General features: G+C 56.4%; 89 protein-coding genes and 2 pseudogenes (2 of these 91 only partly in view). 42 read left to right on the top strand and 49 right to left on the bottom strand.

The features are described 5' to 3' along the window. From ACYVHC_RS03490 to ACYVHC_RS03480, 3 genes are all read right to left on the bottom strand, one after another. On the bottom strand, positions 1 to 590 hold the 5' portion of the coding sequence (locus ACYVHC_RS03490; protein WP_460612277.1) for a SusE domain-containing protein. The gene continues 451 nt to the left of window position 1, outside the view; only the first 590 of its 1041 coding nucleotides appear in the window; the start codon lies at positions 588 to 590; its stop codon lies beyond the left edge, outside the window. Between the two features lie 92 nt (positions 591 to 682). Beyond that, positions 683 to 2353 carry a RagB/SusD family nutrient uptake outer membrane protein gene (locus ACYVHC_RS03485; RefSeq protein ID WP_460612276.1) on the bottom strand — a complete coding sequence of 557 codons (1671 nt, stop codon included), beginning with the start codon at positions 2351 to 2353 and terminating at the stop codon, positions 683 to 685. Positions 2354 to 2364: 11 nt separating this feature from the next. Next, the gene (locus ACYVHC_RS03480; RefSeq protein ID WP_460612275.1) at positions 2365 to 5343 is read right to left on the bottom strand and encodes a SusC/RagA family TonB-linked outer membrane protein; all 2979 of its coding nucleotides are present in this window, start codon (positions 5341 to 5343) and stop codon (positions 2365 to 2367) included. Positions 5344 to 6306: 963 nt separating this feature from the next. Between ACYVHC_RS03480 and ACYVHC_RS03475 the strand changes: the two genes are divergently transcribed. The 14 genes and pseudogenes from ACYVHC_RS03475 to phhA all read left to right on the top strand — a co-directional run bounded on the left by ACYVHC_RS03475 (position 6307) and on the right by phhA (position 20816). After that, positions 6307 to 7731, top strand: a complete 1425-nt coding sequence (locus ACYVHC_RS03475; RefSeq protein ID WP_460612274.1) for an alpha/beta hydrolase-fold protein — start codon at positions 6307 to 6309, stop codon at positions 7729 to 7731. Positions 7732 to 8009: 278 nt separating this feature from the next. Further along, positions 8010 to 9432 (top strand): annotated as a pseudogene (locus ACYVHC_RS03470) (anthranilate synthase component I family protein). Between the two features lie 98 nt (positions 9433 to 9530). Next, positions 9531 to 10097, top strand: a complete 567-nt coding sequence (locus ACYVHC_RS03465) for an anthranilate synthase component II (RefSeq protein ID WP_460612273.1) — start codon at positions 9531 to 9533, stop codon at positions 10095 to 10097. An 81-nt stretch (positions 10098 to 10178) separates the two neighbouring features. Continuing rightward, positions 10179 to 11192: an anthranilate phosphoribosyltransferase gene (gene trpD / locus ACYVHC_RS03460; RefSeq protein ID WP_460612272.1), complete on the top strand. Its 1014-nt coding sequence runs from the start codon at positions 10179 to 10181 to the stop codon at positions 11190 to 11192. Positions 11193 to 11318: 126 nt separating this feature from the next. Further along, complete coding sequence (trpC, locus tag ACYVHC_RS03455) at positions 11319 to 12134, top strand: indole-3-glycerol phosphate synthase TrpC (RefSeq protein ID WP_460612271.1); 816 nt, start codon at positions 11319 to 11321, stop codon at positions 12132 to 12134. Next, positions 12134 to 12781, top strand: coding sequence for a phosphoribosylanthranilate isomerase (locus ACYVHC_RS03450; protein ID WP_460612270.1), 648 nt, complete (start codon positions 12134 to 12136; stop codon positions 12779 to 12781). Before trpC ends, ACYVHC_RS03450 begins: the two co-directional genes overlap by 1 nt. Positions 12782 to 12862: 81 nt before the next feature. Then, positions 12863 to 14059, top strand: a complete 1197-nt coding sequence (gene trpB / locus ACYVHC_RS03445) for a tryptophan synthase subunit beta (RefSeq protein ID WP_460612269.1) — start codon at positions 12863 to 12865, stop codon at positions 14057 to 14059. Between the two features lie 7 nt (positions 14060 to 14066). After that, complete coding sequence (gene trpA / locus ACYVHC_RS03440; protein ID WP_460612268.1) at positions 14067 to 14849, top strand: tryptophan synthase subunit alpha; 783 nt, start codon at positions 14067 to 14069, stop codon at positions 14847 to 14849. 62 nt (positions 14850 to 14911) lie between these two features. Then, positions 14912 to 15925 (top strand): 3-deoxy-7-phosphoheptulonate synthase, encoded by a 1014-nt coding sequence (aroF, locus tag ACYVHC_RS03435; RefSeq protein ID WP_460612267.1) that lies wholly within the window; start codon positions 14912 to 14914, stop codon positions 15923 to 15925. Positions 15926 to 16052: 127 nt separating this feature from the next. Beyond that, entirely contained in the window at positions 16053 to 16502 is a 450-nt protein-coding gene (locus ACYVHC_RS03430; protein ID WP_460612266.1) for a hypothetical protein, read from the top strand. Between the two features lie 55 nt (positions 16503 to 16557). Continuing rightward, a complete protein-coding gene (locus ACYVHC_RS03425; RefSeq protein WP_460612265.1) occupies positions 16558 to 17856 on the top strand; it encodes a helix-turn-helix domain-containing protein in 1299 nt (432 codons plus the stop codon). A gap of 119 nt (positions 17857 to 17975) precedes the next feature. Beyond that, entirely contained in the window at positions 17976 to 18383 is a 408-nt protein-coding gene (locus tag ACYVHC_RS03420; RefSeq protein ID WP_460612264.1) for a hypothetical protein, read from the top strand. 525 nt (positions 18384 to 18908) lie between these two features. Further along, positions 18909 to 19643 carry a phenylalanine 4-monooxygenase gene (locus ACYVHC_RS03415; RefSeq protein WP_460612263.1) on the top strand — a complete coding sequence of 245 codons (735 nt, stop codon included), beginning with the start codon at positions 18909 to 18911 and terminating at the stop codon, positions 19641 to 19643. Positions 19644 to 20051: 408 nt separating this feature from the next. Continuing rightward, entirely contained in the window at positions 20052 to 20816 is a 765-nt protein-coding gene (gene phhA / locus ACYVHC_RS03410; protein WP_460612262.1) for a phenylalanine 4-monooxygenase, read from the top strand. Between the two features lie 114 nt (positions 20817 to 20930). Here phhA and ACYVHC_RS03405 read toward each other — a convergent pair. From ACYVHC_RS03405 to ACYVHC_RS03380, 6 genes and pseudogenes are all read right to left on the bottom strand, one after another. After that, a pseudogene (locus tag ACYVHC_RS03405) lies at positions 20931 to 21417 on the bottom strand (Mpo1 family 2-hydroxy fatty acid dioxygenase). A gap of 162 nt (positions 21418 to 21579) precedes the next feature. Continuing rightward, positions 21580 to 22440: a dienelactone hydrolase family protein gene (locus tag ACYVHC_RS03400; RefSeq protein WP_460612261.1), complete on the bottom strand. Its 861-nt coding sequence runs from the start codon at positions 22438 to 22440 to the stop codon at positions 21580 to 21582. Between the two features lie 100 nt (positions 22441 to 22540). After that, entirely contained in the window at positions 22541 to 23869 is a 1329-nt protein-coding gene (locus tag ACYVHC_RS03395) for an ABC1 kinase family protein (RefSeq protein ID WP_460612260.1), read from the bottom strand. Between the two features lie 102 nt (positions 23870 to 23971). Continuing rightward, the gene (locus ACYVHC_RS03390; RefSeq protein WP_460612259.1) at positions 23972 to 24601 is read right to left on the bottom strand and encodes a TetR/AcrR family transcriptional regulator; all 630 of its coding nucleotides are present in this window, start codon (positions 24599 to 24601) and stop codon (positions 23972 to 23974) included. A 117-nt stretch (positions 24602 to 24718) separates the two neighbouring features. Next, complete coding sequence (locus tag ACYVHC_RS03385; protein WP_460612258.1) at positions 24719 to 26041, bottom strand: cryptochrome/photolyase family protein; 1323 nt, start codon at positions 26039 to 26041, stop codon at positions 24719 to 24721. 118 nt (positions 26042 to 26159) lie between these two features. Next, a complete protein-coding gene (locus tag ACYVHC_RS03380; protein WP_460612257.1) occupies positions 26160 to 26873 on the bottom strand; it encodes an SDR family NAD(P)-dependent oxidoreductase in 714 nt (237 codons plus the stop codon). Between the two features lie 749 nt (positions 26874 to 27622). Between ACYVHC_RS03380 and ACYVHC_RS03375 the strand changes: the two genes are divergently transcribed. The 3 genes from ACYVHC_RS03375 (at position 27623) to ACYVHC_RS03365 (ending at position 33586) form a co-directional block, all read left to right on the top strand. Continuing rightward, on the top strand, positions 27623 to 31144 hold the full coding sequence (locus tag ACYVHC_RS03375; protein ID WP_460612256.1) for a pyruvate carboxylase: 3522 nt from the start codon (positions 27623 to 27625) through the stop codon (positions 31142 to 31144). Between the two features lie 64 nt (positions 31145 to 31208). After that, positions 31209 to 31940 carry a hypothetical protein gene (locus ACYVHC_RS03370; RefSeq protein ID WP_460612255.1) on the top strand — a complete coding sequence of 244 codons (732 nt, stop codon included), beginning with the start codon at positions 31209 to 31211 and terminating at the stop codon, positions 31938 to 31940. A gap of 311 nt (positions 31941 to 32251) precedes the next feature. After that, positions 32252 to 33586: a zinc-binding metallopeptidase family protein gene (locus tag ACYVHC_RS03365; protein ID WP_460612254.1), complete on the top strand. Its 1335-nt coding sequence runs from the start codon at positions 32252 to 32254 to the stop codon at positions 33584 to 33586. Positions 33587 to 33751: 165 nt separating this feature from the next. Here the strand turns inward: ACYVHC_RS03365 and ACYVHC_RS03360 are convergent, their stop codons facing one another. The 9 genes from ACYVHC_RS03360 to ACYVHC_RS03320 all read right to left on the bottom strand — a co-directional run bounded on the left by ACYVHC_RS03360 (position 33752) and on the right by ACYVHC_RS03320 (position 47319). Continuing rightward, complete coding sequence (locus tag ACYVHC_RS03360) at positions 33752 to 34606, bottom strand: transporter (RefSeq protein ID WP_460612253.1); 855 nt, start codon at positions 34604 to 34606, stop codon at positions 33752 to 33754. A gap of 189 nt (positions 34607 to 34795) precedes the next feature. Then, the gene (locus ACYVHC_RS03355; RefSeq protein ID WP_460612252.1) at positions 34796 to 37267 is read right to left on the bottom strand and encodes a M1 family metallopeptidase; all 2472 of its coding nucleotides are present in this window, start codon (positions 37265 to 37267) and stop codon (positions 34796 to 34798) included. Between the two features lie 140 nt (positions 37268 to 37407). Beyond that, entirely contained in the window at positions 37408 to 38301 is an 894-nt protein-coding gene (locus tag ACYVHC_RS03350; protein ID WP_460612251.1) for a DUF5996 family protein, read from the bottom strand. 344 nt (positions 38302 to 38645) lie between these two features. After that, positions 38646 to 41801, bottom strand: a complete 3156-nt coding sequence (locus ACYVHC_RS03345) for an efflux RND transporter permease subunit (RefSeq protein WP_460612250.1) — start codon at positions 41799 to 41801, stop codon at positions 38646 to 38648. Between the two features lie 144 nt (positions 41802 to 41945). Further along, a complete protein-coding gene (locus ACYVHC_RS03340; RefSeq protein ID WP_460612249.1) occupies positions 41946 to 43040 on the bottom strand; it encodes an efflux RND transporter periplasmic adaptor subunit in 1095 nt (364 codons plus the stop codon). Between the two features lie 86 nt (positions 43041 to 43126). Next, a complete protein-coding gene (locus ACYVHC_RS03335; RefSeq protein ID WP_460612248.1) occupies positions 43127 to 44413 on the bottom strand; it encodes a TolC family protein in 1287 nt (428 codons plus the stop codon). Positions 44414 to 44829: 416 nt separating this feature from the next. Continuing rightward, positions 44830 to 46182, bottom strand: coding sequence for a sensor histidine kinase (locus tag ACYVHC_RS03330; protein WP_460612247.1), 1353 nt, complete (start codon positions 46180 to 46182; stop codon positions 44830 to 44832). A 47-nt stretch (positions 46183 to 46229) separates the two neighbouring features. Next, positions 46230 to 46907, bottom strand: coding sequence for a response regulator transcription factor (locus tag ACYVHC_RS03325; RefSeq protein WP_460612246.1), 678 nt, complete (start codon positions 46905 to 46907; stop codon positions 46230 to 46232). A 70-nt stretch (positions 46908 to 46977) separates the two neighbouring features. Beyond that, entirely contained in the window at positions 46978 to 47319 is a 342-nt protein-coding gene (locus ACYVHC_RS03320; RefSeq protein ID WP_460612245.1) for a tetratricopeptide repeat protein, read from the bottom strand. Between the two features lie 75 nt (positions 47320 to 47394). Here ACYVHC_RS03320 and ACYVHC_RS03315 point away from each other — a divergent pair, with 75 nt between their 5' ends. From ACYVHC_RS03315 to ACYVHC_RS03300, 4 genes are all read left to right on the top strand, one after another. Continuing rightward, positions 47395 to 48135 (top strand): electron transfer flavoprotein subunit beta/FixA family protein, encoded by a 741-nt coding sequence (locus ACYVHC_RS03315; protein WP_460612244.1) that lies wholly within the window; start codon positions 47395 to 47397, stop codon positions 48133 to 48135. An 87-nt stretch (positions 48136 to 48222) separates the two neighbouring features. After that, positions 48223 to 49200: an electron transfer flavoprotein subunit alpha/FixB family protein gene (locus ACYVHC_RS03310; protein WP_460612243.1), complete on the top strand. Its 978-nt coding sequence runs from the start codon at positions 48223 to 48225 to the stop codon at positions 49198 to 49200. 199 nt (positions 49201 to 49399) lie between these two features. Further along, entirely contained in the window at positions 49400 to 50023 is a 624-nt protein-coding gene (locus ACYVHC_RS03305) for a bifunctional nuclease family protein (protein WP_460612242.1), read from the top strand. 155 nt (positions 50024 to 50178) lie between these two features. Beyond that, the gene (locus tag ACYVHC_RS03300) at positions 50179 to 50733 is read left to right on the top strand and encodes a YfiT family bacillithiol transferase (protein ID WP_460612241.1); all 555 of its coding nucleotides are present in this window, start codon (positions 50179 to 50181) and stop codon (positions 50731 to 50733) included. 91 nt (positions 50734 to 50824) lie between these two features. Here the strand turns inward: ACYVHC_RS03300 and ACYVHC_RS03295 are convergent, their stop codons facing one another. Next, positions 50825 to 51634, bottom strand: a complete 810-nt coding sequence (locus ACYVHC_RS03295) for an ABC transporter ATP-binding protein (protein WP_460612240.1) — start codon at positions 51632 to 51634, stop codon at positions 50825 to 50827. A 102-nt stretch (positions 51635 to 51736) separates the two neighbouring features. Continuing rightward, positions 51737 to 52468: an MlaE family ABC transporter permease gene (locus tag ACYVHC_RS03290; RefSeq protein WP_460612239.1), complete on the bottom strand. Its 732-nt coding sequence runs from the start codon at positions 52466 to 52468 to the stop codon at positions 51737 to 51739. Positions 52469 to 52573: 105 nt separating this feature from the next. On the opposite strand from ACYVHC_RS03290, the gene ACYVHC_RS03285 reads away from it, so the two are divergent. Beyond that, a complete protein-coding gene (locus tag ACYVHC_RS03285; RefSeq protein ID WP_460612238.1) occupies positions 52574 to 53284 on the top strand; it encodes an SDR family oxidoreductase in 711 nt (236 codons plus the stop codon). 71 nt (positions 53285 to 53355) lie between these two features. Here the strand turns inward: ACYVHC_RS03285 and ACYVHC_RS03280 are convergent, their stop codons facing one another. Continuing rightward, positions 53356 to 54138, bottom strand: coding sequence for a head GIN domain-containing protein (locus ACYVHC_RS03280; protein WP_460612237.1), 783 nt, complete (start codon positions 54136 to 54138; stop codon positions 53356 to 53358). 12 nt (positions 54139 to 54150) lie between these two features. On the opposite strand from ACYVHC_RS03280, the gene ACYVHC_RS03275 reads away from it, so the two are divergent. The 4 genes from ACYVHC_RS03275 to gldG all read left to right on the top strand — a co-directional run bounded on the left by ACYVHC_RS03275 (position 54151) and on the right by gldG (position 58358). Continuing rightward, a complete protein-coding gene (locus ACYVHC_RS03275) occupies positions 54151 to 54843 on the top strand; it encodes an SDR family oxidoreductase (RefSeq protein WP_460612236.1) in 693 nt (230 codons plus the stop codon). 110 nt (positions 54844 to 54953) lie between these two features. Continuing rightward, the gene (gene gldA, locus ACYVHC_RS03270; protein WP_460612235.1) at positions 54954 to 55862 is read left to right on the top strand and encodes a gliding motility-associated ABC transporter ATP-binding protein; all 909 of its coding nucleotides are present in this window, start codon (positions 54954 to 54956) and stop codon (positions 55860 to 55862) included. A gap of 43 nt (positions 55863 to 55905) precedes the next feature. Beyond that, positions 55906 to 56631 (top strand): gliding motility-associated ABC transporter permease subunit GldF, encoded by a 726-nt coding sequence (gldF, locus tag ACYVHC_RS03265; RefSeq protein ID WP_460612234.1) that lies wholly within the window; start codon positions 55906 to 55908, stop codon positions 56629 to 56631. 14 nt (positions 56632 to 56645) lie between these two features. Then, a complete protein-coding gene (gene gldG, locus ACYVHC_RS03260) occupies positions 56646 to 58358 on the top strand; it encodes a motility-associated ABC transporter substrate-binding family protein (protein ID WP_460612233.1) in 1713 nt (570 codons plus the stop codon). Between the two features lie 32 nt (positions 58359 to 58390). On the opposite strand, the gene ACYVHC_RS03255 is transcribed toward gldG, so the two are convergent. Further along, positions 58391 to 58834, bottom strand: coding sequence for a BLUF domain-containing protein (locus ACYVHC_RS03255; protein ID WP_460612232.1), 444 nt, complete (start codon positions 58832 to 58834; stop codon positions 58391 to 58393). A gap of 258 nt (positions 58835 to 59092) precedes the next feature. On the opposite strand from ACYVHC_RS03255, the gene dnaN reads away from it, so the two are divergent. Then, on the top strand, positions 59093 to 60217 hold the full coding sequence (gene dnaN, locus ACYVHC_RS03250) for a DNA polymerase III subunit beta (protein ID WP_460612231.1): 1125 nt from the start codon (positions 59093 to 59095) through the stop codon (positions 60215 to 60217). Positions 60218 to 60297: 80 nt separating this feature from the next. Further along, on the top strand, positions 60298 to 60636 hold the full coding sequence (gldC, locus tag ACYVHC_RS03245) for a gliding motility protein GldC (protein WP_460612230.1): 339 nt from the start codon (positions 60298 to 60300) through the stop codon (positions 60634 to 60636). A 97-nt stretch (positions 60637 to 60733) separates the two neighbouring features. On the opposite strand, the gene ACYVHC_RS03240 is transcribed toward gldC, so the two are convergent. From ACYVHC_RS03240 to ACYVHC_RS03220, 5 genes are all read right to left on the bottom strand, one after another. After that, positions 60734 to 61255, bottom strand: a complete 522-nt coding sequence (locus ACYVHC_RS03240; RefSeq protein WP_460612229.1) for a hypothetical protein — start codon at positions 61253 to 61255, stop codon at positions 60734 to 60736. 304 nt (positions 61256 to 61559) lie between these two features. Further along, positions 61560 to 62096, bottom strand: a complete 537-nt coding sequence (gene dcd, locus ACYVHC_RS03235) for a dCTP deaminase (RefSeq protein ID WP_460612228.1) — start codon at positions 62094 to 62096, stop codon at positions 61560 to 61562. 93 nt (positions 62097 to 62189) lie between these two features. Further along, positions 62190 to 63071 (bottom strand): hypothetical protein, encoded by an 882-nt coding sequence (locus ACYVHC_RS03230; RefSeq protein WP_460612227.1) that lies wholly within the window; start codon positions 63069 to 63071, stop codon positions 62190 to 62192. Positions 63072 to 63196: 125 nt separating this feature from the next. After that, positions 63197 to 64522 carry a glutamate-1-semialdehyde 2,1-aminomutase gene (hemL, locus tag ACYVHC_RS03225; RefSeq protein WP_460612226.1) on the bottom strand — a complete coding sequence of 442 codons (1326 nt, stop codon included), beginning with the start codon at positions 64520 to 64522 and terminating at the stop codon, positions 63197 to 63199. 114 nt (positions 64523 to 64636) lie between these two features. After that, positions 64637 to 66547, bottom strand: coding sequence for an ABC transporter substrate-binding protein (locus ACYVHC_RS03220; RefSeq protein WP_460612225.1), 1911 nt, complete (start codon positions 66545 to 66547; stop codon positions 64637 to 64639). A gap of 453 nt (positions 66548 to 67000) precedes the next feature. Between ACYVHC_RS03220 and ACYVHC_RS03215 the strand changes: the two genes are divergently transcribed. The 6 genes from ACYVHC_RS03215 to dgt all read left to right on the top strand — a co-directional run bounded on the left by ACYVHC_RS03215 (position 67001) and on the right by dgt (position 74712). Continuing rightward, positions 67001 to 67675, top strand: a complete 675-nt coding sequence (locus tag ACYVHC_RS03215) for a TetR/AcrR family transcriptional regulator (protein ID WP_460612224.1) — start codon at positions 67001 to 67003, stop codon at positions 67673 to 67675. 51 nt (positions 67676 to 67726) lie between these two features. Further along, positions 67727 to 69457, top strand: coding sequence for a peptidase domain-containing ABC transporter (locus tag ACYVHC_RS03210; RefSeq protein ID WP_460612223.1), 1731 nt, complete (start codon positions 67727 to 67729; stop codon positions 69455 to 69457). A gap of 96 nt (positions 69458 to 69553) precedes the next feature. After that, positions 69554 to 70954, top strand: a complete 1401-nt coding sequence (locus ACYVHC_RS03205) for an HlyD family secretion protein (protein ID WP_460612222.1) — start codon at positions 69554 to 69556, stop codon at positions 70952 to 70954. Beyond that, positions 70951 to 72450 (top strand): TolC family protein, encoded by a 1500-nt coding sequence (locus tag ACYVHC_RS03200; protein WP_460612221.1) that lies wholly within the window; start codon positions 70951 to 70953, stop codon positions 72448 to 72450. The genes ACYVHC_RS03205 and ACYVHC_RS03200 overlap by 4 nt, the downstream gene beginning before the upstream one ends. 86 nt (positions 72451 to 72536) lie before the next feature. Then, on the top strand, positions 72537 to 73232 hold the full coding sequence (locus ACYVHC_RS03195; RefSeq protein WP_460612220.1) for a DUF1361 domain-containing protein: 696 nt from the start codon (positions 72537 to 72539) through the stop codon (positions 73230 to 73232). Positions 73233 to 73290: 58 nt separating this feature from the next. Next, positions 73291 to 74712: a dGTP triphosphohydrolase gene (dgt, locus tag ACYVHC_RS03190; protein ID WP_460612219.1), complete on the top strand. Its 1422-nt coding sequence runs from the start codon at positions 73291 to 73293 to the stop codon at positions 74710 to 74712. Between the two features lie 51 nt (positions 74713 to 74763). Here the strand turns inward: dgt and ACYVHC_RS03185 are convergent, their stop codons facing one another. The 4 genes from ACYVHC_RS03185 to ACYVHC_RS03170 all read right to left on the bottom strand — a co-directional run bounded on the left by ACYVHC_RS03185 (position 74764) and on the right by ACYVHC_RS03170 (position 79988). Beyond that, the gene (locus tag ACYVHC_RS03185; RefSeq protein ID WP_460612218.1) at positions 74764 to 78000 is read right to left on the bottom strand and encodes a hypothetical protein; all 3237 of its coding nucleotides are present in this window, start codon (positions 77998 to 78000) and stop codon (positions 74764 to 74766) included. A 430-nt stretch (positions 78001 to 78430) separates the two neighbouring features. Further along, positions 78431 to 78907, bottom strand: coding sequence for a nucleoside deaminase (locus ACYVHC_RS03180; protein ID WP_460612217.1), 477 nt, complete (start codon positions 78905 to 78907; stop codon positions 78431 to 78433). 409 nt (positions 78908 to 79316) lie between these two features. Then, positions 79317 to 79709 carry a hypothetical protein gene (locus ACYVHC_RS03175; RefSeq protein ID WP_460612216.1) on the bottom strand — a complete coding sequence of 131 codons (393 nt, stop codon included), beginning with the start codon at positions 79707 to 79709 and terminating at the stop codon, positions 79317 to 79319. 99 nt (positions 79710 to 79808) lie between these two features. Beyond that, complete coding sequence (locus tag ACYVHC_RS03170) at positions 79809 to 79988, bottom strand: DUF2256 domain-containing protein (protein WP_460612215.1); 180 nt, start codon at positions 79986 to 79988, stop codon at positions 79809 to 79811. Between the two features lie 95 nt (positions 79989 to 80083). Here ACYVHC_RS03170 and ACYVHC_RS03165 point away from each other — a divergent pair, with 95 nt between their 5' ends. Both ACYVHC_RS03165 and ACYVHC_RS03160 read left to right on the top strand, forming a co-directional pair. Then, a complete protein-coding gene (locus tag ACYVHC_RS03165) occupies positions 80084 to 80818 on the top strand; it encodes a class I SAM-dependent methyltransferase (RefSeq protein ID WP_460612214.1) in 735 nt (244 codons plus the stop codon). A gap of 75 nt (positions 80819 to 80893) precedes the next feature. Beyond that, positions 80894 to 81349, top strand: a complete 456-nt coding sequence (locus ACYVHC_RS03160; RefSeq protein WP_460612213.1) for an acyl-CoA thioesterase — start codon at positions 80894 to 80896, stop codon at positions 81347 to 81349. 60 nt (positions 81350 to 81409) lie between these two features. On the opposite strand, the gene ACYVHC_RS03155 is transcribed toward ACYVHC_RS03160, so the two are convergent. The 3 genes from ACYVHC_RS03155 to ACYVHC_RS03145 form a co-directional block, all read right to left on the bottom strand. Beyond that, the gene (locus ACYVHC_RS03155; protein WP_460612212.1) at positions 81410 to 81946 is read right to left on the bottom strand and encodes a DinB family protein; all 537 of its coding nucleotides are present in this window, start codon (positions 81944 to 81946) and stop codon (positions 81410 to 81412) included. Between the two features lie 184 nt (positions 81947 to 82130). Further along, on the bottom strand, positions 82131 to 83114 hold the full coding sequence (locus tag ACYVHC_RS03150; RefSeq protein ID WP_460612211.1) for a pyruvate dehydrogenase complex E1 component subunit beta: 984 nt from the start codon (positions 83112 to 83114) through the stop codon (positions 82131 to 82133). Positions 83115 to 83322: 208 nt separating this feature from the next. Further along, entirely contained in the window at positions 83323 to 85131 is a 1809-nt protein-coding gene (locus ACYVHC_RS03145) for a tetratricopeptide repeat protein (protein WP_460612210.1), read from the bottom strand. A gap of 169 nt (positions 85132 to 85300) precedes the next feature. Between ACYVHC_RS03145 and ACYVHC_RS03140 the strand changes: the two genes are divergently transcribed. Further along, on the top strand, positions 85301 to 85519 hold the full coding sequence (locus ACYVHC_RS03140) for a PspC domain-containing protein (RefSeq protein ID WP_460612209.1): 219 nt from the start codon (positions 85301 to 85303) through the stop codon (positions 85517 to 85519). A gap of 110 nt (positions 85520 to 85629) precedes the next feature. Here ACYVHC_RS03140 and ACYVHC_RS03135 read toward each other — a convergent pair whose 3' ends face one another. The 15 genes from ACYVHC_RS03135 to ACYVHC_RS03065 form a co-directional block, all read right to left on the bottom strand. Then, entirely contained in the window at positions 85630 to 86667 is a 1038-nt protein-coding gene (locus tag ACYVHC_RS03135; RefSeq protein ID WP_460612208.1) for a glycosyltransferase family 2 protein, read from the bottom strand. Positions 86668 to 86701: 34 nt separating this feature from the next. After that, positions 86702 to 87037: a YbaB/EbfC family nucleoid-associated protein gene (locus ACYVHC_RS03130; RefSeq protein WP_460612207.1), complete on the bottom strand. Its 336-nt coding sequence runs from the start codon at positions 87035 to 87037 to the stop codon at positions 86702 to 86704. Positions 87038 to 87134: 97 nt separating this feature from the next. Further along, positions 87135 to 89081 (bottom strand): T9SS type B sorting domain-containing protein, encoded by a 1947-nt coding sequence (locus ACYVHC_RS03125; protein ID WP_460612206.1) that lies wholly within the window; start codon positions 89079 to 89081, stop codon positions 87135 to 87137. A 124-nt stretch (positions 89082 to 89205) separates the two neighbouring features. After that, positions 89206 to 90708 carry an HAL/PAL/TAL family ammonia-lyase gene (gene hutH, locus ACYVHC_RS03120; protein WP_460612205.1) on the bottom strand — a complete coding sequence of 501 codons (1503 nt, stop codon included), beginning with the start codon at positions 90706 to 90708 and terminating at the stop codon, positions 89206 to 89208. Between the two features lie 279 nt (positions 90709 to 90987). Then, complete coding sequence (locus ACYVHC_RS03115) at positions 90988 to 91878, bottom strand: RES domain-containing protein (protein ID WP_460612204.1); 891 nt, start codon at positions 91876 to 91878, stop codon at positions 90988 to 90990. Between the two features lie 128 nt (positions 91879 to 92006). Then, positions 92007 to 93053 carry an MBL fold metallo-hydrolase gene (locus tag ACYVHC_RS03110; protein WP_460612203.1) on the bottom strand — a complete coding sequence of 349 codons (1047 nt, stop codon included), beginning with the start codon at positions 93051 to 93053 and terminating at the stop codon, positions 92007 to 92009. Positions 93054 to 93219: 166 nt separating this feature from the next. Then, positions 93220 to 93591 carry a hypothetical protein gene (locus tag ACYVHC_RS03105; protein WP_460612202.1) on the bottom strand — a complete coding sequence of 124 codons (372 nt, stop codon included), beginning with the start codon at positions 93589 to 93591 and terminating at the stop codon, positions 93220 to 93222. Between the two features lie 256 nt (positions 93592 to 93847). Next, positions 93848 to 94738, bottom strand: coding sequence for a cyanophycinase (locus ACYVHC_RS03100; protein ID WP_460612201.1), 891 nt, complete (start codon positions 94736 to 94738; stop codon positions 93848 to 93850). An 80-nt stretch (positions 94739 to 94818) separates the two neighbouring features. Beyond that, positions 94819 to 95313, bottom strand: a complete 495-nt coding sequence (locus ACYVHC_RS03095; protein WP_460612200.1) for a YciE/YciF ferroxidase family protein — start codon at positions 95311 to 95313, stop codon at positions 94819 to 94821. Positions 95314 to 95572: 259 nt separating this feature from the next. After that, on the bottom strand, positions 95573 to 96970 hold the full coding sequence (hisS, locus tag ACYVHC_RS03090; protein WP_460612199.1) for a histidine--tRNA ligase: 1398 nt from the start codon (positions 96968 to 96970) through the stop codon (positions 95573 to 95575). A gap of 146 nt (positions 96971 to 97116) precedes the next feature. Further along, complete coding sequence (locus ACYVHC_RS03085) at positions 97117 to 97485, bottom strand: hypothetical protein (protein WP_460612198.1); 369 nt, start codon at positions 97483 to 97485, stop codon at positions 97117 to 97119. A gap of 367 nt (positions 97486 to 97852) precedes the next feature. Then, a complete protein-coding gene (locus ACYVHC_RS03080; protein WP_460613126.1) occupies positions 97853 to 103078 on the bottom strand; it encodes an MBG domain-containing protein in 5226 nt (1741 codons plus the stop codon). A 755-nt stretch (positions 103079 to 103833) separates the two neighbouring features. Continuing rightward, positions 103834 to 104481 (bottom strand): DUF2459 domain-containing protein, encoded by a 648-nt coding sequence (locus ACYVHC_RS03075; RefSeq protein ID WP_460612197.1) that lies wholly within the window; start codon positions 104479 to 104481, stop codon positions 103834 to 103836. 214 nt (positions 104482 to 104695) lie between these two features. Beyond that, the gene (locus ACYVHC_RS03070) at positions 104696 to 105160 is read right to left on the bottom strand and encodes a carboxypeptidase-like regulatory domain-containing protein (RefSeq protein ID WP_460612195.1); all 465 of its coding nucleotides are present in this window, start codon (positions 105158 to 105160) and stop codon (positions 104696 to 104698) included. 997 nt (positions 105161 to 106157) lie between these two features. After that, complete coding sequence (locus tag ACYVHC_RS03065; protein WP_460612194.1) at positions 106158 to 108620, bottom strand: TonB-dependent receptor; 2463 nt, start codon at positions 108618 to 108620, stop codon at positions 106158 to 106160. A 987-nt stretch (positions 108621 to 109607) separates the two neighbouring features. Here ACYVHC_RS03065 and ACYVHC_RS03060 point away from each other — a divergent pair. The 5 genes from ACYVHC_RS03060 to ACYVHC_RS03040 form a co-directional block, all read left to right on the top strand. Beyond that, entirely contained in the window at positions 109608 to 110855 is a 1248-nt protein-coding gene (locus ACYVHC_RS03060; protein WP_460612193.1) for an efflux RND transporter periplasmic adaptor subunit, read from the top strand. 7 nt (positions 110856 to 110862) lie between these two features. Then, the gene (locus tag ACYVHC_RS03055) at positions 110863 to 112314 is read left to right on the top strand and encodes a TolC family protein (protein ID WP_460612192.1); all 1452 of its coding nucleotides are present in this window, start codon (positions 110863 to 110865) and stop codon (positions 112312 to 112314) included. A 403-nt stretch (positions 112315 to 112717) separates the two neighbouring features. After that, positions 112718 to 113458: an ABC transporter ATP-binding protein gene (locus tag ACYVHC_RS03050; RefSeq protein ID WP_460612191.1), complete on the top strand. Its 741-nt coding sequence runs from the start codon at positions 112718 to 112720 to the stop codon at positions 113456 to 113458. 59 nt (positions 113459 to 113517) lie between these two features. After that, on the top strand, positions 113518 to 114105 hold the full coding sequence (locus tag ACYVHC_RS03045; protein ID WP_460612190.1) for an RNA polymerase sigma factor: 588 nt from the start codon (positions 113518 to 113520) through the stop codon (positions 114103 to 114105). Further along, positions 114095 to 115343: the 5' portion of an ABC transporter permease gene (locus tag ACYVHC_RS03040; RefSeq protein WP_460612189.1), read on the top strand. Its footprint extends 5 nt past the window's final position; the window shows 1249 of its 1254 coding nt (coding positions 1–1249); its start codon is at positions 114095 to 114097; its stop codon lies off the right edge, out of view. The genes ACYVHC_RS03045 and ACYVHC_RS03040 overlap by 11 nt, the downstream gene beginning before the upstream one ends.

Genomic DNA, 115343 nt, shown 5'->3' with positions numbered 1-115343 from the left:
TCAGTGGTAGCGTCAGCAAAATTTACGTAACCTTCATACTTCTTGTCATTGTTGACAGAAGCCAGGAACGGAGCGGTCTCGGGAGACCAGCCCTGATGGCTGCCGGGTACATAGATTGAGGGATACTCAATAAATACCAGGTAAGGTGCACCTGAGATAGAGGCAACTGACGACATCATGGGAGCAGTGCTAGCACCTACGCTTGCTGCTACACGTACATCAACATTGCCTACGGCACCAGGAGCCATTTTCAGGCGGATAAGCACACTGTTCAGCTCAGCAACCGTGAGAGCACGTGTAGTAGCACTGCCAGCCTCAATTTCGATTGGAGCTGAGAAGTTACCGCCTTTCTTATCGAACTGCAGAACGTATTTCACAGCAGCCTGATACCCGAAAGAAGCAGGAGTCCAAGTATAAGTTACAGCAGTTGCAGAAGCCTTATCCTGCGTCAAAACTGCTGTAGTAGCTGACGAAGTCAAAGATACAGGGGTTCCCGTCTGCAGAACCACACGGTCTTCGTCCTTCTCGCAGGAAGCCAGAAACAAGGTAGCAACTAAGCCAAGACCTGCTAGTTTGGTAAAATGATTCATATTGAAACTGATGAAAGTGGGAATTTATTGGGTATGTACCGGCTAAACCGGGAACCAGCCATTGCTGGTTCCCGATTAAGGACAAACCGGAATTAATACCCAGTGTTCTGCTTCAGATTTTGGTTTACAGCCAGGTCAGCAGCCGGAATGGGGAACAGAACCCGGAAAGGTTCCACAGCACGTCCGTTGGCTACACCACCCTTGAAGGGCCACAGGTAAGAACCCTCTACGAACCGTCCGAAACGAATAAGGTCGGTGCGGCGGTAGCCTTCCCAGAACAGTTCACGGCCCCGCTCATCAATCAGGAAGTTGAGGTTAAGCTGCGAGTCATTGATAGCGCTGCCAGGCTGATTGTTGAAGGCCCGTGCCCGGATATCGTTCACGTATTTTAAGGCCAAAGCCCGGTCGCCGGTGCCGCCGCGCACTACTGCTTCAGCATAGGTAAGCATTACTTCAGACAGACGAATCATGGGGAAGTCAACGCCCGAGAAGTTTTGCGCACCACCCTGCCCTTGACCGGCCGAGTTTACGTTGCGGTACTTAATTACACCAAAGCCTTCTTCGAAATTGTAGAGGTCGGTGATTTCTAACGGACGGGCACTGCCGTCTACTTTCTTCACCCAGAAACGACCACGCGTATCTTTGGTCGTGTCAGAGGTAATGCCGCCGCTTGGGTTCTGGAACAGATCAAACAGGGATTTGGTGGTGCGGATACCGCCCCAACCAGTACCCATGCCCACCCGAGCCTGCCATCCAGCGTTCTGGCCAGTAGCACCGTTCACCAGGAAGGTAGTACCGCCGTAGCTCTGCGTGCTGTTCACGTCGAAGGCAACAGGCCAGATGATTTCATTGCGAGCCGGAGCCGTGTTGTTGTCGGCCAGGAAGAGGCGAGCGTAAGGCGAGGCCACAGTACCCGCTCCAGTAGTTGACAGCGTATAGCCAGCGTCAATTACTTTCTTAGCCTGAGCAGCCGCATCGTTCCAGCGCTGGGTGCCGGTGTATACCTGAGCATTCAGGTACAGACGCGCCAACATGGCCCAAGCTGCCGACTTGTCTACGCGGGCATACTCATTAGAGCGAGGCTCCGCGAAGTCAGGATCAGCTGCCAGTGCAGTCAGTTCCTTCTCAACATATGTGAACAGCTCTTGGCGAGTCGCATACTTAGGTTTGGCAAAGCCAACGGCATCGCTTTCCGTTACAAACGGACCGTTACCGAACAAGTCGATTACATGCATGTACGCTACAGCGCGCAGAAAGCGGGCTTCGGCGCGGAAACGCTTAGCCGATGTGGCATCAGCTCCTTGCAGACGCGAAGAGAGCTTATCGTCTGATGCTTCGCGGATGAACTCGTTGCAGGCAGCTATTTCGAAATAGATGCGGCTATACAAACCACGGATCAGCGGGTTGCTGGAATCCCAGTTCATGTTGTGCCAATCCCGAAGGCCCAAGTCGTTCCACACGATAGTCGCCTCGTCGGTGGTAAGCTCTTGTGCGCTCCACAGCTGACGGATGTAGTCGGAAGTACCCTCGTCAATGCCACCAATATCACCAGCGCCTGCGGGGCCTTGCTGGCCGGTCAGGGCGAAGCCGGCGTACAGCTTAGCCAGTACCTGACGATAGCCGTTCAGGTCTACGTATACTTTATCAGGAGTAAGCTCATATTTAGGCGTCTGATCAAGCTCGCTCGTGCAAGAGGTGCTGCCCGCAGATAGCGCCAAGCCGGTCGCCGCAACGACGAAGCCACGGATTACATGTTTATTCATGGGTGGGAATATTAGAAGCCTACGTTTAAGCCAAAGGTGAACGTGCGGGCGCGGGGGTAAAAGTTGTTGTCGATGCCGCCAGCTATCTCAGGATCAAGTCCATTGTACTTGGTAATGAGGAATGCATTCTGAACAGCACCAGTTAAACGAAGGTTTGCTTTCTCGCTGAAAACTTTGCCCACGTTGTAGCCCAGCGTAATGTTCTCACACCGAACAAATGAGCCGTTCTCCAGATAGTAGTCAGAGAACAGTTGCTGCGTGTTGAAACCCGTGTTGCGGATATCAGTTGGCAAGTTGAGCAGGTAGTTGGTAGAGCCCTGCGCGTTGGAGAAGTTACCGAGGTTAGCAGCAATAGAGTTGTACACGTAGTTGCCTACGTTGCCACGCAACAGGAACGACAGGTTTACCTTTTTATAGGCTACGTTGGAAGAGAAGCCTAGTACAGCCAGCGGAGCAGGCTGCTTGTAGCGGTAGTTGTCACGCTCGTTGATAGTGCCATCGCCGTTGCGGTCAACATAGATGCCTTCAAGCGGCCGGCCATCGGCACCATATACCTGCTGACGCACGTAGAAGGCGTTGTTGGGAGAGCCTACGGAGTTCACCTGAATAGTGCTGCCAGTACCACCGGGAATACCACCGGTCAGGTAACCTTCGAACCCTTCTTGCTGGTCACCCAGCTCAGTGATTTCGTTTTTATTGTAGGCGACGTTGAAGTTAACATCCCAGTTCCAGCTCTCGGAGCGAACTGGAATCACGTTGAGGTTCAGTTCAACACCACGGTTGCGCAGCGAGCCAATGTTCGCGTTCAGCTGGTTAGTCAGGTTAGAGCCAGCAGCTACGTTTACCAGAGAAAGCAGGTCGCTGGAAGTGCGCTCGTAGGCATCAATAGAGCCCGAAACACGGTTTTCCAGGAAGCCGTAGTCCAAACCAACGTTCCAGGTAGTAGTGGTTTCCCAACGCAGCCCTTGGTTGTAGCCTGATGGGCGCAATGTTCCAACGCCATTATACTGAGCGGCAGCATTGCCTACCCGGTAGCGGGGGAGGTAGTCGTATACACCCCCAATGTCCTGCTGGCCGGTGCGGCCCCAGCCGGCACGCAGCTTCAGCTCCGAAATGGTGTTGTTATTGGAGAGGAATTCTTCTCCTTTCAGGCGCCAGCCCAAGCCAACTGCTGGGAAAATACCGCTCCGCTCGCCATCGGCGAAGCGTGAAGTGTTATCGTTCCGAACAGTAGCCGTGAGCAGGTAGCGGTCCTTGATGTTGAAAGTGGTCCGGCCAAAGTAAGAGAGCAGAACGAGCTTAGAATAGTAGCCCGGCACAGTCAGCTCATCGGCGGGGTTAACCAGGGTAGTCCGGTCAAAGCGGTAGTCGAGGAAGTTGTCGCCTTTGTTGACAAAATCCTGATAGGAATGACCTGCCTGAATATCGAAGCGGGTGCCACCAAACTGCTTACCGTACGCCAGGTAGCCTTCCAGCAGGCGCATGTCCTTCTTCTGGTTGTACTGCGTGAAGCGGCCTTGGTTGAGGAAGTTGCCGAAATCTGCCAGGCTAGTAGTAGCTGAACCTTCACCGCGCGCAATGTCGGTAGCCAAGTTCAGGTTAGCACGCAGACCCTCGATGCCATGGATTTTGTAGTCGAACTGCACATTGCCGATCAGACGCTTTACATCACTAACGTTGTTCACGTTGTTCAGTGCTGCTACCGGGTTACCAATGGCCAGGCCCAGGGGGTTGCCATTGCTTTGCAGAAACTGGAAGTAGCCACCATAGGGAGCATAGCGGGCTTCATCGCTACGTACGGGCTGCGTTGGGTCAAACAGAACGGCGTTGCCAATCTGGCCTGCATCAATGAAGCGGTTATCAACCTGAGTTCCTTTCGCATTAATGTCAATGCGCAGGCGATCATTAAACAGCATTGGCGAGAGGCTAATGGAGCCTGAATTACGCTTCAGCTTGTTTGTGATGACAATACCTTCCTGCTGCAGGTTGCCATAGGATATCCGGAAAGGAATTTTGGCCGCGCTGCCCGTCAGGCTTACGTTATTGTCGAAGGTAGTAGCAGTGCGAAAAATTTCTTCCTGCCAATCGGTTGAGGCTGCGCCGAGCGTAGCAATCTGGCTCGTGGAGCCATTCTCGCGTATGATGTCAGCAAACTCCTGCGCGTTAAGAACGTCGTAGGTTTTGGTGCGCTTAGAAACCGAGGTTTGTGAGGAAAGATTAACCGTTAGTTTTTCGCCCTGCAGCCCCTTCTTAGTAGTAACCAGAATAACACCGTTAGAGGCGCGGTTACCATAGATGGCCGTGGCGGAAGCGTCTTTCAGTACAGTTACGCTCTCAATATCGTTGGGGTTGATAAGGCTAAGCGGGTTAGAAGCACCCGAAATACCATCTTTATCAACCGGAACGCCGTCAATTACATACAACGGGTCGTTGTTGGCGTTCAGGGAAGAGTTGCCCCGAATACGGACCGTAGAAGCTGCGCCGGGAGCACCGCCGCCGGTAGTAATGCTTACGCCGGCAATTTTACCCTGCACCAGTTGCTCAGGGTTGGTTACCTGGCCCTGTACAAAGTCCTTGGCCTGTACCGTAGATACGGCACCGGTAACGTCTTGCTTACGCTGGGTACCGTAACCAATTACAACTGCTTCGTTGAGTAGGGTAGTGTTTTCCGACAGCGTTACGGCTGCTACTGCTGTGTTCTGACCGGCTGTAACGTTGATTGACTGACGCTGCGTAGTGTAGCTCACGAACGACATCACCAGCGTGTGGGGGCCGGAGGGAACGTTCTGAATCGAGAAGGTACCGTCGGAGTTAGTAGAACCACCGAGGTTGGTGCCTTCCACGATTACCGTTACTCCGGGCATGCCTTCGCCCTTTTCGTCCAGCACACGGCCGCTTACCGTCCCGATTCCCTGCGCGTATGCGCTGCTAACGCTCACACCTGCGCACAGGAGAGGCAGCGCCAGTTTCGCTAGATAGGGGTGTTTCATTGAAAAAAAGTTAGGGGTTGAAATGGATTTTTCCGGACTGACCGGAGTGGGAATTTAGTGGTCCTAATTAGGGCTGCTGCAGTGATTAATGCGACGAGTATTGCCGGCTTCATCTCTGCGTTTGCCCACGTTCAACATCACCAAATCAGTTGAGAAACAACGCAAGTTAAAGTGTTGGTACCAACAAAAACAATGGCCTTATGGGGCGAAGCAGGTATAGTGATAATTGGACTTAGTGCCTGTTTGTAGTCATTTATGCAAGGGACAGGGAGAGCCGTAGCTGCTTGAGCCTCTAAAACACTAGGTTGACTAGATGAATAAACCAGTGCTTTTAAACAAAAAAGCAACCCCTACATGGTTTTAGCGGCATTAGTAGTTTACTAAAACGCTTGTTCTCTGTTGACTTTAAGTAGTGCTGTATTGCTTGATGTTATTAAAACGTTTTGCTTCCTTATAGCCCTAGCGAAAGTGGGTATTTAAAGTATAAGTGGTGCTGAATTGATACGATTTTCTCTTGATCGGCAGCCATGGTGGTGATGAGGCCTTTATTTCAGAGGTGTAGATGAAATAAACTACTAGCTAACGGAGGATAATGATAAAATTTGGCTCATTGTATATTGTCAATTTAGCAACAGCGCGAAGTCAATATTTTGCCACTTTCACGGAAAATAATTTGCATAAAATCTAGGCTATTCTTTAACGGCTTTTAGTAGGCAAACGACATGGGAGTTCGGAGATAGTATGCCGGTAAATTTTTAATTCTGGTAAGGGCTTACTTACTGGTGATAGTGCTTAAAAAAGTAAGATATAAAAGTGATTTTCATGGAAAAGTGCAGATTGTCTTTAATCGATAATTAGGGCATTTCTGCTTCTCGGCTTTACTAATGATGAGAATGTAAGTACTCGCTTTCAGTTGAGTAGCGAGTTACCGTAGCTTGCAGCCTGTAACATATTGCTCGTTGTATGAAACCTGCCCTCTGTGGTGTTTTTCTGGTTCTGTTTACTTTCCTGACCGCGAGAGCACAGACCGTTTTCCGAATAACAGGCCTGCCTGCCCAAACTCCTGCTGGCTCAGTACTTTACATGGCTGGTAGTAGCAATGGTTGGCAACCGGCTGATAAGGACTATGCCTTCACTCGCCAGCCGAATGGTACTTATGAGTTGTTGCTACCAGCAGCTTCTACGGGTGCGCTAGAGTTTAAAATTACGAGAGGCTCTTGGGCTACTGTAGAAACGGACAAGCAAGGAGCAGATGTGAGCAACCGCCGCTACAGCGTGGGCCAGGAGCCCGCTACGGTAGAGTTGCAGGTGGCCAACTGGAAAGACCAGGGCAGTCCGGCGCCCGCCAGTGTAAGCACGGCGCTTCAATCCAACGTCCAAATCATTAGTGCAGAATTTGCGATGCCGCAACTAGGGCGTACACGCCGAGTATGGGTGTATCTGCCCAACGACTATGCTGCTGCGCCGGCCAAGCGCTATCCGGTGATGTACATGCACGACGGCCAGAACGTATTTGACGCCTGTACCAGCTTCTCGGGCGAATGGGGCGTAGATGAAACACTAGCTCAGCTGCAACAGCAAGGCTTTGATGTAACGGGCAGCATTGTGGTGGCTGTGGACAATGGGGGAGGTGAACGGTTGAATGAACTCTCTCCCTGGAAAAACCCGGAATACGGCGGCGGGCAAGGGCAGCAGTATGTTGATTTCATAGTCCAGACGCTGAAACCGTATGTGGATGCTACTTTCCGTACCCTGACGGGGCGGGAGTATACGGGCATAGCTGGCAGCAGCATGGGCGGGCTTATATCTACGTACGCGGCGCTTCGCTACCCCCAGGTATATAGTAAAGTAGGCGTGTTTTCGCCGGCATTTTGGTTTGCCAAAGACTCTCTGTTCCAGTACCTTCGCCAGCATCGGCCGCAGCCCGATACCCGCTTTTACTTTGTGAGTGGCACCACAGAAAGCGAAACCATGGTGCCCCTTATGCAGGCCATGCGTGATTCGCTAGGCCGCGCGGGGGTGCCAACTGCCAATTTGTATTTCACTACGCCCCCCGATGGCAAACACGCTGAATGGTTCTGGAAACGGGAGTTTTCGGCGGCGTACACGTGGTTGATGAAACCTGCCGTGCGCACGGGCAACCGCACCGAAGCGGAGCTGGCATTCAGTGCGTTTTCGAATCCGGCCACTAACCGCTTAACTTTTCAGTTGCCTGCTGGCATTAGGGCAGCGCATCTCGAAATTCAGGATATGACGGGCCGTGCGGTACTAAAAGAGAAAGTAAAATCAGGGGAGAGCCTGGCGTTGGATCGGTTGACAAAGGGAAGCTACCTGTTGCGGTTGCGGGCCGGAGCAGCCCTAGGAAGCCAGCTGCTGGTGAAAGAGTAAGCTGAGCAGTGCCTAGGATAAAAAATTCGGGCTTCTTCTTGCAGGAAAACAAACTGAACTTACCTTTGCCCCCGTTCAACGCCTCAACTTAATTCTGGCAATGACTTTCTCAATGACTCAGCAAGCGTGGTGGTGGCCTTACGGAAATTCCGGACGGGACATCCTGTGCGTGCGCTAAGGTCATCTGAATAACCTCTTCGCATCTGCTCAAAAGCCCGGCCGCTCAGCCGGGCTTTTTTTATTCCCGGCACTGGTCAACCTCAACCATCAACACCAGCTTGCCCCATGCACCACTTCCAGCTCAACACCCGTTACCTGCGCGTTCTGGCCGATACCGTTACGCCGGTAGGTCTCTATCTGCGGCTGCGCGACCGGTACGCCAACTGCATTCTGCTGGAAAGCTCCGACTACCACGGCCAACAGAACGCCTTCAGCTACCTGGCCTTCGACCCCCTGGCCCGATTTGAGCTCAACGACCGTGAACTGACCCTCACGTTCCCCGACGACACGACTGAAACCGAAACCCTGGCCGAGCCCCGGCAGGCGCTGGAACGGCTGCAGGAGTTTGCTAGCTGCTTCCAGACCGAGGAAACGGGCCACGATTTTATTACGGGCGGGCTGTTTGGCTACCTGGGCTACGAGGCCGTGCAGTACTTCGAGGATCTGGAGCTGAACACGGGGAAGCAGCCGGCTGGCAACACACCAGATATCTTGTACAGCACCTACCGCTACGTTATTGCCGTCAACCACTTCCGCAACGAGCTGTATGTGTTTGAGCACACACTGGCCGGACAGCACGTAGATGAAGATGGCCTGACGCGCCTTGTAAACCTGATTCGGAACCCTTCCTTGCCCGATTTCAAGTTCAAGGCAACCGGCGAGGAACTCACCAACCAGTCCGACGAGGAGTTTCTGAAGGTGTTGGCGCAGGGTCAGCAGCACTGCCAGCGCGGCGACGTGTTTCAGATTGTGCTCTCGCGGCGGTTTCAGCAGGGTTTTACCGGCGACGAGTTCAATGTGTACCGGGCGCTGCGCTCCATTAATCCGTCGCCGTATTTGTTCTACTTCGACTACGGCTCCTTTAAAATATTCGGCTCTTCGCCCGAAACGCAATTGCTCATCAAAGGCCGTACCGCCAGCCTCTACCCAATTGCCGGTACGTTCCGGCGCACTGGCCACGATGCTGAGGATGCCGCGCTGGCCCAAAAGCTGGCCGATGACCCCAAGGAAAACGCCGAACACGTGATGCTAGTGGACCTAGCTCGTAACGACTTGGCCCGCCACGGCGACGAGGTGAAAGTGAAGGTGTTTCGCGAAATCCAGTTTTACTCGCACGTTATCCATCTGGTAAGCGAAGTGACGGCTCAGCTGGCGCCAACGGCTAGTCCGCTGCAGGTGGTGGCCGATACGTTTCCGGCCGGCACGCTCTCCGGGGCGCCCAAGCACCGGGCCATGCAACTCATTGATGGGCTGGAGCCCACGGCCCGCGGCTACTACGGCGGCGCCATCGGCTACCTGGGGTTCAATGGCGACTTCAACCACGCCATCATGATTCGTTCGTTTTTGAGCACGGCGGGCCAGCTGTACTTCCAGGCTGGGGCGGGAGTAGTAGCCGCTTCTGATATTCATTCGGAACTCAATGAAGTGCACCACAAGTTGGCTGCGTTGCGCAAAGCACTGAAAGAAGCTGAATCGGTTTAAGTGAAAGCGCATCCTAGTAACTACAAGCGCCTAACCACTAGCCCTACCATTTCAAGCAACCCTAACCTAGGCTTCTGGCCATCCCCTCCGTTCAAATCATGAAAATCCTTGTTCTTGATAATTACGACTCCTTCACCTACAACCTAGTGCAGGTACTGCGGGAGTTGGGTCACACGGATAACGTTACCGTGGTTCGCAATGACAAACTAGCGGTAGAAGAGGTGGCGCAGTATGATGCCTTACTACTTTCTCCCGGCCCGGGCGTGCCTTCTGATGCGGGCCTGATGCCGGAAATCATTAAGCAGTATGCCTCCACGAAGCGGATTTTGGGCGTGTGCCTGGGCCATCAGGGGCTGGCCGAAAGTTTTGGCGGCGAGCTGTATAACCTGGATACGGTGGTGCATGGGTTGGCCACTGAGGCCGAGGTAGTAGCCCCCGACCGGTTGTTTGAGGGCTTGCCAACTTCTTTTAAAGTAGGGCGCTACCACTCCTGGAGCGTGCGGCCCGAGTCGGTGCCAGCGGCGCTGGAAGTAACGGCCGTAGATGCCGAGGGCGAGGTAATGGCGTTCCGGCACCGGGAGTATGATGTGCGGGGCGTGCAGTTTCACCCAGAGTCTATTCTGACGGAGCACGGACACCAGATGCTACGCAACTGGCTGGCCTAATTCGCACGCTTATCTCGCTCTTTCCCTACTTCTCCCCACCACCCAACTGCTGAAGGCAACTGCTGCCAGCTCCCGCACATCGTGAAACAGATTCTAAATCAACTATTCGACCAGCAACTGCTGACCCACGCCGAGGCCCGCGAGGCCATGCTGCGCATTGCGCAGGGCGAGGCTAACACGTCGGAAATGGCGGCATTCATGGCCGTGTACCGCATGCGGCTGATTTCGGTGCCTGAGCTGGCGGGCTTCCGCGACGCCCTGCTGAGCTTGAGCCGCGACCCAGAGCTGGGCACCCACGATACCGTGGATATTGTAGGCACCGGCGGCGACGGTAAGGATACCTTGAACATCAGTACGTTGGCGTGCTTTGTAGTGGCCGGAGCAGGCTACAAAGTGACCAAGCATGGTAACATCGGGGTGTCATCGGTGTGTGGCTCCTCGGATGTGCTGGCCCAGTTAGGGGTAGATTTTGGCGTAACCAACGATATGCTGAAGCGGCAGCTGGAGCGCGCCAACATCTGCTTTCTGCACGCACCTTCCTTTCATCCGGCCATGCGCCACGCTGGGCCAGTGCGCCGGGAGCTGGGCGTGCGCACCTTCTTTAATATACTAGGTCCGCTTATCAACCCAGCCCGGCCCAACTACCAGGTGGCCGGCACCTTCAGCCTGGAGCTGCTGCGCCTGTATCACTACTTGCTCCAACAAACCGATATCCGCTACGCCGTAGTGCACGCCTTGGATGGCTACGATGAACTCTCATTGACGGGGGCGGCCAAGCTGGCCTCGCCGGAAGGGGAGCGGTTGGTGTCGGCGCAGGACCTAGGGCTGCTGGCCACGAAACCCGAAGAGCTGGCCGGCGGCCGCACCGCACAGGAATCGGCGAAGCTGTTTGTGGATGTGCTGGAAGGCCGCGGCACCCGCCCGCAGCGCGACGTGGTAACGGCCAACGCTGCCCTGGCCATCAGCTGTTTGGAACCCGGGTTCAGCTTTTCTGATTGCCTAGCCACGGCGCAGGAATCGTTGGAGTCGGGGCGGGCGCGGCAGGCGCTGCGGGAGCTAGTAGCCGTTACGCACAGCCACGCCACTACCCTCTAACCAGGCGCCAACCGCATTCTTACGCTTCCGGTCGGCTCTTTTTCCGGAAACGTTGTTCTACTGTTCCTCGCCCCTAGGGTGAGACTTCACTTAAACTCCCGCCGAGGGAAACCGGGCGGTACCACAATGCCTACCATTCTCGATAAAATCATTGCTCACAAGCGCCAGGAAGTAGCCAACCGCCAAGCCCTCGTGCCCGTGAAGCTGCTGGAACAAAGCCTGTATATGCCGGCCCAACCCCTGAGCCTGCGCCACTACCTGCTGCGCGACGACCTGAGCGGCATCATTGCCGAGTTTAAGCGCAAGTCGCCGAGCAAGGGCTTCATCAACCCCCACGCCCCCGTAGAGCGCACCACGCTTGGCTACATGCAGGCCGGTGCCTCGGCCTTGTCGGTGCTGACGGATACCGAATTTTTCGGCGGCAAAAACGAAGACCTGACCACGGCGCGCCGCTACAATTTCTGCCCTATTCTGCGCAAGGATTTCGTGGTGGATGAGTACCAGATTCTGGAAGCCAAAAGCATTGGGGCCGATGCTGTGCTGCTGATTGCAGCGGTGCTGAGCGGCGAGGAAGTGCTGCGTCTGGGCCGCTTGGCCAAAAGCCTGGGCCTGGAAGTACTGCTCGAAATTCATGATGCTGAAGAGCTGGAGAAAACCCTGCACCCCGACGCCGTGAGCTTGGTAGGCGTAAACAACCGCAACCTCCACGACTTCTCCCTGACCCTGGATACCTCTGGCGAGCTGGCCCAGCGCATTCCGGCTGAGTACGTGAAAGTGACGGAGAGCGGCCTCAGTTCAGCCGCTGAAATTGAAGCGCTGCGGACCGTCGGGTATCGGGGCTTCCTGATCGGGGAAACCTTCATGCGCCATAGCCGGCCCGAAAAAGCCTGCGCCGCCCTGGTGCAGCAGCTCCGCGCCACCGAAGCCATTACCTTACTATAATGTCGGTGCGCCTGAAAGTCTGCGGGATGGCCCAGCCCGAGAACTTGCGGGCGGTAGCGGCCCTGCGGCCCGACTTTCTGGGTTTCATCTTCTACCCGAAGTCTAAGCGCTACATGGTGCCCACGCTCACGCCCGCCGAGGCGGCCGCGGTTCCGGCCAGCATTCAGAAAGTAGGCGTGTTTGTGGATGGTGACCTCGAAACGGTTCAGGCGCGGGTAGCAGAGTACGGCTTGCAAGCGGTGCAGCTGCACGGCCACGAAACACCGGAACTGTGCGGGACATTGCGAGCGGCGGGCCTAACGGTAATCAAGGCGTTTGCGGTAGGAGAGGAGTTCGAGTTTACTAGCCTGCTTCCGTACGTAAACCAGGTCGACTACTTTCTCTTCGATACGGCCGGCGCGCAACCCGGTGGCAATGGCACTGCCTTCAATTGGCAACTGTTAGCAGAATACACGCTGCCGGTGCCATACTTCCTAGCCGGCGGACTAGCCCTCGAACACGCCCAAACCCTCCGAAACTTGCAGCTGCCTGGCTTGTTTGCCTTGGACCTGAACAGCAAGTTCGAAACCGAGCCCGGCGTGAAGGATGCCACTCAGCTGCAGCACATGTTCGCCGCCGTGCGAACTTCAGACCGTCAGCACCCCTAGTACCCTCAGACTCTTCATTTCATTCGCTAGGCTGCCCACACGCGTGAAGCCTAGCTGTCAGAACGAAAGCAGCATATGTCCATGAAACCAACCTACCAGCAACCCACGGAGCGCGGCTACTACGGCCAGTTTGGCGGTGCCTTCATACCGGAAATGCTTTATCCCAATGTGGAAGAGCTGCGCCAGCAATACCTGAGCATCATGGCCGAGCCAGAGTTTCAGGAGGAGTACCAGCAGCTCCTGCGCGACTACGTGGGCCGGCCTACCCCCTTGTTTGAAGCCAAGCGCCTGTCGGCCAAGTACAACACCCGCATTTACCTGAAGCGCGAGGATTTGTGCCACACCGGCGCCCACAAGGTCAACAATACCGTCGGCCAAATTCTGCTAGCCAAGCGTTTGGGCAAAACCCGCATCATCGCCGAAACCGGCGCTGGTCAGCACGGCGTTGCTACGGCCACGGTGTGTGCCCTGATGGGCATGGAGTGCATTGTGTACATGGGCGAAATTGACATGGAGCGCCAGAAGCCTAACGTGTACCGCATGCGCTTGCTCGGGGCCGAAGTACGCGCGGCCATGAGCGGCAGCCGTACCCTTAAAGACGCCACCAACGAAGCCATCCGCGACTGGATTTCCAACCCCGTGGATACGCACTACATCATTGGCTCGGTAGTAGGTCCGCACCCATACCCCGACTTGGTGGCCCGGTTGCAGTCGGTTATCAGTGAAGAAATGCGCAAGCAACTGCTGGAGAAAACCGGTTCCGAACTGCCTCAATATGTGGTGGCCTGTGTGGGCGGTGGCTCCAATGCGGCGGGCGCGTTCTATCATTTCCTAGAAGAGCCTTCCGTGAAACTGGTAGCCGTAGAGGCCGCCGGGCACGGTATCCACTCAGGGCACTCGGCGGCTACGTCGGTGCTGGGTAAGCCGGGCATTATTCACGGCTCACGCACCTTGCTCATGCAGGACGAAGACGGCCAGATTACCGAGCCGTATTCTATTTCGGCAGGCCTTGATTATCCCGGCATTGGGCCGCTGCATGCTTTCCTGGCTGATGCCGGCCGGGCACAGTTCATCAGCATTGAGGATGAGGATGCCCTGCGCGCCGTATCAGAATGCAGCCGCCTGGAAGGTATCATTCCGGCCCTCGAAACCGCGCATGCCCTAGCTGCCCTGGGCCAGCTGGGCGCCGGCCCCGACGATGTGGTAGTTATCAACCTCTCCGGCCGCGGCGACAAGGACCTGGAAACTTATCTGAAATACGCCGACACGATTCTCTAGCTCTCCCATGACCAACCGAATAGCGCAGGCTTTCCAGAAGAAAGGCAAAAACCTGCTCAACGTCTACTTCACGGCTGGCTACCCCACGCTTCACGCCACGGTGCCGCTCATTAAGTCCCTTTCCGCAGCCGGCGCCGACCTCATCGAAATCGGGATGCCATTCTCGGACCCCCTGGCCGATGGTCCGGTAATCCAGGCGAGCAGCACGGCCGCCCTCAGCAACGGCATGAACATGCGCGTGCTGTTCGAGCAGCTCGATGGTATCCGGCAGGAAGTACCTGAAACACCTATTCTGCTGATGGGTTACCTCAATCCGGTGATGCAGTTCGGGGTAGAGAATTTCTGCCGCGAGGCCGCCGCTGCCGGCGTTGATGGTATCATCCTGCCCGATTTGCCCCTGGATGACTACGTAGCCGAATACCAGGAGATTTTCCAGCGCCACAACCTGCGGCCGGTGTTCCTCATCACGCCCCAAACCGCTCCGGAGCGCATTCGCCGCATCGATGATCTGACGGACTCCTTCCTCTACCTCGTATCGGGTCCCGGCACTACGGGCGGCGCTAACACCCAGGCCGAAGGGGTGCAGGAGGCCTACTTTCAGCGCATCGAGGACATGAAGCTGCGCAACCCGCGCCTTATTGGCTTCGGTATCGGCGACAAAGCCTCTTTCCAAAACGCCTGCCGCTACGCGGAGGGAGCCATCATCGGCTCGGCCCTAATCCGCGCCCTCGACGACACCGACGATGCGCCCGCCGCCGCCGCGCGCTTTGTTTCCTCTGTTCTTCATTAACCAGCTAGTAAGAAGCCGTCATCTGTTGCTGCACGCAGCACGAAAAGAGCTTCTCCCATTCCATGATTATCCAACTCGACCCTCATATCACCGAAGCAAATAAGGCCGCTATTGAAGCCCGAATTCAGGAGCTTAAATACAAGGTCACGGAGGTGAAAACGCAGCGGGCTCATTACCTCGTTGCCATCGGCAAAGCCGACATCGACCTTCGCGCCATTGGGCAACTGCCCGGCATTCTGGACATTCATCGGGTTTCCGACGAATACAAGCTAGTAAGCCGGAAGTGGCGCGTGCGGCCCACCGTGCTGGACCTAGGCGACGGTGTGCGGATCGGAGAGGGGAGCCTGACGCTGGCGGCCGGCCCCTGCAGTATTGAGAGCGAGAAGCAGATGGAAAGCATAATGCAGCACCTCTTGGACAACGACGTGCGCATTATGCGGGGCGGCGTGTTCAAGCCGCGTTCTTCGCCCTACTCATTTAGGGGGCTGGGTATGGAAGGCCTGAAGCAATTCCACCAGATGGCCCGGGCCCGCGGCATCAAAATCGTGACGGAAGTGATGCAGGTGTCGCAGGTAGAGGAAATGCACGATTACGTGGACGTGTTTCAGGTAGGTGCCCGCAACACTCAGAACTTCAACCTGCTCGATGCCCTAGGCGGTGTAGATAAGCCCGTGATGATCAAGCGCGGCATCTCGGGTACTATTGAAGAACTGCTGTCGTCGGCGGAGTACGTGTTTTCGGGCGGCAACGAGAAGCTGATTCTCTGCGAGCGAGGCATCCGGACTTTCGAAACAGCCTCGCGCAATACCTTGGACCTGAATGCGGTGCCCATCCTAAAGGAGAAGACTCACCTGCCCGTCATCGTCGACCCTTCGCACGGCATCGGCATCCGTGACTATGTGCCCGCTATGGCCCTAGCCGGCGTGATGGCCGGAGCAGATGGCATTATCTACGAAGCCCACGAAAAGCCTGAAGAAGCCGCTTCTGATGGGGCTCAAACTCTGAACTTCCAGGAGTCGGAGCGCCTGATCCGGAACCTGCGCAAGGTATATGCGCTACGGCAGGAGTTGGAGTAAGTAGAGCAGCTAGTGCAGGTTGCACCCTACCACAGCTCGCCGCGGTGGAACGGCTGCCGGCGCATTGTTGTACTGAGTAGTGTAACTTGTTCCCGCAATTTCACTTTCAGGTCATCAATCTATTAGTATGAAACATTTGTTTGCGCTCCTTTTATCTGCCGGAGTTTTACTATCTGGCTGCGATAAAGAGTCAGAAAACGTAACAACCACCCCTGGCCCAAAGGAGTACACAACGGCTATTTCGGTAAGTGAAGCGGGCGCGCCGCCGTATGTATTACCTGAAGCACAGGTAGGATCGGCTACGTATCAGGGACCAACTGCTACTTTCACGGTTAGCGGCAAGCTGCTCAGCGGCACTGTTGTTCGAATTACCTTTGAGCAAAGCAGCCCTACCGCTACTGGTGCCAACGTAACCGATGTGGTAGAGGTGTACTCCGAAAAACTGGGAAACGCCACACAGGCTAGCGGCCGGACTACCCGGGACGCCACGCGCAGAACGGTGAATGGAAGCTTCACCAGCCGATTTGCGGATGGCACTACGCTGGATGGAAACCTGAAGGACTTAGTGGTGCAGTAACCACTGGCAGTGTTCAGTTTAGGAAAAGGCCATGGGTTTAGCTTAGCTTTAACCCATGGCCTTTTCGTTTAACGTTTACAGTGGGTTGCTGCTGCCGTTTTTCGTGCAGGGAGTAGTGGTAAGTGTCATATTGCTGGCCCGTCGGGAGCGGGAGGAAGTAGCTGCGGATGGCTGGCTGGCGCTGCTGCTGGCATTGCAGACGTTGCGGCTGGCCCAGTGGATGCTTGGCTTTGCCGGCTGGTACGACGCGCACACGGCGGCTACCACCTTTATGTTTTACTTCCCCTTCAGCAACTGGTTGGCCATTGGGCCCGTGCTCTATTTCTATTTCCGAAGCCTGACAAACCAGGAGTTCCGGTTTACCCGCCACATGCTCTGGCATTTTGTTCCCGCGCTGATATACGTTGGCTGGCACATAGCCCTATTTATGGTGGATGTGGTGGGGCTACACTGGCTGATGGACCAGCCCCTGCCCGGCCACTATGGCACAAAAGGCGTGGTAGCGGTTTGGGCCGATAGGGTGGGGTTTCTGAGTTGGATTGATGCCTTGGGCTACGTGTCGGTGGCGGTATATGCGTGGCGTGCCCTGCGCGAGTTTCGGGCCTACGCTCAGTACCTTAACAACAACTTCTCCGATACGGAGCGGATCAGGTTTAGCTGGTTGCGCCATGTGCTGGTAGCCGTTTTGGTGAGCACTGCCGTTACGTTAGGGTTTGGCGTTACCAACCTGCTAGTAACTCCGCTCACCTATTACCAAGCCTGGTACGATTACCTGTTTACGGGCTTTCTGATTTATTACCTGAGCATTGCCGGGCTGCTGACGCATCATCGGCTGTTGGCGCTACGCTTCTCGCCAAACCTAACCGCGCCAACCCATACAGCAAGTTCAGCCTCTGGCGATACGAGTACGCTGCCTACCCTGCCTGATACATTCGTTGAACCCCATCAAACGGCCAGTGCGTCGGGAGTGCTTACGGCTCCGGTAGTAGCGACTGAAGCCCAAGATGTTTCCAGTGATATCAAGCGCTGGACCATCCGCCTCGCAAAGCATATGGAGCTGGAGCGACCGTACTTGGCCCCTGAGTTGACCCTAGGCGAATTGGCCACCCAGCTGCAGACTAATACCTCGTGGCTCTCGAAGGTGATTAATAGCGGGTTCGGGCAGAACTATAACGACTATATAAATGAGTACCGCGTGCGAGAGGCCGAGCGCCGGCTGCGCGACCCCCAGTTTCGGCATTACACGCTGCTTGCAGTGGCCTTAGAGTCGGGTTTCAATTCCAAATCAACGTTCAACCGGGTATTTAAAAAGCTCCGGGGTGCCACGCCCAGCGAGGTGGCGCGCCAAGGCTAGCAGGTATCGGCACCACGTGCCAAACTATAAGTTGGGTCGGGTCAGATTGCAAACTAGGGCGTTTTTCGTGTGTAGAGCCGGTTTCTTTGAGGTGTTATTTCACTTCAAACCTTTTGGTCATGCGCATCTTTTTGAGTTTCCGCCCTGTGCTTTTTCTGCTAGCAGCCGTCTTGCTGGCTGGGACTATTTCGGCGGGTCGGTCTGGTATTCATTCCCAACTGCTCATTGAGCCTGGGAAGCAGTTTGTGCTGGGCGGTGGGCAGCCTGGGGCCTTTAAGGTGGAAGCCCGCAACATGGGCAAGGTGCCGGTTGAGTTCAAGGAACGGCCTAGTGATGGTGGCATCTTTGGGCGGACTACGCTGGCCCCAGGGCAGCAGGCTACGCTGCGCTTTATGGCTGGTTCATCGGCGCTGCTGCTCAATCCATCTGCCCAACAGGCCGAGCTGAAGCTACACGTAACCGGTGACACACGCCTGAGCATGGGCTATGAACCGAACGGAACCAGGGAGGCCGCTGGCAAACTATAAAACACAAGCCACTAGGTCTTGTCTTGCCACTAACCCCACTGGATGCTGCGCTTAGCTTTGCCTCGCCATACAACAGTAACGCTTCGTGGTTGCTTGCTAGGTAGTGCGATAGGCTTAAGCGGTCTGTGTTCAGGTCAAAACCAAATAGGTTAGTGACGAAAATAGAAATAGGCCCTTGATAGCAAGGGTGAATCTCATGAAAAGAGCAGTTTCATTCAATGATCACCCTAAAAAGTATAGGGGAATTTGCAAAATGAATAGCCCATGTCAAGAAATAGGGTTGAAAAATATATTGCCTGATGGTGTTGGTTATTTCTGAAGAAGTATATATTTGCATCATCATGCTGAACCTAACCGCGAAATGCTTTAACCTGATTAATGTCCGCCCTATGCAGGGTGGAGTCGGGCTCTTTTGCGGTTATGAAAGCTAGAAGCAACATGAAGCTTCTCCTCTGAAAATCACACAAGAGCCCGACTCCGCTAGGAGCCGGGCTTTTTTTCTGCCCAATAATCTGCTCAAACCTCATGGTACAGCAACACTACGACCAGTACACGGCCCAAGACCAGTTGGTTTGGAAAGTATTGTTCGACCGCCAGACGGCCCTGCTGCATAAGCGTGCCTGCGCTGCATTCGGGCAGGGGCTGGCTGCCATTGGCTTTCACCGCAACGCCATTCCTAACTTTGCGGAAGTAAGCCAGCGGTTGCAGAAAGCCACGGGCTGGCAGCTGGAGCCGGTGGCGGGCATGCTCAATGATGCCGATTTCTTTGGGTTGCTGGCCCAGCGCAAATTTCCGGCTACGGTCTGGATCCGCTCCATGGCGCAGTTCGACTTCATTGAGGAGCCTGACTTGTTCCACGGTGTTTTTGGGCACGTACCGCTGTTGATGGATAAAGCATTTGCTGATTTCCTGTATTTCCTGGGCCATGTAGCTGCACAGCATTTGCATGATCCGGTAGCCTTGGCCCGGCTGGAGCGCTTGTATGGCTTCACGGTGCAGTTTGGCCTAGTACAGGAGCGGGGCGAAGCACGTATGTACGGCGCGGGTTTGTTGTCCTCATCCGGTGAAATTCACCATTGCATCAGCGACGTAACCCGCCGCTACCCCTTTGATCTGGCCACTGTGCTGCACACGCCCTACAGCGAGGCGCACTTGCAGGACCAGTACTTTGTGCTCAACAGCTGGGACCAGCTCACGGAAAGCGTGGCCGAACTGGCGGCGCTACTGGCTACCAACTGGCAGCTGAAGCCGGTGGAATAAGTGTAGCTTGCCCGCGGCCGTAGTATCTGGTTTCGGGCATGGTCATCTGAAACCAACAAATCAAAGTGTAGAGACTGACTTCGCAGAAAACCGGTTTTTTACAGAACAAAGCAGCTTTTGGGGGTGGGATACTAAGTGCTGCTGTTGCCCGGTTATCCGCACACGCGGGCTGTAAGGTTAGTTTCTACGCTTTTGGTTTGTTTCCTAAGCTCGTCCGTTTACTTTTGCATCACATGTTGTTACTGACCTCCCGCTATTACGCCTACGCTTATTACGCTCCTGCCCGGAGCGGAGCGGCCACGGCGTGTTTCAGAGGATAACAACTTTCTCTTCTGACACTTTCAAAAGCCTGCTTCCGCTCTGCGGAGGCAGGCTTTTTCTTTTTCATCCTTTCTTTTCTTACTCACTATGATGTCGCTTTCTGCTCCTGCCCCCACTGCTGCCCCCGCCGCTTTACCGTTTCTGACTCAGGAGTACAGCGCATATACTGCCGATGATCAGCATGTGTGGCAACTGCTCTTCGACCGCCAGATGGCCTTGCTGCCCGGCCGCGCCGCCGATGCTTTTCTGGAAGGGGTGCGTCTGATTGGATTCACGCGGGATGCCATACCCGATTTTCGGGAAGTGAACCCGAGGCTGCAGCAACTTACAGGCTGGGAGCTGGTAGTAGTGCCGGGCATTGTAGATGATGCCGTGTTTTTCGGGTTGCTGGCTCAGAAGAAGTTTCCGGCTACCACGTGGCTCCGGAAGCTGGAACAGCTGGATTACCTGGAAGAGCCCGATATGTTTCATGACGTGTTTGGGCATGTGCCCTTGCTTACAGACCCTGGTTTCGCCGATTTCCTGCAGCAGCTCGGCAGTGCCGCTCAGCACCATGCCCAGCGTTGGCCCGGCACCCTGGAGCTGTTCACGCGCCTGTACTGGTTTACCGCCGAATTTGGGCTAGTAGAGCAGGCAGATGGGCTGCGCATTTACGGCGCCGGACTGCTGTCGTCGCACGGAGAAGTAAAGTTCAGCCTCGGCGAGCAGCCCACCCGCCTCGATTTCACCCTGGATGGCGTACTGGATACGCCCTTCGAGAAAGACAAATTCCAGGAGCTCTATTTCGTGCTGAACCAGATGCAGCAACTGCCCGCTGCCCTAACGGAGCTGTTGGCGCGTCTCACTGAATAGTACGCAACGGTTCAGCCTGTTTCAGGGCCTAGTAAAACAAGCCGCCCCACGCCTTCATAGCACCGGGGCGGCTTGTTGTTTTCGGGTACCTAGCGTCTTGAGCTATAAGAAGGCCTAGTAGCGCCAGCCCAAACGCCGGTAGATAAAGTGCAGCAGCCATAGCGGCCCAATGAGCAGAAACTGCAGGTCTTTCAGAAACGACGGCTTTTTGCCTTCTACCTTATGGCCCCAAAACTGCCCAATCCAGGCCAGCACAAACACGATCAGGCAAACCGCCCCATAGCGGCAACACGGCCGCGGCATCTACCACGTGCAACAGGCCAGCCATCAGGGCCCACACCAGCACCATGCCCACAGCCAGCCGCCCCGATAAGCGCAGGTAGTAGCCCACGGCCAGTACCATAATCAAGGTAGCCCAGTTCAGCCAAGGGCTAATGTGCTGAAGACTTTGCGGCACCGGAATCGACCACAGCAGCCCCAAAATCGAGAACATAATCAAGGGCACGCACACCCAGTGCACCAACTTGTTGGTGGGGTTCTGGTGGCTTTCGCCGTACTCATTAAGCAAACTTTGAACAGGGGAGTGGAGGTCGGGCTGCATGGCGCAAAGAGTGGTGGGAGCTAAAATATAGCAGTTTAAACCCTATATCGAAAACACCCCTAGCATGGTGCCCGCCAACAAAAAGGGCTGCCCCAACGAGCAGCCCTTTTCAACGGTACAGGCAGATGCGTACAATCTCACGCATCCGTTTACATCCGTTATTTACTTCAGTTTTAGGTTTTTCTTGAGGTAGGCCACGGAAGCGGCATGGGCCTCTTCCGCAAAGGTTTTGCTGTATTTGGGGTTGGATGGGTTGGCGAAAGCGTGGTCGGCATCGTAGGTTTTCACCGTCAGGCCTTTTTTGGCGGCGGCCATGTCATTCTGGAACTGGTCCACTACTTCTTGGTTAATCCACTTGTCCTGCTTCGCAAAAACGAAAAGCACATCGGTGTTCAGAGTTTTGAGCTTGGCCACATCTTTCTCGGGCATGCCGTAATAGGCTACGCAGGCTTTGGCTTTCGAGCCGGCTAGCAGCGCCGTCTGGATGCTCCAACCGCCGCCGAAGCACCAGCCAATACTGGCAATCTGGGCTTTAGGGCCAGCGTGCAGCAAAGCCCCGTTGATAATGGCCTGAGCGCGCTCTATTTTTACGCCTTGCATAAGCTTGCCGGCCTGGTCGGCATCGGTAGCTATCTGGCCATCGTACAAGTCGAGGGCAATGACATTTACGCCAGGTAGCTCTTTGGCAAAACGAGCTGCTTCCTGCTTGATGTAATCATTGAGGCCCCACCACTCATGAATCACGAACAGGTACTTATCGGAGCGAATGTTGCTCTTGATTTCGAAGGCTTTGCTGCTTTGGCCGTCGGTGGTTTTAAATTCCACCATTTCGCCGGTTCCTTGGTAGGTGAAGGGTAGGGGCGCATCGTGGCCACCGGAAAAGTCTTCATTCGAGGCTAGCATGGCAAATACCTCCGTAGCATTTTGGCCAGCGGCGGGCTTGGCACAGCAGCTCAGTGTCTGGCCTGAGGCCATAGAAACTACGCTCAGAAGCGCCACGCAAAGGGTCCAGATTTTTTTCATGAAAGGGGAAGATGGAAGTGAAAAAAGAAGCAGTCCGATGGTACCAGTGTATCTACACGAGTACCGCCGGACTGCTTAAACTGCTCAGCTTCCGTTAGGTTTAAGAATTGCTTACGTCCGTTGGATTTGTTTGAATGCAGGCGCGCAATTCAGTAAGTAAAGCATAGAGGCCCACATAGGTACGGTTCAGGTAAATAAAGTGCTCTGAGCCGCGTGGCTCTCGCTGCTGGCGTAGTTCGGGCTGCTGCATCAGGTCGTCGCCGAGGGCATAGAGGCTTTGCATATAGGCCGGGTCCCCGAAATCGAAAGTAGCCTGCCGGAAGGGGCGGCCCACCAGTTCGAGCGAAGACTGCATGGTGCTGACGTAGAACGTGCGTTGCGCTTCAGAGTCTTGCGGGCGTACTACCCCGGCTTCGGTCAGCAAGTCGGTTAAGCGGGTTTGATCAGCTAGGGCTTCGGGCGTGAGCAAGGCCGTGAACAGGCGGTGCACATCGGCCGGGATTTCCTTGACGCAGCCAAAATCCAGCACGCCCAGCGTGCCACCCGCCTCGGTACGAAGCAAGAAGTTGCCTGGGTGCGGATCGGCATGCACCTGCAGCAAGGTATTCAGCTGAAACATATAGAAATCCCAGAGGGCCTGCCCGAGCTGATTGCGGACTTCCTGGCTGGGCTCGGTGGTAAGAAACTCTTTGAGATGCTGACCGGGCAGCCAGTCCATGGTAAGAATGCGGGCCGAGGAGAGCTCTGGGTAATACTTCGGGAACTGCAGGTGCGGCAGGGTGGCACAAGCGGCCGCAATCTGCTGGCCGCGCCGTAGCTCCAGAGCGTAGTCGGTTTCCTCAATCAGGCGCGTTTCCACTTCCTGCAAATAGGGCCGAACGGTAGCTTCATCTAGCCCCAATACGCGCAAGGCAATGGGTTTCACTAGCCGAATATCGGAGCGGATGCTGTCGGCCACGCCGGGGTACTGCACCTTCACGGCCAGCTCCCGCCCGTCTTTTCGGGCAAAATGTACCTGACCGATGCTGGCGGCCTGGCGGGCATTCAGGTCAAATTCCTCAAACACCTCAAACGGCGACTTCCCGAAAGCATCCCGAAACGCCTTCACTACCAGCGGCCCCGAAAGCGGCGGGGTTTGGTACTGGGCCTGGGCAAACTGGTCGGCGTAGGCAGTGGGTAAGATGTTCTTTTCCATGGCCAGCATCTGGGCCACTTTCAGTACCGAGCCTTTCATTTCGCTGAGGGCGCCGTACAGTTCCGCCGCGTTGGCTTCGTGTAGGTCAGCAGTAGGGCTATCGGCGCCTACGGCACGTTTGGCGTAGTGCTTCACGTAATTGGCGCCCACATTCAGGCCAGTTTTGGCAAAACGGGCCGCCCGCGCCACTTTGGTAGTGGGCAAGGAGGATAGTGATTTGGGGGTTTCGTCCATCAAAGGGGTAAAGAGAAACGCCAAAGCAGCAGAAGCCGCCAGCGTTTCAATGGAGATGTTGCGCAGGGTTTGGCCACCTGGACACCCTAGCGAAAACGCACGCTATTTCTGCACCAGAAACCGCACCAAGTCAAGGGCCGAGTCGAGGGTGTTGCGGCCCACCAGATCAAAGCTGAGCGTAACGGCTTTCTCCACGGCGGCATCGGTGCGCTGGAAATCCACGGTGTCATCTTTGGCAAAGAAGCCGAGCACAAACAGCACCTGCTGCCAGAATGCCCTCGGATACTGGTCTTCAACCAACGTGCGGCGTGCTACTTCTTCGGTGCGGCGGCCGTCGCGCAAGATGCCGCCCACAAATACTTCAAAGTCCTGGCGGAAATCATCGAGCACGCGGGGCGTAAGGCCAGGCATGCGATGCATAGAGCGGCGCAGGCTTTGCAGGGCGAAGCTGCGGTTGCGCTTCAGAATCTCAAGCAAGGTATAATAGAAACCCAGCAGCTTTTCGCGGGCACCATACTGCTCCCACACGGGCTCTTTGCTGGCCGTAGCCAATGCCTCGCGCCCAAAATCGGCCCACAAATCCCGGTCGATGGCATCGAAGGTGGCATAGTAGCGGTAAAACTCCTGCTCAGGCAGGCCTAGCTTCTTGGTGAGTTTGAATACGGAGGCCGGCTGCACCCCTTTGCGCAGCACGTAATCGAGATAGGCTTGTTTGATGCGGTCCTTTTCCATGAAACTATAACCGGTAAGATGACGGGAAGTTGCTTGACACAGGCGTTTCGCTAGCGTAAAACCAAGGGTAAACCCAAGCGGGGTTTAGAGATGCAGAAGGCCTAGGGAACAGGGCTCTCACGAGCCGGTTGCTCGGTAAGCCGTGCGCAGGGTTTCGATGGCGCGCTCCCGCGCAAATTTGTGGTCAACAATCGGCTTGGGATACTCGCAGGTGCCAAACTCGGGTATCCATTGCCACACGTAGGCAAATGTGGGGTCGTACTGCTCCTGCTGACTTTGGGGGCTGTACACACGGAACCACGGCGCGGCCACTACGCCAGTCCCGGCCATCCACTGCCAGTTGCCCACGTTCTGCGACATATCGTAATCCAGCAGCTTATCAGCAAAATACCGGTCGCCCCAGCGCCAGTCAATGAGCAGGTGCTTTACCAGGAAGCCGGCTGCGGCAATGCGGGCCCGGTTGGGCATATAGCCGGTTTGGTTCAGCTCGCGCATACCCGCATCCACCAAGGGGTAGCCCGTCCGGCCCTCGCACCAAGCCCGGAATTCCTCTTCGTTGTTGCGGTAAGGCACGTGGCGCAGGCGCGGATCGAAGCTTTCGGTGGCCGTAATGGGGTAGTGCCAGAGCAGCATCATGAAGTAGTCGCGCCAAATCAGCTCAGCCAGCAGCTTCGGGTTCAGCTCGCGGGCCTGGCGCATCAGCTCCCGCACGCTCAGCGTCCCGAAGCGCAGGTGCACGGAGCGACGCGTACTGCTGTCCACACGGCCAGGCGTGTCGCGGGTGAGGTGGTAGTTGCGCACCAAGCTTTCGGCGGGCAGTTCGGCTAGGGGTATTTCCTGCCGGAACTCCTCAAACCCCATGTCCTGGAGCGTAGGCCGCGGTGGGGCATCGGGGAGTTTCGCTAGGTGCTCTGGGGTATACAATTCTGCTGAAGGGAAAGGTTGCAGATGCGTATCCTGCAGCTTTTCCAGCCAAGCTTTGCGGTAGGCCCCGAACACCCGCGCCGGCTTGCCGGATTTGCCTAGCAGTTCATCCTTGGCAAAAATCACCTGGTCTTTCAGGGCCTGAAAGGTGGCGCCGTAGCGGGTTGCCAACGCGGCCACGGCTGTATCCCGCTCCGTAGCGTAGGGCTCGTAATCCTCGTTAGTGAAGATGGCCGCTACCTCGTGTTGGGTTAGCAACTGTTCCAGCACCTCCAGCGGCCGCCCGTACAGCGCCAGAAATGTACCGCCGTGCTGCTCCGTCTGCTGGGCTAGGCGCTCTACCTGCTCATAAATAAACGTAACCCGGGCGTCGCGGCGGGAGGGAAGCAAATCCAGAATTTCCCGGTCGTAGATGAACAACGGCACCACTGGGTGGCCGCTTTGTAACGCGGCAGCTAGACCGGCATTATCATGCTGCCGCAGGTCGCGCCGATGCCAGAACAGAGTAATAGGCATAGATAAAAGTATACGTTAGGCGAAAGCTAAAAATGGCCGGGGCAAGCGGTTTACCTCAGTCTGAGGCTAGCAAAGAACCCTCGTCGTGCTGTACTAGCCTCCAGATCAGGGTAAACCGTTATTTCAATCGGCTCATTCCGCCATCAACGGGCAACACCTGGCCGGTTATGAACGAGCCGTGGTCGGAGAGGAGGAATGATGCCATGTAGGCCAGATCTTCGGGCTCGCCGATGCGTTGGAGCGGATGCCGCTTGGCGCTGGCCTCCACTTTTTCCGGCGTATTGAGCAGGGCAGCGGCCAGGGGCGTGTTGGTCAGGGATGGCGCCACGGCATTCACCCGGATGCCACTGGCGGCATACTCAGCGGCCAGAGCGCGCGTGAGACCCTCTACGGCTGCTTTGGCCGTGGCAATGCTGGCATGAAACGCCATGCCCGTATCGGCGGCCACGGTACTGAAAAGCACTACAGAAGCGCCATTCGCCTTTTTCAGGCGCTTCATGGTGGCTTGCAGAACCTGAACTGCGCCTAGCACATTCAGCTCAAAGTCGGCCCGGAAATCAGCCACCGGAATCCGCTCAAAGGGCCGCAGCTTGATGTTGCCTGGGCAGTACACCACGCCGTGCAGCACCTCAGGCAGGCCATCGAGGCGGCCTGCTAGGTCTTGGGTTACGTCCAACTCCACAAAGGTAGTTCCCAGCTCAGCCAGCTCTGGTGAGAGGTGGCGGGAGGCCGTGTACAGGTTGGCGTTGAGCTTGTGCAGTAGGCGGGCGGTAGCCAAGCCAATACCGGACGATGCCCCAACGAGGAGAATATTTTTGTCAGCAAATTCCATGGAAGGCGGTTCAGGTGAAAATGGTCTTCTGCTAACTGAACCGTGGCCGGAAGGTTTCGCCCCGGTAGTGGGCTAGGCGAAGGGGCTTTGGCAAGTTGCCGGCCCTAGGATGCCTAGGCCAGTGGTTTCACCAAACCTTCTGAATGAAACATCCCTCGGACAGGCGCACCAGCGTTCTGCTGCTTTCCGTTATTTCCAGCTCAAAGGGTCTTCCCAGACGCTGCTGCACCAAGTCCCAACGGAAAACGATTAGCTGCAGACGCCGACCAAGAGGTTGGTATAGCTGCAGCTCGATTCCCACTACTCGCCGTTGAACTCATACTCATATACCGGCCCCAGCGCAGCGCTACTATGCGTGCGCCACGATAGCCTCCTTCAACACCCAGTCTTTTCTCACACTCCAGTGGCCGCTTGCCAGCTGGTAGCTGGGGTGTTGTGGGCGTGAGGCTGCGCGCTTAGCGCTGGTACAGAAAGTACTAAAGATAAAAACACAGCCAAATAAAAATACATATTCTTATACTTGAATGAATAACTCTTTATGCGCTCAGTTCCCTACACAGTTATCATTCGGAAGGGTGCACAGGTTTCCTCTTGACTGCGCTGCATAGCTGGTGACTGTAAAAGTGGTTCTGTAATGCTAAGCTTATTTGCGAAAAAACACTTTCTAGCAAAAATTCGCTAACTGTTGTGAGGCGCTTTCCGTAGCTTGCACACACTTCCCTGTTCTACTCCTAACACCGCTTTCCACGATGAATATCCGCAAACTGCTGGTCGCCAACCGGGGCGAAATTGCCATTCGAGTACTCCGGGCGGCCACCGAGCTAGGCATCCAGACCGTCGCCATCTACACCTACGAGGACCGCTATTCCCTGCACCGTTACAAAGCCGACGAAGCCTACCAAGTGGGCCGCGACGATGAGCCGCTGAAGCCCTACCTCGATATTGAAGGCATCATCCGGACGGCCAAGGAAAACGGTGCCGACGCCATTCATCCTGGCTACGGCTTTCTCTCGGAGAATGCTACGCTGGCCCGGCGCTGCGGCGAAGAAGGCATCATCTTCGTCGGGCCGCGGCCCGAGGTAATGGATGCCCTCGGCGATAAAGTGGCGGCCAAGAAAGTGGCGGTAGAGTGCCAAGTGCCCATCATTGAAAGCAGCATTCAGGACCTCACCGACCTTGATATTGCTCTGGAAGAAGCCCACCGCATTGGCTACCCCGTGATGCTGAAGGCGGCGTCTGGCGGCGGCGGCCGTGGCATGCGCGTCATCCGCGACGACGATCAGCTGGAACGCGGTTTCTTTGAAGCCCGCAATGAGGCCCTGAAAGCCTTCGGCGACGATACGGTGTTTCTGGAGAAGTTTGTGGAGCAGCCCAAGCACATTGAGGTGCAGTTGGTAGCTGATAACTACGGCGGCCTCACGCACCTATATGAGCGCGACTGCTCGGTGCAGCGGCGCTACCAGAAGGTGGTGGAAGTAGCACCCTCGCTGAACCTACCGGACCACATGCGCCACTTGCTGTATGAGTACGCGTTGCGCTTAGGCCGTGCTGTAAACTATAACAACGTGGGTACTGTGGAATTCCTGGTGAACCCCGAGCACGACCGGATTTACTTTATCGAAGTGAACCCTCGCATTCAGGTAGAGCACACCGTAACCGAAATGATTACGGGCATTGACCTGATTAAAACGCAACTGCACATTGCCGATGGCCGCCGCCTCTCGGACCCCGAAATAGGGTTAGGCCCCGAGGTGAAACCCATGAAAATAGGCGTAGCCATTCAGTGCCGCATCACCACTGAGGACCCCGAACAGGACTTCAAGCCGGATTATGGCACCATCACGGCCTACCGCTCGGCGGGCGGTTTCGGCATTCGCCTAGACCAGGGCTCGGTGTACACTGGTGTCAAGGTGTCGCCCTTCTTTGATTCCCTGTTGGTAAAGGTTTCGACGCACGCGCCCACATTAGCCGATGCGGCTCAGAAAATGGCGCGGACGCTCGATGAATTCCGGGTACGCGGGGTGAGCACCAACATCCAGTTCCTGCAGAACATCATTGCACACCCTGTTTTCATGGCGGGCGAGGCCAACGTGGACTTTATCAAAGACCACCAAGAGCTATTCAAATTCAAGGCGCGCCAAGACCGGGCTACCAAGGTGCTCAGCTTCCTCGGCGACGTGATTGTGAACGGCAACCCCGATGTGAAGGGCAACCTTGACCCCAAGCGTGAGCTGCGCAAACCTCGCCTGCCCGAAGTAAACCCTGCAACGGGATGGCTGGCAGCATCAGGCTCGTACGAAGGACCTGCAAAAAAAGGGTGGAGCACTTATCCTCCGGCTTCTGCATTCCCGCCCGGTACCAAAGACAAACTAACGGAGCTTGGCCCTGATGGCTTCTCCAAGTGGCTGCGCGAAGATCCCAAGATTCATTACACAGATACTACGCTCCGCGACGCTCACCAGAGTCTGCTCGCGACCCGCATGCGCACCTACGATATGCTGAAGGTAGCTGAAAGCTATGCGCGCATGCATCCACAAACCTTCTCGCTCGAGTGCTGGGGCGGCGCTACGTTTGATGTGGCCCTGCGCTTTCTGCACGAAGACCCGTGGGAGCGGCTGGCTAAGCTGCGCAAAGCCGTACCTAACATTTTGCTCCAGATGCTGATTCGCGGGGCCAACGGCGTGGGCTATAAGGCGTACCCTGATAACCTCACGGAGCGTTTTGTGCAGCAGGCTGCCGAAACCGGCATCGACGTATTCCGCATCTTCGACTCGCTGAACTGGATGCCCGGCATGGAGGCCTGCATTGGGTTTGTGCGCAACAAGACGGACCGGCTTGCTGAGGCTAGCATTTGCTACACCGGCGATATCCTGGACCCCAAGCGCAACCAGAAATACTCGCTTGAGTACTATCTCCGATTGGCTAAGCAAATTGAAGATGCCGGCGCTCACATCCTGTGCATTAAGGACATGGCCGGCCTGCTAAAACCGTATGCCGCTACCGAGCTGATTACTGCCCTGCGCGAGACCATCAGCCTACCCATTCACTTGCATACACATGATACATCATCTTTACAATCAGCTACTTACTTAAAAGCGGTGGAAGCGGGAGTTGATGTAATTGACGTGGCCCTAGGGTCGCTTTCGGGTCTAACCTCCCAGCCGAATTTCAACTCCATTGTGGAGATGCTGCGCGGCCAGGAACGACACCGTGAGTTCGATCAACGCTCCCTCAACGACTTCTCGAATTACTGGGACACGGTGCGCGAGTATTACTACCCCTTCGAGTCGGGCCTGAAGGCCGGAACCTCCGAGGTATTTCAGCACGAAATTCCGGGCGGGCAGTACTCCAACCTCCGGCCTCAGGCCGCTTCTCTTGGCCTGATTGATAAGTTTGAAACTGTGAAAACCACCTTTGCCGATGTTAACCAGCTGTTTGGTGATATTATTAAGGTAACGCCTTCCTCGAAGGTGGTTGGCGATATGGCGCTGTTCCTGGTTTCCAACAACCTCACTACCTCCGATGTGCTGGACAAGGCCGCCACGCTAAGCTTCCCGGAGTCAGTGCGCGAACTGTTCCGCGGCGACATTGGGCAACCAGAAGGCGGCTGGCCCAAGGATGTGCAGAAAGCTATTCTGAAAGACGAACAGCCCTTCACTGACCGGCCCAACGAGCACCTGGCGCCCATCGATTTTGAACAGGAGTGGCAAAAGTTTGAGGAAAAGTTCGGGCAGCGCGCCAAGTTCACCGACCTGCTTTCCTGGCTGCTGTACCCGAAGGTATTCGAGCAATACTGGAAGCACCAGCAGGAGTACGGCGACGTTTCCGTTGTTCCGACTGGTGCCTTCTTCTACGGTCTGCAACCCGGCGACGAGACCATCATCGAAATAGCCCGCGGCAAAAGCATTATTGTGGGCCTGCAAAGCATCGGACCGGTAAACGAAGACGGCTGCCGTACCATCTTCTTCAACCTGAACGGCCAGACGCGTAACCTGGAAATCCGGGACACCTCGGTGGAAGTCAAGAAGGTGCAAAACCCCAAGGCTGATAAAGCCAATACCAAGCAGATTGGGGCCCCGCTACAGGGCTTACTTTCTAAGGTGCTGGTAGAAAATGGCCAGCCGGTAAAGCGCAATTCACCGTTGTTCATTATCGAAGCCATGAAGATGGAAACCACCATCACGGCTACCGACGACACAACGGTGCAGGCCGTGAATCTACCCGAAGGAACTCTCGTGAATGCCGACGATTTGGTGCTAACCTTAGGCTAGGGTCTGGTTGGCAGAAAACCAGTAAATTGGGGAATAATTGCTTTCACCGTTTCCGTTCTTCCTTATGTTTATTCGTTCTTTTCTGCTAAGTGCTCTGTTGGTTTCAGCGGGCACCGCGCTTGCCCAGCAGACAGCTATTGAGCAAACCGGGGCGGCCGCCCAGGCCAACCTCAATGCCTTGGTAAGCGGGTCGCCTACGGTGGTGCCGCGCGGCGCTACGGAAGCAACCAAAGGCTCGCCGTACGCGGATGGCCGCTGGCTGCCCGCTAAGCTGCGCATGACCAATAATATGCCCTTGGCATCTGTGCCTCTAAAATATGATGTGCTAAACCAGCGGCTGATGATGCGCCCGGTAAACCGGCCCACCGACTCGTTGCAGCTTGATGACCGGTTGCTGGCGGGTTTTGTGCTGGAAGAGCCTGCAGTGGGAGCAAGCGGCGTGCGGCAGCGTACGTTCCGCCGATTCACGGAGGCCCCAGTGGCCACGCAGCGCCTAGAGTTTGTGGAAGTGCTGCACGAGGGAAAGTATGCTCTGCTGAAACGCTACGTGAAAGTGCTGCGCAAAGCCGACTATCAGGGTGCCTACAGCACCGACCGGCGCTATGATGAAATTGAGGACAAACCCCTGTACTATCTGCGCCGCCCCGATGGCACAGCCGTTCCGGTAAAACTCACGCTGAAGGGTATACAGGCCGCGGCTCCGGAGCTGGCTTCAGCGCTTAAGGCCGCCAAATCAGATGATGCTAAAACGGATGCCGAGTGGTCAGCAGCACTGGCTAAAGCGGATGCCAAATAGCCTGTAAGAATTCCTTACTCAAACGGGAGGCCGAAGCCAGCTGCTCATGCTGATTTCGGCCTCCCGTTCTGGTTTCTAAGAAAAGTTACTAGGGTATTTTAGGCCCGCAAGTGCCGCAAAGCAGGCGATAATTTATTACGGTTTGCAGCCATCCAGAGGCTAGGGAATGACATGCTTGGGTTTGCTGGGTAAGTAGCCGAGTGGCAGCAGTATACTGCCTGGATAAGGGGGCAAACCAGGGCTACAAAAAAAAGCATCCTTGCCGAAGCGGAATGCTAGTTTGGCAAAGGTCAAAATAGCTACCTTCGGCTATGAAATCACTCTTTTTGGGCTTCTTTTTATTCTATTGCGCCCAGACAGCGCTAGGACAGAAAAAAGCAGTTAAGGTTATTAGTCCCAGCGTGGCCTCTACTACGGTTACGCGGGTAGTGCGGGCGCTGGCCGCCGATGATATGCAAGGCCGGGCAACTGGCAAGCCCGGCAGCTTAAAAGCAGCACAGTTCCTGGCTGCCGAGTTTCAGCGCATTGGGTTGCAGCCGCTGCCAGGCCTAAGCGGTTTCGAGCAAACATTTCCGGCGTACGAGGTGCGTACGGCCGCGGCCCTGGTTTCCCTTAACGGCGTAATTGTCAACCAGGAGAAAATTGTGTTGGTATCGGGGCAGCCGCATCTGAACTGGACCGATGCCGATGAGCCTGCGCCCCGCATCGTAACCATTGATGCCAAAGCCAACCTGATGCGCGAAGTGCGTCCGCTGCTGGACCCCAAGGAAAATACCATTGTTTTCGTTGACCCGCTGCAGGTTTCCACTTTCGATAAACTGGCGGCTTATGTAAAGCGCGGCGGCTTACGCCCCGAGAAGCCAGCGCCGTTCACTACGCTCTTCGTGTTAGGCACCCCACCTACGGCACCGCTAAAGTTTATGGTTGCGGGTAACACTACCATCCGGACGGTGGAGCTGCGCAACGTGGTGGGCGTGCTGCCCGGTAAAGATGCTGCCCGTACTGCGGAGCAAGTGATTTTCAGCGGCCATTACGACCACCTCGGCATTGTGCCCGCCGTGCAAGGCGACTCCATTGCCAACGGGGCCGATGACGATGCCAGCGGCACTACGGCTGTAGTGGCCCTCGCTGAGTATTTCAAGCTGAAAAACGACAATGCCCGCCCGCTAGTGTTTGTGGCGTTTACGGCCGAGGAAATTGGCGGCTTTGGGGCGCGCTACTTCTCCAAGCAACTCGACCCAAAACAGGTAGTGGCCATGTTCAATATTGAAATGATTGGCAAGCAGGCCAAGTTCGGCCCGAATACGGCTTTCATTACTGGTTTCGATAAGTCGGATTTTGGCAAGATGCTGCAGGAAAACTCGAAAGGCACCGTCTTCCGCTTTGAGGCCGACCCATACCCCGATCAAAACCTGTTCTACCGCTCCGATAACGCTACGCTGGCCCGCCTGGGCGTGCCCGCTCACACCATCAGCACCGACCAGATCCCGACCGATAAGCTCTACCACAGCGTAGATGACGAGGTAGAAAGCCTTGATTTGGCGAACATGACCGCCGTCATCACCGCCATCGGGCGCAGCGCTGCCGGTATCATCAGCGGCCAGCAAACGCCCACCCGCATTGCCGCTGATCAGGTAAAGCAGTAACGGAAGTAGCTGCCTAATCGGGTTTTGTTAGGCACGTCTTGGTTCCAAACACCTGGCCCCCTCCAGCAACCCTAGTAAAGGGTAGCGGAGGGGGCCAGGTGTTTTAGTATAGTATTCTAGGAAAGCTACTTGCTGCGCGACTAGGTAGCACCGCCAAGGCAAGTGTTACTTTCCGAGGCGGGCACTTAGGCCCGCGCCTACCGTAAAGCCACCGGCCGCTGGCGTAAGGCCGTGTGCCGCCGTTACATCAACTCGCAGGCCGGGCAGGGGGCGGTAGTATATGCCTGAGGTAAGGCCAGGGCGCCAGCCCTGCTGGCGCTGCCAAGTGGCGTAGGTTTCAGCAAAAAAGCCGAGGTGGGTGCCGGGGGTAAGGGGACCGTTGAGGGCTAGGGTAGTCAGATACTGGCCTTGTTTGGTGCCCTCCGCCTTAAAACCCTGCTGCCGAAACCCTAGGTTGCCTTCGAGACCAAACCGCTGCCCAAGCTGCTGCGAAACCAATAGGCGTCCGCCCGGCTCGTATACTTTGTTCTGGAAGCTGGCGTCGCCGTTCCGCAAGGTCATGTCGAACAGTACCACCACCTGCGAGCGGTTATTTTGCGTAGTAGAAGCCAAGAACTTAGCTCCCACGTTCAGCGGCGCAAAGCCCTGAGGGCCTCTAAACGCCACTGGCTTGCCCGCGTCTGTTGTAAGGGTAGTGGTGGTAGGCGTCAGGAGGTAGTTCTGAGTAGCGCGCAGCTCGATGTGGTTGAAAAAACCCACTCGCAGGGTACTGCCCCAGGCCGTGCGCCCAGCGTAACCCACGCTGCTTTTGGTGTCGTAGCTTGTAAGGCCGGTTTCCACCTGAAACTGGCCGGGATAGAGCATGTTGGTGGTGATGGTCTGACCGGGCCTGTCGGGGCGGATGAGGCGCACGAAGGGCGAGTCCTCATTGTTCTGGTTGGGGTCAGTGGTTTGGGCCAGGGTGCGGGCCGCGCCAGCAAAAAGCAAGGCGCCAGCGGTCAGCAGAGTGGTCTTTCGCATGTCTCCCCGACGCCATTCGGTTTGTAATAGTTCGATTTTACGAAGACGGTGTAACCTAACGGCCGCGTTTACGTGAACCTTGCTAACGGCTAAATTAGGCCATACAGACTGTTTTTACAGGAAATTGGGCAAGAAAAAAAGACCGGAAAAAATCCGGTCTTTTTCAAAAAATCAAGAAGTAGAATCGGCCTACTCCGCTTGCTTAATGGCCTGAACGGCGGCTTCCACAGTAGCTTTCTGATCGGCGGGCTTGTCTTTCTGAACCTTCTCTAGCATCGCCAGAATTGGTTCATCAACGCCATATTTCTTGTACTGAATAGCCATCTGCTGCAGGCGCGTAACACCTTCCTTCAAAACAGTAGCATCATTGAGGCGGGTCATGAAGTTCACTAGGCTCTCCATCATCTCAAACTTGCCTTGAGGGCCGGCCGCATCAAACTGATTGCGCACATACGTCCAAGTAGAGGCATCGCCGTGCTGGGCATACACGCTGGATACCGCCCGGCTCAAGCTGCCTTGGGCATCTTTCTCTAGTGACTGGGCTTTAGCCAACGCCTGCTTGGGCTGCACCTGCACTAAGCCCTGTAAAGCCGCTCCCTGCACCGCATACGATTGGCTGTTGAGCGCTTGCGTGAAGGCTTTCTGGTCTTTCTTGTCCTTTAGCTCAGCCAGGGCCAGCAACAAAGCTGCCTGGTTGTTGGTGTTTTTCTCCCGAGCCAGCTGCCGGCGCAATACCGGAGCAGCGGCCTTGGCCATAGCTTTGTCCTCGAGCTTTAGGCTGGATAAGGTTGCTAGGCGGAGCCCGTAATAGTTATCGGTGAGGCCAGCCAGCAGCAGGTTGCGGGCTGCCGCATCGGTAGTAGGTTTGGCAGCTGCCGCTGCAATGGCTTCCCGGCGGTCAACGTAGCGTGGGGCAGTTTTGTACTGATACACAAAGTCCTCGAAGGGCTTGTTGTCAGTTTTTTGCCAGAGCAACACTTTGTCCGCGTCTACATTTACCAGGGTAGGTTTGCTAGCGGCCGGGAAACGGAAGGTTTCGGTGGCCTGGCGCATCGTTACCATGTGGCGCTGGGGCTTGCCGTTCACGTACACATCCACTGCCATTGGTAGCTGGAAGGGCTTGCCGGGCTGGGTTTGCTTGATGGTGACGGATTGCTCTTTGCGGGCGGCATCCCAGGCGTAATCAATTGTCACGACGGGGTGGCCGGCATTAAAGTACCACTGGTTGAAAAACCAGTTCAAATCCTGACCCGAAACGGCCTCCAGCGCCAGGCGCAACTGGTGCGCTTCGCCGTTGCCGAAGCGGTTGTCTGTAAGGTATTTCTTGAGGCCCGCGAAGAACACGTCGTCGCCGAGGTGGTTGCGCAGCATGTTCAGAATCTGTCCGCCCTTCTGGTAGCTCACGAGGTCGAACATGTCTTCCTTGTCCGCATAGTGGAAGCGCACGAGGTGTTTCTGGGCGTCTTGGGGGCTGCGCAGGTAATTGCGCATGTATTGGTAGGCATGCGCGTCAGCGGCATCTTGGCCATACTTATGTTCCGCCCAAAGTGCCTCCGAGAAGTCCGCAAACGACTCGTTTACAGTCAGGTTGCTCCAGCTTTCAGCCGTAACCAAGTCGCCGAACCACTGGTGGAACAATTCGTGCGCTATGACAGATTCGCCGTTGGCATATTCCGCGTCGAGAGCTTCGCGGGCATCTTTTTGCAGGAACTCGCCGTGCAGGGTAGCCGAGGTGTTTTCCATGGCACCGCTCACGTAGTCGCGCACCACAATCTGCGCGTACTTATTCCAGGCATAGTCGACGCCTAAGCGCTGCGAGAAAAACTCGAGCATTTCGGGGGTGTGCCCAAAAATCTGCTTGGCGAAAGGCGCGTACTTGGGCTCGAGGTAGTAGCTAATTTCTTTGCCGCGCCAAGTGTCTTTGGCAATCTTGAAGTCGCCGACAGCCATCATAAACAGATACGGCGCGTGGGGTAGCTCCATCTTCCAGGTGTCGGTGCGCAGGCCCGCGCCGGCGGGTTTCTGGCTTACCAACGCGCCATTGCTGAGCGTGACGTACTTGCTGGGCACGGTCATGCTGATTTCCGACGTAGTCTTCTGGTTGGGCTTGTCAATGGTCGGGAACCAGGCCGACGAGCTTTCTGTCTCGCCCTGCGTCCAGATCTGCACGGGCTTGCCGGCTTCGGTGCTGTCGGGGTTGATGAAGTACAGGCCTTTGGCATCGGAAATGGCCGCGCTGCCTTTGGCTTTCAACTCATTGGGCTTGGCTGTGTACTCAATGTACACGGTGTATTGCTGGCCCGGCGTATAAAGCTTGTCTAGCCGGATGTTGAGCTGCTCCTGGTTGTAATCGTACTTCAGGGTCTTGGTATCGGCCCCGTTCACCATCGTCACCGATTTGATATCCATGCCTTTGGCATCTAGCCGCAGCGAGTCGGTAGCGTAGGCTAGGGGCTGTAGCGTCACCCATTCTTTGCCATAGAGGTAGCGTTTCGCATAGTCGAACCGCACGTCCAGCTTGGTATGCACCAGCGCATTAATTTTGCGGGCAGTTTCGCGGTAGGGGAGTGTAGCAGATGAGTCGGGGCGGGCCGCCGGGCTTTGAGCAAATGCGGGAGCCGCGCCCAGTAACCCCAGGCTCAATAGGAAAGCTTTCGTCATGGATAAAAGAGCGTGTAATTAGGCTGCTAGTTGCAAACTTTTTAGCACAGATTTCTTCGCCATCGTGGATTCCGGAAGTCAAGCTTTGAAAAACGCTAGAAACACTAGCCCTGCTCATGGCCTCAACCGTCAGGAAGGCGCTATTGGCGCTCTAGGCTGCCCCGGTCCCAGTGCGCGAGGTTGGCGGCGGCGTTGTACGTGCTGTTGAGAAACTGTGCTAGCGTGGCGGCTGGATCTGGGCTTTGCCGCACGGCCTCATAAGGGAGCAGAAACTCACCTAGCTCCGTGCTATAATATGCAGCGGCGGGTGTCACGTGGGCTGCCGGCAGCTCTGTAGGGGCGGGGGCTGCATAGGCATAAAAAGCTGCTTCCTGCCCGTTGCCGCCGGGCCAGAAACCGTGGCTGATGACCTCATGCGAGTAGGCTTCGCGGGTAATGCTGTCGGCGCCGGCGCGGGGCGGAGCCGTACGGCCCGAAAAACGCGTGACGGCCAAATCGAAGCTGCCCCAGAAAAAATGCACCGGGCTGCACTTGCCCATAAACTGGCCCCGAAACTCCTCCATCACGGGAGCTACTAGGGTCAGGACGCGCCAAAACCGGTGGGCTGCTGCGGCATCGTAGGAGGCATGCTGCGTGTCCTCGAGAAACGGAATGGGATGCTCCAGCTCTACGGGCACAGGCCAAATGGTCATCTTAATGTCTAATTCCACCAGCAAGCGCATCACTTCCCGATAAAAATCGGCCACGGAGCGTGGCTCAAGCGCCAGCTGGCGTTCGGCCCCGTCGCTGCATTTGATGAGCAGCTGATGGTCCAGAAAGTCGAAGTCAATCTGAAAGGCGCGCTCCTCGTAGGGCATTGCCGAGGTAGTGAGCCCGCGAGCAGTAACGTAGAGCGGCACATTCCACCAATGATTTACAAGGGGCGTACAGGCCAGCCGCACTTTGCCGACTATTTGCGTCCAGAGGTGGAGAGTAGCCAACGTATCGGCCCATTCGGCAACAGGCAGCGCAGGCCAAGAGGAAGTAGGTGGCATATGCATCGTGCTAACTGGCAGAGATACGTAAACGAAAGCAACTCCTGTGTGCTAGGAAAACGCTTGGGGGCTCCTAGCAGTGCTTGATGGGTCGCCGGCTCACGGGAGGTTGAAGCGTTCTGCTAACCTAGGAAAACTACTGATATGTACCTCTACCTCAGACGAGAAACTGTATAATCGCCCGATGTAGTTGGTGTAGGGTTTGACTGCCACGCTACCCTAGGAAAACGGGTAGAATGCCCGCTGCTGGTTACTAACTACGCAAAACAATCACTAGGCCGAAACCTAGCACAAAGCCCGACACTGTGCCGGGCTTTGTGCTAGGTTTCGGCCTAGTACAGTACTTAGGCGCCGACTAGTTGCGGCTGGTGTTGTGGGGCCGCTGGCGTGGTAGTTTCCGTGTGCCGGTCGCGGTAGGCGCGCTCGAAGATGAGTGGGAAAATAAAGAGCGTGAGCACGGTACCCGTGATGAGGCCCCCAATCACTACAATGGCAAGCGGCTTTGAGGTTTCGGAGCCGATGCCCGTGCTCAGGGCAGCCGGCAGCAGGCCAATAGTAGCCATTAGGGCCGTCATCACGACGGGGCGCACGCGGGTGGTCACGCCGTCGAAAATGCTGTCGTCGAGGCTCATCCTTCGGAGCAGATTCTGCTTAAAGACCGAGATGAGAATCACCCCGTTCTGAATGCAGATGCCAAACAGGGCAATGAACCCAATGCCTGCCGATATGGAGAAGTTGGTATGCGTAAGCAGGAGTGAGGCTATTCCGCCAATAATGGCAAATGGCACGTTCAACAACACCAGCCCAGCATCTTTGAGGTTGCTGAAAAGAATGAACAGAATAAAGAAAATCAGGCCCAGAGATATGGGCACTACCTGCATGAGGCGCTGAGTGGCGCGGCGCTGGTTTTCAAAGTCGCCGGTCCACTTCATTGAGTACGCTTTGGGCAAGCTCACCACCTCGTCTACCTTCTTTTGTGCTTCCTCAATGGTCGAGCCCATGTCTCGGCCCCGAATGCTGAACTTGACGGCGGCAAAGCGCTTGTTGTCGTCGCGGTAAATCAGCGAGGGGCCATTTACGGGCAGAATGTGTGAGATTTCCGCAATCGGAATCATTTTGCCAGCCAAGGTGGGCACCATCAGGCGGCTGATTTCGGCTGGGGTTTGGCGAAACTGTTCCTCGTACCGCACCCGCACCGGAAACTTCCGCTCGCCCTCGTAGAGCTGCGTGGCTTGCTTGCCGCCCACGGCCATTTCCAGCACCGCGTTGGCGTCGGTTTTGCTTATCCCGTAGCTGGCCATTAGCTGCTCATCTAGTTCCACGTGCAACTCAGGCTGGCCCACGTTGCGCAGCAGCCCAAGGTCGTCGATACCGGGTATGTCCTTCAGTACGTTGTACACTTCCCGGGCCTTGCCTTCCATCACCTCCAGATCGGTGCCATAAATCTTGACAGCAATGGAGCCTTTTACCCCCGAAGCAGCCTCCTCCACGTTATCCATAATGGGTTGCGAAAAGTTGAATACTACCCCCGGAAAGCGCGCTAACTGGCTTTTCATATTGTCAATGAGCTTCTCGCGGTACGCCGCGTGCTTCATCTTATTCTGTACTTCCTTCGTGTGCTTTATCTGCACCAGAAACTCATTATTGTAGAAGCCCGTGGGGTCGGTGCCATCATTGGGGCGTCCCGTTTGGCTAACCACGTCTGAAACCTCGGGGTAGGAAAGGAACACCCGGCGCATCTCGTTGCAAAGCTTGTTTGACTCATTGAGCCCAATGCTGAGCGGCAGCTGTGCCCGCACGTAAATGGAGCCCTCGTTCAGCTCCGGCAAGAACTCGGAACCCAGAAACTTGAACGCGCCCAGCCCCACCACAACTGCCACCGTGGCCAGCAGCAGGCTTACGGCTTTGTGCCCGTATGTGACCCGAAAGAAGCCTTGGGCTCCGCGGTTAATGCCCCGCACGAAAAAGTTGTCCTTTTCCCGCACATCCTTGTTCAGCAGAATGCTCGTGAGCACCGGTACTAGGGTCAGGGTGAAGATAAGTGCCCCGAGCAAGGCGAAACCCAGCGTCCAGGCCAGGGGCGAAAACATCTTGCCTTCCACCTTCTCAAAGGCAAAAATTGGCAGCAGGGCCGTGATGATGATGGCCTTCGAGAAGAAGATAGCCTTTCCCATGTCGCGGCCGGTTTTCTTGATCAGGCCAAGCTTTGCTAGGTGGTTAAACCGCTGCATGCCCACCCGGTGCGCCTTGTGGTCGAGGGCAACAAACAACCCTTCCACCATCACCACGGCCCCATCGATGATGATACCAAAGTCAATGGCGCCCATGCTCAGTAGGTTGGCGCTCATGCCCTTCAGGCGCAGGCAGATGAAGGCAAACAGCAGCGCCAGCGGAATAATAACCGATACAATAACAGTGGTGCGCCAGTCGGCCATGAACAGAAACACAATCACCGTCACGAGCACAATGCCTTCGAGCAGGTTATGAATCACCGTTTCCGTGGAGAAGTCGATGAGTTGCTGCCGGTCGTAGAAGGTTTCGATCTGCACGTCGCGGGGCAAAATCTTCTCGTTCAGCTCACGCACCTTCGTCTGGAGGCTGGCAATAACTTCCGAGGGGTTTTCGCCCTTGCGCATCACCACAATGCCTTCCACCATGTCGTCATTCAGCCCGCGGCCCACTTTACCCAAGCGCGGTAACGCTGACTCTCGCACTACGGCCACATTTTTAATCAGAATAGGGGCCCCATTCACGTTTCTGATGACGGTGTTGTTGATATCGGAAATGTTGTTGAGCAGCCCAATGCCGCGCACCACGTAGTTCTGCTGGCCTTGGTTAATCACGTCGCCGCATACATTGATGTTGGAGCGCTGAATGGCCTCGTACACATCCAGAGGCGTAATAGCGTAGGTATGCAGCTTGCTCGGGTCGACGCTGATTTCGTAGCTTTTCACCTCGCCCCCAAAGCTGTTCACGTCGGCCACGCCCGGCACCGATTTCAGGTTACGCTCAATTACCCAGTCCTGAATGGTCTTCAGCTCGCGCACCGATTTGGTTTTGCTTTCCAGCGTGTACCGATAAATCTCGCCGGTTGGGCCGTACGGCGGCTGCACCTCCGGGTCGATGTTATCGGGCAGATCTACGCCAGCTAGTAAGTTGTTAACCTGCTGCCGAGCAAAGAAATCCTCCACGCCATCCTCAAAAATCACCTTCACCACCGATAGGCCGAAAAGTGAGGTAGAGCGTACGCTCGATTTCTTCTGGACTGGGTTGAGCCCGATTTCAATGGGGGCCGTCACGAACTTCTCGATTTCCTCGGCGGAGCGCCCGGGCCACTGCGTGATAATGGTGATTTCCGTGTTCGTGACGTCCGGAAACGCCTCAATGGGCGTGTTGCGGTAGCTGATAACGCCGGCCACCACCGTCACTAGGGTCATCAGAAAGACGAACCCTCGATTTTTAAGCGAAAAGGCTATGATACCTTCGATGAACTTGTTCATGACTAGGGGGTAAAGCGCTAGTAATCGGATAAGCGGATGGAGCCTGCGCCGAAAATTTGGTGGCGAAAAGGCAAGGGTTTGGCTGTCAGCCCTGCCTAGGGCGACTTCTATGCACCAACCTGTTGGCTCCTGCTCTCTAAAGAATTAGTCGTTGAATTGCTGGTATAGCAGCAGCTGATTTTTGGCAATAATGGCGTCGCCTTCTCGCACGCCGGAGGCCACATAACTTACATCACCTACGGTTTTAGCCACTTTTACCTCGCGGGTTTCCACATGGCGACGGTCTTTGTACACCATAATAAAATGGCGGTCTTTGTCGAAAATGACCGACTGGGCCGGTACGGCTAGCATCTTTTCGTTTTCGATGTTGTACACCTTAATTTGGGCGTACATCTCGGGTTTTAGTAGGTAGCCCGGGTTTGGCAGGCGCACCCGCACGCGCATCACCTTGCTTTCGGGGTCCAGCACGTTAAATACCTTATCAATGCGGCCGGTGAAATGCTTGTCGGGGTAAGCCAGGGTTGTGACGTCGGCACTATAGCCGGTCTTCACCTTGGCAATATCCGACTCGAACACGTTGGCCATAATCCAGATGTCGTCGAGGTTGCTGACGGTGAACAGGTTGCCCACATTATCGGCGTTAAACTGCATGTGGTCCGAGACGTTCTTCTCGGTGATAAAACCCGAGATGGGCGCCCGCAACGTGTAGGTGCCATCAGATGAAACGCCATATATGCTGAGCTGTTTGCGGCTTTTGCCCGCGTTGCCCTGGGCTTTGCGCAGCTCCTGGCGGGCCAGGGTAACATCGCGCTCTGAGGCTAGGCCCGCTTGAAACTGATCTTCTAGCACCTGCAGGTTTTTGCGGGCAATGTCGAGGTCGGTGCCTGCGCTGCTGTTCTGGTTCTGCAGGTCGGCAATTTCTCCGCTTTTAATAACGGCCAGGATTTGGCCTTTCGTGACGTGGTCGCCGAGCTCTACGCTGAGTTGCTCCACCACGCCTCCTACCAACGGGTACACTTTCACGGTTCGGTCGCCATCAGTAGCAATCTGGCCTGAGAGCACCAACTCGTTGCGCACGGGCTGTACCCGCACGGTATCTAGCTGCAACTCCCGCAGCATCTGATCAGAAAGAATAAAGCTTGCTTCAGCTTTAGGGCTGGCATCGGTTTCTGGCTCAGAGCAGCCCGCTAGGGCAAGGGCAAAAGCAACGGGCAGGTAGGGGAGAAGGCGGCGGTTCATATGAGGTAACAGCATGAGGGTTCTAGAGAAAAATGGGGCTAGTCGACGCGTGTGAGCGAGGGGTAAAGCTGGATAAAGGGCAAGTCTTACTCGGCGCGAAACACCGGGCGGCCGATGGCCAGGTTTAGCTGCTCGAAGGCTCGCAGCCGGCTGGCCCGGAGGTTGTTGAGTTGCACCAAGTTGTTCTTGTAGCTCTCGTAGAAATCCAGATACTCGACAAGGCTCAGGTTGCGCTTGGCGTAGCTTTCATCAATGCCCTTCATGAGGCGGTCGAAGTCCGTTGTGTGGCCGTCGGCGCTTTGGTACAGTTGGTCGGTTTGGCGGGCTTGGCGCCAGGCTTCCTGCACCTCGTTCTGTACCATCAGCTGCTGTTGGGTAAGCTGGGCCTTGCTGAGCTCAATTTGGTGTTGCGCCGTGCGGATGTTGCCTTGGTTGCGGTTGAAAATAGGCACCGCAATACCCAGCGTTATCGCATTGTAGTTCTGGATATAGTTGCCGGCCCGGTCGTAGACGTATCCCACGGCCAAGTCAGGGGTTGCTAGGGCGCGTTGTAGGCGTAGGTTCTGAGTTTGTTGTTGCACGGCTGCCTGCCGCGCCTTCACGTCGGCGCGAGTAACTTGGGCCGAGTCAATGAGTTGGATTTCCGTACGCCCGGCCAGCGAAAGGGCCAGCAGGCGTTTGGCATCGGCTAGGGGGTAGTAATAGGCTCCCGTGGTGTCGCGCAGCAGAATGCGCAAGTCGGCTTGCTGACTGGCAATTTCATTGAGCAACATCTGGCGTTCATTGCGCAGCTGAAACAGAAACGCCCGTAAGCGAATCACTTCCTTTAGGGCCACATTGCCTTTCGAATACTGGCCCTCGTAGAGGCTGACGGTGCGTTGGAAGCTAGCCACTTCCTGATTGTACACGCTTACGCTTTGCTGCTTATAGTACAGGTCGTAGAAGGTGCCCCGGAGCTGGAAGCGCAGGGTGCGGAGCAAGTCTTCCAGAGTAAACTGCTCGACTAAAGTGTTCTGCTGCGCCACGCTAGTGGCGGCCTTGCGGCGGCCTGCAATTGAGAAAAGCTGCTGCACCTGCACAATGGTGTTACCAGTGCGCGATACGTCCAGCGTTTTGCCGGTGAACTGGTTATACGCGTTCTGCTCTATCGAAAAAGTGGGGTTGTCCCAGAGGCGGGCCTGCAAAATTTGGGCTTCCGCCGCCGATACGTTGTAGCGCTGGGCCAGCAAGCTGAGGTTGTTCTGCACAAAGCGCTGTTCTGCGCTGGCCAGAGTCAGGCGGAGGGTATCATTGCTGAGCGGGGCGCTGAAGGCAGAACGAGAGCAAAAGCTGAACAGTAAAGCTACTATCAGCAGAAAAGAGGAGCGTTGCATATCCGGTATTCGGTTTGGATATGCAAGAGTACGGGCCCCGTATTAGGGCAGAATTAGAGGTAGATTAGAAACGGATTAGAACCGAAAAACTTTTCCAAAAACGCGGTTCGGGGCGTGTAATTGGCCTGTTTCAGTGGATCAGACTTCTTCCTTGTGTCTGAGAAAGCGCCCGGGCTGGTTTCGGCTCTCAGGGTAGGTAGTGGGAATAAGATGTGACGGAAACACGAATTGCTCATGGCGTAGCTATAGTAGGCAACGCACCGGAAAAGCCAGGTGCGGCACAAGTCTACGCCAGCGGTATTAGAGCCAGATTAGAACTACAGAAGTACGGGGTAGCTTGCTCAAACTACAGGCCTGGGCTCGCCAGGGAAGTGGCTACCTGTTCGTGCGCCAGAGGGTTTGAGCTGCTACGGAACCTAGTCGCCGAACGTAACTTCAGCTAAAGTGCCTTCGTGCAGGCCGGAGGCGATAACCAACTCGCCGCCGTGCAGCTGCACAATGCGACGGGCTAGGGGTAACCCAACTCCGTGCCCTACCAAGTTGCGGGCGTTATCGGCCCGGAAAAACGGCTGATAAATGTACGGCAGGTCCTTGGGGCTAATACCAATGCCGTGGTCCTGAATCCGGATGCGGCGTTTCCCAGGCGTATAGTCGAGGCGTATTTCTACCGGCTCCTTGTCGGGGGAATATTTCAGGGCATTATCAAGCAAGTTGGTAAGTGCCCGGCAAAGAAGCTGACGGTTGCCACGCACCTCAAGCTGTTCAGCCTGTTCCGGAAGGCTACCTAATACTACCTGAACTCGAAGGCGCTGCTCGGGCGCTATAGCTTCCCGAGCTTCCCACACCAACTCATCAAGCCGGATGATATCGGTAGCGCCGCTAGTTGTCTGGGTTAGGTCGAGTAGGTTGTTGATAAGCAGCTTCATCTCCTGCAACTCAAGCAGCACGGAGCTAATTCCCTGCTGGTAATCTGCTGGCGTGCGGTTGCGGTTCAGTAGTACCTGCAGCTCGCCGATACTAGCCGTAAGCGGGGTCCGAAGCTCATGCGAGGCGTTGCTGACAAAGGTGCGCTGCACCTCAAACCCATCTTCGAGGCGCTCCAGCATGCGGTTGAAGGTGTGGGCCAGGCGGGCTATTTCATCTTTTGAGTTCCCTTGTTCGCTTACCCGCAGGTGCAAATCTTGGGTTGTAATTCGGTCTACTTGGTCATTTACGGCCGCAATAGGGGCTAAGACTTTGCCCGCAAACAAGCGTCCGGCTACATAAATGACCACCAAGCTGGCCGAAAAAATGCCGGCCAACACCATAACCAGATGCTGCAGCCGGGCCTTACCGGAAATATTCTGGGCCGCTGCTACAATAATAAACTTACCCTGGTTGTCATTGTAAAATATGCCCACCGCATGGCGAGGACCCAAATCAAAGTACACCTCCTTCTCTAGCAGAATCTGGGCTAAAATCTTGTCAGGAACCCGAACATCCTGATGTTGCTCAATGAAGCGAGGCTGCAGCTTGGCGTCATAGATCTGGAGTATCTCGTCGGTAAGGGTGCGGAGGTAACGCTTCTGAAACGCCCGGAAGGCTTCGGTCCGCAGCTCGTCCTCTTCCAGAAAAACGTAGCCCGTCACCTCGGCCCGGTCTCGCAGGCGCTGCTGAAATTCGTCGCGGGTGTAGTCGGCGTGTAGGATGTAGGTGAAGGTCATGGCCGCCAGCAGAATGACAGCCACCAACCCCAAGAATAGCCACGTCAGACGGTTACGAATAGTCATGCAGAAAATTTACTAGGTCGGAAAAGCAAGCAAAGGTGCGCCTCGACCTACGATTCGCTCCGCAATACATAGCCCATGCCCACCACCGTATGAATTAGCTTTTGGCCAAAGCCCTTATCAACCTTGTTGCGCAGGTAGTTCACGTACACGTCTACTACATTCGAGCCCGCATCAAACGATTCTTCCCACACATCGGCGGCCAGCTCGGCCCGGCTTAGCACCCGGCCGGGGTGGCGCAGTAGCAGCTCTAGCAACCCAAACTCGCGGGCCGTAAGCTTGATGGTCTGACCTGCGCGGGTTACGGTTTTGGCTGCCGTATTAAGCGTAAGGTCTTGAAAAGAAAGCACTGAGCCTTTGGCCTGTTGCCCCCGCCGGCGAACTAGCGCCCGCACGCGGGCCACTAGCTCCGGAAAATCAAAAGGCTTCACGAGGTAATCATCTGCTCCATCCCCGAACCCAAGCAATTTATCTTGGGTGGTGCCCAGGGCCGTGAGCAGTAGCACCGGCGTTTGCTGGTCATGCTCCCGTAAGGCTTGCAACACCTCCAGCCCACTGAAATAAGGCAGAATGACATCTAGAATCACTAGGTCGTAGGAGTGGGTGAGGGCTAACTGACGACCAAAACGGCCATCATAGGCTACCTCCAGCTCAAACCCTTCTTCTTCCAATCCGCGCCGAATGAAGGCCGATACTTTGGGCTCATCCTCAACAAGTAAAATCTTCATAGTGGCACGTGAGTCGCTCGAAAGTAGGTTGCGGCCTGCTAAGTCCCTAGGGCCGATGTGGTCCCGTCAGTTAGTCTTCGTCTTCATAATCCAGCCCCAATAGTTGATTGAGGGCCTGTTGAATTTCGCTGGCGGCGTGCATCTGGCCAGCTTCTCGGGCCACACTCAGGCCTTTTCGGTAAACCTTTTCGGCTTCCTCGGGCTTTTCTAAGTGCTGCAGCATCTTGCCGGCGTGGTAATACGTACCCACGTACTCCGGATGCTCGTCCAGTAGCTTTTGGTAATACTCCATAGCCCGTAGAGGCTCCGTAGTGCGGTATTCCGTGGCCAGCGCGTAAATCGTAAACGGGTCAGTGGGGTCGTCTTGGTAGAAGGCTAAGAGTTGCTGTAAGCGGCTGGGCGTAGTTTCCATGGGGCAGTAGTTTTGAGTATCTTTGCCCCCAAATTTGGGACTTTCCCTGTCTTCTCCTCATATAAGTAGCCGTAGATGAAGTTTCTCGTTTGCATCAGCAACGTGCCTGACACGACCACAAAGATTACGTTCACACCTGATAACCAGCAATTTAATAAGGCTGGGGTGCAATTTGTAATCAATCCTTGGGATGAGTATGCACTCACTCGCGCCATTGAATTAAAGGAGTCGCAGGGTAGCGGCACCGTCACTGTGCTCAACGTTGGCGAGGCTGACACCGAGCCGAACATCCGGAAGGCCCTGGCCATTGGCGCCGATGATGCCATCCGTGTGAATGCTCACCCCAAAGATGCCTTCTTTGTGGCCCAGCAGATTGCTGCCATAGCTAAAGATGGTGGCTACGACGTGATTCTGATGGGTAAGGAAAGCATTGACTACAATGGCTTCCAGGTGCATGGCATGGTAGGCGAGCTGCTCGGCATCCCGACGGTGGCGCCCGCCATGAAGCTGGACATGAGCGGCAACACCGCAACGCTCGAGCGTGAAATCGAAGGTGGTAAGGAAATCGTGGAAGTGAATACGCCCTTCGTGGCGAGTTGCCAGCAGCCTATGTGCGAGCCCCGCATCCCGAACATGCGCGGCATCATGACGGCCCGTACCAAGCCGCTGAAAGTAGTAGAGCCTACCGGCGACGCTGCCCGCACAGAAGTAGCCGCTTACGCGCTGCCCGCCCAGAAGCAGGGTGTAAAGCTCATCCCTGCGGAAAGCGCCGGCGACCTGATCCGTCTGCTCCGCAACGAAGCAAAAGTTATCTAATTAAACAGAATGAGCTGGAAGGTATGCGGTTAAAAAGCACCTGCTCTAAGCATACCTTCCAACTCACTACTCATAACTCCTCAGAAAATGTCTGTTCTAGTTGTTGTTGAATGTGATGGCGGCGAGGTAAAAAAATCCTCGCTGGAAGTAGCTTCTTACGGTAGCCAGGTAGCTCAGCTGCTCGGCACCACGGCTACCGCAGTAGCAGTGGGCGAAGTTACCGAAGCGAACCTGGCCCAGCTGGGCGAGCAGGGCATCACGAAAGTGCTATACGATGCGGAGCCCCGCCTCAAGGATTTTGTAAACGGAGCCTATACCAAGCTCATCGCTGCCGCCGCGCAGAAAGAAGATGCTAAGGTGCTGGTGCTGGCTAACTCCAACATTGGGGCAGCCGTTGGCTCGCGCCTTTCTATCCGGTTGCAGGCTAGCCTGGCTACCAACGTGGTTGAGCTACCCAAAATGGACGGCGGCAGCTTCACGGTAAAGCGCGGCGCCTTCTCGGGCAAAGCCTTTGCCGACGTGAAACTCGACGGCGAGCGGAAAATCATTGCCGTAAAGAAAAACTCGATTGAGGCGCTGCACGAAGCTGGCAAAACTGCGCAAGTAGAGTCATTCTCTGCTCAGCTAACGGATGCCGACTTTACCGATGCTCCCAAGCAGGTAATTATGCAGGACCAGGCCGGTGGCATTCTGTTGCCCGAAGCCGACAAGGTAGTATCAGGCGGCCGCGGTATGAAAGGCCCCGAGAACTGGCACCTGATTGAGGAGCTGGCCAAAGCACTGGGTGCGGCAACAGCTTGCTCCAAGCCTGTATCAGACGTAGACTGGCGCCCTCACCACGAGCACGTAGGCCAGACGGGCATCACCGTTTCTCCGAACCTGTACATTGCCTGCGGTATTTCGGGCGCTATTCAGCACCTGGCCGGCGTAAACTCCTCGAAGGTAATTGTGGTCATCAACAAAGACCCCGAGGCCCCGTTCTTCAAAGCCGCTGATTATGGCATTGTAGGCGATGTGTTCGATGTGCTGCCCAAGCTCACGCAGGCAGTAAAAGAGTTAAGCTAGAGCCATTAAGTACTAGGGTCTCAGGAATAAGGAACCGCCACCAAGCGAAGCCAAATATCCTGAGACCCTAAGTCTTTTTTAGCCGTATGCAGGTTGATACGCCGGGTTTAGTTTCTTTTGCATCCAGAATCTATTCTTGCGCTAGCCCATTTATCTGGTCTGGTTTCCAGTACCTACGTTTCTAAGCCCCTCATTTCCTTTGAAAAAGATACCGCTCGAAATTCTGGGCCTGTCGTCCAGCCAGTCGCAGTCGGGCTCATTTGCCCTTATTCTGGGTGAAAAGACCGGCAACCGACGCCTACCGATCATCATCGGTATGTTTGAGGCGCAGAGTATCGCCATCCAGATAGAGAAGATTAATCCGAACCGGCCGCTGACCCACGACCTGTTCAAGTCTTTTGCTGAGCAGGTGCACGTAGCCGTGCTGGAAGTACTGATTTCGGACCTGAAGGAAGGTGTGTTCTATTCCAAAATTGTGTGCTCCGACGGAGCCAGCACCTTTGAGCTTGACTCGCGCCCTTCTGATGCTATTGCCATTGGCCTGCGTTTCGGAGTGCCAATTTTCACGGTAGAAAGCGTGCTGAGTGAAGCCGGCATCATCCTGTCGGACCTCGATGAGAATGCCGATGAGGACGATGACGACACCGACGAGGACGAAGACGAGGACAACGACCAGCCCTCGCCGAAGCCTTCGGAGCCCCGCGACCCTAGCGGCCAAGTTTCGTTGGATGAGCTGACCAAAATGCTGGCCCAGGCCCTGGAGCGTGAAGACTACGAGAAGGCCGCCAAAATCCGCGACGAACTCAACAAGCGCAACGACTAGCTTTGCGGTTAGTGCTTGCCTAGTGATGTACAGAACGACTTTCTGCCAGCTGGCAGAAAGTCGTTCTGCTTTTTCGGTGGCTCAGCTATTACCCAAGCTACTTATGCGGTTGTCCGTACCTTGCTGGCTCAACCTCCCGTTTGTATTTGCTGCACATGGATTCTACTACCCCCGCCGCTGACCTGAACCTGCGCTACCCCATTGGCCAGGCCGTACTGCCCGACGAACCCCTTGACCGCGGTACCCGCACCGCCTATATGGCCCAGATAGCCACGCTACCTGACCAAGTGCGCGCCACCGTGGCCGGCCTGACGCCCGCCCAGCTGGACACGCCGTATCGGCCGGGCGGTTGGTCAGTAAGGCAGGTACTGCATCACCTGCCTGATTCGCATATGAACAGCTACATCCGCTTTAAGCTGGCTCTTACCGAGGATAACCCCACCGTGCGGCCCTACGAGGAGCAGGCGTGGGCCGAGCTACTTGATACCGAGGCAACGCCAGTGGCCGTATCGTTGGCGCTCTTGGAGGCGCTGCACATCCGGTGGGTGAAGCTGCTGCGCAACCTAACCGATGCACAATGGGCGCGCACGTTCTATCATCCTGGCACGCAGCGCAAGTTCACCCTTGATCAAGCCCTAGTATTATACGCCTGGCACGGCCGGCACCACTTGGCGCACATCACGGAGCTTCGGCGTCGTGAGCAGTGGTAAAGCACAGTTCGACCTCAACACAGCCCTAGTAAAAAGGCCCGTACTCAAGCTGAGTACGGGCCTTTTTACTAGGGCTGTTGCTGGAAGAAGCCTAAATATTAATGGCTTCATCGGTGGTAGCGGCAGCCAAGCCACCTTCCGTTTCGTCGTCGACCTTTTTGGCGGCGCGCACTAGGCTGCTGCTGAAGATAAACTCCTTGAGTTCGGGCACCTGGGCATTCAGAATTTCGTCCTTATTGCCGTCCCAGAGTTTTTGGCCTTTGTAGAGGAAGATGATATGGTCGCCAATTTCGATGACGGAGTTCATGTCGTGGGTTACTACCACCGTCGTGATGCCGTACTCGTGGGTGATTTCGTGAATCAGCTCGTCAATCTTGATGCTGGTGAGCGGGTCGAGGCCGGAGTTGGGTTCATCGCAGAACAGGTAGGTACAGTTGGGCGCAATAGCGCGAGCAATGCCCACCCGTTTTTTCATACCGCCCGAAATTTCAGAAGGCATTTTGGTACCTGCATTTTCCAGGCCCACGCGCTTCAGGCAAAATTCTACCCGGTCGCGGCGCTCTTCGCGGCTCATGTCGGGCGTGAGCATCTTGAGCGGAAACTCCACATTCTCATACACCGTCATCGAGTCGAACAGCGCTGAGCCCTGAAACAGCATCCCGATTTTTCGACGGATATCCTGCCGAATGTTCACTTTGTTGTTGGTGAAGGCCGTACCATCGAACGTGATACTGCCCAGGTCAGGCTTCATCAGGCCCACAATGCACTGCAGCAGCACTGATTTACCCGTACCCGAGCCGCCGAGCAGCAAGTTGCATTTGCCAGTTTCGAAGGTGCACGTAATGCCCTTTAGCACCTGGTTGCCGTCGAAAGCTTTCTGAACGTTATGAACTTCAATCATTTCTTAAGGTCTTGGGAGTTCGGGAGCCTAGGGCCGGAAAGTGAGGCAACTGTTCAAGCATGGCGCGAAAACCAGCTGCCAAGCACCAGAAACCCGAACAAATCAGAGAAGCAGCGCGGCCAGCACAAAGTCGGCCACCAAGATGGCAATAATGGAGTTGTTCACGGCTGTGGTGCTAGCGGCGCCAACTTCCAAGGCACCACCTTGGGTGTAGTAGCCTTTAAACGACGAAATAGCCGAGACCAGGAAGGCAAATACCACCGACTTGATCAGGGCAAATACGATGTTGTAGGGAATAAAGTCGGTGCGAATACCTTCTACATATTCCTGCGCCGAAACTGCCCCGGTGAGCGTGCCTGCCAAGTAGCCCCCAATGATGGACAAGGCCATTGCTAGAATTACCAGCAACGGGAACATCAGCATGGAGGCTATAATACGTGGCAACACCAGATACGAGGCAGAGTTAATGCCCATTACTTCCAGTGCCGCTACCTGCTCTGTGATGCGCATAGTGCCGAGGCCGCCCGCAATGCTGGAGCCCACTTTGCCTGCCAGCACAATACTGGTAATAGTTGGGGCCAGCTCCAGAATCGTCATTTCGCGCACCATATAGCCGATGGTGCTTTTCGGAATGAGCGGGTTAGTTAGGTTATAAGCAATCTGAACGCAGGTTACGGCCCCGATAAAGGCCGATACGATGGCGACAATAAAAATGGAGTTGATGCCAATGACGATGCACTCATCAATAGTGCGGTTCCACAGCACTTTAAAACGCTCTTTCCGCGTGAGCATGCTCTGCAGGAAAAGCAGAAATTCACCGAAGGTTTTGACCATAAAAGCGAAAAAGAAAAGAAAAGCGGAAACTTGCGGTGGTAGGATACGCCGGGCATAGTGCCGAGCTGAACTCCTTACGTAAAAACCGATTCAGAAATCAAAGGAATGCAAAAAAATATCGTTGTAACGGGTGGCACCAAAGGAATTGGGCGCGCCCTGGTGTTACGCTTCCTGCAAGCCGGCCACCCCGTCATTACCTGTGCCCGCTCCGCTCCTGATTTAGAGGAATTGCAAGCCGCTGCTACCAAGCAAATTCCGGGTGCCGTGCTGCATACCATGCCCGCCGACTTAAGCCAGCGTGAAGACGCCGTCCGCTTTACGGAATTTGTGCGAAAGGTAGGAGAGGTAGCAGTGCTCATTAACAACACCGGCTCTTTTATTCCCGGCCGCTTGCAAGATGAGCCCCAGGATGGCTCTCAGCTGCGCCGCATGCTGGAAGTAAATCTGCTGAGTGCCTACGACGTGACCCAAGGCCTTCTGCCGGGCATGCTGGCCCAAAAATCGGGGCACATATTCAACATCTGCTCTACGGCAAGCCTCACGGCTTACCCCAACGGTGGCTCGTATGGTATTGCTAAGCACGCGCTACTGGGCATGACGCGCAACCTGCGCGAAGAACTGAAAGATGCTGGCATTCGGGTGACGGCTGTGCTGCCGGGCGCTACGCTCACGGCCAGCTGGGAAGGGGTGGATCTGCCCGCGGAGCGATTTATTAAAGCCGAAGACGTAGCCGAAGCTATTTTTGGCACCTACAGCCTTTCGCCCCAGGCCGTGGTAGAAGAACTGCTGATTCGGCCCCAACTCGGCGACTTGTAACGCGCTGCAGGCCTAGTAGCACTAGGCCTATTCAGGAGCTGAGGGTTTGGCTACCACAGTACCCTAGTAACTTAGGGCTGCGACGTGAGCTTTCCCTTACCCGTGATGCCCAGTTCCAGTAACGGTACGGCGCCGGCATAATACACCGTGCCCGTGCCGGCGTGCGTGCCAGCCAGTAAGCGCGCCGGCCGAACGTACGCGTTGCCGCTGCTGTCGAAGTTGGTTTGCAGGTACACCTCCTGCAGCGGTAGCTCGGTGGCGTACAGGCTGCCATTGCCGCCTAGGGTGTGGTGCAGCTCCGAAGCCGTGCCGCTTAGGTAGATGTCGCCGAGCTCGTATTGGCTCATGCCCAGGTAGGTACTGGCCAGGTTCAGGTGGTAGTCGCCGGAGCCGATGAGGTGGGCAAATAGGGTATCAGCGCGAAACGTGCCCACGGTACGAATATCGGCCTCGCCCCGCAGAAACATGCCCGATAGGCGAGGCGTGTGCAGCGTTACTTCCCGAGGTGTATTGTAGCGCCGAACCCAGTTGCAGCGACTGCTATTGCGGATGGTCAGGTAGCCGTCGGCTTCCTCCAGCCGGATATCTTCCTGCAAATTCTGGCCGGCCCGCACCTCGGCGTAGGTTTCTGTATCCTGCACCAGCAGTACCGTTACGTTGTCGTAGGTAGTCAGCGTGTGGAAGGGCTGCAGGGCACGGCGCTCAGTTCGAATGCTGCCGGTGCTGGTGAAACAGCCTGCCTCATTTTCCTTCTGGCAGCCTGATAATGTGAGGACGACTGCTACTCCTGCCGCAAGCCCACGTAAAAGCCGCCAGGGGGCGCTAACTTGCGGCCATAATTCAAACCAATACATTTACCTACAGCTATGGACCTAAGCGGCAAGGTAGCCATTATCACAGGCGTCAGCAAAGGCATTGGGCGCGCCACGGCCGAGGCCTTGCTGGCGCGCGGAGCCGTAGTGGCCGGTTGGGGACGCACCGCGCCCGAAGGACTGCAGCACGAGCGGTTTCAGTTTTTTGAGTGCGACATCCGCAACGAGGTAGCCGTGCAGGAGGCCTTTACCAATACCCAGCGCGAGCTAGGACCGGAAATTCATGTGTTGGTGAATAATGCTGGCATCGGCAACTTCGGGCCCATTGATGGCTTCTCTTCTGAAGAGTGGCACGCCATGTTTGATACCAATGTGCACGGCTTATTTTATTGCACGAAAGCGGTACTGCCACAAATGAAAAAGCAACGCGCAGGTCATATCATCAACGTCGCGTCGTTGGCAGGTACAGCGGGGACGGCAAACCTGGCTGGCTATTGCGCCACCAAGTATGCGGTGCGCGGCTTTTCTGATGCGTTGTTTAAGGAAGTGCGGCCCGATGGTGTGCGCGTGACCTGCCTGATGCCGGGCTCGGTGGAAACCAACTTCAACAACGCTACCCCCGGCCAGCAGCCCGACCCGCACAAAATGCAACCCGAAGATATTGCCGCCGCCATAGTGCACGCCCTGGAGGCGCCCCAAACGGTGATGATTTCCGAGCTGCAAATGCGACCTACGCAGCCCAAATAAGAAAAAGTACTAGGCCTCCAGCCGGTTCAAACCCTAGTAGGGGCTAGTGCAATGTCGGTCTGCCGACTACGTTTACAGATGCGCCGCCAGGGCAACCCGCAATACACCTTATGGTAGAAGTACAACACCTAACCAAAACCTTTGGCACCCAAGCCGCCGTCAACGATATCAGCTTCACGGTGGGTAAGGGCGAAATCCTGGGCTTTCTGGGGCCGAACGGGGCGGGCAAGTCCACGACGATGAAAATTGCCACTGGCTACCTGCCGCCCACTTTCGGGACGGTGGTAGTGGATGGCTTCGACGTGCAAACCCATCCGCTAGAAGTGCGCCGCCGCGTGGGCTACCTGCCGGAGCACAACCCCCTGTACCTGGATATGTATGTGCACGAGTACCTTGAATTCATTGGCTCGGTGCACGGCCTTTCGGGGAGCCAGTGCCGCCAGCGGGTAAAGCAGATGGTAGACCGCGTAGGGCTAGGGCGGGAGCAAAACAAGCAGATTGGGGCGCTTTCTAAGGGTTACCGTCAGCGCGTAGGGCTAGCGCAGGCCCTGATTCATGACCCCGGCGTACTAATTCTGGATGAGCCTACCACCGGCCTCGACCCCAACCAAATTGGCGAAATCCGCAATCTGATTCGGGAAGTAGGCCAGGATAAAACCGTTATTTTCTCTACTCATATTCTGCCCGAGGTAGCGGCGCTGTGCAGCCGCGCCGTCATCATCAACCGGGGGCAACTTGTGGCCGACTCGCCGGTGGCAGAATTAGGCGCCAAAGCCGCGGGCGAAACCATCATCCGGGCGGAGTTTGAGCAACCCATTGATCTAGTCCCACTGCGGGCGCTGCCAGGTATCAACCACGCTGAGCAGGAATCAGGCAACACCTACCGGATTCGGGCGGCGGCTGGCTCGGATCAGCGCGGGGCTATTTCCCGGTTGGCCTCGCAACAAGGCTGGGTGCTGCTTGGGTTGCGGCAGGAAGAGCAGTCCTTGGAGCAAGTGTTCCAATCGTTAACCAAATAAGCGGGGCTAGCCCTGTAACGCATTCTACCTAGCACATCCTTCGATGTACTCCATTCTTCGCAAAGAATTCAATTCCTTTCTTAACTCGCCGGTAGCGTATGTTGTCATCGGGGTGTTTCTGGTAGCAACCGGGCTGTTTGTATGGGTGTTTCCGGATAGCAGCGTGCTGGATTACGGCTTTGCTGATTTGCAGACGCTGTTTAACATGGCCCCCTGGATCTTTCTGTTCCTGATTCCGGCCCTGACCATGCGCACATTTGCCGAGGAGAAGAAGGCCGGTACCATTGAATTGCTGCTTACTCGTCCGCTAACCGATGGACAGATTCTAGGAGGGAAGTACCTAGCATGCCTGCTGCTGGCCTTGTTAGCGCTGCTTCCCACGTTGCTCTACTATTACTCCGTTTATCAGCTAGGCAACCCCCAGGGCAATATCGATTCGGCGGCTACGGTGGGTTCGTATTTAGGCCTTGTGTTGCTGGCGGCGGTGTTTTCGGCCATCGGTGTTTTTGCCAGTGCCATCACCCGCGACCAAATCATTGCCTTTCTGGTGGCGGTAGTAGGGTGCTTTTTGGTGTACTCTGGCTTCGATTCACTAGCCTCCGTGTTTGACGGAACCCCGGCCTACTACATTGGCCAGATGGGCATTGCGGCTCATTACCGCGACCTGAGCAAGGGCCTCATTGACTCCCGCGACCTACTGTATTTCCTGAGTTTGATTGCCGGCTTGCTGCTCGGAACCAAGCTAGTATTGCAAAGCCGTAACTGGTAGCCGCCCGAAAGACCATGTCTGAACAACTACCAACCCCAATACCCACTACCCGCAAACGCCGCGACCTCACGCGCTTTGGTTTGGCGCTGCTTGGCTTACTGTTGCTGAACTTCATCGGGAGTTTCTTCTTTTTTCGCCTCGATCTGACGGAGGAAAAACGCTATACCATGTCGCCGGCAACGGCTACGCTGCTTGAAAACCTTAAGCAACCCGTCACGGTGACGGTGTACCTTGACGGCGACTTCCCGCCCGCGTTCCGGCGCCTGCAGCAGTCGGTGCGCGAAACCCTAAACGAAATGCAGGTGTACGGCGGCGCGAACCTGCACTATGTCTTCGTCGATCCATCGGCAGCTGGCACCGAAAAAGCGCGCAACGAATATTACGCCACTCTGCTCAAGAAAGGCTTGCGGCCTACTAACCTGGGAGGCAACGAAAACGGCAAACGGGTTGAGAAGATCATTTTCCCATGGGCTACCGTGGCCGCAGGCGGCAAAGAACAGCAGGTGCTGCTGCTGCGCGGTAACCAAGCTGCGCCTTCTGATGTCCGACTCAACCAAAGCATAGAGGGCCTGGAATATGAACTGGCTAGCGCTATCCGGAAGCTGAACCCCGGGCAGCGCAAGCGCATTGGGGTGCTGGAAGGCCATGGGGAGCTCTCAAACGTGGAGGCCGGCGACCTAATTGGCTCTCTGCAGCAGTATTATGATGTGTTTCGGGTAAACCTGAATCAGGCCAAGCCTCAGGATTTACGCACCCTCAGTGCCATTATTGTGGCCAAGCCTGCCACGGCTTACACGGAGCCCGAAAAGTTTAAGCTAGATCAGTTTATCACACAGGGTGGTAATGCGCTGTTTTTCGTGGATGCCATGCGCGTGAACCTCGACAGTGCCAACCGCGGCGGCATGTTATCGTTTCCGCAGCAGCTAAACCTCGATGACCTACTCTTTAAGTACGGCGCGCGCATCAACCCCGACCTGATTCTGGATTTGAACTCCGGCGTCATTCCGTTGGTGACGGGCGCCCTCGGCGACAAGCCTAAAGTAGAGCCGATGCCGTGGCAGTTTTACCCGCTCATCAATAACTTCAGCCAGCACCCCATTACGCGCAACCTGGATGCAGTGTACACCAAGTTTGTGAGCAGCATTGATACCGTAAAGGCCGCCGGCATCCGCAAAACGCCTTTGCTGTTCACCTCACGCTACAGCCGGGTACTACCCTCACCGGTGCCCGTAAACCTCAACGACGCTCGGTTGGAGCCCAACCAAAGTTTGTACAAGCAGCAGTTCGTGCCGGTAGGCTACCTGTTGGAGGGGCAATTCAAATCGTTGTACGCTAACCGCGCGCAGCCCGGTACTACCCAGTTTCAGCCCGCCAACTCCCCGCAAGCTCGGCCAGCCAAAGTCCTTGTGCTATCCGACGGCGACTTTGTGCGCAGTGAGCTGGACCCCAAAACCGGCCGCCCGTTCCGCCTCGGCTTCGACCGTCTGGCCAACACCGAGTTTGCCAACCGTGAGCTGGTACTGAACGCCGTTGATTACATGCTAGATGAGTCGGGGCTGATTGCGGTGCGAGGTAAGCAGATTACACTGCGCCCCTTGGATAAGCTGCGCGCAGCAGAAGAGCGCCGTCGCTGGCAGCTCCTGAACCTGGCGGCGCCGCTGGGGTTGCTAGCCGTGTTTGGCCTAGTGCGCGCTTGGCGCCGCAAGCGGCGATATGCGTCGTTTTAGCGCCTAGGCAGGAAACACAGGAGAAAAGCTGATTACAGCCGGATATCGTCTTCGTGAATAAAGGTAGCGAGCAGGGTATGCAGTAAATCGTTGTCGGTTTCTGAGTAGGAAGCAAGAAACGAGCGACTCTCGGGGTTCTGATAGCCCGGAAGGTGCCGAAATTCCTCGGGGCTGAAAGCTTTAAAGCCCATGGACCATTGCGAGAAGTTGCGCGCCTGAATCGGACCATCGGCCAGCTTTATCAGCCGGAAGTGGCGCGTATCCTGCCGGATGCGCTCAAAGATGTAATCGACCTCTTCCTTCGGGCCCTCCAGCACCTGCATAATATCGCCGTGGCTATAGAGCAAGATGCCCGTCAGCTGATGATCCGTGTTCCAACGACGTGACTGCAACAGTAAATCTGCCAGGTCTTTTTCGGTCATAGGAGTCGTAGCCGAACTCTGATAAACTACGTGATGGAGCAGGGGAAACGTCATGAGCAAGAACTGGCCTGAGGGAATGGAAAGGCGAGGTAACTTTTTTGCTGAAATATTCCTATCTAGAAGCTTAAATAGGTGGGGTATGTATATTTTTTATTTCCTCAACTACGTCTCAGGCCGGAGCGATGCTAGCCCTGGCACATGGCTGGAGAGTTTCGCAGGAACCGTTTTCCCGCTGCCCGCCCATTTCTAAACCCGCTGCCGTTTCCTATCTTTGTCCTCTTCCAAAAAACGCCCCACCATCCCTACCTCTCTATGAAGTTCATCGTCTCGTCTTCCGCCCTGCTCAAGCAGCTCCAGAGCATCAATGGCGTGGTCACGAACAATCCTGTGGTGCCGATTCTGGAAAACTTCCTGTTCGAAATCGAGGAAGGTAAACTCACCATTACTGCCTCCGATCTCGAGACGAGCATGATGACCGAGCTACCCGTTGAAGCACGGGAAAGTGGCCGCATTGCTGCCCCGGCCCGCATCCTGCTCGACACGCTCAAGAACCTGCCCGATCAGCCCGTAACGTTCACGCTGGACGAGGAAACGTATACCATTGAAATTGCTAGCTCCAACGGCCGCTACAAGCTGGCCGGCGAGAATGCCACCGATTTTCCCCGCGTGCCGGTAGTGAAAGGCTCGTCGCCGGTAGAGATTCCGTCGTCGTCGCTTTCGCGGGCAATCAACAAAACCATCTTCGCGGTAAGCACCGACGAGCTGCGCCCCGCCATGACGGGCATTTTGGTGCAATTGGCCGATAGCCAGGTGACCTTTGTAGCTACCGACGGCCACCGCCTGCTGCGTTACCGCCGCTCCGACGTGGGTGCTGGCCAAACCGCCAACATTATCATTCCGCGCAAAGCATTTAACCTGCTGAAGGGCGCACTACCCTCGGAGGCTACTACCGTGCGCATGGAGTTCAACAACTCCAACGCCTTCTTCAGCTTCAATCAGATGCGCCTCGTGTGCCGTCTGATTGATGAGCGCTACCCCGATTACGAAAACGTAATTCCTGTAAGCAACCCCAACCGCCTGATCATCAGTCGTCAGGAAATTCTGAATTCGGTTAAGCGTATCAGCATTTACTCCAACAAAACCACCCACCAGGTGCGTCTGCGCCTGGCTGGTTCGGAGCTGACCGTTTCGGCTGAAGACCTGGACTTCTCTAATGAAGCCAACGAAAAGCTGGCCTGCCAGTACGATGGCGAGGACATGGAAATCGGTTTCAACGCCAAGTTCCTGACCGAAATGCTGTCGAATATCGACTCGGAGGAAATTACGCTGGAGCTAAGCACGCCCAACCGCGCCGGCCTGCTCATGCCTACTACCCCCGACGACAACGAAAGCATCCTGATGCTGGTGATGCCCGTGATGCTGAACAACTACGTGTAAGCGTGGTTTCACTGACCTAACAAGTAGAACGTCATGCTGCCGCAAGCCCAGCATGACGTTCTTTTTTAATCTTTTGTAGCATGAAAAAATCCGAAATCCGCTTCAGCATTGCCCTGGACGATCAGAAAGTGCCAGAAGCTATCAGCTGGACTGCCACTGACGCGGGCCCCGATATTCACTTTGCCAAAGCCATCAATATTGCTCTCTGGGACCGGGATGAGCGTGGCACCATGAAAATTGACTTGTGGACCAAGGAAATGCCCGTGGATGAGATGAAGCGCTTTTATGTGGACACCATGGGTGCCATGGCCGAAAGCATCATCACGGCCACCAACGACTCCGTAATGGCTACCAAAATGCGCGACCTATGCCGCCAGCTTATGGACCATATCGAGGAAGAAGAGCGCAAGCAGCGATAAGCACCTAGCCCCTCAAAAACGAAAAGCCCCATCAGGATACCTGATGGGGCTTTTCGTTTCTCTAGTGATTACAAGCTAGTGGCATGTAATACCAAGCTTAGCGTCCGCGGCTTGGGGCAGGAGCGGGGGTAGCACTTCGGGCGGGGCCGATGATAGCCCCATTGCTGCTAGCCGGAGCCGGGTTCTGCACCGAGTTCACGAAAATGGCATCAGCCGAGCGATTATAGTTCATGCTGAAGCTGTTGTAGGCACGGCGCGAGTCGTAATAGTTGCTGTACTGGTCAGTACTGAGCACAGACTGCAGCTCCTTATCACGCTCCTTGCACACTAAACCGCACTGCTCTTGGATAAGCTTTTCGTTGCCTGCATTCCTTCTGTTGATGGCAACGATTTTGGCCTGCTTTTCCTCGTTGATTACTTGCAGACGGCTTTTCTGATAACCATTGAGGCGCAAATCGCGGGCCATTTGCTCGGAGAGCTGGCGGGCATGCACCTGCACCACGTTGAGGCGGGGCGAAGTCTGGGTTTTATCCTGCGGCATTACAGTTGACTTCTGCTGAGCGTTAGCTCCAAGCGAAGTAACAAGCAAAGCGGCCGCAACAGCAAGTGACTTTTTCATCAGGAAAGGATATTGTGGACGACAGGTCAGATTCAGGTTAAGCCAGCAGATTTCCAGTAATGTACATCTGCCGGATGTCTTATTCTAACGAAAAACTGTGCCAGGTAGTTTACCACAGGGTATAAAATCCATGAATTCATTGAGTTGGCCCCTGGGGCATTCGTTCTGCAAAAGTACGCTTCCAAGCTGCTAGCCCCATGAAAAGCAGCAAGCCTCAGCTGCACCTTTTAAGGCAGCTGAGGCTTGCGGTAAGCGGTTGTACTGTTGTGGTGCCCTAGTAAAAGTCAGGTTACCAAAGCAGAACCTAGAACTTGTTTTTCCACATCATCGATTCCACCGGTTTTATGGTGCGCTCGTTGTATTTGGCGTTTGGCTTGCGGTTGTAGAAGGTTTGTACATCACCCTGCACTGCAAAGTAAATCAGCTGACCCACGGGCATCAGGTGGTACACCCGCACGGGCATCGACACGCTGATTTCCAGCGTCCAGGTATTGCAGAAGCCAATATCGCCTTTGCCGGCGGTTGCATGAATATCAATGCCTAGGCGGCCTACGCTGCTTTTTCCTTCCAGAAACGGCACGTGTGCGTGGCTCTCGGTGTACTCTTCGGTTACGCCCAGATACAGGGTGCCAGGTTGCAGCACAAAGCCTTCTTCTGGTATTTCAAACACGTCAATCTCATTGTGCTTGCGCGCGTCCAGTACCGGATCGCGGTACGTGGCCAGGTAGCGGCCCAGGTGCACATCGTAGGAGTTGGTGCCCAGGCAGCTGGGGTCGTACGGCTCAATGACAATGTTGCCCCGCTCAATTTCGGCGAGAATCTGCTGGTCGGTAAGTATCATAAGGGCTGTATTATGAATTCAGGATTCATAATGTGGTGTTGGTGTCAGGGCCCTAGGGGTGGCATATGCCGCAACCCAGGGGAGAGTGGCTGGTTAGGTTGCTTCCTCGTCTTCGTAGCGGTCTTCGGGGAGGGCCGTGGTGCGTCGGCGAGCCGGTGGAGAGGCTGCTTTATTGTGCTCCAGGTCTTCGGCGAGCAAATCAATGCGGTTACGCAGGTCGGGCAAAACGCTGGTTACCAGATAAAGCAACAAAAGCAATGAACTGCCCGATAGCAGCAGCGTGAGATAATCCATCCAATCGTGGCGCGGGGCTACATCCAGGGAGCGGGGCGAGGCATAGCCAGCTGAGGTAGAGGCCTCCACGGCGCTAGCTTCAGGTACCTGCTCCAGGTTGTCGGTAGTGGTGGTAACCGTGGTTTCCGTGATAGTACTGGGGGCATCCACATCGGCGGGCGGTACGGCGGCACCATCTGCGGCCAGGTCCTCGGGGGCAGGGTCTTCAGAGGCATTAAACTGCGCCGCGCCCTGCTTGATAACGCGTTGCAACCCATGAATCAGGGCCACCCGCTCATCACGCGGCAACACCCGGATAAAAAACTCAAAGTTGCGGTCGACGAGAATGGTGTTCAACTGCTTTTCGAACTCCACCAAATCGGTGCGGCCCTTGCCGAAACGTGCTTTGTAGCGGTCAGAAACACCGTTGTAGTTCAGGAAAAGCTTTTTCAGATCGTCGCGGCCTGGAAAGTTATCGAACTCTTTCCGCGCCTTCACGGACCGAAGTGAAGCCGGAAACTTGCCGCGGGCAAACGACTTGTCGTACACGGTTTCCATGGTCCGGAAGTTCAACTCGTCGACGGTACGGTCGAATAGCCGTTTGTTGGCGGCGGCGGGTGCTTCAGTCTGGGCCAGCAGCGCGGCCGGCCCGGCTAGCCATAGCAGCAGCAAAAGCGGAAGCAACAGGCGAAGTCGGGGCATAGGGGCTTTGGAGTATTTCCCCAAAGGTAAGGGGTTGCCGCTGGGCTTACCTATAAAACCCGCTAAAACGTGAGAGGGCCGACGCTGGCGCCGGCCCTCTCACGTTTTACTAGGTCCTAGGTTGCTTACAACCCATGGGCTTCTTTCATCGATTCGCGGCAGGCCGTGAGGTACACATCCACCAAGTCATCAGTAATGGCAGTACTCACGAACAGGGCTTCATACTGCGCTGGTGCCAAATAGATGCCACGGTGCAGCATAGCCCGGAAATACCGCCCGAATGCTTCCGTGTCAGAAGTTTTTGCAGATTCGAGGTCGGTTACGGGCTGATCGGTGAAGAACACGCTAAACATGGAGCCCACTTGGTTTACGGTGTAGTTCAGCCCTAGCTCAGCAGCAATCTGGCGGGTGCCATCGGCAATGCGAGTGGTGATGCGGTTAAGCTCGGTATACAGCTCAGGATGCTCCTGCAAGTAAGTAAGCTGGGCAATGCCCGCTGCGGTAGCAATGGGGTTGCCAGACAGGGTACCCGCCTGGTACACTTTACCGGCCGGAGCTACATTATCCATAATATCCTGCCGGCCGCCATACGCCCCAACCGGCATACCGCCGCCAATGATTTTACCCAGTGTAGTCAGGTCGGGTGTGATGCCGTAGAGCTCCTGCGCACCGCCGCGGGCCAAGCGGAAGCCCGTCATGACTTCATCAAAAATCAGGACGATGCCGTGCTGCGTGCACAGCTTCCGCAGGCCCTGCAGGTATCCTTTCTGAGGCGCTACGAGGCCCATGTTGCCCACTACAGGCTCCAGGATAAGCGCTGCTACCTGTCCGGCATTGACTTCCACAGCCTGCGTTACGGCTGCCAGATCGTTATACGGTACCGTAATCGTGTCTTGCGCCACGCCCTGTGTTACACCTGGCGAATCGGGGGCACCTAGAGTGAGGGCACCGGAGCCAGCCGCAATCAGGAACGAGTCGCCGTGACCGTGGTAGCAGCCTTCAAACTTGATGATTTTGTCGCGGCCGGTGTAGCCGCGGGCCACCCGCACCGCCGACATGGTGGCTTCAGTACCAGAGTTAACCAAGCGTACCTTTTCAATGCTAGGTACCATTTGCTTAATAAGCTCGGCCATTTCCACCTCGCGGCGGGTAGGAGCTCCAAAGGAAAGAGAGCCTAGTACAGCCTGCTGCACCGCCTCCAGCACCAAATCTGGCGCGTGGCCCAGAATCATCGGGCCCCAAGAATTGATGAAGTCCAAGTAGCGGTTGCCATCCACGTCCGTCAGCCAGGCACCTTTTGCCGACTGCATAAACACGGGGTGGCCACCTACGGCGCGGAAAGCGCGCACCGGCGAGTTTACGCCACCCGGTATGTGCTGTTTGGCCTGCTCGAAAAGCTCGTTGCTGGTGGTGAGGGTTAGGCTGGGAGAGGTAACTGGGGCAGAATTCATAAAGCACAAAACCACGCCAAGCTCCAGCTTAGCGCAAGGGTAAAGGGGTGGAGTGGGGTACCTGCACGGCACCGAGCCAAGCACGAACCTGGAGTTTCGTGCTGCCTGAATAACCTACCTGACCCCTACTGGGTTCAGAACTTCAACTTCCAGTCGCTCTAATTTGGTTAGGGGCACGTACTGGTTGTCGTGAGCACCGGCGGGGTAGCCAATGCCCTGAAATACGGTGCCCGATACCGGGCCGCTGTTGGCCAGTTGCTGCTGAAATGCCGGGCCATACTGATGCAGCTGGCTGCCGAAAAAGTACAGCAGCTCAAACCCCGAGTATGCAAACACGGAGGGCGGCAGGTTTTGCCGCTCCACATACAGCTGCCGGAAGCGCCGCACGCCTAGGTTGGTTTTATCGATGAACTTGGTATTGGTAAAGTACACGTCGCGGGCATCCAGCTGACCCAGGCTGATGCGGTTGTTGTCAAGCCAGGAGGCCTGCGTAATAAGCGGCAGGCGGGCATCCTGCAGCTTCAGGGCTGAAAGGGTGTAGGGGCCCGCCTTCTTATGATCCGAGGCCACTACTAGGTGTCCCACGGTCTTCAAGTCAACGCTACCGAAGGCCGCTGCCAGCGACTCATCGGAGTCAGAATCGATGCGGAGCAGCTGTACCACGCGGCCACCCAGTGCTTCATAGGCTTGCTTGTAGGCCGCCCCAAACGCCGCTTCATCTTTGGTGTCTTCGTAAAAAACCACTGCCGTGCGAGGGCCACCCAAGCGGGCAAACGCAAACTGTGCCGCCTGCCGGGCCTGCGTAGCGGTGCTCGGCTCAAACAAATAGTGCCACGGGTTGTCCAGCACTAGGTCCCCGTCCTGCGACAAGGGGTTCACGGTAACAATCTGTTTTTGCTGGGCAAAGCGCGCCAGAATTTTGCTGCCCGACTTGTACACGGGCCCGATAATCATGTCCATGCTTGCCAGCTCCGGCAGGGCTAGTACCTGCTTCAGATGGAGCGTGTCGGCGCCGGTATCATAGGCAAACAGCTGCACTGGCCGGCCTTCGCGCTGCAACGAGTCCTGCGCCAGCCGTAGCCCGGCGTATAGGTCGGTCACAAACTGGTTTTTGCGGCGGGTTTCCCAGCTGGTATCCGTCAGCTCGAAGGGCAGGAGCACCCCAATATTATAGGAGCTTTTCTTTTGGGCCTGGGGGCGGGGCGTGTAGCGGCTGCGGTCGAGAGCATACTGGCTGATGAGCTGCTCCAGGGTGCCTTTGTCCGCATCGGTGTACCAGCCGCCGTTGGCCAGTTTATTGGCGTAGGCGCGGCCTAGCGCGGCATCCTGGGGGTAGGCTTTGAGCAGTGTCTGAAAAGTAGCTTTCTCCTTGATGCGCGGCAGGTAGGTAGCCTTCATGTTCTCGCGCTCGGAGGCCAGGCGGCCTTCTGGCAGCTGGGCCAGCACCCGCAAGCCATTCTCAAAGTCGCTTTGCTCAAACGAAATCTGGCCCTGCAGGAAAAAAGCCTCGGGCATGTTGGGCCACTGCGGATACTGGTTGCGCAACAGGTTCAGCATCTGCTCGGCCTCGGCAAACTTTTTGGCTCGGCTGGCCGCCACAGCATAGAGGTATGCCGCCTCAGGGGCCCTAGTAAATTGTGGGTTCGAGGCCAAAGGCTCCAGCTCTTTCATGGCCAGGTCATACCGAACTTGGTCAAGGAGCAGTTTGCCGTTTTTATAGCGGATGGTGGGGTCCGCGGAGCCCAGGTTGGCGGGCAGCGGCGGGCCGCTGGGCTTGGCGGGGGCGGGCTTTGCCGGCACTGCAGTAGTAGCCGGTTTGGGGCTGGTGGGCTTTGCCGTAGGGGCAGGGGTAGCATGCTTGGCTGTGCTGGCCGGAGTGGGCGCTGCTTTTTTAGGAGCGGTAGACGCGGGCGTCTTGGCGGGCGCAGTAGGGGTAGTAGAACGAGGCTGCTGGGCCAGCGCGGGCGCCCCAAGGGCAACGCTGGTACAGCAAACGGCAAGTTGCAGGAGGGAGAGAATCCTCATAAGCCGGAAAACCAATGCAGGTAGGCAATACACAGGAGCCGCAACCTCGCGGCTCATCCGGCAAAGGTACGCAGGAACAATGGGGAAGGTAAAAATCAGCCGCGCCCCTGCGAATACTCCTACTATAAGCAGGTGCCGGACTGCCGCAGGCCGGAGTGTGGCAGCATCAGGCTTGACCAGGTTATCAGAAGCTGGACCGTACGCCTGAATTGTTGGGCCGCGGCCGGTTTAAACTCAACTACACCTTAGTAGCGCGTCCTAAAAATTAATCTGAACCTAACCTCGATTTAATACCAATTTAAGACGAAGGCCCTTGATGCGATTTACCTTTGCAGTAGTAAAAAGCAGCGTGAACACACGGTTGAGCTTGTGTGCCTGGATTCTTATAATCTGCCTGGTTAGTAAAACTATCATGCTCAATAGTGTTTACTACTTGTCTGAAAGTAAAGCCCCATGAGTGCCACGCTACGTATTGAGTTAAATGATAAGCTGTACCTGCGCGACCCGCAGGACACGGAGCTGGGCCGGCGCATGATTTCGGAGAGCGTGAAGCTGATTGATGAGATTGGCCTGGAACAGTTTACATTCAAGAAGCTAGCCCAGCGGATGGAGTCAACGGAAGCCTCACTGTACCGCTACTTCGAAAACAAGCACCGGCTGTTGGTTTACTTGGTTTCGTGGTATTGGGCCTGGCTGGGCTTCCAGATTCGGTTTCATACCCACAACGTGCCAGAGCCAGCGCAGCGGTTGCGGCTGGTGCTGGGCATCCTGACCCAGGCGCACAACGACGACCCCGCCACTACCGAACTGGATGAAGCGGCTCTCTACCGCATCGTCGTGAATGAGGCGTCTAAGTCGTACCTGACCCGCGACGTAGACACCAACAACCAAGCGGGCCTGTTTCGGGAATACAAGCGTCTGGTTTCCGATATTGCCGATATCATCACGCAAATCAACGCCCGGTATCCGTTTCCGTACGCGTTGGCCAGCACCCTGCTGGAGGCTTCGAGCAAGCAACTGTTCTTCTCTCAGCACCTGCCTTCCCTCACCGATGCCAAAGCGCATCAATCCAGCGAAAATTATATTCGGACTTTTTTAGAAAGTCTGGTTTTTGGAGTGCTGACCTAAGCAACTCCCGGCGCATCTGACCTCGCACTGTCAGCAACCACTACTTTCCTCATGGCTGATTCAACTTCTTCCTCGCTTACTCCCGGCCAGCGCCTGTTTCGCCTGCTGGCAGCCGAACGGCGGGATATTACCTACCTGTATGTGTACGCGGCTCTTACCGGCCTCATTAGCCTGACGTTGCCCTTGGGCGTGCAGTCGGTTATTGGGTTTGTGAGCAGCGGTGAGGTCAGCACTTCGCTGATTGTGCTGATTGGGTTTATTGTGATGGGTACGCTGCTGGTAGGTGGCCTGCAGGTGATGCAGCTGTATCTGGTGGAGTTTATCCAGCAGCGCGTGTTTGTGCGCACCAGCCTTGACTTTGCCGTGCGCCTGCCCCGCATCCGGACCGAGGCGCTGGGCCAGGAGTACCTGCCGGAGCTCATGAACCGCCTGCTGGATACGCCCACCTTACAAAAAGGGCTTTCCACGCTGCTGGTAGAGTTTACGGCCGCGGCCCTACAAATTCTGTTCGGCCTGATCCTGCTGTCCTTTTATCATCCCATCTTCATTGTCTTCGGCTTCATACTGATTGGGTTGCTCGCCCTCATGATTCGCTTTACTGGGCCTAAAGGCCTGTCTACCAGCCTTTCTGAGTCGAAGTATAAGTACCGGGTGGTTGCCTGGCTGGAGGATGTAGCGCGCACCGTGCATACGTTTCGGCACGCACCGCGCCAGCAACTGGCCCTGCACCGCACCGATACGCTGGTAGAAGGCTACCTCGAGGCTCGGCAAAACCACTTTCGGGTGCTGCTTACCCAGTTCTGGGGCTTTGTGGCCTTTAAAACCCTGATTACGGCTTCTCTGCTCATCATCGGGTGCTGGCTGCTGGTAGCCAAGCAAATCAACATCGGTCAGTTTGTAGCTTCGGAAATCATCATTATCATGACGATTTCGGCGGTGGAAAAAGTGCTCCTGAAGCTGGATGTGGTGTACGATGCCCTCACGTCGCTGGACAAAATCGGACACGTGCTCGATCTACCCGTTCTGTCCCCGAAAAACGGTTCCCAACTGGCATTGCCTCCCTCCGATAAAGGAATTCAGGTGGAAGTGCACCAACTCGGGTACCAGTATCCCTCGGGCACGAAGCAGCCGGTGCAAGGCATTTCCTTGAGCTTGCAGCCCGGTGAGCACCTAGGGCTGGCTGGCTTCGATGGCTCGGGCAAAACCACGCTGCTGCGCATTATGGCCGGGCTGCTGGAAGGCTACACCGGGGTAGTTGCCTACGATGGCCTGGCGCTGCAGGACATATCCAGCGAGACGCTGGGCCGCCACGTTGGCGACAACATTGCCCATCAAAATATATTCGACGGTACGCTGCTTCAGAACCTTACCCTGGATCAGCCCAACATCAGTACCGCCGATGTAACCTGGGCCCTGGAGCTGGTGGGGCTGCGCGATGACACGTATGCCCGCTCGCAGGGCCTGAACACACCGCTTAGCATGGGCACCGCACTTTCCGACAGCCTGCGGCAGAAGCTGCTGCTGGCACGGGCGTTGGTACAGCGCCCCCGGCTGCTGCTGCTGGATAATTTTCTGCCCGGTGTGGAGCCCGCTGAGCGGCTGCGCATACTGGGCCGGCTACTAGCCTCCGATCAGCCCTGGACCGTGGTGCTGGCCTCTAACGACCAGCGCGTGCTGGCCCTGTGTCCGCGCCTGATTGTGCTGCGCAAAGGCCGAATAGTGGCCGACGGCCCGTACGAAACCGTGTCGAGGCAGGCGGAGCTGCAAGAGCTGCTGGCCTAGGATGTACTAGCCCTCCAGGGCTGGTAAACCTCCTGAAAGCGACGCGCTTGGCAAGCTTTCGTAATTTATTTATCTCGCTTGTAATTCCTGATTGCCGTGCCTTTTGCTGAACATCCTCTGGAAGAAACCAACCCACTGACCGGACGCTTCCGTTCGTTCGGGATGGTACAGACGCCTAGCTCGGGGCGCACCCTGGCCCGCTGGATGACTGGCCTGGGCTTGGTGGTACTGCTGGCCGGGTTTCTGCCCTGGACGCAAAACATCCGCTCCAATGGAAAGCTTACCACCCTGCGCCCTCAAGACCGTCCTCAAACTGTGCCTAGCACCATTGGCGGCCGCATTGAGCGGTGGCGTGTGCGCGAAGGCCAACTGGTAAAGAAAGGCGATACGCTGGTAGATATTGCTGAAATCAAGGAGAAGTACTTCGACCCCCAGTTGCTCCAGCGTACCCGCGAGCAGCTGGCCGCGAAAATTGCTGCCCTCGAGGAAAACCGTGGCAAAACCGTGGCCTTAAGCTCTCAGCAGGACGCCTTGCGCTCGGGGCTGAGCATTAGCCTGGATAAGGCCCGCAATAAAGTAAGCCAGACGCGGTTGAAAGTAAACAGCGACGAAGCCGAGCTGCGTGCCGCCAACAACGACTTTGATATTGCCCGCCAGCAGTTGGAGCGCCAGGAAGCTTTGTATAAGCAAGGCCTGAAAAGCCTGACCGAGCTGGAACAGCGCCGCCTGAAATTTCAGGAAAGCACCGCCAAGCGCCAGTCCGTTGAAAACAAGCTGGGCGCCAGCCGGCAGGAGCTGCTGAACGCGCAGCTGGAGCTTTCCTCGCTGCAGGCTGAGTACCAGGATAAGCTGGCCAAGTCGGAGTCCGACCGCCGCTCGGCCGTGGCGTACCAGTTTGATAGCGAAGGGCAGATTGCCAAAATGCGCAATGAACTGGCCAACCTCAGCATCCGCTCGGGCTATTACCATATTGCAGCTCCGCAAGATGGCTACGTAGTGCGGGCCCTCAAAGAAGGCCTGGGCGAGATTGTGAAGGAGGGTGAAGCCATCGTCACGATTATGCCCAACACGCCGGAGCTCTCGGCTGAGCTGTACGTGAAACCCATGGATATTCCGCTGCTGCGGGTGGGGCGCAAGGTCCGGCTGCAGTTTGATGGCTGGCCTGCCCTAGTATTTAGCGGCTGGCCGGGCACCAGCTTCGGTACCTTCGGTGGGCGCGTAGCCGTCATCGACAATATCGACTCGCAGGGCCAGTACCGCATTCTGGTTACCCCTGACCCCGACCTGGAGCCCTGGCCCAAGCCGTTGCGAGTGGGTTCCGGCGTATATGGCTGGGCACTGCTCGATGACGTGCCGATTTGGTACGAGCTGTGGCGCCAGCTCAACGGCTTCCCGCCAGACTTCGTGGGAGACCCGACAGCAGCAAAAGACAAGAAAGGCGTAGCAAAAGCCGATAAAAGCGCTAGCGGCGGGGGAGAAGAGGAGGAAGCGAAATGAGCAAACTAGCCATTGTATGCAGTGTCCTGGGGCTGCTCATTAGCGGGCACCTAGCGGCGCAGCCGGGCCGGCCCGTTAGCCCGGCCCGCCCGCCCGTGAATACGGTGCTGGCGGAGCCTAGCGTGCCAGTTGATTCCGGCCAGGTATTCAGCCTCACCGACCTGCTGACCTACGTAACGCTGCGGCACCCCGTAGCGCGCCAGGCAGCCCTGCTTCCTGAGCGCGCCCAACAGGAGGTGCGCTACGCCCGCGGCCTTTTCGACCCTGCTGCCACCAGCAAATACTACGGTAAGATTTTCGGCGGTAAAGAATATTTCCACGACTGGGACTCGCAGCTGCGCATTCCGGTGTGGTATGGGCTTGATGTGAAGGCGGGCTTTGAGCGCGGCGTGGGCACCTACGTGAACCCCGAAAACCAGACTGCCCCGGCCGGCCTCAGCTACATCGGCCTCTCGGTGCCATTGGCGCAGGGCTTGCTGATTGATGAGCGGCGGGCCGCCGTGCGCCAGGCCCAGGCCCTGCAAGGCCTGGCCGAAGCTGAACGCCGTAGTGCCCTCAACAAGCTGCTGCTGCAAGCCGCCAAAGATTACTGGGACTGGAGCCTAAACTACCAACGCCTGCAGCTGCTGAGCCGCAACACGACCTTAGCCGATGTGCGCTTCAAGGCCGTGCGCCAGCGTGTGCTGTTCGGCGACTTGGCCGCTATTGACTCCGTGGAGGCGCTTACGGAGCTGCAAAACCGGCAAGCCACGCTCAGCCAGGCGCGGGTGCAATTTCGCAACGCCACGCTGCTGCTGAGCAACTACCTCTGGGATGAGCAGCAGCAACCCCGCGACCTGCCCGCCTCGGCGCGGCCGCAGGTGCTGCCCGGCCCCACCGATTGGCGTACCCTGCCTCCCGATTCCGTGGCGGCCCTAGCCCTGCTGGCCCAGCAAATCCATCCGGAGCTACTGAAAAACCGCGCGAAAATCAGTCAGCTGGGCATTGAGCGGCGCTTGCTCACCAACAAGCTGCTGCCCAAGCTCACCCTTGATTATAACTTGCTGCAGGCCGGCCAGCCCTTCAGCCCCGAAAAGCCCGCCAGCCTGAGCGGCAACTACCTCCAGAACAACTACAAACTGGGCGTGAGCTTTGCCTATCCGCTGCTGCTGCGGCAGGAGCGAGCTAAGCTGCAGCTCAACCGCCTGAAAGTGCGCGAAGCCGAACTGGACCTGCAACAGGATACGCGGGAAGTACAAACGACGGTGCGCACCGTAGCCAACGACTGGGAAGCGCTGCGCGAACAGTTGGCCCTGCAGGAAAATGTAGTCCGCAACGCCGAGCGCCTGCGCAACGGCGAGCAAATTCGCTTTGAAAACGGGGAAAGCTCGGTGTTTCTGATCAACTCCCGCGAGGCCAGTCTGGTATCAGCCAGGGTGAAGCTCGCTGAGCTGCAGGCTAAGTACGCGCAAACCCAAGCCACCCTGAACTGGGCTGCGGGCGGCCCCACCCAGTAGCAGAAATAGCCGAGCTAGGCCTGCTCATGCAGTAAACTGGCAACCTTCCGGTGCACAGGCTAGTTGAAATTTACGTACTTGTTCTCATGTCCATGTCCGTAGCCACTTTGTCGGCGCCCCAGCTGCGCCAGCGCCTCAACCTGCTGCTGGTACTAGGTGCCTCTCTGCTCTTAAGTGTGCTGCTGATTACGTTTCGGGTGTTCCTGACGCAGAAGGTGTCCTTCATCTTTCTGCTCTGGAACCTGTTTCTGGCCCTAATTCCGTTTGGGTTGAGCACCATGCTAGGCCTAGCAGCCGGCCGGCTAAAAGCCCGGATTCTGGTGCCCGTGAGCCTGGGCTGGCTGTTGTTTTTTCCCAACGCACCCTACATCCTCACCGATTTATTTCATCTGGAGCCCCGGGCCGGCGTGCCGTATTGGTATGATCTGGCCTTGATTTTGAGCTGCGCCTGGAACGGCCTGATGCTGGCGTACGCCTCCCTGTCGGATATGCAGCTGCTGGTGACGCGGCGCCTGGGCTGGTGGGCTGGCTGGTCGTTTGCTACGGTAGCCTTGCTGCTGAGTAGTTTCGGGATTTACCTGGGCCGCTACCTGCGCTTCAACAGCTGGGACGTGATAACCAACCCCATCACCCTGTTTTATGACATCGTGAACCGGCTGCTGCATCCGGCCATGCACCGCGGCACCTGGGGCGTAACGCTGCTGTATGGGCTGTTTCTGCTGATTGGCTACGCCACCGTGCGCCTGCTGGGGCAGCAGCACCAGCAGTCCGAGCAAGCGTAGCGGAATCCGTAGCTTCAGCACTGCAGATATTGCCGCGCGCTTGTACCTTAGCCTGCTGATGATGCACCTCCAATCTGATTCGCTGAATACGCCCGGCATGACCTGGGAGCGGCTCCTGAGCCGCCGGCGCTACCCCGAGCAGCCCCAGCTACACGTTGTGACGGATGCGCCGCCGGTGCGTGGCGCTTTCGTACAGGACTACGACCGGGTGGTATTCAGCACGGCGTTCCGGCGGCTGCAGCGCCAAACTCAGGTGATGCCGCTGCCCGAAACCGATTTTGTGCATACCCGCCTCACGCATTCCCTGGAAACTGCGTGCGTAGGTCGCTCCCTAGGTCGGTTGGGCGGCCGAATCCTGTTGGAGGAAACCGAAGGTCTAGCCCAGCGCCTGCCCCACCTCGATAGTGACTTTGGCGATATTGTGGCCGCGGCCTGCCTGGCCCACGACATCGGGAATCCGCCGTTTGGCCATTCCGGCGAAGACGCCATTTCGGCCTACTTCCGTAGCCCCGCCGCCGAGCCCTTCGTGCGGGTGCTGAATGCCGCCCAGCGCGCCGACTTGCAGCAATTCGGGGGCAATGCCGCTGGCTTCCGGCTCCTAACGCACACGTACGCCGCCCATAGTAGCGGCTCGGCGGGCCTGGGCCTGACCTATGCTACGCTCGGCGCGTTTGCCAAGTATCCGCGCCCTTCTATTGTAGAAGAAGCTAGCTTGGTACGCGGTACCAGCGAGAAAAAGTACGGCTACTTCCAGACCGAAGCCGCCCGATTTCAGGAGGTAGCCCACGAGCTGGGACTGCTGCCCAAGCCGCCCGGTACCGAGCGCGGCGGCTTTTACCACCGTCACCCACTAGCCTTTCTGGTAGAAGCGGCCGACGACCTTTGTTTCCGCATCATCGACTTTGAGGATGGATTGAAGCTAGGGCTGATTCCGTGCGAAACCGGCCTGGCGCTGCTACGCGACCTGCTGGGCGATGCGCCCGGCCGCCGCGGCTCGGTGCAGTGGCACGACTGGCGCGAAGAGCTCGGCTATCTGCGAGCCCGCCTCATCAACCGCTTGGTGCAGCAAGCCGCTCGCCTGTTCGCCGACCGGGCTGAAGATCTGCTCCGGGGCCGCTCCGATGAGCCGCTGGTGCAGCAGCTGGAGGGGTGGGAGCAGCTCCAGCACATGCACCAGCTCACGACAAAACACCTGTATCAAAGCCGGCCGGTGCTGGAAACCGAGGCCGCGGGCTTCGAGGTGCTGGCCGGGCTACTCGATGCCTTGCTGCACGCCACCTTCGATCCGCAGGAAAGTCCTCGCTCGCAAAAGATGCTGCAGTTGCTGCCCGAGCAGTTTCGGGCTGTCGGACCCCAGGCGCAGATGTCTGCCTACGAGCAAATCGTGCTCCTGACCGATTACCTCGGTGGCCTTACCGACCAAAACGCCAGCCGCCTGTACCGCGCCATCAGTGGCATCGATCTGCCCCGGAGATATTAGATCCTTACGGCATTGCCTAGCCCCTGTATCGACTCAAACCTAAAGGTAGGATTACCGCAACAGGTGCATGGTCGTATCAAGAGGTTGCTGGCGTAACAGGCGCTGAAATTCCTGCTGGAGCTTCTGCTGTTGCTGGCGCTGCTCCTGCTTTTGGAACACACGCACTTTGTAACGGGTGCCAGGCGTGCGACTCAGGTTCATGTACATCAGGCCCCGGTTGGGGCGCTGGGTGGCCTCGCCGCTCTGGATGCGCTCAATGCGCGTGCGGTTGTTGCCCAGCAAGGCCTGCATGGGGCTCAGGCCGATGTACAAGTTAGAGCGCCCATCTAACTGATACACGCCACTGATGGTCATGTCGGTGAGGTTGCTGCTGAGGCCCATGCCAGGGATGAGCAGCCGGCCATCATCCAGCACGAAGCGCGGCCGTACCGGCTCGAAGTACAGGTGGCTGGTACGCTTTTCGTTTAGCATTTTCAGGGCCTGCATAATAGCCTCTACCTCTATCAGTTCCAGATTCCGCAAATCGGTACTCAGGAAAGCTTTGGTTTGGGCCAGGTGCGGCAGAAAAGTGCGGTCGAGAGAAGTGTGCACGTCGGCTTCGCAGCGCATTTGGCCTCGGATGTTCTGCGGCCCTAGTACATCTAGTCCCAGCATTTGGGCTAAAGCAAATAGCTCTGGCAGCTGAATATCCTGGAGCTGCACCTGTGAGTGCAGGGGGTGACGCTCCGGGCCGGCATCCGTGTGGAGGGTACCGCGCAAGCGCAGCTGGCCGCCGAGCACTTGCACCGCGCATTCTTCCAGATGCGCCCGGCCCGGCGCTAGGCTGCTTTTAAGCTCAAACCCCCGGCCCCGCAGTACCCCATACCGGATCTGGTCGGCTAGCACGTGCACGCGCCCGGTTAGGGTGCCATCCAGAAAAGGGGAGGTGCTGCTGGGCTGCCGGGAGGCTTTGTTGCCAGTGGGGGTGGCAGTGGCCGGAACTGAGCTGAGCGCTGCCAGTAGTTGCAGCAGGTTCTGCACATCCAGCATAGCAAACTTCATGTCCAGATCAGCGTGGGCGCGGGCCAGTTGGGTGCCATCAAGCCGAGCTGTGGCACTAAGCTGGCCTTTGCCGCCGGTATCGGTGGTGAAGGTCAGGTGCGGAATCAGGAAGCTGGGACCATTCTTGTCCATGCGCAGCCGAATATTCTGCAGATAATTGCTGTCGGGCAATTGCAGCTGCCTAATGGTGGCGGTGGCTTGTCCGTTAGCCGAGAGCAGAATCTCCCGTAGTGTAGGATCAGCGGCGGAGGTTCCGGCGGGGCGTTGGGAGGGGCGCGTGAGGCGCTCCAGTAACTGGTGGTAGCGCAGCGTAGGAAAGAAAACGGCCAGCCGGGCCATAACGGGCTGCGGGGCCAGGGTATCCGTAAGCCAGCTCACGGCGCCCGTGAGCGTACCGCCCCACACCTGCCCGTGCAGATTACTGATGTGCACCTGCTGGCCATTGTGCCGGACGGTGGCGGCCAGCTGCTCAAGCGTATCGGCGGCTACCACCAGCCGGCCACACTGCACTCGCACGTTGAGCAGCAAGCCGGGCGGCAAAATATTAAGGGCCCGAGCGGCCCTCTGCTGCGCGGTTGTCGGTACTGGGCGCACCACTTTCGGCCGGGTCCGCGGCCGCCCATTGGGGGCAGCCAGCAGCCGGCGCAGCTCCTGCAGATTAAGCTCATCCACCCCAAAAGAGCCGGTAATGCGCGTAGTAGCGCGCTGTCCGCTGAAATACGCCAGCAGATACGAAGCGGTAGCATTGGCCCGAACGTGCATGGAGTTTAGCTGGCCGGTCAGGTTTTCCAGCACCCACATACTGTCGCGCAGCTGTACGCGCACGTTCAGGCTCTTCATGGTGGCTTGCCGACTAGGAATGCTGAATGCTGCGTTTTCCAGCCGTACGGTGCCACGCGCCGCCATCGGGGGCAATAGGGAGTCAGGGTCGAGGGCGCGGCGGGCGGCCCGGTTCGGGATTTCTGGGAATGCGCCATCCAGTTTAAGATCGAGCGTAGCCTGGCCCGAACTGGCCCGCCACAAATGCGGAACCACGACGGCGGCCAGCGTGGTCAGCTCGGTTCGGCCCCGGATGTGGCCTAGTAAATGGGGGCGCGTGAAATCCTGCACCAACAGGGACGCATCCAGCTCGCCGGCTTCTGAGTAAATCCGGCAGTGGTCAAATGTAAGGGAGGTAGTGCGCGGGGCGTGGTCCGAACCGTTATCGAAGGTGCCGCGCGCATCCCAGCGCCGGATGCGGCGGGCTGAGTCGGCCCATTGCACCTGGGCATCGCGCAGGGCAAAGCGCAGAATAGTACGAGGCCGGGTGGTAGGACCTGTTTGCCCCTTTATTGAGTACCAGATTTGGGCGTGGCTCGGACTTTTGGCGCCTTGCAGAAACCGGTCTAGGCTGGGCGGAAGGGCCACGTGCAGCACTTCCAGCAAGGGCTGACTGCCGCGAAACTGAACATTAAGGTACGTGCCCCGAGGCTCATGTGGTGCGGCGCCGCGGTGCGTGCCCGTCACCAGCACGGTGTCGCCGTTGAGGGTGGCTTTGGTGCGCCGGAAGGTGCCCTCGCGGCGGCGGAAATCATAGCTGTAGCGCACCAGCGCCACAATTGCCTCCTGTTCAAACAGATTTCCGCGGCCGCTACGCAGGTATTCTAACTGCCCCTGCAGCTGCCCCGTTACGTGCGCAACACCTTTCTGCACCCAGCCAGAAAGCCGGCCTTGGCGCACATACGCCGAAAACCCGCTTTTATGCAGCTCGTTGCGGTCTAGTACCCGCACATTCAGCAGAATAAGCGAGTCGAGCAGGAGGTTGGGCGGGGCGGAAGGGGTAGTGCGCCGTGGCCCGCGCCCCCGTAGGCCCCAGTCGTGGCCCAGAGAATCGGTAAGCTGCCGAAACTCCACGTCGCGCAACGTCAGATGTTTTACCTGAAATTCGCCCCGCCAGATCTGCCGCAGTTCCAGCCGCATGTCGGCCCTCCCAATCAGTAGTACCTCTACGGCCCGCTGATACGAGGTGTCCGTCAGGCTGATATGGCGGGCTGAGGCCGTAAGGTGAGGAAAGTCGCGCAGCAGCGAAATGTCCAGCTCAAATGGTGCCAGTACCAGCTCCGACTGCTGCAACACGCGCTGCCGAATCAGGAGCTCTAGTCGGCGTTTTCCCCACTGGCTGCCCAGAAACCACGCCGCCCCCAGCACTACCAGCAACAGCCCCAGGGCGGCAACGCCGAGCAGCTGACGGATAGAGGGTCGGTTCATAGAAGGCAAGCAGAGCAGTAGAGGGAAGGGATGCGTGCTTTTACGTATAAAACGAGCAAGCGTCTGGGCGCCCCGTTCCCCCGAAGTAAGGCGCAAATTCCTTTTGCCGCAAGCTACTGCGGAGTTCAATGGCTTACTCGACCTAGGCGGTATGAATACTATATCAAAAAGACCTTCAGGCAGTGCCGAAGCATCTGACTTGGCCGACGCCGTTCCACCACCTCAACGATTCAATCCAGTTGCTGCGTTCTGCATGACGTTCTGCAAAAGGTGGGCCTGACCAAGCACGTACCCTAGCTGAACCACTTCACCGGATTGAAACCGCGAGCATGTAGCTACAGGCAGGTGGTTGCATAAACCAACGTCCCACCACAGCGTGCTGCTATGGTGGGACGTTGGTTATTTCGAAGGGTTGAAGTGCCAGTGCTACCTAGTAATCGGTACGGCTTTCGTGTTGCTCCCAGGCCTGAAAGCCGGCCCTGGCTTCGTCGCGCAGCAGTTCTACCATTGGGATATGGCGGCCGGCCAACGGTTTTTCCAGTTCTTCATAAATAAACTGGTCGTCGAAGCCAATGGCGGCAGCATCCTGCTTGGTATTGCCATAAAAAACCCGGCGGGGGCGGGCCCAGTAGATAGCACCCAGGCACATAGGGCAGGGCTCACAGCTGGTATACAAGTCGCAATCATCCAGCTGAAACGTGTTGAGCTCGGCGCACGCCTTCCGAATGGCATCTACCTCGGCGTGGCAGGTGGGGTCGTTGGTGCTGGTTACTTGGTTGAAGCCGCGCGCAATGATGTGGCCATCTTTCACAATTACGGCACCGAATGGCCCACCATAGCCCGCCTGCATTTTCTCAATAGACAGGCGGATAGCTTCACGCATAAACTCAGGATTAGGTGCTTCCATAAACGGGGGTAGGCTGAAACGCGGAAAAAATACCGGCCACAGAAATGGCCAAAAAACTGCGCAAAATACGGCTTTAGGCGCTAGCAGCCGACCTGCACGCTTGGTACGCGGCCGGCACTTACTCTAAGCGCCGCTACTGCCGCCAACCTTTCTAAAATATTTATGACCTCGTGCAACCTTTCATCACCCAATTAGACTCTATATTGTGTAGACACTATAGAGCCTATTCTTCGCTAGGCATATTCCAACTTGGAAAGGAGAAATCTGGCCCGATAGTTGATTTGTGAAAAGCGAAAGAATAGTTTTTTAGGTGTTTTGGTTGTGGAAAAGGGGACTGCCGTTGGCAGTCCTTTTTTTGCTTGTAGCGAGTGAGTTAGCTTGGTATGCGAGCTGCCGGGCTCAGCTGAGGTTACACAACCACATGCAACTCGTAGATGTCCGTTGCAGTGCCATGCTCTGAGGCGCTAGCCTTGCGGAAGGCTCCAACCCGGCTGGGGCCGTAGCCAAGGTTTACCTTGATCCATTCGTCGCGGACCGGTAGCATCTCAATTATTTCAGCGCGCAGCCGCGCCAGGTCCGTGCGCAGGTCGTCTAAGGTGCTACTCACTTCCTCCAGTTCCTGGGGGTAGCTGCCGCTAGCAGAGCGTTGTTCGAATTCAGGGGTAGCGGTTGGCGGCTGGTGCGTGAGGTTGGTTGCTTCAATTTCGGCCGTTTGCAGCTCCTTTTCAGCGCGCAGATAGGCCTGTAGTTTATCTTCCAAGGGCAGAAGAGCGGGGTCAAGATAGTTGAGGTTGCTGGCCATAAGGCAGGGGAGAAGGTGAGGGATATGGTGGGGTTCAGAACGCAGAAATATCCCGAAAGGATACGAGAACGCCGTTTTCGGTTGATGAGGTAATCAGGCCTAGTCGAGTGAGGCAATGGGTTTGGGCCGGTTGCGCTGGCATTTCTCGCCGCAGTACTTTACCTCGTCCCAGGTGTTGCGCCACTTTTTGCGGTACTCAAACGGGCGGCCGCAGGTAAGGCACGTTTTGGTAGGTAAGTTGCCTTTTACCAAGCGCTTCGATGAAATAGGAGCTGACATGAGATGTACAGAAAATCAAGGATATAACGCGGAGAGCCGGCGGAAGTTAGCCCCGCGCGGCACCTGACCCCGGCCCGCGCCGTATCTTTGGGGCTATGTCGCACTCTGCTTCTTCTGCCCCCGATACGTTGGGCCAAGCCCTGCTGGCCTATCAGCACGGCCACCTCAGTGCCACGCTGGCCGTGCACAGCTCCGTTTCTGACGAGGAGGTACTGCCCGCCGCCTATTTCTTCCGCTCGCTTTGGGAAATGCCGGAGATGGAGCGCACCGCCCTGGAAGAGTGCCGCGGCCGCGTGCTCGATTTGGGTGCTGGCGCCGGCTGCCATGCCCTGGAGCTCCAGCAGCGCGGGTTTTCCGTGAAAGCCGTTGATATTTCGCTGGGCGCCGTGGAAGTAATGCAGCAGCGCGGCGTGCGCGAGGTAGCCCGCCATGATATTTTCGATGCGGCCCTCACCCACGGCGACAAGTTCGACACCATCCTGATGCTGATGAACGGCATTGGCCTGACCGGCACGCTGAGCGGGCTGGAGCGCTTTCTGGAGCACGCCAAAACACTGCTTGCGCCCAACGGCCAGATTCTGGCTACTTCCTCCGACATCAGCTACCTCTACGAGGACGAAGATGGCGCCCTGGTGTTCGACCTCAACGGCCCGTACTATGGTGAGGTGGAATACACCATGAACTACGCCAACGAAACCGGCGCTGCCTTCCGCTGGATTTTCACTGACCCCACCTTGCTGCAGGATTACGCCGAAGCCGCTGGCTACGAGGTTGAATTTCTGGAGGAAGACGACCAGCAACAATACCTGGTACGCCTCACGTTGCGCTAGTTTGCGGCCCTAACGCACCTAGTACGCTAGCTTCGGGCTAGCCCCTTTCTTGCCTGAAACCCTTCTGCTTCTATAATGTCATCTGCTTTCGAAAGAACCTACACCGTACGGTGGGCTGATATGGATCCTAACGGCCATATGCGCCACTCCGCCTACGCCGATTACGCCGCCCAGCACCGCATTGAATACTTGGCTCAGCACGGCTACACGCTGCAGCGCTTCGCCCAGCTAGCCATCGGACCTATTCTGTTCCGGGAGGATACGCGCTATTTAAAGGAACTGCACATCAATGAAGCGTTGCGCGTGACCGGAGAGCTCACGGGCCTGAGCGAAGATGGCTCGCGCTGGAACATCATCCACACACTCTACAAGCCCGATGGCCGCCCCGCCGCCACGGTAGCCGTGGAAGGCGCTTGGTTGGATCTGCGCGCACGCAAGCTGCTGGTGCCACCCACCGAAATCACGGCCCTCATGCAAGGCCTTCCCCGCCACCAGTCCTACGCCGATATCATTCGGAATCAGGGCGCCTAACGGTAGCCTGCTCAATTGCAAAAAAGCCCACCTGGCGGTATGCTCAGGTGGGCTTTTTCATTATTTGATGGCTTTGGCAATTCGCTCCACTTGCTTCTGGTGGTGTAACACGTGGTCCAGCATGAAGTCGAGGGTTTGATGAATAGTGAGCATGCCAGAACGGGGGTGTTTGAAAATGGCCCTATTCAATAGCGGCCCGGGAAACTCATTCAGTAAGCGTTCCAGCCGCCGCCGCACCGCTTCCCATTCAGCGCGCAGTTCTGGTAGCGGCGGCACCTGCTCAGGTGTAAGTTTTGCTAGGTAGGCCGGCGCCTTAAACCGGGTAAAAGGCAACCGCAGCATCAGGCGCAGCAGCCGTGATTTTAGGAACGCGCCAACCCCCGATTTTGCTAGCCCTTCCGCTTGCAGCAACTTCTTTTCCAGGTACTGCCCAATGCCGGTTTCAGAAACCACCAAATGCTGCACTACCTGCACTGCCGACCACTGGCCCGGCCCCGGCGACTGGGACGCCTTGCTGCCCAGCGCTTCAACAGATTGCAGCAGGTGGTTGGTGGCACTTTCAAGTTGCTCGAAACGCAGGTGTAAGCGGTGATTCATGCAGGAGAGAAGAAGGGTAGGTTGGGGCAAAAGGTACGTAAAATATACCGTCGCCAGGTTAGTGGCTGCGCAGGGCCTAGCTACCTAAACCATGCCAACCCGGCCAAAGCCCCAGCAACAGCAGTGCACCAAAAAGCCCCGCCTCAACTGAGGCGGGGCTTTTTGGTGCACTGCTAGGCAGTACTTATTTGTTAACGTACAGCACTTCCTTCACGGCCTTCACGGTGCGCTCTACGTTCGGTAGGGCGGCATCAATGAGGGTAGGAGCGTAGGGCAGCGGCACGTCCATGTTCGTGATGCGCAGCACGGGAGCATCGAGGTAGTCGAAGGCGCGGCGCTGCACCATGTACGACAGCTCGGAGCTGATGCTAGCCAGCGGCCACGCTTCCTCTACCACCACCATACGGTTGGTTTTCTTTACTGATTCTACTAGGGTGTCGTAGTCGATAGGCCGTACGGAACGCAGGTCAATTACCTCGGCGCTGATGCCTTCTTTGGCTAGCTCATCGGCGGCGGCCAGGGCTACCTTCATCATTTTGCCGAAGCTCACGATGGTAACGTTTTCGCCGGGGCGCACCACGTTGGCTTTGCCAATTGGAATCAAATACTCTTCCTCGGGTACCTCGCCTTTGTCGCCGTACATCAGCTCCGACTCCATGAAGATAACCGGGTCAGCGTCGCGGATGGCGCTTTTCAACAGGCCTTTGGCATCGTAGGGGGTAGAAGGAACTACCACTTTCAGGCCGGGCGTGTTAGCGTACCAGTTCTCAAAGTTCTGGGAGTGCTGCGAGGACAGCATACCGGCGTTGCCGGTGGGGCCGCGGAACACAATGGGGCAGGTGTACTGTCCGCCCGACATCGACATGATTTTGGCTGCCGAGTTAATCACCTGGTCAATAGCCACCAACGAGAAGTTGAAGGTCATGAACTCGATGATGGGCTTGAGGCCGTTGATGGCCGCTCCCACACCGATACCGGCGAAGCCCAGCTCAGCAATGGGCGTGTCAATCACGCGCTCCGGGCCGAATTCGTCGAGCATGCCCTGGCTTACTTTGTAGGCGCCGTTGTATTCGGCAACTTCTTCGCCCATCAGAAATACGCTCGCGTCGCGACGCATTTCCTCAGACATGGCTTCACGCAGGGCTTCCCGGAATTGGATGGTCCGCATAATCGGTAGGAAAGTCAAAAAAGACGGTTCAGAAACAAAAAGCCGGCACGAGTCCGGCCCGTAAAGCTACGACGACTAGCCGGGAAGGACAAACGGTGAACTTGTGAAGTGGTGAGTTTGTGGGTTTGATGTTTGGCAGGCACAGAGTATGAACGTAGTGATATCATAACATCAAACTCGCAATTTCACTACTTCACTATTTCACCTCTTACCGCAGCGCTTCCAAGAAAGCTTTACCCTTAGCAAAATCCCGGTACTCCAAGTCCTCAACGGCGCGGTTGGCGTAGGTGCGGTCTAACTGCACGGCGCGGCGCAGGTGCATAGCCATAGCCGATTCGTTTTGCTGGCGGGCGGCTACTACGGCTAGGCAGTAATACAGCAGCGGGTCTTGGGGGCGCAGCGCAATGGCTTCGGCATAGATGTTGGCGGCGCCCTGATAATTGCCCTTCAGCACATAGATGAGGGCCCGGTTCATGATGTTTTGATAGGTTTTTCCGCTGTAGCTGAGGCTTTGCAGAGCATCATCGAGCTGGCCCACTTCAATTTCCAGAGCAGCTTTATCAGAGAATACTTTGCTCAGCACGGGCCGCGGGCCGCCCAGCTTAATGGCATAGTCGTAGTTCTGAAGGGCTTCTAGTTTGTCGCCGGCGCGGTGGTAGGCACTGCCGGTGCGGTAGAACAGCTCGGCGGTTGGGTTGCGGTGGGCAGCTAGCGTAAAGTTGACAGCGGCCCGGCGCTGATAGGCACGCTGCACTTTGGGGTTTACTTCTTTCTCCGAACGCTGCAACAGCACTACCGCCAGATTGTGGTAAGCCTGCCACAGGCCCGTGGTAGCCACCGAGGTTTCATAAATGCGCTGCTTTTCGGCTAGCAACGGCGTGAGGCTGGCGGAGTAGCGCAGCTCCTCAGGCGTCAGGGCATCGGCCTCCGTCTGCTTTTCTACAATCTTTTTCGAGAGCAGGTAGATTTCTGAGTCGTAGCGTTTGGGAGCGGTGTAGCGCACAGCCACGGTGCCAAAGCGCATCACCGGATAGATGTATTGCTCGATGTAATCATAGAAGCTCAGGTTCTGTAGGCTCTTCTCCTTCGTGGCATAGGAGCCCGCGGTATCGTTGATGAGCAGAACTACTGAATCAATCTGGGCCGGTTTAAGGGCCGACTGCTGCACCTTATTTAGGAACATGTCCCAGCGGCGGTGGTACGCTTCCGTCTCAAAATCAATCTGGCTGACTTTGTTGAGGTAAGAATCCGTATCGACGCGCTTTTTGTAGTAGTTGAGCAGGGCGCGCACCCGCTTATCGGACAGGCGCGGATCAACTCGGTCCAGTGAGTCGGGGGAGTGGCCGGCCGCAATCATTACCTTTTCGGTGTGCTGGTTGGCCTCAATGAAATCTTCTAGCGCCGCTACGTTGGTGCCCAGGTAGTTGCGAATTTCGGCTTTGCCGGCATCAAAGAAAAACGGCATCACGCGGGTGCCACTCATGTTGTTATCGGCAGTTTCCGGGATGAGCGTGATGGCCGTATCCTGGCGCACTACCAGCCGGCTGGTGGTTACGATGCCGCGGGCCAGCTTAATTTCCTTGCCTTTCACGCGCTTGCCGTTGGGCTTGGTTTCGCGGGCATCGGGCAGGGCAATCAGCTCGCCGGGGCTTTTTAGCGGGGAGTACGCAAACGAAAACTGCTTCCGGATAACGAGCTGATTCTTTTTCTCTTCGTCGTACACATACTCGCCCGAGATGAACGTCAGGCGTCCCACTGTGTCTTCGCGCAGGCCATTATTGTAGCGGTAGCTCAGGCCCAGGTTGTAGGCGGCCCCTTTGCGCAAGTGGCTGGCGGATACTTTGGCCGTTACCTCGAATAATACGTTTTCGCCATTGCTTTCCAGCACCGTGGGCTGCACGGTGAGCTCCTGCCCGGTCTGCGCATTTTTCAGTACTTTAGATAGGGGCGAGCAGGCTGGCAGAAAACCAGCAGCCAGCAATACAGCCACTCGCGGCAACGGACGCAACAACGACATTCTCATAGGCTAGGAGCAGGGGTGGCGCGAAATTCAGACATCAAACGAAAAAAGGTAGCTGATAGACGTATCTTGCAGAAGGCTTCTCGCGTAAGTGCTTGACACAGGCCAAGAATCATTGTATTTTACTCTGGGTTAGCCGCCGTTGGCGACCGGAAAAGCAGAAGGTATGAAACGACTAACCGACTTTATCGAAAAGCAAAGCTTTGGGGTGTGCAACTCCATCGGCAATCGGGTGGGCTTCTCAACCAGCAGCGTCCGTTTGTCTTTTGTGTATGCATCATTTTTCACCTTTGGCTCGCCCATTGTGCTGTATTTCGCGCTGGCATTCTGGATGAATGTGCGCCGGGCCATGCGCCGGCAGCGCAGCACGGTTTGGGACTTGTAGAGGCCTAGTACTTTCCTGATTTACGCAGCTTTTCTGAAAAGCCCGCTCAGCCGAAACGCCGATGCGGGCTTTTTTACTGCTTGGTTGGGTTAAATCACTAGGCCTTTTCCTCACGTAAGCCGACGCGGCTGCAGTTCAGAAAACCGGCGCCGCTCTTGCCCGAAATACGCCCACACCAAACTGCCCTGATACAAGCCCTTGCGCTCAGCATGGCGCAGGTGGGGCGGAAACTTCCGGCGCTGGGCGCGCCAGTAATCCAGTTGCTTCACAAAATCCCAGTGCGCCCGCAAAATAGCCTGGCAGTCGGCGGTGGCACCTTGCATAAGCAGGCGCAGCGCCGCTACCCAGTCTAGTGCAACCCGCGAAATCATGACGCCCGAAAGCTCAGCCGAATGGGTGTTTTTGAACACCAGCGCTAGGCCGTTGCGGAAGTTAAGGTAGGTTTTGTGCGGATTCGATTTGTGCAACGTGCCGCCGCCCACGTGGAAAACGGTACTGCTGCCATGGTACCAGACCTCGTAGCCGACATTCTGGAGGCGCCAGCACAAGTCAATTTCTTCCATGTGCGCAAAAAACCGGGCCTCTAGGCCGCCCAACTGGTGCCAGGCTGAGGCCCGGACCAGCATGCAGGCGCCCGTCGCCCAGGCCACTTGGCGGGCGTCGTCGTACTGGCCGGTGTCGGCCTCCAGGGTCTCGAAGAGTCGGCCGCGGCAGAAAGGGTAGCCCAGTTGATCGAGGTAGCCGCCGCCGGCGCCCGCATACTCAAACTGCTGCCGCTGCTCTGCTACCTCACTGTACTGCCTGATTTTAGGCTGACAGGCAGCCGCGGCCGGCCGGCTTTCCAGTAGCTCGCGCTGCGGCCGGAGCCAGCCTGGCGTCACTTCTACATCTGAGTTGAGAAGCACGTAGTACCGGAATTCCGGGCCCACCTGTTGCAGCGCCTGGTTGTAGCCTTCGCAAAAGCCCAGGTTACCACTGTTCTGGATGACCTGTACCTGCGGAAATTTCCGCGCCAGCAGCGCCACCGAATCATCGGTTGAGGCGTTATCGGCTACGAACACCGCGGCCCCCTCGGAATGAGCCAGCACACTCGGCAGAAACTTTTGCAGAAAGCTCTGGCCATTCCAATTCAGGATTACGACCGCCACATCGGAGCAGGAACCGCCAACTTCGCTAGGGTTACTAGAGGCCAAAACCGCCAAGATCGAGGCCCGGAATGTTGGGGATGAGGCCAGCCGTTTTGTTTTTCATTTCCTCTTTAGCTTTCTCGCCGGCTTCGTCCATTACCTTATTTACAGCGGCCACCACCAAGTCAGCCAGCATGTCGCGGTCCTGGGGTTGGAGCAGGCTCTCATCGATTTCCAGCTTAAGCAAGCGGCGCTGCCCATTGGCTGTAGCGCGCACCAAGCCGCCGCCCGACTCGGCCGTAGCGGTAATGTATTGCAGTTGATCCTGGGCTTGCTTCACTTTATCCTGAAGCTCTTTCATCTTGCCCATCATGCCCATCATATCAAACATAGGAGTGCGTAGTTAAAGGGTGGAATAGGTGGCGAAGATAGTATGCCTCCGCCAGAACCGGCACGGCACTTGGCCGGCCGTGGCTACCTAGGCGGCTTTAGCGGATAATCGTGACGGTGCCGTTTTGCACGAGCCGCTTGCCGGTTTGGTCGGTGGTCTCGAAACGCCAGATGTAGGCGCCGGGCACGGGCGCCGCCGAGCCAATGCGGCCGTCCCAGGTTTGAGCGCGAGAAGTAGCCTGAAAAACCTGCTGACCATTCCGATCAATGATGGTGAAGCGAAAGGTATCGAGGTAGCGGCCTTTCAGCTCCAGCACGTCGTTTAGTCCATCGGCGTTGGGTGTGAAGGCCGTGGGCACATAGAGTTTCACTTGGCGGGCTACTGATGCGATGTTGGAGTAGCTGGGCGCCGGCAAACCCGCCGCACTAGCCTCAATGCGGTACCGAACCACCTGCTGCTCCTGGGGCGGCTGCACATCCAGATACGTCAGGCCTGGGCCCACTGGCCGGCTGCTGAGCACCGCGTTGGTAGGAGACAGCGTGATGACCCTGTACGTTACGCCAGCAGTGGCATCGGGGCTGCTGAAAGCCGTCCAGTTCAGGCGAATGGTGGTTCCATCATCGTTGGCGGCCGTGGCTTCCAGCAGCACCGGACACACGGGCGCGCTTTCGGCGGATTGGTTGCCGCACGCATCCAGAAAACGAACCGTGTAGCAGACCGGATCAATGAGGGAAAAGGCCAGCAGCGAAGAGTCCTGCACGGTGCGTTGAGGGGTAACCCGCAACTCGGTGCCGTTGCGCAGGTAGGTAAGCTGCCCGGCGGTGGGGTTACGCGGTACGGTGGCCGTGAGGGCTACCTGGTTGCGCAGCGTAAAAGAGGCAAAAATGCGCGGCGCCGGCGGGGCTAACGTTGAACTGGTGGTAACTGCTACCTCATTGGACGTGGAAGTAATGTTGCCCATCGTGAGCGAGAGGCGGTAGCGGTAGGTAGTGCCACACGCCACAGTTGTGTCTTCGTACTGACTAGCCCCCGGCGGCACCTGAAGCTGCGTGGTATTCTGGCCATCGGTGCGGCTGAGGATATAGGAGCCGGTGCCGGTACTATTCCAGCGCAGTTGGTTGCGCCCGTTCTGGGAAGCTCCGGCGAGGGCAATAGTGCACACCGCAGAGGAGGCAGGGTATTGGTTGGCTGAGGTTTGACAGGCATCCTGGGGTAGCAGGCGGTAGCAGCCTGGCAGCGGGGCGTTGCTGAGCGTGAAGGAGGTAGTGCTGCTCGGGATGGGAGCCACGGTGCGGTAGCCCGCGGGTGCGGCAGCATCGGCAACCTGCAACACGTAGCGGTACTCGGCCTGCAGATTGCTAAACCTAAAGTCAATGGCGGTGCCCTGAACGGTAAGCGTGTTCAGGCTAGGGCGCTGCGGCCGCGGGGGCAGCGTAAACGGACGCGTGCTGCCGCCGCTGCACAAGGTGGCATCCGTGTAGCGAGCCGTGACGGTTACAGAGTTTACGGTGTTAGTAGAGTACAGCTTCGGTACGCCGCGCAGGGCTGGCTGCGGGGCATCCGTCCCGACTTGTACAAAATACTGATCGTAGTTCGTATCGGTAACCGTAACCTCCACCAAATCAGGAGAGCAGGTTGTCAGGGTAAAGGTAGGCTCAGGCGTTTCCCGAACGGTATAGAGCTGTCCCAATATAACGCCTTGGCTGCTGGTTCCCTGGGTGTTCTGGGTGATAACCAACGAGCCCGGCGTAGTGGGTGTGAAGGTGGTGGCGGTATCCCGGAAGCTGGAGCAGATGATGGAGGAGCCGGTTTGGTAGTAAATCTGGGCGGGGTTGAGGTTTTTGCCGCTACAATCGCGCAGCCGCACGGCCCGACCCACGCACAGCGTAGCGGGCAGCTCCTGTTTCGTGATGGCGTCAAATACTTTAAAGCAGGCTCCTGAATTGGGCGTGTTGCTGCATTGGGCCTGCACCTGGGGGCTTGCCGCCAGCAAGGCCACCACCTGAACCAGCAAAAGTAGCAGTAGTCGTTTCACTGTTCCCATAACGAGGACGGTGCAGATTACGTCTGCCCGCGAAACCAAAGTAGCAGGTTTTACCGCGTAAAAAACGCTTTGCCACTGCCCGGGCCCTAGTATTTCATGCCGAAGCAGTGGCAGCTACCACCTCTTACTGCCACTCATAGCTGCGGACGAAGGCGGCAGAGGCGTGCAAATCAGGATACAACACCCGGTCTTGCGACACGAACGGGACTTTTTCGCGGAAGGCGGCTACCACCTGCTCCAGCGCCTCGGAGGTGCGGGTAGGGTGGCGGAACGCCAGAGCCTGTGTCGCATTCAGCAATTCAATGCCTAGTAGCTGCTCTACGTTTTCCACCACGCGGCGGGCTTTGGTGGCCGCGTTGGCGCCCATGCTCACGTGGTCTTCCTGGCCGTTACTGCTCACCACACTATCCACGGAAGCAGGAGTGCACAGCTGCTTGTTCTGACTGACAATACCGGCGGCGGTGTACTGCGGAATCATCAGGCCCGAGTTCAGGCCGGGCTCTGCTACCAGGAACGGCGGCAGGCCCCGTTGCCCACTGATGAGCTGGGTGGTGCGTTGATGCGAAATACTACCTACCTCGGCCGTGGCAATGGCTAGCATATCGAGGGCCAGGGCGAGAGGCTGCCCATGGAAGTTGCCGCCGCTCAGGATTGCATCGTCGTCGGGGAAGATGTTGGGGTTGTCGGTGACGGCGTTGCACTCGGTTTCTACTACCTGCTGCACATAAGCCAAGGCATCTCGGGAGGCACCGTGTACCTGTGGCATGCACCGGAACGAGTACGGGTCCTGCACGGCGGCTTTCGGCTGCTGCTGCAGTTCACTACCCTCCAGCAGCGCCCGAACCCGCTGGGCCACCGCAAGCTGCCCCGCGTGCGGCCGAATCCGGTGCAGGCGCTCATCAAAGGGCTCCCGCAGGCCATCAAACGCTTCCAGGGAAAGCGCCCCGATGACATCAGCAGCGGCCAGCAGGCGTCGGGTGCGCAGCAGGCAATGCACGGCATACGCCAGCATAAACTGCGTGCCATTCAATAGCGCCAGTCCTTCCTTGGCTTCCAGCACCAGCGGCTCCCAGCTAAATAGGCTCATCGCATCAGCGGCGGCCAGCCGGTACCCTTCATAGTTTACTTCGCCCAAGCCCAGCAGCGGCAAGCACAAGTGCGCCAACGGAGCCAAGTCGCCGCTGGCACCCAGGGAGCCCTGCTGGTACACCACGGGCAGCATGCCACGGTTATAGAAATCGAGGAGGCGCTGCACGGTTTTCACCTGCACGCCACTGTGCCCGTAGCTGAGGCTCTGCGCTTTCAGCAGCAGCATCAGGCGCACCAGATCAGCGGGTACTTCCTCGCCGGTGCCGCAGGCGTGCGACATCATCAGGTTGATTTGCAGCTGCTGCCGCTGCTCACTAGGTATGGCTTGGTTGCAAAGTGCCCCAAATCCGGTGTTAATGCCGTAAATGGCCGCATCAGGAGTCCGTGCCAGGCGCTCCTGCAGGTACTCGTGGCACTGGGCAATGCGCTGGCTGGCCTCCTCACTTAGCACCACCCGCGTTCGGGAGCGCAGTAAATGGTCGAGGGTAGCTAAATCGAGGAGAGAGGAAGGGGTGAGGGCGAAATCCGGGTGCGACATGCGGGTGGGAGCGGGAGATGGCGGAAGGCCAAAAATGCCACTTTTCCCGGTAGCGCCCTAACCCGGTTCCCGCAAGGTGTTGAGTTCGTGCTCAGGAATAGGCTTCGGTTTCGCGCTGTAGCTTTCTGTCTACTAGGCCAGGAATCCACTCAAACCACCCATCTGGTTTGATAGAAATGGATTGAGTGATCGTAGGCAAGTAGTTACTAGATGCTTGTTCCTAGTAAACTGTCTTGCGAAACCAATGACTGTGGTGCCTACTTCCGTCAGCAGCCCGGGCTATTCCTTCGGCCGCGCGTTGTCGGAGGTAAGGTCTACGATGGAGCTGCTGCCGGCTTCCCGCAACACCCAGTTGCCGGGCTGGCCCAGCCACTCCAGGCCGCCTTCCTCGTTAATCTGGTTAGCAAAATCCAGGGAGCACACATCCAGGCTCTCCGTCTCGACGCGGTTTACGCGCAAATGCTCCACGTACTGCAATGTCAGCTTGCCGGTATCAATCAGGCGTGGGTGCAGGGCCAGGTTATGGGCCGGCGACGGCATAGCTGCCGAAGGATACAGCAACCCATCAAACGCAGTGCCCAACTCACACGCTTCGGCTACTGCCGCAGAAAGCCGGTAATGGTGCGAATTCTGGTCGGAAACGGCTTTTGTAAAAATGCGCGTCAGAAACGCTGCTACTAGCCGTGCTGGCTCGGGCAAGTGTGCTAGGGCCTGCCCCAGCGCCACGTTACGGTCGGCGTGCGGGTCGTCGGTGCACTGGTTGGGCTCATAAAAACTTACCAGTCGGAGGGGTGCCCGCGTAATCCAGCGGCTAATGACAATCTGGTCGTTGGGCTGCACACCGGCCTCAAAAAAAGGCGGATGCCACGTGGCGCTGGCGTAAAACATGGCCTGCCCCGCACGGTTCGCCCGCTGGTCGTACTGCACGCGCTCCGCCGGCGGATACGACACATCCATCCAATGGGTAGGCCGGGCACCGGTAACACCCCGATACAGCACCACGCCGGCTGGCAGCTCAATGCAGCGCACCGGATGCCCGGCTAATAGCCGGCGCACGCGGGCTCGGAGTAATGAAATGGAATGACGCCGGAGGTTGAGGTGACGTAGGGCGGCGAGTTGCCGCCGCACACTCGCCCCGGTGTCGGGCAAGGAAGCGAGGGGAGCCGGCATAAGAAAAAATGGAAACAAAAAGCCTGTCCCGCTTCCTCTTACCATCCGGCAGAGGGGTAGTGAGAGGAAGCAAGACAGGGGAGAATACTGAGCAAAAGCGGCCAGGCGCCTTTAAGCCTGAGCCAGGGCTAGTAGCCTGAGGTACTAGGGTACGCCCGGCGCGAAGCCGAACGCTTGATATAAGGCTGGTTATCAGAAGAATTACGTCGGCTACGTAGCCAATAAATACCGGCCGCCAGCGCAACCCCGGCGCCTGCTATCCACAGCGGAGCGCTGGATGAGCGAGCGGCGGCCGGTACATGAACTACGCCGGTAGCATCGGCGGTGGCAGGGTGGCCTACGTAGCGCCCTTGGGCTGGCACAGCCAGCTCCTCGAAGCGGTTGGAAAGCTCCTGAAGCTGTTCTTCCAGCACGTCGCCGCGCATCGGGATGCCATGGCCGGTGGCGGCAATAGCGGGCTTTAGCGCGGCCAGGCCTTCTACCGATTGCCGGGCCTGCACCCAATCGGGGGTGAAATAAGCGGGCGGGCCGTGTACTTCCTGCTGCTGGGTAAACGTCGCCATTCCGGATTCAGCCTTCACGGTTACGAAGGCGTCGCCGGCTATTAGCAGCCGGTCTTCATCCCGGAAAAACGAAACGTGACCCGGCGTGTGGCCTGGCGTAGCAATCCAGCGCCAGCCCGGCAACCCTGGCACCGAGCCATCGGCGGGTAAGGGCTGCACTCTGGAGCCTAAATCAAGCGGGGCTTTCGGATACAGAAACGACATGGCTGCCATGGCTCCGCCGCCAACGGTTGGGTCGGGGGGCGGATAAGAGGAAAGGCCCGTCAGGTACGGAAGCTCCAGGGTATGAGCAAACACGGGCACGCCGGGCCACTGCTTCAGCAGATGCGGCAGCGCCCCCACGTGGTCGAAGTGGCCGTGCGTGAGCAGAATGGCCACGGGTGCGTTGCCGGCACCGAAAAGATAATCGGCTTGGCGCTGCACCTTTTTGCCGGAGCCGGGCAGGCCCGCATCCACCAACACCCAGGAGGCAGTAGGCATGGTTTGTTCGCGGATGTAGTACAGATTGGCAAAAACATCGCGGAGTCCCCAAATGCCCGGAACTACCGGAAACAGCGCCGGGGTAGTGGCGCGGTTGGTGCCCAAAGCAGGCTCAGTTTGAGTTGATGGCATGGAAAGGAAGATAAGTTGCTGGAAAACAGAGGGCGCTACCATGGTCACTAGCCCCTACGAACCGCTAAACCCCTGCCTGAAGCGCAAAGCCAATGGCAAGAGTAGCAGCTACTAGGTAGTGTTGGGTGCGCAACCGCCTAAGGGGGCCTCTGGTAATGGCTGGCGGTTAGTTGGTAGTGCTGCCCGAGCCGCCAGTGGTAGAGGCCGTGGTGCTGGAACCACTGGTAGAAGCTGTGGAGCCCCCAATGGAGCCGCCCGTAGAGCCGCCGGCAGTGGTGCTACCTGGTGTGGAGTTGCTGGTGGTGGAACCGGCGGAAGCACCAGTGCCTTGGGTGGAGGAATTCATACCCGACGAGTCAGTTGACATGTCAGTGCTGCCGTTGATATCGACGCTGCCGTTGGCGTCCATGTCGCCGCTGCTGGACTCAGTTGAGCTGGTAGAATCGGCTTGCTTGCCGGAGTTGCTGCCGCAGGAGCTTAGCGTTAAAGCAGAGCCTAGTAGGGCCACAGCCAAAAACTTGAAAGTTGATTGATGCATGAGTAGGAAAGGAAAATGGAACAAAAACAAGCAAGGCCCAAGCTAAATCCTTGGAAGTGGGCTGTAATCAGGCTGCCTGCCAAGAAGCGCTGCTCCTGGCTTATCAGAAGCAGCATACGCGTGTAAGCGCAGATTGCTTTACGCAGATAGTATTCTGATAATCAGAAGTATCATGAAAAACTTCTACGGATTTTAAAGCAAATGGGTCCGTAGAAATACGGAAGAGTGGCGTAACGCTGTCCGTACGGGCACTCGGTTAGGCATATATGCGAGGCTGAATGGGTAGGGTATACTGCTCACCGCTTGCCAGCAAGTGTAGCCGAATATCACGCAGGGTGAATGGGGTATTCGGCGCTATTTCATGGATATTGGTAGAGCTGCAACTGCGCGCATCAAGCACGATAACAAGTCCGCTGCCCAGCACTTCTAGTTCCTTGCCTTCCGTAACCAGCACGGCCGTATCTTCTTCAAGTCCCATGCCCACACACGCCGGATTGGTAGCCAGAATCTGGGCCATGCGTACAATGCGGCCCCGCGCCACAAAGTGGGTATCCACGGCTACATCATGCAGAAACTCTAGGCCCGTCGTAATATGGATTTCGCCTTTCAGGAAACCGGCGTCGTCGCGGCCCTGATAAATCATGGGGGTGCTCATAGCCGTAGCGCCCGCGCTGGTACCGGCTATAATAAATTTCTGGAACGAGTAGAGCTCGTGCAGGCGATGCTGGAGTAGGGTGCCTCCCAGCAGGGTAGTAAGCCGGAGTTGGTCGCCACCGGTGAAGAGTACACCACCGGCCTTATCTAGTACCTCCAGGATAGCCTCGTCATTGGCCTCTTTCCGCTCCCGAATATCGAGAACCTTTACGGCTGGCCCACCTATTTTTTTGAAGGCATCGATGTAGTCCTGGCTGGCTTCTTCCGGAATAGAGGAAGCCGTTGGAATGACTACTAGGTGCCCCTGCGAGCCAATCTCTTCAGCTAAGCGGCGCAGAATTGCTTCAGGAGCAAAATTCAGGTTTCGCGAAGCTTCGAGGTCATTATCGGCTGCGTCGCCCTTGTGTTCGTGGCCCCCTATAAGTAGCAGTTTGCCCTGGGGAACGGGGCAGCTGGCCGCTGGGGATTTGGTAGATTTTTTGGAATTCGCCATGGGGTAGGTGAGCAAGAGCAAGCATCCAAAAACGCCCGCTCAAAGCGGGCGTTTGTTGGGAACAAAACCAGAAAACAGACTTATTCGGCTTTGGCGTTGATGTAATTTTTGGCCAGGTTATTCAACTTGGTATCGGTGTTCTGCTCTTCGTTTAGCGTTTGGCGCAGCAGAGCAGCCGCCTCCGTGTGGCCCAGGCGTTCGGCGTAGTGAGCCGCCGTACCGTAGCCCGAAATTTCGTAGTGCTCAATGCGCTGAGCGGCGGCAATCAGGGCGGCGTCCATTACCTCATCAGTAGCTCTTTCCGACATAGTTTCCTGACCTTCCGCAATCAGTCCTTTCATAGCTTTGCAGGTATGGCCACTCAGGTCGAGGTCCATCATTTTACCGATTTTCTCCAGCCGCTCCACCTGGTTTTCGGTTTCACGCAAGTGAGTTTCAAAGCCCTGGCGCAGGCGTCCATCCTTAGCCGAGCTAGCCATCATGGGCATGGCCTTTACTAGTTGAGTTTCGGCGCTGTACAGGTCTTTGAGCTGCATTTCAAACAGATCATCGAGGGTTTCCAGTTTGTCGAACATAGGAGTAAGAATAGGTAGAGTGGAAATGTCATCAGTCCGATTGACTGACTGTCTGTGCATACGGCAGGGGGTAGGAAGTGTTAATGTTCAGGTTGGAGCTAACCCCGATTCCTAATAGTGAAAAATATGCGTCAATGCATTGATAATCAATAGTGAATATATTTAAGGCTGAGCTTAGTTTAAACGAAAAATGCGTGAAGCACGAAGGATAATATCCGTGCTTCACGCATGTGGTTCGCGCCCGAAAGCGGAGTACTACTTATTGGCCTAGTTCTGCCAATACGGCTTCTAGTGTGAGGGTGCTTTCGTGGCCCGTTGCCAAATTTTTGAGCTTAAACTGGCCGGCAGCGCGCTCCTCTGAGCCTTGCAGCAGCACGTACGGAATGCCCTTCTGGTCGGCGTACTGAAACTGCTTTTTGAGCTTGCCTGCTTCCGGATACAGCTCGCTGGCAACGCCAGCCTCGCGCAGCTGGCGCAGCACCGGCAGCACCGCGGCTTCGCTTTCGGCATCGAAGTTGGCGAGTAGGCAGCGGGTAGTGGTGGCTACAGCTTCCGGAAACAGCGCCAATTCTTCCAGACAGTCATACAGCCGATCCACGCCAAAGGAAAACCCTACCCCCGAAACGCCCGGCAACCCAAAGGCGCCCGTGAGGTTATCGTAGCGGCCGCCGCCACTCACGCTGCCCATGTTCACGTTGTTGATCTTTATTTCGAAGATGCAACCGGTGTAGTAGCTCAGGCCTCGGGCCAGCGTTACATCAAACTCCAGGTTCTGCCACTTCTCGAAGCCAAAGCTGCGCAGGTAGTTCAGCACCTGCTTCAGATCTTGCAGGCCTTTGTAGCCGTCGGCATTATCAGGCTCCACAGCAGCCGTGGCAAAGGCCGCGAGCAGGCGCTCCAGCTTCTCCTCAAAGTCGCCGCCTACCCCTAGCAAATCAAACAACCGCTCAATGGCGCTTGGCGAGAAGCCCCGGCCGGCCAACTCTTTCTCCACGCCCTCGCGGCCAATTTTATCGAGCTTATCAATGGCCGTAAACAAGTCCGTTTCGGTACCTTCACCGCCCAGCGCCTGATAGAAAGCGCCCAGCACGCGCCGGTGGTTTATCTTGATGGTGTGCTCTGTGAGGCCTAGGCTGGTAAGCACCTCCGACATCATCAGCACAATTTCTGCCTCACACAGCAAGGAGTCGGTGCCTACTACGTCGGCATCGCACTGGTAAAACTCGCGGTAGCGGCCACGCTGGGGGCGGTCGGCGCGCCACACCGGCTGAATTTGGTAGCGCTTGAACGGGAATACCAGCGTATTGCGGTTCATAACCACGTAGCGCGCGAACGGCACCGTGAGGTCGTAGCGCAGGCCCTTTTCGGCTATTTTGGGCAGGATGCGCTTGCTCCGGTTATCGGCCGTTAAATCATCGGGGGTAACATCTTTGGCAAAATCGCCGGAGTTCAGCACTTTAAACAGCAGCTGGTCGCCTTCCTCACCGTACTTGCCCGTGAGCACCGACAGGTTTTCGAGCGTTGGTGTTTCCAAAGGCGCGTAGCCAAACTTCTCAAACACACGGCGGATTACGCCAAAAATATAGTTGCGGCGGGCCACCACGGCCGGGCCGAAGTCGCGGGTACCGCGCGGGATACTGGGCTTTTGAGCGCTCATCAGAAAAAACAGGATGCGGAAATACGGCCGTAAAATTCACGGTTTTAAACGGATTTTCCGGATTTCTACTTTTCTGCCCGTGCTGTGACCACAAGTTTACTAGGCCTGAGGTGCGCCCGAACCCCGGTAAGGCAGGTTTCGGCGGGTTATGAGCGCACCTGATTTTGGCCGGCCATGAAGTCAATTTCCTGCATAGCATCCAGCAAGGAAGGTACTAGCAGGGGCTGCGATGCCACATCCAGAAACAGAAAATGATGTTGGGCTGGCTGGGGTACGTGGCACAAAATCAGGCGCCGGCCCTGGTTGTGCAGCAGAAAAGCATACGCCAGCAGCAAGTCAATAGCTTCTTCAGAAAGCTCATCAATCAGGCTAAGGTCAATTAATACTGCCGCCTTGTCGCTTCGGCTGGCCCGATGCAGGGCCCGAGTCAACTTAATCTCATCCTTAGAAGTGCCATCGGGGGAAACTATCAGCATAAAGCCGTTAGTCAGAATTTCACGATGAACATCCAGCATGCGTACGATGCGATTAAGAAGTATACAGTAACCGATAGTCATACTGAGAAACCGAGGAAAATGGTTGCATCAAAATGGTATTATTGGACTTAGATAAGTGAATTCATGCGTAAACTCCAAGAAAACAAAGAGATATTCTGATAAGCGCTACCCTCTGTCTGTGAGCAAACCTATCTATCAACTGATGAGGCGCTAACGCAAGCTCAGCCGTAGTGCGCTAGTATGCGAAACGCTACGGCTGAGCTTGTTTAGTAATGTGTCTATTTGGGTTGTACTGAAAAGCAAAGTAGGAGACAACCTAGAATACACAAAAAAGAGGGCCAGGAGTATCCTGGCCCTCTTCTGATCGGAAGCTTGCGACAGCACCTTACTTCTGAATAGTGATGCGGCGGGTTTCTACCTTACCATTGGTGAGCAGCCGGCAGATGTAGAAGCCACTAGGTAAGTCCTGAGGCTTAAACTGTACGTGCTGCTCTTCACCGGCGGCCACTACGCCATCAAAAAGTTTGGCTACCTGCCGGCCCATGCCATCAAACACCAGTACCTGTGCCTTGCCAGCCTTCTCGGTCCGGAAATGAACCGTGCCTTGGTCAGTGAGTGGGTTAGGGTACACCTCCAGCAGGTTGCTAGGGGGAGTGAGGGTAGCGGACGAAGGCGTGGTAGTAGGCTGCGTGAGGAGCGTAGACTGCGCGGTAGCTTTCACGGTAGTGGTGCAAGTAGTGTTACCGCTGCGTACCGAGAGGTTGCCGCCATTCAGCAGTACTTCTTGGAGTGAGCTGCTTCCGCTGGCCGAAAATACCAGCGTGCCCCCGGCGCCTTGGGTGCCGCGCCATATCTCAATCCGGATTTTATCAACGCCCGCACCTGGCTCTCCGTTATCCGCCATCGATACCAGCAGGTTCAGGTTGCCTTCGATGTTTGTGCCGAGGGTAGCGTTATTCAGGTTTGCTTTGCAGGTGAAGGTGGCTTTCTGGGAGCACGGGTTGCTGGCATCAACGGCCAATGAGCCTAAAGCAGTGGCCTTAAACTGGTACATGGTGCCATTGGTACTCCGGAGCATAAGGTTAAGGTAGCCCTGGGTGTTTTTAACCGATTTATTCCATTTGATATTGAACCCGAAATTCACTTTCCGGGTGGCATCTATTCCCTTTTCGAAGTAGGCCACTTTTGAGGAAACATTGCCGCCGCCGGTTATAAAGTCTTGCGAGGGCTTGGCAATGTTGATGTTATCCAGCTCCGGCTCGCTCGTGTAAAAGCCCTTTACTCGGGTTTCAATGGTATACACCTCGCCGGTTTCATTACCAATGTTGAAGGTGTATTCTTTCTGGGCAACCCCCACCAAGGTGTTGCCCGTTGTCATCAGTTGCACCGGAACGTCAGAGAGTGTGGCAACAAAAGCATCGGTAGCGGTTTTCTTGATGATGAAGTCAACCTTGGCATTTTTAATGTCGCCACCGTCCAGGTCTGCTGTGGCTGGTATCCAGGAAGCTACATCCTGAATTTGGGCCCGGAGCACAACAGTGGCTGTGCTAGAGGTTGTGCCGCCTGTGCTCACAAATTGTGCTCCTATGTATTCGGCCTTGGCGTTTTCGGGGGTTACCGTGAGTGTTCCTGCCTTAAAGGTGATAGTGTAGTTAGAGGAAGTGAGGCCAGTGGGCTCAATGGAGTACACACCTGGGCCACTTAGCATAGCTCGGTTGGCAGCCAAAGAAGCCGTGCTGGTAAAGCTGAGCGTACCTGCCAAGCTGGCTAGGGTCTCGGAGTTCACAAAGTCCTCGCTGCTTACTGTATAGGCCGGTACTAGGTCGCTGTACTGCACCGACTGTATACTGTTGGCCGTAATCGTCATAGCCTTGGGAGTCACCGTCAGGTTGCCATAACGGCTGATGACGGTGTAGTTGCCCAGGCGGTTTTGCGGGTCGCGGAGGGTGGCGCTGATGGCATATGGCCCGCCAGTAACAGTAGCCGTTGCGTCGGCGCCCGCGCTGGCAAAGCTGGCAATGCTCAGGTTATCAGCCGCAATGTTGCCACTCAGCCGGCCAGTGAAATCAGCCAGCGCGAAGGCGCTTCCGTAGGGCTTGCTCTTGCTATCGGTGATTACCTCCAGATTGGCTTTGTTAATGTGCAGCACACCCGTGGCAGAGCCGGCGTAGTTGTTGTTTACTAGGGTGGCTACCACCTGATACCCTCCGGTTTTTACATCGGTAGGCGCGGTGGATGTTCCATCGTAGGTGTAGGTAAAGGTGCTCGTGCCGGTTGCGCCGGTTACCTGGGCTAGTGCGTTACGGAGCGTGCCGTTGTAAGTCTGGTTTAATGATGCCTCGTTAAACGCTACAGTAGCCGTTGCTTTGCTGAGTAGGATGCTCACGGAGCCACTTTGGTTGTGGTAGTTCCTGCCGCCATTGAACGTCCAGATTGCGGTGCCGCCCGGCACAGCAGTGAACTGCTCGCCTAGGTCGAGCATGCTACCAAGTGAGGTGCCATTAATGCCCGTAGCCGTTCCCGAAGCACCGTGTGGGTTGCCATCATAAGTGCCAGTATAGCCGCTCACCTGTACGTTGGCAACGGCCTTGTCTACCGTAATGAATACTTCTTTTGTAATGGGCCCGGTGTAGTTAGCAGCGTCAGTGGGGGAGAAGCTCACGGTCAGCTTCTGATCTGGGCCGGCTTCCAGTAAGGTGCCGGCGGCTGGGGTATAGGTGAACGAACCGTCTACTTCTCCGGCGGAAGCATTCAGCTGATTGTTGCCTAGGAGCGTGCCGTACACCAGGTTTGCCGGGGTCGTCCAGCTGAGTACAGGAGTTGCCCGCTCCACATGGATAGTAGCGGTGGCAGTGCTTTTTTTGTAATTGGTGGCATCCGTGGGGGTAAACGTTACGGAAAGCTCATGCGTGCCTGCCGGTAATTTGGTGCCCGCCGCCGGCAAATACGTGAAGGTGCCCTCTACCGAAGCCGAAGCGTTCAGCTGCGTTTCCGAAAGTAAGGCCCCGTAGATGATAGCCGCTGGGTTGTTCCAGGTGATGACGGGTTGCGCCTTGTTTACGGTCAGGGAAGTAGCGGCATCGGCGGCACTCGTGAAGTTGGTGTCTCCTGAGTAGGAGTAGGTGATGGTGTAGGCCGCAGTGTTAGCTGGCAGCGAAGCGGTGTTAAAAGTGAGGCTAAACGACCCGTCAGCTGCCAGCAGCGCCTGCACAGAAACGCTGTTAATAGCAACCGACACTGACCCAGTTGGCGCTAGGCCGTTCTTGCTCAGCTTCCCCGACAGGCTGATGGAGGCATCCCCGTAGGTGATACTCTGACTGGCGCTTAAATCAGTAAAAATGGGAGCAAGCTGCTCGATAGTAAGCGTAGCTTGTTCGCTGGCCAAATCCGTGCCGCTTGAGTTTACCAGCTTGTAGTTGGGGTTAGTAAGCGTAGCCGCCACCTGATATGAACCGGCAGTGCTCGGCGCACTGGAAGCACCATTATAGGTCAATTCTACTCCCTCTATGCCCGCAGGCGTGGAGGTGGCCGTTACCAGTTTAGGCTGTCCATCATAAGCCACCGTTAGGCCAGACAAGGCAATGGTAGCAGGCGCTTTGCTGAGGGTAAGTGTACCGTTTCTGTATAAAATGGAATAGTTATCTAGGCCCGTTCCAGTAGCGAGGGTAGGCACGATGGCATAAATTGGGCCCGGTGCGCTTACTGTAGCGGTAGCGGCGGCTCCCACGCTGGTAAGCGTCACTGATTCAACTTTATCATTGGGTATAAGCCCTGTTACTTCCACCTCACTTCCTAAAAAGCTAAGTTCCTCACCATATATTTTGCTGGCGTCCCTGGCCCTGATTTCCAGCTGGGCCTTGGTCACGGTAAGTTTCCCGGCAGCATAGCTGATATCGTAGTTTTCCAGGCCACTTCCTGTTGCTGCACTAGGTGTAATAGGGTATTCTGAGCCCGCTGTGGTAGCTGCCGCAGTTGCCAGGGCGCCCGGGCTTTCCAGCGCCACGGCCGAAATAGTGTTGCCATTCACCAGTGCTCCGGCTGTTACTGAAAACGCGGTGGTACCCAGGTCGAGGGAAGTGCCGTAGGGTTTGCTTTGTGGGGTGGCCGTGATGGTTATTGCCTTCTGGGCAATGGTAAAGGCCGCTGTTTGGGTTGAGATGTTGTAATTGCCTAGTACTGCTTCAGGGCTGAGCGCTGCGCTAATGGTGTAGCTACCATTGGCGTCCTCACCGGGCGTGCGAGTGAACGTGGCGGTTACCTTGTCAGCGGGCAGAAAACCAGAAAGCTCGCCGGTTAATGCTGGCTCAGAGTCACCATATGTTTTGCCATTTGCATCGGCTCTAACAAAGGCGTCTTTCGGGTTGATTGTGAAGTCTGCTGGCTGGAATGCTAGGTCGTAATTAGCATTCAAAGCAACAGTGCCCTGATTGATAGGATAACTGCCCACGCTACCCCCCGGAGTCCGGCTAAGCTCCCCCGTAAAGCTGTCGCCTTGCACCAAACTTCCGTTCGTTACTTGGTACGTAAGGGGCGGTTCCACATCACCATAGGTCATGCCCTTGGCATCAGCCGTAATGGTAATGGGGCGGGTTGTTATAGTAAGTATGCCTGTTGTGGCATAGGAAATTGTATAGTTGGACAAACCAGTTCCTACGGCAGCGCTTGGAGTTATGGTATAGTTTCCGACAGCGGCTGAAGATGAAGCTCCGCTACTAGCCAGAGTGATACTCGTAACAGAGTTACCATTAACTAGGCCGTTAGTAGTAAAGTCTGTTTGCACGTTGGTGACTCCTAACGCCAGGGCCTCTCCGTAAACTTTAGTCTGGGCAGTAGCGGTAACTACAAGCGAAGCAGGTGTAATGCTCAGATTCCCATTAGTACTACTTACAATGTAATTGCCGAGCTTGTTATCTGGATCACTTAGCGTGGCCACAATGGGGTAGTTGCTAACTGAAGCAGAAGCCTGTGAACCTGTGCTGTTTCTTGAGACAGTTATGTTATCCCCATTCTTAAGGCCAACAAGAGTGCCTGTAAAATCAGCGTTAGTTAATATAGCGCCATATATTTTGGTGCCGTTGCTTGACGTTACCGTCAGAGGCGCCTTACTTATATTTTGACTTAACGATGCTGTGCTGTTCTCATAACCGGGACTAGCGCTTGAGCCAACAAATCTGGCTTCAATAGTATGGGGCTGAGTTCCTACTGAAAGTGAAGTAGTAGAATAGGTCTTACCTGTATTTGAATTAGCAGAAACAGGAAAGGTCTGAACTTTTATTCCATCAATATACAACTCTAAATTCCCTACTACAGTGTTGCTCTGTGCTCCTCCTCCTCCTTCTCTTGTTACGCCAAGCGTAAACCGAACTTCTTCTCCGTAAACAGCAGGGTTCTTATTTGTAGTTATAGCCGTTACTGTTTTCTGTGCGTCAGTGAATACTGTTGTTGCAACCGTATGACTTTGACTTCCAATAGCGGTTACCAAGAACTTTACTCCTAGGTGTCGTTCTTCTATAGCATAATCAATTTGCCAATTGCCATTTGCATCAACTGGTACATCATATATGTGGTAATCAGGGTAGTCAGGTTCCTCTTTAAACTCAACGTGTACCATCTGGTCGCCGATCCAGCCTGAACCTGTTATGTGAGCAGTTTCACCGGGTGAGTAATCGTCCTTGTCTGAACTTACAGTTTGGGCCATAGCTGCTGCGGAGCAGAACAGGCTTAGCAACAGCAGAAGCCCATAAACCTTGGCCTGGAACCAGAAGCCTGAGCGTGGTATAGGTGTGTACATAGGTGGGTAGGTGAGGTTAAAGAAAATAGAAAACACGCGGGCGCTGAGCCCGGTAAGGGACAGGACAATTCTGCAGTGGCCAAGTAAGGCTACTGGTACAGTCAAGAAATCGAGGAAGTGGAATGATATCTAATTTTACGGTAATTTATCAATAAACTTTATAACTGTTCAAATAAAAATAAATATGTTAACAACTAATATTTCAATTCATACGTAATAGACGAGCTTAGATAATTCGTTCCATCTTACGCTGAATCCTTATAGTTAAGAAGCGCTTCATGGCGTAGTTTACCTGTGATTACACACTAGCTGCAGGGTTGCTAAGAGAGTGAGACTAGGATAGTAAAAGGGCAACTTATTGCTGGTAAGATGCTTAGATCATCCGCTAAGTGAGTTGCCGTGCTTGGTGCCTAATTGCACCAGCGGCCCAATTTCCAGGGCTAAGGACTGGCTCCCTCTCCAGCCTAGTAGAACGCTTGGTAGCATTGTTGGCGCAACACTTTACGCTGGGGGCATATTTCCCCGGCTTGCGTGGGTTACGGTGTATGCTATGCTTGTTCGCTGCTGCTTAGGGGTTAACGCTTCGCCTTTCGAGTTTGGAACATAACGGCGGCGGCGAAGGGTGCCTTGAGTGCGGCCCTGAGTCCGGAAGTGCGCAGGCCTCGGTTGGTCCAGTCGTTGCAGGTGCGAAAGGCATGGTAGCGGCCCTGGGCCAGGAAGAAAAAGTCTTCGGGAGTGTAGCCAGTTGGTTGTCGCAGTTGCGGGCGCCCTAGGGTATCGGGGCGGAAGGAGTGCTGCACGTAGGCTGTAAGCAGGCGATACTCAGCAGGCGAAATCCGCAGCGGCACAACCTGGGCGCCGGAATCAGGAGCGGCCCTGTAAAAGTCGACGTGCATGAGGGTACGCGAGGGAAAAGCTGCCCCCACAATAGCTTTAGGGCTGGGAAATTTGCCGCCCATCGAGCCCAGAAAAAATCCTTCGTTGCCCCAGCCAAATCCCACGTAGGGGTAACGCGCAAATCGGGTTGTGAGGGTAAGCGAACCTAGTGTTTGCAGCCAGTTGTGGCCCGTATGAGGCTCCTGTGTAGGTAGCACCATCGCGGTATGAAAGCCGTTGGAAACTATATAAACAGGAATGCCATCAGGCGTTTGCCGAAAGCCTGGGTTGATAGGAACCAGAGTGCCCGTCAGCAAAAAGAGAAGAAAAGCAGCAAAAGCCGACATATACAGGCACCTGGCAAGACACTGCGAAGGTACTAGCTTTCCTGGCGGCTGAAACCCTGCGCCCATCTGGGTTTCAGGCGCTAATTGACCTAGCAACTTTGCGTGCAGAGGTGGCTAAACGCATGCATCCGGCCAGCCAGTTTCCCGTAGGAAAGCAGCTGGCCGGATGTGGCAAGGATAAGCTAATAACTGATTACCCGGCGCCCGGTCGCGTCTAGGACCGTACGCGAACTACTGGCCGGCGCGGCTCTACTGCGGCTACTGCTTTGCTTCGTTTGGCCCACGCTTGCTGATCGGCGGGAGCAAGCTGGGGCATACCCAGAGGCACTAGGACTACCGTACCCAGGGCCTTCTGCGACTTTGCGGAGTGCAGGGCAACGGCGGGCTTGATGGAGTGGTAGCCCAACACGGTAGTCCGGACAGTATAGCGGCCCAAGGGCAAGCCAGTAGCACGAAAATGGCCGTTGGCATCTGTTTCTACCGACTTTACAAAACGGCCATCGGAAGCCCGGAGTACCACCACGTAGGAATAAGGAATAGGCTCCTGCGTTTCCCCATCGTAGAGGCGGCCCGAAACCGTACCGCGGCCCGGAGTAGAGCTAGCCTGAGCGGGCTGCTGAGCGCCGACAACGAGGAGGGAAATGCCCAACAGGGCGCTGGAAACAAAGGAAGTTTTCATGACAGTAGTAAGTGAAAGGAAGGGCTTAGACCATCGGGCGGGGCTAGTGGGAACGGCCGCGGTTCCGTTCCGGGCATCCCGGCGAGAGTCAGCAAAAAAGAGAGTTGCATCGAGCCCAGAGCGGCGGGTGGCGAAGTGGCCAGGCGCCGGGTGGGGCAGCGCCCCGCTGGTGTCAGGAGCGGAGCTGTTTCGGGGGGAAGGGGGGCAGCCGGTTTGGCGGGCAGGCCCTACAGGCCGAAGTGGAAGAACAGAATAAAGATACTAAAAGGTACTATGTAAAGCAAGGTACTGTTTAAGTTTATTTTCTGCTTCAGAGTTTTCCAGGGAGTAATTAGTTGTCCAGAAAAAGTGGGGGGGTAAAGCTTGCGTATAACTTCTTAAGCTTTGTCTATCTGATAGATGCTATAGGGAGCGCAAGGGATGCCTGAGGAGTAAAAAAAATATTGATTGTCTTATAATCAGGCCTGCTAGGATAACTTTTGCTTTAAACAGGGCAGCTAAAACTAGTTGTAACTAGGTACTGGAAACAGAGGCTGGGAAAAGGCCTCACGCACGTAGCGGTGTGCCGGGTAACGTGAGGCCTAGATGGTAGCAAAGCGCAGCACAAGCCAGCTACCAAATTCACCCTACCCAAACATTAGTCGAAAATCATTATCGGAAGCAGTGGTTTGAGCTTGCAACAGGGGTAGTAGAACGAGACTTGCCGAACCGCCAGCCCGCATTTCCTAGGCAAAGAAATCGTGGAAAGCCAACGTTAGATGAACGAGGAGCAGTAGAGGGGGCGCGCTTTAAACCATGGAAATGCATATTCAACGGGTGCGAAAAGCTTTAACTGAAACGCAGGGTATAGAGCAGGGGTACTAGGTCTGGTGGCAGCTCAAACTCCGAGAGGCAGTGTGCTTGAGTGCGTTGCTGTTGTGGATACCGCCGTAATAGGCGAGCGTTACAGGAAAGTAAAAAATTATTTTTCCAGCTTCCTGTAACGCCCTAGCTTCGGTTAGCCACCGAACCCACCACCACCGCCCTGCGGCTGATTTTCAATCTTTTTCGGAGGCTTGTTAGAGCCCATGTACCAGCTGAAGCCTAGGTAGCCTACCCGCGACTCCCACTTGTTGTAGTACTCGGCCCGGAAGTTTTCAGTGCGCGACTCCGAGCGGTTACGCTGGGTGTTCAGCACGTCGGATACGCGGAGAGTAAGCGCGGCGCGGTCGTTGAACAGGCGCTGGCGCAGCGCTACATCCATGGAGCCAACCGGAAATACTTTGCCCTGGGCCGTAACGGCCGCTGCGCGGTAGTTACCGGTCAGCTGAATGTCGAGCTTGGGGGTGGGCGTGAAGGAGTTCATCAGGCGGGCCGTGCCCGATACTACCCGGCGATTAGCCTCGTTGCCGGTAGCCGCCGTTACCATATTCTGGAACAACGAGCCGTTGGCCGTGATGCGCCACCATTTGGTCACGGGCTGGTTCAAAGAAACTTCGGCGCCATAGCTGGTTGCCTGCCCGAAGTTTTGGTTGTATTGGGCCGTAATAACCGCTCCGGAACCGTACAGGCGGGTGGCCGTGGTATCTACCCCCACTAGGCGCTGAATGGTGTTGTCGGTATGGCGGTAGAACAAAGTAGAAGTCAGGGATGCCTGCCCGATGCTTATCTGGTGGCCTAATTCAAAGGCATTGATGTACTCGGGGCGCAACGTAGGGTTACCGATGCGGTAGCTGCGCTGGTCTTGGTAGAGTGGGAAAGCTAGCAGCTGCATAAAGCCAGGCCGGTTGAGGCGGCGCGAGTAGCTCAGCTTCACGGTTTGGTCGGCGGTGGGCAGCTTGCGGGCTACCGTGGCCGAAGGGAACAGGTTCAGGTAGCTCAGCTTAAATGGCCCGTTGCCGTTGAGTACTTCGCCGCTGGTGTTGGTGTATTCAGCGCGTAAGCCGCCCTGCATGTTCCATTTGCCCAGTTCCTGCTGGTAGGTAACGTAGCCGGCCTGCATATACTCCTTGAAATCGTACTGATACGAGCGGTCAGCAAGGCGCTCAAAAACGGGGCCATCGGCCTGCTGGCGCAGGAAATCATCGGTGCCGCTATTTTCTTGGTACTGACCTTTGAGGCCGGCATCCAATCTGGCTTTCTCGCCGATGGGGTGCACGTAGTCAACCTGCCCCGACACGGCATTGAGGCCTACGGCCAAGTCTTGTTTCCATTCGCGCAGGTCCGGCGAGCCTTCCGTATTTCGCTGGGCCACCACTACATCGGCGTCGAGGTAGGTATAGTTAGCACTGGCCGTCAGCTCCCGGCCTTTGTGCTCATCCCAGGTACGGCGGTAGTCCACTGAGCCATCGATGTTGTCGACATTCTCCGAAACCCCGAACGTGCTGCCGATGCGGGCATTGGTGGCTCCCGAAAGGGTAGCGAGTTGAAGCCCCGAGTTGGCGCTCCGGTTGAAGTTCGGCTCCAGTGTAACCGTCAGGCTCTGGTTGGCGGGCAAGGTGTAGTCGAAGCCTAGGCGACCGTTGTAGCTTTTGTTGTGGCGTACGTTAGTGCCCTCCTGGTAGGTACGCAGCTCGCGATTTTCTAGGGTAGTGTATTGGTCGCTGCGCATGCGACTGTGGTATTGGTCGTCGCGCATATCAAACGAGCCAAACGTGTTGATTTTGCCCGTGCGCCGGTTCAGGCTAAGGCTGGTGTTGTATTTATCGCGGGTGCCGAGGTTTAGCAGCGCTTGGCCATTCCAGCCGTCTTTTTTCTGCTTTTTCAGAATAATGTTGAGCACCCCACCGGCCCCGGCAGCATCATAGCGCGCCGAAGGGTTGGTCACGACTTCTACCCGCTCAATGGAGCTGGCCGGAATCTGCTCTAGGCGGTTGCCACCGGCTCCACTGTTAGCGGAGTTACTAGGCTTGCCATCAATGAGAATGGTGATGTTGGAAGAGCCGCGCATGCTCACCGTGCCATCGGGGGCTACCGTTACGGAAGGCACGTTTTGGAGCACATTTACGGCGGTGCCGCCCACGCTGCTCAAGTCTTTTTCTACGTTGATTACCTTTTTATCGAGGCTTTCTTGCACGGCGGCCCGTTCGCCCTGTACCGTTACCCCGGCCAGCTGCGTAGCAGTTGGGGCCAGCTTCAGGATGCCAAGCTGCAGGTTGGGAGTTGCGCTGGTTACGCTAATAGTACGGCGCAACCCTTGGTAGCCTACGGCCGAAGCTTTCAGCAGATAGTTGCCCATTCCCAGCTTTTCTAGGGCAAAACGACCGTTTTCAGCTGTTTCGGCGCCGGCAACAAAGGTGGAGTCTTGGGCCCGTAGCACCACTACATTGGTGAACGGAAGCGGCTGCCCGTTGGCATTATCTAGCAAGGTGCCACTAACGGAGCCACTAGGTTGTTGCTGGGCCGCGGCGGCCAAAGGAGCGAGCATAGCGAGGAACCCCAGGCCCCGCAGGGTCCGGCCGGAAGGTAGAAAGGAAGTCATGAGAGGGAGGCAAGTGAGGTACAAACCAGGCAAGGAGAGGCCGTGCCCGGCGGCCGCGGTTCCGCTGGGCTGGCATGGTTGCCAGAAATTCAGTCACGAAAAGCAGGGGCTTCGGCTGCCACAGCGGCAGCGAAACCAAGCGGCCAACACACAAGCGCAGCAGCGAGAAACGATGGTTTCCGGCGAGCTGCTCAGCACCCGGCCCGATTGGCGCAAGGTGGTGGTGGGCATCTGCCGCAGCTGGCGCCGGTAGGGGGCCAAGTGTGCGGCGAGGAGGTTAGCTAATCAATGATCCAAAGGTAAGCGAAGGTACTATGTGACGCAAGGTACTAGTGAAAATAATTTTTCATTTCTAGGAATGCGTTGTGTTTTACAGGAATCAAGGGGGAATAAGGCGGGGCGCACTAGGCTAAATAGAAGCCCAAACCCTAGCAACTGGTACTGGCAGGATAGATGTATCGTCCTTCGCATCCGTTGCCTGCCTCGCAAATAATTGCTGGTGGCTTGCTGGCTGGCTGTCCAAACGGCTCTAGATTAGAATTTCTACAGCCGTACTACAGATACAGGGCATACAAGCGGTTTAGGCTTCTAACCGGCCTAGGCGGTGCCTGACACCTCCAGCCCGCCTTGCTGAGCGTAGCCGAAGCATCTCGCGTGCTTTGATTCTGTCGATTCAATGATGCAGGCAAGATGCTTCAACAAGCTTAACAGGGCATTTTTACTAATCGAAGCAACTTATCGGTCACCGCCTAGTCAAGCAGCTCTCTTGTTGGCTCCACTTCCCACTACAAATTTGGGGCTGACTGACAGCACGTGTCCGAAGGTGAGTTAGCTGCTTTCGTTTCCGAACAGGCTGTCCATTTTTGGACAACTTTATAGTAGGAGGTAATCTGTATTTGGAGTGTAAATACTTGATATATAAATACTTATAAATATGGCACGTCACTTGGCTTACCTATCTGGAAACCCCTTCCTTCCTGTACGAAAATGGACAGAGCCATATCAACATCAACGCAGAACCGCCGTCAGCGCCGCCGCTGGCTGATGGGGTTAGGCATTCTGGTGGCCCTAGCAGTTGGCCTGCTGGCCTTCCGCAATGTGCTGAAACCTAGTGTAGAGCGCAACCGCATTTTAACGGCGCGTACCGAGCGGGGCGATGTAGAAGCCTCCCTTACGGCCGCTGGCATTATTATTCCGGCGCACGAAGCCGTTATTACGAGCCCCATCCAGAGCACCATCCGGCGAGTAGCCGTATCAGTAGGCAGCAAAGTGCAGCCCGGCCAGACCATTCTGGAGCTAGATAAGGAGCTGACAAGCACAGCCCTGGCCAAGCTTCAGGATGAGCAGCAGCAGAATCGCAACAAAAACGGCCAACTCCAGCTCAGCCTCGAAAAAGCCCTAAACGACCTACGTTCGCAGGAGCAAGTGCAGCAAGTGAAAGTTCGCAGCCTGCAGTCGGCCTTGCGTGATGAGCAATACCTGCTCAAGATTGGCGGCGGCACCTCGGAAAGTGTGCGCCAAGCCGAGCTTAACCTTAGAGTAGCCCAACTGGAACTGCAACGCCTCGGAGAGCAAATTCGGAACCAGCGCGCCGCCAATGCCGCCGATGTGCGGGAACTAGGCTTCACGATGCAGATTCAGGACCGCAGCATTGCGGAACTGGCGGGCAAGCTGGCTCAGGCCAATATCAGCAGCCAGCAGCCCGGCGTGCTCACCTGGGTGAACGAAGACCTGGGAACTACGGTGCAGGCCGGCGACGCCCTGGCTCGCGTAGCCGACTTAAGTCGTTTCCGGGTGCGAGCCACCATTTCCGACGCCTATGCCGATGCCCTGCACCTCGGCGATGCGGTAGTAGTGCGCATTAACGGCACCGATTTGCGCGGCGCGATTAGCACCGTAAGCCCTTCCGTTGATAAGGGGGTAGTCACCTTCTACGCAACCCTAACCGAGGATCATCACCCGGCTTTGCGCGCCAATCTGCGGGCCGATGTATTTGTGGTAACCAAGGCCCTGCACAATGTGGTGCGCGTGAAAAACGGCCCCTTCTACCAGGGTGGTAAAGAGCAGCCGGTGTTTGTGCTTCAGAATGGCAAAGCCGTGCGCCGCACCGTGCAGTTCGGCGACAGCAACTTCGACTACGTGCAGATAACCGGAGGCCTAGGTGCCGGCGAGGAGATCATCGTGTCGGATATGAAGGACTACGTTGATACGCCCGAACTCACCCTTAAAGACTAGCTGCCCTATGAAACGGATTCTTCCTTTCCTGGCGCTGCTAGCCGGCACGCCGGCCGTAGCCCAAACGCAGCCATCGGCCCTCACCTTGAGTGAGGTAATTGAGCTAGCCTTGAATCAGTCGGCGCTGGCCAAACAAACGCAAACCAGCCGCGACAAAAGCTACTGGGAGTGGCGCACTTACCAGGCCAATTACAAGCCCCAGTTAGGGTTGCAGGGCACACTGCCCGGGTTCAGCCGCGTGATTACGCCCGTAGTGCAGCCCGATGGTACCACCGATTTTCGGGCCGTGCGCATCAACAACTCCAACCTGGCCTTGTCAATGAGCCAGAACATTGGCCTGACGGGCGGGCAGGTGTTCGTAAGTTCTGAGCTGCAGCGTTTCGATGACTTTAATGGCGGCCTAAAACGCTACAACAACCAACCCATTGCCATCGGCCTAACCCAGCCGCTAGGTTCCTTCAATAGCCTGAAGTGGGCCCGCCGCATTGAGCCACTGCGCTACCAGGAAAGCCAGCGCCTGTACGCCGAGGAGCGGGAAGGCATTGCCCAGCGCATCACGGAGCTGTACTTTGATGTGTTGCAGGAGCAGGTAAATGCCGAAGTGGCCAGCCAGAACGTGCAAGCCAACGAAGAACTGCTCCGGATAGGCAAGGAGCGCTACCAGCTCGGCCGCCTCTCGCAAAGCGACGTACTACGGCTAGAGCTAAACCTACTGAACGCCCGCCAGGCCATGGCCCAAGGCCAACTGGATGCTCAGAACGCGGCCGTGAGTTTGCAGAGCTATACTGGTTTGCGCACCGATGCGGTGCGGCTGCTGGTGCCGGCCGCCGCGCCCCGATTAGTGGTGCCTACTGAGCAAGCCGTAACCCAGGCGCGCCAAAATCGCAGTGTGGTGCTGGCTTTTCGGCGCCGGCTGTTGCAGGCTGAGCGGGAGGTAGCGCAGGCCCGGGGTACCACCGGGTTTCAGGCTACACTCGCGGCCAACCTAGGCTACGTAAACCAAGCGGGCAATCTCTGGGACACGTACGCGGCCTTGCAAAACCAGCAGCAGGTGCGGCTTACCTTTTCGCTGCCCCTAGTAGATTGGGGCAGACAGAAATCCATTGTGAAAACCGCCGAGCTGACCCGCCGCCAGGTGCAAACCGATATTGCGCAGGAAGAAGCCAGCTTCGAGCAGAGCGTGCAGGTGCAGGCTACTCAGCTCAGTACCCTAAGCGAGCAGCTTGCGCTAACCGCCCGCGCCGACTCCTTGGCGCAGCAGCGTTACAACATTGCCCAGGCGACCTACAAAGTTGGGCGCATCAGCCTCACCGACCTCACCATTGCTTCCGCCGAAAAGGACCAGGCCCGCCGTGTGTACATTCTGGCTTTGCGTGCGGCTTGGGTGGCGCACTACCGCTTGCGTGCCCTCACGCTGTATGACTTTGAGCGGCAACAGCCCCTAGCAGCGCAACCATAAGCACTGACCTGGACACCGATTGGCGTTCTGAAATAGATAACGCGTCATGCTGCACAGCGCGAAGACCTTATTCCGTGAGAACCGCATCAATGGTAGGTTCTCACGGAATAAGGTCCTTCGCGCTGTGCAGCATGGCGCTCTTTATAGCTGCTCCTACGCTGGCTCAACGAACACGGTGCCGGATGCCCGCTCACAAACAGGTACGCTATACAATACCGAACACCCTGTCCGGAAACGGACATATTTTATCAATCGTCTATTTTGAATATACTACATAACATGCTGATAAATAGATAATTATAAAATTGGCACAGCGCTTGGCAATACTACTGTAGGCCCCGTGGCTTACTGCCCGAAACCGGACAGACTCTCGTCAGACTTCCTCATCTATCCTGCTCTTCCCATGGAAAACATCCTCGCTCAAACTACCGCCCGGGCCCAATCAGCCAGTGCGGCTTTGGCCACCAGCCAGCCCGTTATTCAACTGCGCGACATCGAGAAGGTATACCAAACCAAAACTATTGAAACGGTGGCCCTGAACCGCGTAAACCTGACCATCAACAAAGGCGAGTTCGTTTCGATAATGGGTCCCTCAGGCTGCGGCAAATCCACGCTACTCAGCATTATTGGCCTGCTCGATGAGCCCACCAGCGGCGTAATTGAGCTGGATGGTCGGCCGGTGCAGTCCTATTCTGATAAGGAGCTCGCCTCCTTGCGCAATCAGAAAATTGGCTTCGTTTTCCAGAGCTACCACCTCATCAACGACCTCTCGGTGCTGGATAACGTGGAGCTGCCCTTGCTGTACCGGCCCGGCGTAGGCGGCAAGGAGCGCCGCGAGCGGGCTTACGCCGCCCTCGATAAAGTAGGCCTCAGTGCCCGCACCAACCACTTCCCCAGCCAGCTTTCTGGTGGCCAGCGCCAGCGCGTAGCCATTGCCCGGGCCCTGGCCGGCAACCCCGAAATCATTCTGGCCGACGAACCTACCGGCAACCTCGACTCGGTGATGGGGGAAGAAATTATGGACTTGCTGCTAGGCCTTAACCAGCAGGAAGGCACCACCATCGTGATGGTAACGCACGATGAGCAGCAGGCACGCCGCACCGAGCGCCTTATCCGCTTCTTCGACGGCAGCCAGGTCAGCTAAGATACCTGGTGCTGATCGCACCCCACTTGTGATACTTCTCGCAGTTTTCTTTCTGAGTTATGAAAACGCTAGCCCTACCTTTCTCTGACACCGACTTAGTTGCCGCCTGCCTACAGGGTAGCGCAGCCGCTCAGGAACAGCTCTATCAGCGCTTTGCTCCCCGCATGCTGGCCGTGTGCCTGCGCTACCTACGCCACGAGTTCGACGCGGAAGATGCCCTAGCCCGCGGCTTCATGAAGGTGTTTCGCTGCTTGGGTCAGTTTGAGGGTAAAGGCAGCCTAGAAGGGTGGGTGCGCCGCATTATGGTGCATGAGGCCCTGAATTTGTTGCGCCGCCGCGAGTCCGTAACCCTTAGCATTGAAGACTGCTACACCGGCCACCTCGCCACCGAGCTGCCCAGCGCCGATGTAGAGCTGCAAGCCGCCGATTTGCTGCGGCTGGTGCAGGAGCTGCCCGCAGGCTACCGGGCCGTGTTTAACCTCTGTGCACTAGAGGGCTATACCCACCCCGAAGTAGCTGAGCTGCTCGGTATTTCAGAAGGCACTAGCAAGTCGCAGCTCAGCAAAGCCCGCGCGGTGCTGCAGCGGCAAGTAGCCGCCCTTCATTCTTCCCTTTCTACTCCCTACTCTCACGCTCATGTTGCTTAGCTACCTCAAAATCGCCTGGAAAGTCTTGCTGCGCCGCAAGTTCTTTACCTTCATCAGCCTGTTCGGCATCTCTTTCACGCTGATGGTGCTGCTCGTGGTAGCGGCCATGTTCGACCACGTGGTGGGCCCGCACGCTCCGGAAACCCGCCTCGACCGGATGCTTTTTGTTAACTTCTTGCACATCAAGTATAAAAACGGCGGCAATCAGAACTCGCCAGCGAGCTACTACCTACTCGATCGGTATGTGCGCCCCCTCAAAACGCCCGAGAAAGTAGCGGTGTACTCTATGTTTCACGCAACGCCTAGCTACGTAGGAAACAACCGCCTCGACCTGGACTTGAAGTACACCGACAATGTGTTTTGGCAAGTGCTGGACTTTACGTTCCGGGAAGGAAAACCCTTCGGTGAGGCTGAAATGAAGTCGGCGGCACGGGTGGCAGTTGTCAACCAGAGCACCGCTCGTAAGTACTTCGGCACCGATACAGGGGTAGTAGGGCGTACCATTGAAATCAACCAAAGCGCTTTCCGAGTAATGGGCGTGGTAGATGATGTGCCCGTGATGCGCGTGTCATCTTATGCCGATGTGTGGGTGCCGCTTTCAACCAGCCCCAACAACCTAAATCAGGCCCGGTTGGATGGTGAATATTCAGCTATCATCTTGGCCAAATCGCCGGCTGATAAAGCTGCTGTACAGGCGGAGTTCGACCAAATGGCCAAGCGCATCCCGCTAACCGACCCCAAGGCAATGGATCATCTGGACCTGCACGCCGATCAGTTGCTAGCCTCCTATTCGCGCCAGATCATGAGCCCCCTGACCGACTACAGCTCCGATGGTACGGCTATCCTATATGCAATTCTGACGGGCCTTGCGCTGCTTTTTATGATGTTACCCGCGCTGAATCTGGTGAACATTAATGTGAGTCGCATTATGGAACGCTCCTCTGAAATTGGGGTCCGGAAGGCCTTTGGCGCCACGGGCCGTACGCTCATCGGGCAGTTTCTGGTAGAGAATATTTTCCTGACGGCCATTGGTGGCCTGCTAGGTCTAGGACTGGCGTACATCGTGCTCCAACTGATTGGCGGTGCCCAGATTATAGCCTACTCTCACTTCGAGCTGAACCTCCGGATTTTTGGCTGGGCGCTGCTCGTGACCTTGCTTTTTGGCTTGCTATCGGGGGTATATCCGGCCTTTAAAATGTCGCGCTTGCTGCCGGTTCAGGCCTTAAAAGGCAGTAGTA

The organism is Hymenobacter seoulensis (assembly GCF_054780535.1).
The sequence above is the reverse complement of the archived record's forward strand: the minus strand, read 5'-3'. Positions and strand labels throughout refer to the sequence as shown.

What these genes read in the sequence shown, in the direction of transcription:
- ACYVHC_RS03070 (WP_460612195.1), bottom strand. Translation starts at nt 105,160, where the DNA reads ATGAAAACTTCCTTTGTTTCCAGCGCCCTGTTGGGCATTTCCCTCCTC.
- ACYVHC_RS03255 (WP_460612232.1), bottom strand. Translation starts at nt 58,834, where the DNA reads ATGACGTTTCCCCTGCTCCATCACGTAGTTTATCAGAGTTCGGCTACG.
- ACYVHC_RS03115 (WP_460612204.1), bottom strand. Translation starts at nt 91,878, where the DNA reads ATGCCGGCTCCCCTCGCTTCCTTGCCCGACACCGGGGCGAGTGTGCGG.
- ACYVHC_RS03300 (WP_460612241.1), top strand. Translation starts at nt 50,179, where the DNA reads ATGGATTCTACTACCCCCGCCGCTGACCTGAACCTGCGCTACCCCATT.
- ACYVHC_RS03210 (WP_460612223.1), top strand. Translation starts at nt 67,727, where the DNA reads ATGGCTGATTCAACTTCTTCCTCGCTTACTCCCGGCCAGCGCCTGTTT.
- ACYVHC_RS03215 (WP_460612224.1), top strand. Translation starts at nt 67,001, where the DNA reads ATGAGTGCCACGCTACGTATTGAGTTAAATGATAAGCTGTACCTGCGC.
- ACYVHC_RS03380 (WP_460612257.1), bottom strand. Translation starts at nt 26,873, where the DNA reads ATGGAATTTGCTGACAAAAATATTCTCCTCGTTGGGGCATCGTCCGGT.
- trpA (WP_460612268.1), top strand. Translation starts at nt 14,067, where the DNA reads ATGACCAACCGAATAGCGCAGGCTTTCCAGAAGAAAGGCAAAAACCTG.
- gldA (WP_460612235.1), top strand. Translation starts at nt 54,954, where the DNA reads ATGGTAGAAGTACAACACCTAACCAAAACCTTTGGCACCCAAGCCGCC.
- ACYVHC_RS03365 (WP_460612254.1), top strand. Translation starts at nt 32,252, where the DNA reads ATGAAATCACTCTTTTTGGGCTTCTTTTTATTCTATTGCGCCCAGACA.
- ACYVHC_RS03335 (WP_460612248.1), bottom strand. Translation starts at nt 44,413, where the DNA reads ATGCAACGCTCCTCTTTTCTGCTGATAGTAGCTTTACTGTTCAGCTTT.
- ACYVHC_RS03280 (WP_460612237.1), bottom strand. Translation starts at nt 54,138, where the DNA reads ATGTATTGGTTTGAATTATGGCCGCAAGTTAGCGCCCCCTGGCGGCTT.
- ACYVHC_RS03180 (WP_460612217.1), bottom strand. Translation starts at nt 78,907, where the DNA reads ATGGAAGCACCTAATCCTGAGTTTATGCGTGAAGCTATCCGCCTGTCT.
- ACYVHC_RS03240 (WP_460612229.1), bottom strand. Translation starts at nt 61,255, where the DNA reads ATGAAAAAGTCACTTGCTGTTGCGGCCGCTTTGCTTGTTACTTCGCTT.
- ACYVHC_RS03075 (WP_460612197.1), bottom strand. Translation starts at nt 104,481, where the DNA reads ATGTCGGCTTTTGCTGCTTTTCTTCTCTTTTTGCTGACGGGCACTCTG.
- dnaN (WP_460612231.1), top strand. Translation starts at nt 59,093, where the DNA reads ATGAAGTTCATCGTCTCGTCTTCCGCCCTGCTCAAGCAGCTCCAGAGC.
- ACYVHC_RS03395 (WP_460612260.1), bottom strand. Translation starts at nt 23,869, where the DNA reads ATGGACGAAACCCCCAAATCACTATCCTCCTTGCCCACTACCAAAGTG.
- ACYVHC_RS03185 (WP_460612218.1), bottom strand. Translation starts at nt 78,000, where the DNA reads ATGAACCGACCCTCTATCCGTCAGCTGCTCGGCGTTGCCGCCCTGGGG.
- ACYVHC_RS03330 (WP_460612247.1), bottom strand. Translation starts at nt 46,182, where the DNA reads ATGACTATTCGTAACCGTCTGACGTGGCTATTCTTGGGGTTGGTGGCT.
- ACYVHC_RS03385 (WP_460612258.1), bottom strand. Translation starts at nt 26,041, where the DNA reads ATGCCTATTACTCTGTTCTGGCATCGGCGCGACCTGCGGCAGCATGAT.
- ACYVHC_RS03450 (WP_460612270.1), top strand. Translation starts at nt 12,134, where the DNA reads ATGTCGGTGCGCCTGAAAGTCTGCGGGATGGCCCAGCCCGAGAACTTG.
- ACYVHC_RS03045 (WP_460612190.1), top strand. Translation starts at nt 113,518, where the DNA reads ATGAAAACGCTAGCCCTACCTTTCTCTGACACCGACTTAGTTGCCGCC.
- ACYVHC_RS03105 (WP_460612202.1), bottom strand. Translation starts at nt 93,591, where the DNA reads ATGCATCAATCAACTTTCAAGTTTTTGGCTGTGGCCCTACTAGGCTCT.
- ACYVHC_RS03345 (WP_460612250.1), bottom strand. Translation starts at nt 41,801, where the DNA reads ATGAACAAGTTCATCGAAGGTATCATAGCCTTTTCGCTTAAAAATCGA.
- ACYVHC_RS03275 (WP_460612236.1), top strand. Translation starts at nt 54,151, where the DNA reads ATGGACCTAAGCGGCAAGGTAGCCATTATCACAGGCGTCAGCAAAGGC.
- ACYVHC_RS03095 (WP_460612200.1), bottom strand. Translation starts at nt 95,313, where the DNA reads ATGTTCGACAAACTGGAAACCCTCGATGATCTGTTTGAAATGCAGCTC.
- ACYVHC_RS03350 (WP_460612251.1), bottom strand. Translation starts at nt 38,301, where the DNA reads ATGCCACCTACTTCCTCTTGGCCTGCGCTGCCTGTTGCCGAATGGGCC.
- ACYVHC_RS03155 (WP_460612212.1), bottom strand. Translation starts at nt 81,946, where the DNA reads ATGAATCACCGCTTACACCTGCGTTTCGAGCAACTTGAAAGTGCCACC.
- gldF (WP_460612234.1), top strand. Translation starts at nt 55,906, where the DNA reads ATGTACTCCATTCTTCGCAAAGAATTCAATTCCTTTCTTAACTCGCCG.
- trpB (WP_460612269.1), top strand. Translation starts at nt 12,863, where the DNA reads ATGAAACCAACCTACCAGCAACCCACGGAGCGCGGCTACTACGGCCAG.
- ACYVHC_RS03465 (WP_460612273.1), top strand. Translation starts at nt 9,531, where the DNA reads ATGAAAATCCTTGTTCTTGATAATTACGACTCCTTCACCTACAACCTA.
- ACYVHC_RS03230 (WP_460612227.1), bottom strand. Translation starts at nt 63,071, where the DNA reads ATGCCCCGACTTCGCCTGTTGCTTCCGCTTTTGCTGCTGCTATGGCTA.
- ACYVHC_RS03375 (WP_460612256.1), top strand. Translation starts at nt 27,623, where the DNA reads ATGAATATCCGCAAACTGCTGGTCGCCAACCGGGGCGAAATTGCCATT.
- dgt (WP_460612219.1), top strand. Translation starts at nt 73,291, where the DNA reads ATGATGCACCTCCAATCTGATTCGCTGAATACGCCCGGCATGACCTGG.
- ACYVHC_RS03320 (WP_460612245.1), bottom strand. Translation starts at nt 47,319, where the DNA reads ATGGAAACTACGCCCAGCCGCTTACAGCAACTCTTAGCCTTCTACCAA.
- ACYVHC_RS03130 (WP_460612207.1), bottom strand. Translation starts at nt 87,037, where the DNA reads ATGTTTGATATGATGGGCATGATGGGCAAGATGAAAGAGCTTCAGGAT.
- ACYVHC_RS03150 (WP_460612211.1), bottom strand. Translation starts at nt 83,114, where the DNA reads ATGCGGACCATCCAATTCCGGGAAGCCCTGCGTGAAGCCATGTCTGAG.
- ACYVHC_RS03055 (WP_460612192.1), top strand. Translation starts at nt 110,863, where the DNA reads ATGAAACGGATTCTTCCTTTCCTGGCGCTGCTAGCCGGCACGCCGGCC.
- aroF (WP_460612267.1), top strand. Translation starts at nt 14,912, where the DNA reads ATGATTATCCAACTCGACCCTCATATCACCGAAGCAAATAAGGCCGCT.
- ACYVHC_RS03140 (WP_460612209.1), top strand. Translation starts at nt 85,301, where the DNA reads ATGAAACGACTAACCGACTTTATCGAAAAGCAAAGCTTTGGGGTGTGC.
- ACYVHC_RS03290 (WP_460612239.1), bottom strand. Translation starts at nt 52,468, where the DNA reads ATGGTCAAAACCTTCGGTGAATTTCTGCTTTTCCTGCAGAGCATGCTC.
- ACYVHC_RS03060 (WP_460612193.1), top strand. Translation starts at nt 109,608, where the DNA reads ATGGACAGAGCCATATCAACATCAACGCAGAACCGCCGTCAGCGCCGC.
- ACYVHC_RS03310 (WP_460612243.1), top strand. Translation starts at nt 48,223, where the DNA reads ATGTCTGTTCTAGTTGTTGTTGAATGTGATGGCGGCGAGGTAAAAAAA.
- hutH (WP_460612205.1), bottom strand. Translation starts at nt 90,708, where the DNA reads ATGTCGCACCCGGATTTCGCCCTCACCCCTTCCTCTCTCCTCGATTTA.
- gldG (WP_460612233.1), top strand. Translation starts at nt 56,646, where the DNA reads ATGTCTGAACAACTACCAACCCCAATACCCACTACCCGCAAACGCCGC.
- ACYVHC_RS03355 (WP_460612252.1), bottom strand. Translation starts at nt 37,267, where the DNA reads ATGACGAAAGCTTTCCTATTGAGCCTGGGGTTACTGGGCGCGGCTCCC.
- ACYVHC_RS03195 (WP_460612220.1), top strand. Translation starts at nt 72,537, where the DNA reads ATGTCCATGTCCGTAGCCACTTTGTCGGCGCCCCAGCTGCGCCAGCGC.
- ACYVHC_RS03390 (WP_460612259.1), bottom strand. Translation starts at nt 24,601, where the DNA reads ATGGAAAAGGACCGCATCAAACAAGCCTATCTCGATTACGTGCTGCGC.
- ACYVHC_RS03295 (WP_460612240.1), bottom strand. Translation starts at nt 51,634, where the DNA reads ATGATTGAAGTTCATAACGTTCAGAAAGCTTTCGACGGCAACCAGGTG.
- hisS (WP_460612199.1), bottom strand. Translation starts at nt 96,970, where the DNA reads ATGAGCGCTCAAAAGCCCAGTATCCCGCGCGGTACCCGCGACTTCGGC.
- ACYVHC_RS03160 (WP_460612213.1), top strand. Translation starts at nt 80,894, where the DNA reads ATGTCATCTGCTTTCGAAAGAACCTACACCGTACGGTGGGCTGATATG.
- ACYVHC_RS03050 (WP_460612191.1), top strand. Translation starts at nt 112,718, where the DNA reads ATGGAAAACATCCTCGCTCAAACTACCGCCCGGGCCCAATCAGCCAGT.
- ACYVHC_RS03220 (WP_460612225.1), bottom strand. Translation starts at nt 66,547, where the DNA reads ATGAGGATTCTCTCCCTCCTGCAACTTGCCGTTTGCTGTACCAGCGTT.
- ACYVHC_RS03425 (WP_460612265.1), top strand. Translation starts at nt 16,558, where the DNA reads ATGGCCTTTTCGTTTAACGTTTACAGTGGGTTGCTGCTGCCGTTTTTC.
- ACYVHC_RS03480 (WP_460612275.1), bottom strand. Translation starts at nt 5,343, where the DNA reads ATGAAACACCCCTATCTAGCGAAACTGGCGCTGCCTCTCCTGTGCGCA.
- ACYVHC_RS03165 (WP_460612214.1), top strand. Translation starts at nt 80,084, where the DNA reads ATGTCGCACTCTGCTTCTTCTGCCCCCGATACGTTGGGCCAAGCCCTG.
- ACYVHC_RS03065 (WP_460612194.1), bottom strand. Translation starts at nt 108,620, where the DNA reads ATGACTTCCTTTCTACCTTCCGGCCGGACCCTGCGGGGCCTGGGGTTC.
- dcd (WP_460612228.1), bottom strand. Translation starts at nt 62,096, where the DNA reads ATGATACTTACCGACCAGCAGATTCTCGCCGAAATTGAGCGGGGCAAC.
- trpC (WP_460612271.1), top strand. Translation starts at nt 11,319, where the DNA reads ATGCCTACCATTCTCGATAAAATCATTGCTCACAAGCGCCAGGAAGTA.
- ACYVHC_RS03200 (WP_460612221.1), top strand. Translation starts at nt 70,951, where the DNA reads ATGAGCAAACTAGCCATTGTATGCAGTGTCCTGGGGCTGCTCATTAGC.
- ACYVHC_RS03170 (WP_460612215.1), bottom strand. Translation starts at nt 79,988, where the DNA reads ATGTCAGCTCCTATTTCATCGAAGCGCTTGGTAAAAGGCAACTTACCT.
- ACYVHC_RS03100 (WP_460612201.1), bottom strand. Translation starts at nt 94,738, where the DNA reads ATGGCGAATTCCAAAAAATCTACCAAATCCCCAGCGGCCAGCTGCCCC.
- ACYVHC_RS03430 (WP_460612266.1), top strand. Translation starts at nt 16,053, where the DNA reads ATGAAACATTTGTTTGCGCTCCTTTTATCTGCCGGAGTTTTACTATCT.
- ACYVHC_RS03175 (WP_460612216.1), bottom strand. Translation starts at nt 79,709, where the DNA reads ATGGCCAGCAACCTCAACTATCTTGACCCCGCTCTTCTGCCCTTGGAA.
- ACYVHC_RS03315 (WP_460612244.1), top strand. Translation starts at nt 47,395, where the DNA reads ATGAAGTTTCTCGTTTGCATCAGCAACGTGCCTGACACGACCACAAAG.
- gldC (WP_460612230.1), top strand. Translation starts at nt 60,298, where the DNA reads ATGAAAAAATCCGAAATCCGCTTCAGCATTGCCCTGGACGATCAGAAA.
- ACYVHC_RS03360 (WP_460612253.1), bottom strand. Translation starts at nt 34,606, where the DNA reads ATGCGAAAGACCACTCTGCTGACCGCTGGCGCCTTGCTTTTTGCTGGC.
- ACYVHC_RS03285 (WP_460612238.1), top strand. Translation starts at nt 52,574, where the DNA reads ATGCAAAAAAATATCGTTGTAACGGGTGGCACCAAAGGAATTGGGCGC.
- hemL (WP_460612226.1), bottom strand. Translation starts at nt 64,522, where the DNA reads ATGAATTCTGCCCCAGTTACCTCTCCCAGCCTAACCCTCACCACCAGC.
- ACYVHC_RS03370 (WP_460612255.1), top strand. Translation starts at nt 31,209, where the DNA reads ATGTTTATTCGTTCTTTTCTGCTAAGTGCTCTGTTGGTTTCAGCGGGC.
- ACYVHC_RS03340 (WP_460612249.1), bottom strand. Translation starts at nt 43,040, where the DNA reads ATGAACCGCCGCCTTCTCCCCTACCTGCCCGTTGCTTTTGCCCTTGCC.
- ACYVHC_RS03485 (WP_460612276.1), bottom strand. Translation starts at nt 2,353, where the DNA reads ATGAATAAACATGTAATCCGTGGCTTCGTCGTTGCGGCGACCGGCTTG.
- ACYVHC_RS03400 (WP_460612261.1), bottom strand. Translation starts at nt 22,440, where the DNA reads ATGAAAAAAATCTGGACCCTTTGCGTGGCGCTTCTGAGCGTAGTTTCT.
- ACYVHC_RS03415 (WP_460612263.1), top strand. Translation starts at nt 18,909, where the DNA reads ATGGTACAGCAACACTACGACCAGTACACGGCCCAAGACCAGTTGGTT.
- ACYVHC_RS03080 (WP_460613126.1), bottom strand. Translation starts at nt 103,078, where the DNA reads ATGGTACACGTTGAGTTTAAAGAGGAACCTGACTACCCTGATTACCAC.
- phhA (WP_460612262.1), top strand. Translation starts at nt 20,052, where the DNA reads ATGATGTCGCTTTCTGCTCCTGCCCCCACTGCTGCCCCCGCCGCTTTA.
- ACYVHC_RS03125 (WP_460612206.1), bottom strand. Translation starts at nt 89,081, where the DNA reads ATGGGAACAGTGAAACGACTACTGCTACTTTTGCTGGTTCAGGTGGTG.
- ACYVHC_RS03475 (WP_460612274.1), top strand. Translation starts at nt 6,307, where the DNA reads ATGAAACCTGCCCTCTGTGGTGTTTTTCTGGTTCTGTTTACTTTCCTG.
- ACYVHC_RS03145 (WP_460612210.1), bottom strand. Translation starts at nt 85,131, where the DNA reads ATGTCGTTGTTGCGTCCGTTGCCGCGAGTGGCTGTATTGCTGGCTGCT.
- ACYVHC_RS03420 (WP_460612264.1), top strand. Translation starts at nt 17,976, where the DNA reads ATGCGCATCTTTTTGAGTTTCCGCCCTGTGCTTTTTCTGCTAGCAGCC.
- ACYVHC_RS03110 (WP_460612203.1), bottom strand. Translation starts at nt 93,053, where the DNA reads ATGCCATCAACTCAAACTGAGCCTGCTTTGGGCACCAACCGCGCCACT.
- ACYVHC_RS03085 (WP_460612198.1), bottom strand. Translation starts at nt 97,485, where the DNA reads ATGCTGGATGTTCATCGTGAAATTCTGACTAACGGCTTTATGCTGATA.
- ACYVHC_RS03325 (WP_460612246.1), bottom strand. Translation starts at nt 46,907, where the DNA reads ATGAAGATTTTACTTGTTGAGGATGAGCCCAAAGTATCGGCCTTCATT.